Raw genomic sequence first — 115343 nt, forward strand, 5'->3', positions numbered from 1 at the left:
GGCGAAAACAAATCAAGAGCCTGAAGTCTCCGGTCACCGCTGCGGCATCGGTTCGGTCAAAAGCAATATCGGCCATTTAGAGCTTGCCGCGGGAGTATCAGGCGTCATGAAAGTGCTTTTGCAAATGAAGCACAAAACGCTGGTGAAAAGCCTGCATTGCGAGACGATCAATCCGTACATTCAGCTTGATGACAGTCCTTTCTACATCGTGCGGGAAAATCAGGAATGGACGGCAGCAAAAGATAGAAACGGAAACGCCATTCCGCGCCGGGCCGGGGTCAGCTCATTTGGCATCGGCGGGGTCAACGCCCATATCATCATTGAAGAGTATGTCCCGAAAGCAGCCGCTCAGCCTGAGCACAGCCCGGAAAATCCGGCAATCATCCTTTTGTCCGCCAAATCAAAAGAAAAACTGTTTGAACAGGCGCAGCAGCTGCAAAAAGCGATCCGTCAAACGCCGTATACAGATCAAGACTTGGCGGGCGTCGCTTATACGCTGCAAACCGGAAGGGACGAAATGGAAGAGCGCTTGGCCATTCTTGCAGCGACGATGGCGGAATTGGAAACAAAGCTGGAAGCATTTACGAAAAATGAGAAAAACATCGCCGGGCTGTACACCGGCCAGTCTCACCGCAATAAAGATACGTTTGCCTTGTTCACGGCCGATGAAGATATGGACATCGTCATTGACGCCTGGATTAAAAAAGGCAAATTCGCCAAGCTGGCAGAGGTATGGGTGAAAGGCGGCGTATTGAATTGGAACCGGCTGTATGAAAAGGGTACGCCGCGTTTACTCAGTCTTCCGTCTTATCCGTTCGCAAAAGACACGTATTGGGTGCCTGAGAATCCTGACAAAAAGAGGGTCCATACAGAGGAACGGATGAAACGTATTCTGACGAAACAATGGGAACTGAGCCCGCTCGAACTGGGCGAACCGTGCGCACGTTCCGTTGCGATTTTGACAGGCGGGGACACGATCAATCTCGCAGAAGAGATCGCAGCGCACATGCCGAATCACCGTATCATCACCGCATCAGACCTTACCGGTGAATATGACTGGCAGGCGTTTGACGGAGTCATCGACCTCCTCGGCGCAGCGAAAGAAGATTCTCAAGACATGGCCGGAATCAAATGGCTTCAGCAATTGATTGAGCATGGGCATAAAGAAGGGATGACACTGCTTTGTGTCACAAAAGACCTTGAGTCATTAAATAAAGAGGCCAATCAAACAACAGGAGCAAAACGGGCCGGTCTGTACAGAATGCTGGCATGCGAGTACGGTCACCTGTCTTCAAGGCATCTCGACCTTGAAGGAGCGCTTTCGGATGACAAACTGGCGAAGCAGATTGCCGATGAGTTTCATGCCCGCACTGATGACGCGGAAGTTTGCCGGAGGGACGGCTTGCGTTACCGCGCTGTATTAAGCGGCTCAGAAAATATGAATATGCAAGGCGAGAGAATTGATTTTCCGGACAACCATGTGCTTCTGATCACCGGAGGGACGAGGGGGATCGGTCTTTTATGCGCACGCCATTTTGCCGAACATTACGGAGTGAAAAAACTGGTGCTTACAGGCCGCGAGACCCTTCCGCCGCGAAGTGAGTGGACGGGCGGACTGAATGGGGTGACGGCTTCTGTAAAAGCGAAAACTGAAGCTGTTCTCGACTTGGAATCCAAAGGTGTACAAGTGAAGGTTTTGTCAGTCCCGTTAGCTGATGAAGCCGGGCTGAGACAGGAACTGAGTCAGATAAAACAGACGCTCGGACCTATCGGCGGCGTGATTCACTGCGCGGGTGTGACCGATAAAGAGACGCTCGCATTCATCAGAAAAACCGATGAAGACATACAGCGCGTGCTCGAGCCGAAAGTAGACGGGCTTCAGGCGTTATACAGTGTGCTCAGAGAAGAGCCGCTGAAGTTTTTCGTCTTGTTCTCTTCCGTGTCAGCTGCGATACCGGCGCTTTCGGCAGGACAGGCCGACTATGCCATGGCCAATGCGTATATGGACTATTTTGCAAACTCATACAAAGAGCAGCTGCCGATCGTAAGCATTCAGTGGCCGAACTGGAAAGAAACCGGAATGGGCGAAGTAACGAACAAAGCTTATAAAGAGAGCGGGCTATACAGTATCACGAATGCAGAAGGATTACAGCTCCTTGACGGCATACTTCTTGAATCAGCAAGGGGCCCGGTGCTGCCGGCCGTTCTGAATCCTAAGCTGTGGAAGCCGGAGCGATTCCTGCGGCGGAGCAGGCAGGATCAGCCAATGAGTCCGGCTATGGTAAAACCGGCGGAAAAAACCGCTTATACTGCCGCAGACAACGCTCAATTAACAAGGAAAACAGAAGAATGGCTGAAAGAATTATTTTCTGAAGAGCTGCGGATTGACCAGGATCAGCTTGAGACAGACGTAGTATTCCAAGATTACGGAGTGGATTCCATTATTCTCGCTCAGCTTCTGCAGCGGATCAATCGGAATCTCTCGGCATCGCTTGACCCGTCCATTCTGTATGAATATCCGACGATTCAATCTTTCGCAAATTGGCTTCTCGAAGGGTATACAGAAGTTTTGTCAGAACGGTTTGATTTGGCGGCGGCGAAGCCTGTTCTGAAGAAGCCGGCTGAGCCGGTAATTGAAACACAAGCCGTTAAGGTGCAAGAAGAGCCGGCCGGAAAACAGATTCACCGGGAAGATATCGCGGTCGTCGGCATGTCCTGCCGGTTTCCGGGGGCGGCTTCCTTAGAGGCGTACTGGTCGCTTTTGGCTGAGGGCCGTTCGGCTATCGATCCTGTTCCGGCTGAGCGATGGGGGTTGAAGACACCTTATTACGCGGGAATGCTTGATGGAATTCATCAATTTGATTCGGACTTCTTTTTACTGGCAGAAGAAGATGTAAAGGCAATGGACCCTCAAGCTTTGGCCGCTCTGGAAGAATGCCTTAACCTGTGGTATCACGCGGGCTATACGCCGGATGAGATAAAGGGAGAAGCAATAGGTGTGTATCTCGGCGGACGCAGCCGTCACAGACCGGGTGAAGAGAAACTGCTGGACGCGAAAAACCCGATCGTCGCGCTGGGCCAGAATTATTTGGCCGCCAATCTCTCTCAATACTTTGATATGCGCGGCCCGAGCGTTGTCCTCGATACGGCTTGTTCTTCTGCTTTAGTCGGAATGAATATGGCCGTGCAGGCTCTTGTAACAGGAGAAATAAAAGCGGCCGTCGTCGGCGGCGTGAGCCTGTTTGAATCAGAAGAAACCCATAAATTATTTGAACAGCGCGGCATATTAAGTAAAGCGCAGTCGTTCCATGTATTTGACGAACGCGCCGATGGAGTCGTGCTGGGCGAGGGTGTCGGAATGGTTCTATTAAAAACCGTGTCTCAGGCCATTGAAGACGGAGATTCTATTTATGCCGTAGTGAAGGCGGTATCCGTCAATAATGACGGAAGAACGGCAGGCCCGGCTACGCCGAGTCTGGAAGCGCAAAAATCCGTCATGAAGACGGCTCTTGAAAAAAGCGGAAAACAGCCGGAAGACATTACTCATATTGAAGCGAACGGTTCAGGCACGGTCGTGACGGATCTGTTAGAACTGAAGGCCATTCAATCCGTCTACCGTTCAAAAGACGCCGGCCCGCTCGGAATCGGATCTGTGAAACCGAACATCGGGCACCCGCTTTGCGCCGAAGGAATTGCAAGTTTCATAAAAGTTGTTCTCATGCTGAAAGAAAAGAGCTTTATCCCGTTTTTATCAGGCGAGCATGAAAATACACATTTTGATAGAGAAAAGGCCAATATTCAGTTCAGCCGCACTCTGGCAGACTGGCCGTCACCAATACCGGCGGCAGGAATTAACTGCTTTGCCGACGGCGGAACAAACGCCCACGTCATTGTGGAAGCGTGGCAGGAAGACGAAGGGCGCCGAATCAAGCGCCATCCTTTAACACCGCCTGCATTAAATAAGCGGCTGATTTCGCCGGACAGCAAAGAAGGAACGAACGAAAAAGCTGCGGCAAACATCTGGGATACCTATGAAGTGGAGGTTTAACGTGAAGAACTTCAATAAGCAAATCACTTTATCGCTGAAAAATCCGTTTATTTTACATCATGACGTTTACGGACAAAAAGTCCTTCCGGGATTGGCTTATATTGATATGTTTTATCAGATTTTCAAAGAGCGCGGCTATTCATACGACGGGCTTCAGCTGCGCCATTTATCCATATATCAGCCGCTTATTGCGAAAGAAGACAGCGCCGTCAAGCTTACGGTTGAATGTACAAAGGTAAAAGAAGGGCGCTGGAAACTTACCGCAAAAGGGGCTGAGGTCAGCGGCGGACGAGTACAGCCGGAAGAACGTATTTACGTCAAAGCGGAAATGCACGAGACGGCACCCGCAATTTTCAGTGACACGCTTGATCTTGACTCTGTCAAACGCGAGGCGGAACGCACCATCGATTTAAATGAGCTGTATGCACAATGCAGAAGCCAGGAATTGGTTCACAGCGGATATATGAAAGCAGAAGGAGAAGTGTTTGAGGAGCGGGACGGCGTCATCTTTGATGTATCGCTTGGAAAAGACGCGATGGGACAGGCCGGGGGGTTTTTGTTCCATCCGACTCTTCTTGACGGAAGCGGCGTCGGCGCAAACCTACTGATCTCATCACTGTTAAATGGGGAAAAGAGGCTGTTTCTGCCTCTTTTCTACGAATCTTTTACAGCTTCCGAACCTTTGCAGAGCGGCTGCATCACGAGAATCAAACGTTCGTCGCTTCGGCAGGAAAAGGAGCTCATTTACATTACACTGGAGTTTTTTAACGCATCCGGCCGAAAAGTAGCCGAGCTGAAAGATTTCACAAGCAAGCTCGTGCGGGATGCCGAGCTGATCAATACAGAACGAAAGCCAGCTGAGAAGTCTCCTGAAAAAGCCGGTTTACCGGAAGTTGCGGCATCGCTTGAAGGCGGACACCTGCATGAGGAAGCGGAACGGTATGTCATGAATCTGATGGCTGAAAAAATCGGCAAGCCGCTTGAACAGATTGATTCTCAAGTCGGCTACTATGAAATGGGGTTGACATCGTCCGGACTGCTTGACGTCGTCGAAACGATCAGCGAAAAAATCGGCGAAACCCTTTCTCCGACTTTGCTGTTTGAATATACGACGGCAGCAGAGCTGGCAGCTTTCCTGACTGAGCAGTACGGGAGCCATTTCAGCGCGCCTCCGGCAAAAATGGCGAAGCCGGTTGAGCCGCAAACAGAAAACAGGCGGAAAAGCAGTGTGCCGCTAGATGAAGATATCGCGATTATCGGCATGGCCGGCCGCTATCCGCAGGCCGAAAATATTCATGAATTCTGGGAAAACCTGAAAGAAGGAAAAAACTGTGTCACCGAAATTCCGGAGTCTCGCTGGGACTGGCGCCGGTTTGAAAATGTAAAGTCGCCTTCCGGTAAGAGCATTTCAAAATGGGGCGGATTTATTGATGATCCGGATTGCTTTGATCCTCAATTTTTCCGGATTACGCCGCGGGAAGCTGAAACAATGGACCCTCAGGAACGGCTGTTTTTACAAACATGCTGGGAAACGATTGAGGATGCCGGATATACGCCGAAGTCGCTCGCAGAGGCGCGCGGACGGAATAAGAGACAGCGCGTCGGCGTCTTCGCAGGGGTGATGCATAAGGATTATACGTTGGTCGGGGCTGAAGCTTCTTCTGAAGATCATGTATTCCCGCTTTCTCTTAATTATGCGCAAATCGCAAACAGAGTTTCATATTTTTGCAATTTTCACGGGCCGAGCATGGCGGTCGATACGGTCTGTTCATCTTCGCTGACTGCGGTTCACCTTGCTGCGGAAAGCATTCGGCGCGGGGAATGTGAATCGGCGGTTGCCGGAGGGGTCAATTTGTCGCTGCATCCGAATAAATATCTGACATACGGTTTATGGGACATGTTTTCAACAGACGGGGTTTGTCATACATTCGGGAAAGACGGAGACGGCTATGTACCGGCTGAAGGAATCGGTGCCGTTTTATTAAAACCGCTGCGAGAGGCGGTAAAAGACGGAGACCGGATTTATGCGGTGATAAAGGGCAGTGCCGTCAACCACGTGGGGACAGTGAGCGGAATTTCCGTGCCGAGTCCTGTCGCGCAGGCCGATTTGATTGAAGAATGCCTGGACAAAGCGGGCATCGATCCGCGCACGGTCAGTTATATTGAGGCGCACGGGACGGGAACTTCTCTCGGCGATCCGATCGAGGTTCAAGGCCTTGTCAAGGCGTTCCGCCAGTACACACAGGACAAACAGTTCTGTTCGATCGGATCAGTGAAGTCCAATATCGGCCATGCGGAATCGGCTGCGGGCATCAGCGGCTTAAGCAAGGTTGCCCTGCAGCTTCACCATAAAACTTTGGTGCCGTCTCTTCATTCGGAGGAGCTGAATCCGTATTTAGATTTTGAACAATCACCGTTTTACGTCCAGCATCATACCGAAGCATGGCAGCAGCTATCAGTGACGGAAAACGGAAACGAAACCGTATATCCCCGGCGTGCGGGCATCAGCTCTTTCGGGGCGACAGGTTCAAACGTGCATCTCATTCTGGAGGAATTTATCCCTGAAGAATCACACGGAACAAATGCTGAACCGGCAGAAGAACAGACATTCATTTTCCCGGTTTCAGCCCGGAATGAAGAACGGCTAAAAGAGTACGTTGCGAAGCTGTCTGCATTTATTCATCCCGGCCTGCCGCTTGAGGATGCGGCGTATACACTTCAGATCGGCCGTGAACAGATGGAGGAGCGGGTTGCGTTCACCGCTCAGGATATGACACAGCTCAAAGAGCGGCTGGAAGGCTTTCTGGCGGGTAAAACGGTCAGCGGGTGCTGGCGGAACCGAGCCGATAAAAGCAAACAGGCAGAGCTTGCTCCGGACTTGATACATAAATGGCTTTCTTCCGGGAGACTGGAGATGATTGCCGAAAAGTGGGCCGGCGGAGGAACGATGGATTGGAATCTCTTGTACGGTGAAAACAAACCGAATCGGATCAGCCTGCCGACATATCCGTTTGAAAAAATCCGGTATTGGGTGCCGAAGGCGGAGAAAAGAGAATCGCTGCCGCAAAAAAATGCAGGCATGCTGCATCCGCTCCTGCATGAAAATGTATCAAACATGTCAGGCGTCCGTTTTCGGTCCTCGTTTAGCGGCGGAGAATTTTTCCTGAAAGATCACGTCGTCAAAAACGAGCGGACGTTACCGGGCGCGGCTTATCTGGAAATGGTCCGGGCGGCCGTGGAACATGCGGCAGAAACGAAGGAAGAAGGAACAGTCCGTCTGAAACATGTCGTATGGATACGTCCGTTTACAGCGGCGGATGAGTCCGCAGAACTGTACCTCCGTCTTTATGACGAAGAAAATGGAGAGATGGGATTTACGGTTTACAGTGAATCGGCTTCCTCGGAAGAAGAGCCCGTACTCTATGCGCAAGGAAGCGCGGCGTTTGTCCGAGCGGGCGAACCGGCCAAAATCGAGATTGACAAATTAAGAGAGTCACGCCGTCTGATCACACCTGACGCTTGCTATCAGGCATACAAACAGATGGGGATTGAATACGGGGATGCTCACAAAGCGGTCACGGAAATCTATGCAAACGACAGCAAAGTGCTCGCGAAGCTTTCACTCCCGTCATCTATTTCTCATACAAAAGATCAATTTGTCCTCCATCCGAGCCTTTTGGATGCGGCCTTCCACGCGACAATCGGGTTAATGCTTGACAGAGACGGGACTGACATAAGGCCGATGCTGCCATTTGCTCTCGAACAGGTTGATGTGTTGAAAAGCTGTAAAAGCAATATGTGGGTTTCCATTGCGTACAGCAACGAAAGCAAGCCTGAAGATGCCGTTCAGAAGCTGGATATTGATGTATGTGACGAACAAGGCAATGTATGTGTGAAAATGACTGGTTATTCCGCACGGGAAATTGAAACGGATAAAACAGATACACTATATTTTGAACACGTATGGGAAGAGAAGACCGCTGTACATGAAGAAGCGTCGATCCATTTCAAAGCCCGTCACGTGATGATATCTGACCGGTTTACGGATCAAATGAACAGCATACAGACAGACTTCAGCTGTCATGTGCTCCGTGATCAGCATAAGAGTGAAGACGAACGGTTTGAAGCTTGTGCGCTTCAGGCGTTCGAAGAAGTGAAGAAAATCCTCGCTTCAAATTCCGGCGGGCGCGAACTCATTCAGATTGTCGTGCCTCAAGAAGCGGATACGCAGCTCCTTTGCGGCTTAACGGGGCTTTTGAAAACAGCGGCGCTTGAAAACCCGAACCTGACCGGCCAGCTGATTGAATTGGAGCCGGACGTCAAGGCAGACATTCTGTCCCGATATGTAAGTGAATGCAGCGCTCATCCTGATGACAAGCATATTCGCTATGAAAACGGCAGGCGCTATACGGCACAATGGCAGGAAACGGGTCTTGAACAGTTCGGCGCCGAAAAGCCGTGGAAGGATAAAGGTGTTTATCTGATCACAGGCGGTGCGGGCGGACTCGGATTTTTATTCGCCAGAGAAATCGCCCGACATGCAAAAGACGCCGTTCTTATTTTAACGGGGCGTTCTCTGTTGGATAACCGTAAAAAAGCCCAGCTTCAAGAACTGTCCGATCTCGGCGCGCAAGCTGTGTACAAACAAACGGACATGACGGAAAAACAAGAAGTTCAATCGCTCACAGCGGACATCTGTCGGCAGTACGGCGGCTTAAACGGTATCATACACAGCGCCGGAACGATAAAAGACAACTATATTCTGAAAAAACACAAAGATGAAATCCGTGATGTACTGGCGCCGAAAGTCTCCGGGCTGGTTCATCTTGATGAAGCGGCAAAGGACATTGAGCTTGATTTTCTGATTCTTTTCTCTTCCGGAGCCGGAAGCGCCGGAAGCGCGGGCCAGGCTGATTATGCGATGGCCAATGCGTTTATGAACGCCTTCAGTGAAAAAAGAAACCGTAAAAAAGCCCGAAATGAACGCTATGGACACACCCTTTCAATCTGCTGGCCGCTTTGGAAAGACGGCGGCATGACGGTTGATGCTGAAACGGAAGCCATGCTGACAAAAGAAAGCGGCATGGTCCCTATGCAAACAGAAAACGGAATTCAGGCTTTATACCGCGGGTGGGCGGCAAACACATCCCAAGTCATGGTGACGGAAGGCTACGCCGCAAAAATCCGGACGTTTCTGAAAAAATCAGCGGATGATCAGCCGGATAAGGGCAGCGAAACGGAAGAAACGGCAGGTCTTACAGCAGGCGGAGAGAACATGCTTGCAGAAAAAACGGAGCATTTCTTGAAACAAGTGCTTTCGGAAGTGACCAAACTTCCTGTCGGCAAAATTGATGCCAAGGCGCCTATGGAAGATTACGGAATTGATTCGATTATGATTATGCATTTGACGGGCCGGCTGGAAAAGAGCTTCGGCTCATTATCAAAAACATTGTTTTTCGAGTACCAGAATATCGAATCGCTGGCGCAGTATTTTATGAAAGCACACCGGGACACGCTGCTGGAAGTGACCGGGATGAAAACAGAAGAAACCCCTGCAGCCAAACCTGCGCTGTCTGAGAAAGCGAAAGTAAAGCCCGTTTTCAAACGGAATGAAGGCAAAAAAGGCTTTGCGCAAGTCCGTCCGGAAACGCGGGAAAATCAGCAGCTAACAGAGCGTGAAGATATCGCGATTATCGGTATATCAGGACGATATCCGCAGGCCGAAAATCTTCAGGAATTTTGGAAGAATTTGAGTGAAGGCACTGACTGCATAACCGAAATTCCAAACGATCGCTGGGATCACAGTCTTTATTACGACGCTGATAAAGATAAAGAAGGCAAGACGTACGGAAAATGGGGAGGATTTTTGAAAGACGTGGACAAATTTGATCCGCAATTCTTCTCTATTTCGCCCCGTGATGCAAAATTGATGGACCCGCAGGAGCGGTTATTCCTGCAATGTGTCTACGAAACGATGGAAGATGCCGGTTACACGCGCAAAAAGCTCACGGAAAAATCGGGTGATTTGCTTGGCGCCAATGTCGGTGTTTACGTCGGCGTCATGTACGAGGAATATCAGCTTTACGGAGCCGAAGAACAGGCGCGCGGAAAATCGCTTGCGCTGACCGGAAATCCGTCATCAATTGCGAACAGGGCTTCCTATGTATTCGGTTTTAACGGCCCGAGCATTGCTCTGGATACGATGTGCTCTTCTTCTTTAACAGCCATTCATCTGGCATGCCAAAGCTTGCGGAACGGGGAATGCGAGGCAGCATTTGCCGGGGGCGTCAATGTATCCGTTCATCCGAATAAATATTTGATGCTCGGCCAGAACAGATTTTTATCAAGCAAAGGCAGATGTGAAAGTTTCGGAGAAGGCGGAGACGGTTATGTGCCCGGTGAAGGAGTGGGCGCCGTACTCCTTAAGCCGCTTTCTAAAGCAAAAGCGGACGGTGATCATATTTACGGCCTGATCAAAGGAACGGCCGTGAACCATGATGGAAAAACAAACGGGTATTCCGTCCCGAATCCGAACGCCCAAGCCGCGGTGATCAAACAGGCGTTAAAAGACGCCGGAACCGATCCGAGGGCGGTCAGCTACATCGAAGCCCACGGCACCGGGACTTCACTCGGCGATCCGATTGAAATCACGGGTCTGACAAAAGCCTTTTCAGAACAAACACAAGATAAACAGTTTTGTGCCATCGGCTCAGCGAAATCCAATATCGGGCACTGTGAAAGCGCGGCGGGCATCGCGGGTCTGACGAAGGTGCTCCTGCAAATGAAACATAAGCAGCTCGCACCGTCACTGCATTCCCGAACGCTTAACCCGAATATTGATTTTCTCGCTACGCCGTTTAAAGTGCAGCAGACGCTTGAAGAGTGGAAAAGACCGGTCATAAATGAAAACGGAGTAAATAAAGAATTGCCGAGAACCGCGGGGCTTTCCTCATTCGGAGCCGGCGGCGTCAACGCTCATATTGTCATCGAAGAATATTCCGCTGATGAGGATAAGGAGACGGCTTATGCTGCGCCTCATCCGTCGATGATCGTCCTTTCCGCGAAAAATGAGAAACGGCTTCAAAAACGGGCGAAACGTCTTCTTGATGCACTGCGGAGCGGGCGTTACCGGGAAGCAGATCTGAGCCGGATCGCATATACGCTTCAAATCGGCCGTGAACCGATGGAAGAGCGTCTCGGAATGATTGTCAGCAATTTGCGCGAGCTTGAAGAGAAGCTTGACGAATTTACGGGCGGCAAGAAGTCAATTGACCAGCTCTACCGCGGACAAGTCAAACAGAATAAAGACACGATGGCGCTGTTTGCGGCTGATGAGGACATGGAAAAAACCATTGAGGCGTGGCTTGAAAAAGGCAAAGCCGCAAAGGTATTAGAGCTTTGGGTGAAGGGCCTTCCGCTGAATTGGGATAAACTGTATCAAATGGGCAGACCGCAAAAAATCAGTCTCCCGGCCTACCCGTTTGCAAAAGACCGTTATTGGATCGACATATCAGCAGATGCAGCTGTTAAAAGACCGGCCGAAACACAGTCTGCGCCGATCGCACCGGCGGCCGTCCCGGAACCGGTCATTGAAGTAACAACTCTTCACGAGGAGACTGTCAAAGAAAAACCGTCAAACATTACACTGCAGCCTTTGAGCGGCGCGAAACCGAAAAGAACCGTACAGTCTGTTTCCCGTCCGGCGGTTTCCGCTGAAAAAGTAAGTGCCGTATTGACCGAAAGTTTGGCAGACGTTTTATATATGGATGCCGACGATATCGACGCAGACGACACATTTATTGATATCGGCATGGATTCAATTACAGGTCTTGAATGGATAAAGTCTGTTAATAAAGCATACGGCACGTCCCTTACGGTGACGAAAGTATATGATTATCCGACAATCCGCCAGTTTGCGGCTTTCTTGCAAAAAGAGCTCGGGACAGAACCGATCCTTGAGGAAGCAACCGAACCGCAGAAAACAGAGGCCGTGAAAAAACCGTCAAACATCATGCTGCAGCCTTTAAACGCTCATAAGCAGCATGTGACACAAGCAGAAGCGGATATTCTGGAGGCGATGTCAGAAACGGCAGCTTCCGCCGAACCGGAAGAACCGATTGAAGCGGTGCATGATGAGTTATCAAAAGCACTGGCTGATGTATTGTACATGGAGCGGCATGAAGTAGATATTGATGAGGCCTTTATTGACTTGGGTATGGATTCGATTACCGGTCTTGAATGGATAAAGGCCGTCAATAAACGGTACGGCACGGACTGTAACGTAACGAAAGTGTATGATTATCCGACAATCCGTCAATTTGCCGATTTTCTGCGTACGCAGCCGTCTGTCCGCGGAAGAAAAAAACAGGCGGTTCCCGTACGTCCAAAGCCGCTTACGCAGCAACATGCCCCGCAGGAGAAAACACCTGCCGAGCAGGAGAGATTAACGGTTCAAAAGGAACCTGAACCGGTGCAGGCCAAACGGGAGCCTAAAGACGAGATAGCGGACGCGATAGCCATCGTCGGCATGTCGGGCAAGTACCCAGATGCGCCGGACCTAAAGACGTATTGGGACAACTTAGCCCGTGCGAAAAACGCCATTCGCGACATCCCGCTTTCCCGCTGGGATGTAAACAAATACTATGATCCGGCCTTAAACAAGAAGGGCAAAGTATACTGCAGATCAATCGGTATGCTTGACGGCATTGAAGAGTTTGATCCGCTGTTCTTTAATATATCTCCGTCTGAAGCGGAACTTATGGACCCGCAGCACCGGATATTTTTACAGGAAGGTTTTAAAGCCTTTGAAGATGCGGGTTACAGCTCAAAAGAATTAAACGGGAAAAATTGCGGCGTTTATTTGGGGATTATGAACAATGAATACGGCATGATGTTAAACAAACATCAGACAGGAGGAAGCGCGACGGGCAACAGTTTCAGCATCGCGGCGGCCCGCCTGCCTTATTATCTCAATTTGAAAGGGCCGGCCATTCCGATCGATACGGCATGCTCTTCATCTCTCGTCGGAACTCATTTGGCGCGTCAGGCGCTGTTGAATCATGAAATTGACATGGCGCTTGTCGGCGGTGTGACCTTGTATTTAACGCCTGAATCATACATTAGCATGTGTGAAGCAGGAATGCTGTCTCCTGACGGCCAATGTAAAGCATTTGATAACAGTGCGAACGGATTTGTGCCTGGCGAAGGCGCGGGGGCGCTCGTTTTGAAGAGGCTGAAAGATGCGGAAGCCGATCAAGACCATATTTACGGAGTCATTATCGGATCTGGAATTAACCAGGACGGAAAAACCAACGGCATTACCGCACCAAGCGCGAAAAGCCAAATGGATTTAGAGCGCCAAGTGTATGAAGCGCACAACATCCACCCTGAGAGCATCACCTATGCGGAAATGCACGGCACCGGCACAAAGCAGGGGGATCCGATTGAATTAGAAGCCCTGTCTTCTGTATTTAAGGAAAAAACGGATCGTAAACAATTTTGCGCCATCGGTTCGGTTAAATCGAATATTGGACATACGTCGGCGGCGGCAGGTGTAGCAAGCGTCCAGAAGGTTCTGCTGTCGATGAAACATCAGCAGCTTGTGCCGACCCTTCATTTCAGCACGCCGAATGAACATTTTGATTTCGATGACTCGCCTTTATTTGTCAATACCGAACTCAAACCTTGGGAAACAGGCGGAGCACCGCGGCGGGCCTGTGTCAGCTCATTCGGCTACAGCGGCACAAACGCTCATCTCGTTATCGAAGAGTATCAGCCGAAAGACCGGGGAAGCCGTAAGCCTGATGAGACAAACATTTTTGTGCTGTCGGCGAAAAAAGCGCTGCAGGTAAAAACCTATGCCGAGTCTGTGATCGAATTTGCAAAAGCCAATCAGAATATCAATCTTTCAGATATGGCGTACACGCTTCAAACCGGGCGTGATGCGATGGATTACCGTCTTGCGGTTACAGCCGGTTCGAGAGAAGAACTGATCAGCCGTTTAACCGATTTTGTAAACGGAAATACGGGTGAAGGGATATATGAAGCCCATATCAAAACGGCTAAAAAAGAAATCAAAGCATTTGAAACGGACGATGACCTGAAGCAGCTTGTGAGGTCATGGTTCGATAAGAAAAAATACGCCGAAATAGCGGAATTGTGGGTCAAAGGGATCCAGATGGACTGGGACAGACTCTATCAAGGCGAAAAACCCCGCAGAATCAGTCTGCCGGCTTACCCGTTTGCGAAGGAGCCGTACTGGCTGCCTGAGCCGAAAGCCGTACCGCAGGAAACAGAAGACCGGCGCGAGGCTGTGCTTTTAGAAAAGCAATGGGTTCCGTGTGAGATCGATTCGGCCGGTGAGAAAAGCGGCAGGACGGTCATGATTCTGGCTGATGCAAGAACAGCGGAGCTAGCCGAAGAGACTGCAAAGCATTTCGCTGACTCATTCATTCTCCCGGTCGATTCGGCTGACACTGCAGCTAGCGATTGGAATCACATAGATGGCGCAATCGATCTGACGGGATGCGGAGACGAAGACCCTTCACTGGAAGGGATCAGCCGGCTCCAGACTCTGATTGATACAAGCCGCCGGCAAGCGCGGCCGCTGACGCTGCTATATGTAACAAAAGGCTTGGAGCCATTTCAGCAGAAAACGATTCATCTTGCAGGAGCGGCAAAAAGCGGCCTGTACAGAATGCTTCAAAATGAGTATCAAAACGTGACGTCCAGACACATGGATGCCGATACAGATACGGATCAGCAGACGCTTGCCGAACAGATTGCAGATGAATTTTCGGCGGACAGCACAGAACCGGAAATCTGCCGCCGAAACGGACAGAGATACCGTGCTTTATTCAGGGAGATTCCAAGCGGGAAGCGAGCAGAACATAAGCCCGCACCTTTTCCTGAAGACCATGTGCTTTTCATTACCGGAGGCACGAGGGGACTGGGTCTCTTATGCGCCCGCCATTTCACAGAAAAACACGGCGTGAAAAAAGTAGTGCTGACAGGCAGGGAGCCGATTCCTCCCCGTCATAAACGGTCAGCCGTTAAGACGAGGCTGAAAGAGAAGATACGGGCGATTGAAGAGCTTGAAGCAAAAGGAGTGCAAGTGGCGGTGATCAGTCTGAAATTGTCTGATCATGATGCGGCGGCAGCGGAAATTGAAACGATCCGGCGCACGATGGGACCGATCGGCGGCGTCATTCACTGTGCGGGATCGGTTAATTCAGTAAATCCGGCGTTTATCAGAAAGACTGCCGGCGACATACAAGAAGTGCTGGAACCGAAAGTCGCCGGGCTTCAAACATTAAGCAGCCTTTTCACAAATGATCCTTTGCAATTTTTTGTCTTATTTTCTTCAGTATCTGCAGTCGTTCCGGCGCTCGCGGCGGGACAGTCGGATTATGCGATGGCAAATGCGTACATGGATTATTTCGCGGCGGCTTATCAGCATCAATATCCGCTGGTCAGCATTCAATGGCCGAACTGGAAGGAAACCGGATTGGGTGAAGTCCGCACAGAAAGCCTGAAGCAGACCGGGCTGCTGGGACTGTCCAACGCGGAAGGACTTGACTTGCTGGACCGTATTTTATCTGAAAACATCCGCCCGTCCGTTCTGCCGGCTATCGTTGATCGGAGCGAATGGCATCCTGACAGGCTGCTCTGTCAAGAGAAAACACAAAAAGCCGTAATAAACGGCAAAGCCGCTGAAAAACATTCAGACAGAGAACTGCTTCTTGATACGAAGGCGTGGCTTGTGAAACTGTTTTCCGATGAGCTGAAAATCGCTCCGGAAGAACTGGAAACAGACGAACCGTTTCAGGATTACGGGGTTGATTCGATCATTTTAGCGCAGCTTTTACAGCAAATGAATCAAGCGCTCAAAGAGGACTTAGACCCATCTGTTTTATATGAACATCCGACGATTGACGCGTTTGCCGAATGGCTTGTATCCAATGGGCAGCCGCTGCTTGCAGAAAGGGAGGAGCATGATACAGAAATCTTGGTTCCGGCTGCCGTACAAACGGTTCACACTGAACAAAAGCGTGATGCCGTAACTGAAGACATTGCCGTCGTCGGAATGAGCTGCCGTTTTCCGGGAGCGGAAACGTTAGAACAATATTGGGACTTGCTGAGAAGCGGTAGGTCCGCAATCGGCTCCGTCCCGGCGGAACGTTTCGGATATGCAAATCAATACGTTGCGGGATTGATTGACAATATGGATCACTTTGATTCCGAATTCTTTTTCATTCCGGAAAACGACGCGAAAGCGATGGACCCTCAGGCATTGGCGGTGTTGGAAGAGAGCTTGAAACTTTGGTGCCATGCCGGCTATTCCCGTGAAGAAATCAAGGGTATAGAGGCCGGTGTGTATATCGGAGGCCGCAGCCAGCATCAGCCTGATCCTGAAATTCTTGCGAATACCCGCAACCCGATCGTTGCGGGCGGGCAGAATTATTTAGCGGCAAACGTTTCGCAATTTTTTGATCTGCGCGGGCCGAGCATCGTGCTTGATACGGCTTGTTCATCGGCTTTGACAGGAATGAACATGGCCGTTCAGGCACTGAGAAGCGGCGATATCAAAGCGGCGGTAGTTGGCGGGGTCAGCCTGCTGAACACGGATGCGGCGCACCGGATGTTCCAAGAGCGCGGGCTGTTAAACGAAAAACCGGCATTTCACGTATTTGACAAGCGTTCAGGCGGAGTTGTCCTCGGTGAAGGCGTCGGCATGGTGCTGTTAAAAACAGTAAGCCAGGCGCAAAAAGACGGCGACACGATACACGCGGTCATTAAGGCCGCCGCCATGAACAATGACGGCAGAACGGCAGGCCCGTCAGCTCCTAATATGCAGGCGCAAAAAGATGTCATGCAAAGCGCGCTTTTCAAAAGCGGCAAAAAGCCGGAAGACATCAGTTATATCGAAGCAAACGGATCGGGTTCCGCGGTGACTGATTTGCTTGAGCTGAAGGCGATTCAATCCGTATACCGCTCAGGCCAGCATGTTCCGCTCGGCATCGGGTCAATCAAGCCGAACATCGGGCATCCGCTTTGCGCAGAAGGCATCGCAAGCTTTATTAAAGTCGTATTAATGCTGAAGCATAAACAAACGGTTCCGTTCCTCTCAGGAGATGAACCGATGCCGCATTTTGATATAACAAAGACAGATTTTCATTTTCATAAAACAGCCGGTGAATGGGATGCAGCCAGACCGTCAGCAGCCATCAACTGCTTTGCCGACGGCGGAACGAACGCCCACGTCATTCTGGAAGCTTGGGAAGAAAAAGATACCGGAATGAAAAGAAAGCCGCTGCCGGTACCGTCATTAAGACGTAAGGCTCTGGTAAAAGAACCTGACGCACCGGCGGAGAAACAAGAGCTTCCTGCGAAAAAAATGTTTTGGAAAGCATTTAAATGAGAGAGGAGTGGGAAGGAATGATATCGGAAAAAATCAATATCTCACTGGATCATCCCATCATGAAGGGCCATATGGTCTTTGGTGAAGCGGTATTGCCCGGTCTTGCTTATATCGATTTGATTTATCAGGTTTTTCAGGAACACGGTTATGTATACAATGAGCTCGAATTGAAGCACGTTACGATTTATCAGCCTTTAACCGTCAGTGAAACGGCTGCAATCATTCTGACCATTCAATGTACTGATAGCGGAGATGGAAAGTGGCTCATCTCCCTTTCAGGGCAGAAACAGCAAGGTGACGAGCTGTCAGACAATATACAATATGCGACGGCTGAAATGGTGAAAAGAGACGCTGTGACATTTGACGAAACCATTGATTTCGGCGATGTGAAGCAGTCAGGCAGATCTCTGAATCTTGATGACATGTATAACCGCTGTCTGGATCATGACTTGGTTCATTCCGGCATGATGAAATCGAACGGACGATTGTACGAAACAGAAGGCGGCATGCTGGCTGAGCTTTCTTGCGAAGAAGGAAAAGATTTCTTTTTATTCCATCCGGCCCTTTTGGATGCGAGCGGAATCGGGGCGAGCGGTTTGCTTTCTGAAACAAACCGGCTTCATCTGCCTTTATATTATGAATCGTTCACGGCCGCCGACAGGCTGCAATCTGAGTGCACGGCGCGTATCGCCGCTTCCGGCGTCCGTCAGGAAAAAGAACTCACAACGATGACGATCGAGTACTTCAGCCGATCCGGACAAAAGGTGGCGGAGCTGAAAAACATTACGGGAAAAGCGGTTCGGCTCGAAGAAGACGCGAATACAGCCGAACAGAATCAACAGGCTGCAACTGAGCCGGAAAGCGCAGATGAAAAAGACATCATTCTGTTTTTAAAGAAGCTTTTGGCTGATAAGCTTGGGCAGCCTTGGGAGACGCTGGACGTTCTTGCAGGATACTACGAGCTTGGGCTGGATTCATCTTCTTTGCTTGAGATTGTACAGGATATCAGTAAAAAGACGGGTGCGGACCTCGCGCCCACTCTTCTCTTTGAATATACAAATATAAAAGAACTCGCAGCCTTTTTGAAAAAGACCGTTTCATTTGAATGTGCGGAACGTGCGGCCGAACCATCACGGTCTGAAGCTGAAGCACCGGACGCGCCAGAACATCATAAAAACACCGGAGACATCGCGATTATCGGAATGGCCGGCCGCTATCCGAAAGCGAAAAGTGTGGCGGAGTTTTGGGAAAACCTGAAGGCAGGCACGGATTGCATCACTGAAGTTCCGAAGTCCCGATGGGATTGGAAAACATATCAAAACGTAACGTCCCCGTCTGGAAAAACAGTATCAAAATGGGGCGGTTTCATTGACGATGCCGACTGCTTCGATCCGCAGTTTTTCAGAATCTCACCGCGTGAGGCGGAAACGATGGACCCGCAGGAGCGCCTGTTTTTAGAAACATGCTGGGAAACGATTGAAGATGCGGGGTATACGCCTGAAACGCTGGGAAATAAAGGGGAAAAACAGCATCTGATCGGCGTATTTGCAGGGGTGATGCATAAAGATTATTCCTTAATCGGCGCAGAACAATTATCTGAAACTGATCCTTTTCCGGTTTCACTGAATTATGCGCAGATTGCCAACAGAGTGTCCTATTATTGTGACTTCCACGGGCCGAGCATCGCGGTGGATACCGTTTGTTCCTCATCATTGACCGCCGTTCATCTGGCCATTGAAAGCATCCGCCGCGGCGAATGTGAGGCCGCGCTTGCGGGAGGGGTGAACTTGTCGCTGCACCCGGCGAAATATCTCAGCTACGGAAGCGTGGGCATGCACTCAAGTGACGGCCGCTGCCGTACATTCGGCGAGGGCGGGGACGGCTACGTTTCCGGAGAAGGAGTCGGTGCGGTCTTGCTCAAGCCGCTGGAAAAAGCCGAACAAGACGGTGACCGCATTTACGCGGTCATTAAAGGAAGCGCCGTTAACCACGTCGGAAAAGTAAGCGGAATTACCGTCCCGAGTCCTGCTGCACAGGCAGAAGTCATTAAGGCCTGTCTGAAAAAAGCAGGTATCAGCCCGCGGACCGTCAGTTATGTGGAAGCCCATGGCACGGGTACTTCGTTAGGAGACCCGATTGAAATTGAAGGTCTGTCAAAAGCGTTCAGTCAAGGGACGCAGGATCAGCAATTTTGTTCCATCGGTTCGGTCAAATCAAATATCGGCCACGCAGAATCAGCGGCGGGGATCAGCGGGTTAACAAAAGCGGCGCTGCAGCTTCATCACAAAACGCTTGTCAAATCACTGCATTCTGCGGAATTAAATCCTTACCTGAAATTTGAGGAATCTCCTTTTTACGTACAGCAGCAGACTGCTCCGTGGAAGCAGCCGGCAGCCGAAGAAAACGGTAAAGTCACACATTATCCGCGCAGGGCCGGGCTCAGTTCCTTCGGTGCATCAGGTTCGAATGCCCATATCATTTTAGAAGAATACATTCAGCCTGAACAAAAAGCGCCTGCACCTGAGAACGATGCAGCAAAACTCATCCCGCTGTCAGCAAGAAATAAAGACAGGCTTCTGGCCTATGCGGAAAAACTAGCCCGATCGCTTTCAGAAAAGACGGTGCTGTCTGAACTGGCTTATACTCTTCAGACAGGACGTGAAGCAATGGAGGAAAGAGCTGTCTTCCTTGTAAATGACACCCGCGACTTGAAAGAAAAGCTGAATGATTTCGTAAAAGGAAACGAAAACATCCCCGGTCTTTGGCGCGGACAAGCCGAGCTGCCGGAACTGAGCGAAGCCGCTCCCGAGACGGACGATCCGAAACGGCTTGCCGCGTTATGGGCAGAAGGGAAAATAATAGATTGGAATAAGCTGTACGCTTCGGGTAAACCGCGTAAAACAAGCGTTCCGACTTATCCGTTTGCAAAAGAACGCTATTGGATTCCGCAGCAGAAAAAACAGGAGAAAAGCCTGTCAGGCCTGCATCCGCTTTTACAAGAAAATACGTCAGATTTTTCGCAGCAGCGCTTCACGTCTCTTTTTACTGGAGATGAATTTTTCCTATCTGACCATGTCGTCAACGGGCAAAAAATACTGCCGGGCGTCGCCTATTTGGAAATGGCCAGAGAGGCGGTCAAAAAGGCCGCTGCCGTGACGGAAAAAGGCCAAAGCGTCACACTCAGGCAGGTTGTTTGGGTCCGGCCGGTCATGGTTGAAGACAAACCGAAGGAAATACATATTGCCCTTTACCCAGAAGATAATGGTGAGATTACCTATGAAATATACAGTGAGGCAGAAAACGGCGAAGATCCGGTTATTCACAGCCAGGGTGAAGCGGTCATTACCGAACCGGGAAGCGCCCAGATTGATATCGAGTCTGTCAAAACTTCCTGCAATTTAGGAATTGTGACTGCGGAAGAATGTTACGGTGCTTTTGAGAAGATCGGTCTGGATTACGGAGAGGCATACAGGGGCGTACAGCAATTGCTGATCGGAGAAGACCGATTATTGGCCCGTATTTCACTCCCAGCAGCCGTACATGACAAAAAAGAACAGTATACGCTTCACCCGAGTATGATGGACGCCGCTTTTCACGCTTCCGTCGGTCTGCTTGTCCGCTCAATACATGATGATGCAGACAGCCACGAGCTTTCTTTGCCGTTTGCGATGCAGGAAGTGGAAGTGTTCGGGCCGTGTCCTGAACATATCTGGTCATATATCCGGTACACAGAAGGCAGCAAAGCAGATGACAACGTAAGAAAATTTGACATTGATATGTGCGATGATGCCGGTACGGTTTATGTCCGGATGAAAGGCGCGTCCGTCCGGGCGCTTGACACAAGCCAAACAGCGGGCGGAGAAACCTCGGAGGCGCCTGTCGGCCATACGATGCTGATTCCGGCTTGGGAGCCTGTTGCGCTTGAAAAAGTCGGGGAAGCAGCGGCGGATAAGCAGACGGCAGTATTCGGCGGAACGGATTCGAGACATACGCGCATAAAAGAACATCTGCCGAACGCTTCCTATTATCCGATCAGAGGTACGGATGATATCACATCTCTTACGCACATGCTTGAAGGACAAAAAGAACTGGAGCAAATCATTTGGCTTGCTCCGCAGGCTGAGAGTGCTGACAGCCTCAAGGAACAGGAAAGAAACGTTCTTCATGTGTTCAAGCTGATGAAAGCATTACTTGCCTTAGGGTACGGAGAAAAACGTTTGGACTGGTGCATCGTCACAGCAAATGCCCAGCCGTTTTCGGATCAAGACAGCGCCGACCCGTCACAAGCCGCAGTCAGCGGACTTGCCGGAACAATGGCGAAAGAATATCCGCATTGGCATATCCGCATGATTGACACAGAAACGGACGGCAGTTGGCCGATCGAAGAGGCGCTCAGTCTTTCTGCCGGGAAAAACGGTCAAATTTGGGCGTACCGCAATCAGCAGCTGTTTGAGCGGCAGCTGATACCGCTTGACAATATGCCGAAAAACGGCACGCTGTACCAAACAGGCGGGGTTTATGCCGTGATCGGAGGCGCGGGGTATCTTGGCGAGGCATGGAGTGAATACATGATCCGCCGCTACAAAGCACGCATCATTTGGATCGGAAGAAGCACACTGAATGATTCCATACAGGCGAAACTCGACCGGCTCAGCGCATTCGGCCCGGCGCCTGAATATGTTTCCGCCGATGCCGCCGACAGTGCTTCCTTAGAGAGGGCTTATCAGTTCATAAAAGAGCGCCACACAAAAATGAACGGAATCATCCACTCGGCAATGGATCTGTCTGAGCAAAGCTTAAATAATATGAAGACAGAAGAGTTCAAATCGGTGCTGCGGGCAAAAGCCGATGTAAGTGTGTCCATGGCGGAGGTATTTGGACGGGAGCCGCTTGACTTTGCGCTCTTCTTCTCCTCGCTTGTGGCATTTATCCATAACGTGAAACAAAGCCATTATGCCGCGGGATGCGCTTTCAGTGACGCATTTGCGAAGGAACTTGATCAGACATGGAATTGTCCGGTCAAAGTGATGAATTGGGGCTATTGGGGCAACAGCGAAGCGGCTGAAGACGGGGATTTTATTCAGCTGATGGATCAGATCGGATTGGGATTGATCGAACCGGACGCTGCAATGGAGGCGCTTGAAACCCTTATGACGCTGCCGGTTGATCAGGCGGCTTTCATTCATACGACAAAACCGGTCGCAGTCGAAGGGATGAATGAAAGAGAAAAGATTTCCGTTTATCCGCCTCAGCCGCTTGTCTTTTCACAACAGCCGAAGGTCGCTCCGCCCGGCGCACGTCTTGTTAGAGAGGCTGAACATCAGGAGCTCGATGATTTTCTGTATCAGCTGTTGATCGCCCAGCTTAAAGAAGCAGACTTGCTGACGCCGCAAAGCCTTAAAGCGTATGAGCCCGAACATGAATACTTTAAAAAATGGCTCAATCAAACGATCGCTTTCCTTCTGGAACATGGCTATCTGGAAGGGAATGCGGATTCATATAAACTGTCGGCGCGAGCCGAAAACACAACCGCCTCGCTATGGCAAAAATGGGAGCGGGAAAAAGAGGAATGGCTCAATAACGCCGATACAAAAGCGATGACTGTTTTAGCCGAGACGATGCTTAAAGCACTGCCGGACATTCTGCGCGAAGACGTGCCGGCGACAGATATCATGTTCCCGCACTCTTCAATGGAACTTGTTGAAGGAATTTATAAGCACAATCAAGTCGCGGATTACTTTAACAGCGCCCTGTCAGATACATTAACGGCTTATGTGAAAGAAAACATCAGTAAACATTCAAAAGCCGAGATCCGCATACTGGAAATCGGAGCGGGCACAGGCGGCACAAGCGCAGGCATATTTGAAAAGCTTAGGCCGTATCAAAACCATATAAAAGAATACTGTTACACCGATGTATCAAAAGCTTTTCTCGTGCATGCGGAGACGGAATACGGCAAACGGAATCCTTATCTGACGTATAAGCTTTTTAACGCAGAAGCGCCGCTTGCCGGCCAAGACATAGAGCCGGGCGCATACGACATCGTCGTTGCGGCCAATGTGCTCCACGCGACGAAAGACATCCGCCAGACGCTGAGAAATGCCAAAGCCGTTTTAAAAGACAACGGTTTGCTGCTCTTAAATGAAATGGCGGGAAACAGCCTGTTCCCGCATATTACTTTCGGACTGCTTGAAGGCTGGTGGCTGCATGAAGATTCTGCCCTTCGTATTCCGGGGTGCCCGGGCTTGTATCCGGAAAGCTGGAAGCGCGTGTTAGAAAGTGAAGGCTGGCATTCTGTCTTCTTCCCGGCAGAAGCGGCACATGAATTAAGCCATCAGATTATAGCGGCAAAAAGCAACGGCATTGTTCGCCAAAAAACGTTTAAAGCAGAGGCCGGAAAACGGACCGCTCCGCCAAAAGCAGCACATGCGCCGGAACTTCAGGCGCAAACAACGGTGCAAAAAGGCGACACGTCTTTAACAGAAAAAAGCACCGAGTACTTGAAAACGTTAATCGGAGAAACATTAAAAATTCCGCCGGCTCAAATTGATCCGAAAGCGCCGCTTGAAAAATACGGAATTGATTCTATCGTCGTCGTACAGCTGACAAACGCGTTACGAAATGTATTGGACCAAGTCAGCAGCACTTTATTTTTTGAATATCAGACGATTGAGGCGCTCGTCGCTCACTTAATCAAGACGAAAAAAGACGCGATGATCAAACTGACGGGACAAACGCCTGTTCAGGAAGAACGGAAGGCATCACCAGAACCGCAGGCTGTACAGCCGGCTAAGCCGCTTCGCACTGACTGGCGGCGGAGGGAAAAACGGGCAGCCAAAGAGACCGTCCGGCAAAGTTCGGTTCGCGACGTGGCCATCATCGGTGTTTCAGGACGCTACCCGCAGGCAAAAACAGCGGCTGAGCTTTGGGCTAATATTAAAAAAGGAAAAAACTGCATAGAAGAAATCCCGCGGGAACGCTGGAACTGGCAGGATTACTACGATGAAGAGAAAGGTAAAGAAGGCTCTATTTATACGAAATGGGGCGGCTTCATTGAGGATATGGACAAGTTTGATCCGCTGTTCTTTCAGATTTCTCCTTTGGAAGCGGAGCGAATGGACCCGCAGGAGCGATTATTTTTAGAAACGGCGTATGCGAGTATCGAGGATGCCGGCTATACGCCTGACAACCTGTGCCAAAGCAGAAAAATCGGTGTTTTTGCCGGCGCGATGAACAAAAACTACCCGACAGGCTACGGCTATTGGTCCATTGCCAACAGGGTATCTTACCTTTTTGATTTCCAAGGGCCGAGCATTGCCGTTGATACAGCCTGCTCTTCTTCTTTGACGGCCATTCATCTGGCGCTTGAGAGCATATACAGCGGTTCAAGCGAATGTGCGATTGCCGGGGGCGTAAACATAGTGACCGACCCGATCCATTATATGAATCTGTCAGTCATGAACATGCTTTCCGCAGGCGACACGTGCAAATCGTTCGGAGACCGCGCGGATGGTTTTGTCGACGGAGAAGGGGTAGGAGCGGTCGTATTAAAGCCGTTGGACCGAGCGATTGCCGACAACGATCACATTTACGGTGTGATTAAAGGAAGCACTATTAACAGCGGAGGCAAAACGAACGGATACACCGTTCCGAATCCGAATGCGCAGGCCGCCTTAATAAAAGAAACTTTCGAAAGGGCAAACGTCCCGGCGCGCACCGTCAGTTATATTGAAGCCCACGGTACGGGGACCGCATTAGGAGATCCGATTGAAATCGCCGGATTAACGAAAGCATTTGAAGAGGATACAACAGATAAACAGTTTTGCGCCATCGGCTCCGCAAAATCAAATATCGGTCATTGTGAAAGCGCCGCGGGCATTGCGGGTCTGACAAAAATACTATTCCAGCTCAAAGACCGCCAAATTGCGCCGTCCCTGCACGCGGAACAGCTGAATCCGAATATTGATTTCGCGTATACGCCGTTTGCCGTTCAGCAGGAGCTCGGTGAGTGGAAACGTCCCGTCATCGGCGGCAAAGAGCTTCCGAGAAGGGCGGGGTTAAGCAGCTTCGGCGCGGGAGGAGCAAACGCCCACCTCGTCATAGAAGAATATACGGCAGACAAAGAGCCTGATGAGATGCCGGCAGATCAGCCCGCCATCATCGTCCTGTCCGCGAAAAACAGCGAACGGCTCACTGAAAAAGCAAAACAGCTCAGAGACGCCATCCGTGAAAAAAGATACAGCGGCAGCGACCTTATGAGCATAGCCTTTACTCTTCAGACGGGCCGGGTGCCGATGGAAGAGCGTCTCGGTTTTATCGTCCATTCACTTCATGAACTTGAGGAAAAACTGAATGGATTTATCGCCGGACAAAACAGCGCCGGACTGCACCGTGACGGCACGGAAGAAAACAAACGGATGCTTGCCGTATTTTCGGCGGATGATGATATGGAAACAATCATAGACGCTTGGATCAGCAAACGGAAATATTCTAAGCTGCTTGAGCTTTGGGTAAAAGGATTGGACATCGATTGGGCGAAATTATACGGAGACCGTCCTCCGGCCCGCATCAGCCTGCCTGCTTATCCGTTTGCGAAAGAACGCTTCTGGCATCAGCAGCCTGTACAAAGCAAGGCCGCGCCCGTTAACGCGCCGTCTGATGAAAGTGATCCGGCGGAACAATTTGAAGTAATGGCTTTTAGAGAAGTTCTTAAAGAACAGGTTCTGCCGGCTGCCGGAGAAAAGAAAATCAAAACGGTGATTTCTTTCTTATCTGATCAGAAGAAGCAGCAGGAAGCCGTCTCTGTGATCAAATCGTATGACAATGACATTGACGTTATTTTTATCGCTCAGGGAGACCGATATGAGGCTCTGTCCGCCGGCCGCTGCCAAGTGGTGCGGGAAGATCCGCAATCATATGTGAACGCTTTTGCGGATATTCAAAAAGAGTACGGTGAAGCTTCTGCCATTTTGTATTTATGGGCGCTTGAAGATAAAAGCTGCATCGAAGATTATTCATGTATCGTCCATATTCTCAAAGCAATGGCTGAGACCGGTCTGCAGCCGGAAAGGCTGTTATTGGCGGGGGAATATGCATCCGGTCTGGAAAGGTGCTACTTGGAATCATGGATCGGCTTTGAGCGTTCGCTCGGCATTGTTCTCCCGAAAACAAGTGTTACCGGCCACTTCAGAAAAGCCGGTGCGGCCATAACGGACTGGATGAGAACCATTTGGGACGAGCTGAAAGCTGAAACATACCAAACCGTTTTCTTGGAAGAGGGAAAACGATATGTCTATCACACCGAACCAACCGGACTAACGAAAGAAAACAGCAGGATCAGAACCGGCGGAACATATCTCATTACAGGCGGATTAGGAGGGCTCGGCTGCTTATTTGCCCGCCATCTCGCCCGGAACTACCAGGCAAATGTCATTCTCACGGGGCGGTCGCCGATCAATGAAGAAAAGAAAGAAAAAATGAAAGACCTGGAAAATCTCGGCGCGGGTGTTCTTTACGCCGAAGCCGATGTTTGTGATCCGATCGGAATGGGCGACTGCATCAAGCGCGCGAAAGAACGATTCGGAGCCATTCACGGCGTCATTCATGCGGCGGGCATCGAAAGCAGAACATCCGTCTTTGAAAATGAAATCGGGGATTTCCGCAGTACGCTTGAACCAAAAATAAACGGAAGCCTGCTTCTTGACGAGTGGCTGAAAAACGAAACGCCGGATTTCATCTGCTACTTTTCATCCACATCGGCTGTTTTAGGAGATTTCGGCTGCTGTGATTACGCGGTCGCGAACAGGTTCCAAATGGCGTATGCCCACTATAAAAACGAACAATCAGAAAGCGGAAACGCTTTTGTCATCAACTGGCCGGTCTGGAAAAACGGCGGAATGGCCGTCGGCGGTGAAGAGACGACGGGCATGTACCTGAAATCAAGCGGCCAGCGCCTGTTAGAAACAGATGAAGGCATTGAGCTGTTTGAGCGCATCATTTCTCAAGACAACACCCAGTGCCTTGTCATTGCCGGCGAAAGAAGCCGTGCCGAACGATTTTTAGGCATACGGCGGGACGATTCATCAAAACCGGATGCGCTTTTGGAAACCGTGAGCCGCCACATCCCGGAAGAAAGCGCAGAAAAACGGCTCGAAGCGGATTTGAAAGAGCTGATACACAGTCTGCTGAAAATATCCAAAGATAAACTCGTCCTGCATAAAAACTGGGCGGAATTCGGATTTGATTCCATCTATTTAGCCAAATTTGCCGCTCTTTTGACGAGTCATTACGGCATTGAAGTCACTCCGGCGTTATTTTACAGCTATGCCACGCTCGGAGACGTCATCAGCTATTACCTGACAGAACATAAAGAAACGATCGAAACGTTTTACCGAACGGAAGAAACCGAAACAGAAGCCGCCGCTCCGGATAACAAGGAGTATACGGATCAGGAGATCATCGCCATGATGAAACAGGTCTCTGAGGGGACATTAGATTTTAAAAGAGTGCAAGACATCATAGAAGGGAGTAAGACCTATGAATCATAAAGAACTTCTCGATGCCTACAGATCAGGAACGCTCACCATCGCTGAAGTAGAACAAAAGCTTCAGGCTTTCAAGCGGACAACTGCAAAACGTCCGCTTTCTGAAGGCCAGAAAGGTTTGTGGATGCTTCAGAAAATGTTTCCGGAGATGAGCGCATATAACATTCCGTTATGCTTTCGTTTTCAAAAGCTGGATATCGAGACATTCAAAAACGCCCTTTTGTCCGTGCAGCACCAGCACCCTATTTTGACCAGTGTGATAAAAGAGGAAAACGGCCTTCCGTATCAGATAGAAGATACGGATCGGCATTTTCCGATTGAAGAAATGGATCTTTCTGAATTAAGCGGGCGTGACGCTCTTTCGTTTATTAAAGAAAAAGCAAAAGAACCGTTCTCGCTTGAAACCGGGCCGCTCCTGCGTGTTCAAGTATTCCGGCGGGCGAAGCGGGAGCCGATTGTGTTAATCACCATTCACCATATCATTTTTGACGGCGTCTCTCTTATGACGTTTATGTCGGCGCTGCTGGACGCTTATGCAAAAGCAAGTGAAGGCAAAGAACCTGTCATGCTTCAGCAGTCCGCAGATTATCATGACTTTGTGAAATGGGAAAAAGAGCTGCTGGAAAGCGAAGCGGGAAAAACGCATCTCTCTTATTGGAAAAAGCAGCTGGAAGGACCGCTGCCGGTGCTTGAGCTTCCGTCGGATTATCCGAGATCATCGGTTCAAACTTGCAGGGGGCAGGCGTATCAGCGCTTGCTTCCTGATGAACTGAACCGGCAGATTAAAGTTTGCGCCCAAAAACATAATGTCAATGAATCCGTTGTGTATCTCGCTATTTTCAAAGGGCTGCTTTATCAATATACGAATCAGGAAGATGTCATCGTCGGCATGCCGACGATGGGGCGTTCTGAGGCTCAATTTGAGTCTGTCATCGGATACTTTATTAATATGATCGCGGTCAGGAGCAGGGAGACGGGCGCCAAATCTTTTACGGCGTTTTTGAAGGAGCTGCAGCTGACACTGGCAGAAGGGCTGGACCATGCCGCGTATCCGTTTCCCGCGCTTGTCAAAGAATTGAAGACGGAACGCTCGCCTGCGGTGTCGCCTGTTTTTCAAACCGCGTTTTTCTATCAAAACTTCTTCCGGACAGAAGGAGCGGAAAAGCTGGCGGAACTATATCAATCACTCGGCATTGAAATGATAGAAGACATTCATCAGGAAGGCGAATTTGAGCTTGCGCTTGAAGTCTATAAAAAAGAAACGGGAACCGTCCTGCAATTTCTGTACAATCCGGATGTCTACAGCCCTTCTTTCATCGAACGAATGGCGGAGCATTATATGAAACTGGCAGAAAAGGTGCTTTCTGATCCGGAGATCGCTTTTGAAGCCTGTTCCGGCCTGCTCAATCAAAAACGGGATGAAAGCCGTTCATCCCATCAGCCAAATGAGCGCTGCATTCATGAAGTGTTTGCGGAAAAAGCCGGACGCCACCCTGACAGAGAAGCCGTCACATTCGGTGAAAACAGTCTTACATATCGCGAATTAGATGAACGAAGCACGGCGCTCGCTGTGTACCTGCAAGAAAAGGGCGTCACACCGGAATGCCCGGTCGGCATTTGTACGGAGCGTTCTTTTGAGATGGTCATCGGCATCCTCGCCATTTTAAAAGCGGGAGGCGCGTATGTACCGCTGGACCCGGCTTTTCCAAACGAACGGATGGCGCACGTGTTGACTGACAGCGGCGTGTCAATCGTATTAACGCAGGAAAAGACGCGCGGCATGATTGAACAGTTGGCCATCGGCGGTGTGAGCACGGTGGAAATTGAAAACAGCGGACGTTCTGTCAGCGGGGCAAAACTGACGCCGCGTTCAAAACCGCATCATCTCGCTTATATTCTATATACGTCCGGAAGCACGGGAAAACCGAAAGGCGTCATGGTTGAGCACAGGGCCATCATGAATACGCTGCAGTTTTTGGAAGCTGAGTACCCGGTCGATCAAGAGGATGCCTATCTGTTAAAAACGAATTACGTATTTGACGTTTCGATTTCTGAATTATTCGGCTGGTTTATTGGAAACGGACGGCTTGTCATTTTGCCGCCTGGTGCAGAAAAAAATCCGCAGCTTTGCATGGAACATATCCAAACCCACCAGGTCACGCATCTGAATTTTGCGCCCGCCGTGTTTAATGTATTTCTGGAAACGGTAAAGCGGCATACGGCATTTACAGAAGACGGCCCTGTGAAATATGTGATGGTGGCCGGTGAGGCGTTTCCGAAAGATTTAGTCAAAAAGTCAGTTTCCACCTTCAAACATGCCAGAATTGAAAACATATACGGCCCGACGGAAACATCCATTTATGCCGCTTACTACAGCTGCGGCCAAAAGGAAATTACAAGCAGGAATACGCCGATCGGGAAACCGATTCACAATACGCGGCTTTATATCGTCGATGAAAAGCTCAGCCCCGTCCCTGACGGTGTGGCCGGGGAGCTTTGCGTGGCCGGCGCCGGTCTGGCCAGAGGTTATTACAATCAGCCTGAGCTGACGGCGGCATCATTTATTGATAATCCGTTTAGTGAAGGAGAAAAACTTTACAAAACAGGTGATTTGGCCAGATGGCTGCCTGACGGAAATATAGAATATGCCGGCCGGATTGACAGTCAGGTGAAAATTCGCGGCTTCCGCATCGAATTGGGAGCGATTGAAACGAAATTGAGCGAACATCCGGATATCCTTGACCAGGCGGTTGTGGTTCAGGAAAAGAACGGACATAAAAAGCTGATTGCTTATTATACGGCCCGCTCCGGTCATACGGCAGACGAAAAAGCGCTCCGCAACCATCTTTTATCGAGTCTGCCGGATTATATGGCGCCTGCCCATTTTATCCGTCTGGATGCGCTGCCGTTAACACCGAGCGGAAAAGTGAACCGCAAAGACCTAAAACAGCGCAAGGTAATCGTTCACCGGTCTGAAAAGACGGGCAGACTGCCGTTATCAGAAGCGGAAGCGAAAGTGACCGCAATATGGGAAGACCTGCTGAATACGGCGGGCATCAAAATCGAAGACGGCTTTTTCGATGTGGGAGGCGACTCGCTTCTGGCTGTTGCGGCGGCAGAACGCATTAAACAGGAGCTTGAATGCGATTTTACCGTCACCGATTTATTCGAACACTCTACCATTCAGGCGATCAGCCGATTTATTGTTGAAACAAAACAGGCGGCTCAATCAGTGGCGCCCGGCCAAGATGAGAGAGAAAGAGAACAAACACCGCAAAACGGGGTGCCGTCTTACTTTGATGACAGTATGGCGATAGTGGGGATCTCCTGCCAGTTCCCCGGCGCGAAAAATCATCATGAGTTTTGGAAGCAGTTAAGAGAAGGAAAGGAAAGCGTCCGGTTCTACTCGGAAGAAGAACTTCGGGAAGCCGGCGTGCCTGAAGATTTGATCGAAAATCCCGACTATGTGCCGGCATTATCGACGATAGAAGGAAAAGATCTCTTTGACCCTGAGTTCTTTCACATTTCTCCGAAAGACGCAGAATTTATGGATCCTCAGCTTCGGCTTCTGCTGCTTCATTCTTGGAAAGCCGTCGAGGATGCGGGATATGTATCGAAAGAGATTCCGAAGACAAGCGTATATATGTCGGCAAGCAATAATTCGTATCGGTCGCTTTTGCCGGAAAAAACGACAGAAGGCCATGAATCTCCCGACGGCTATGTGTCATGGGTGTTAGCGCAGAGCGGTACGATTCCGACGATGGTTTCCCATAAGCTCGGATTAAAAGGGCCAAGCTATTTCGTTCATTCCAATTGCTCATCATCATTAGTCGGTCTTTATTCAGCCTACAAAAGCATAACGAGCGGAGAATCGGAATACGCGCTCGTCGGCGGAGCAACTCTGCATGCAGCGACCGGTATCGGCTATGTGCACCAAAACGGATTGAATTTTTCAAGCGACGGGCATGTCAAAGCATTTGACGCTTCAGCCGACGGTATGGCGGGCGGAGAAGGAGCGGCCGTCATTCTGCTGAAAAAGGCGTCACAAGCCGTTCAGGACGGAGATCACATATACGCCATGCTCAGAGGCATCGGTCTGAACAATGACGGAGCGGATAAAGTCGGTTTTTACGCACCAAGTGTAAAAGGTCAGACTGACGTCATCCAGCATGTTTTAGACAGCACGAATATTCACCCGGAGACGATTTCCTATATCGAAGCGCACGGCACAGGAACGACATTGGGTGATCCGATTGAAATGTCCGCGCTGCAGCAAGTGTATAAACGTTACACGGACCGGGAGCAGTATTGCGGGATCGGTTCCGTAAAAACGAATATCGGACATTTGGATACAGCAGCAGGTCTGGCCGGGTGCATCAAAGTCGCCATGAGTTTATATCATCGGGAGCTGGCGCCTACCATTAATTACACGTCACCGAATCCGAATATCAAATTCTGCGGTTCGCCGTTTTATGTGGCGGATAAGAGAAAACCGCTGCCGGAGAGGGAGACGCCGCACCGCGCAGCGTTAAGCTCATTCGGACTCGGAGGAACAAACGCACACGCCATTTTTGAACAGTATGAAAACAAAACGATCAGCGGATCAAATGACGGACAGCCGCCTTATATCGTTCCGCTGTCAGCGAGAAATAAGCAGCGTCTTACTGCCTATGCATCTTGTTTATCCGGCTTTCTGGATGAAGCCGAAAACGATGTTTCCTTGCATGATCTGGCATTTACGTATCAGACCGGACGTGAAGCGATGGAAGAGAGGGCCGTTTTTATCAGTCATGATCGTCACGATTTGAAGCGTCAGCTGCAGGATTTCATCAACGGCAATGACCAAAACATCTTACGGGGCGAAAAAGTGAGAAGCAGAGAAGTGTCAGCTCAGGAGATGGAAGAGCTTGCGGCATGTCAGACACGGGATGAAAAGCTGAAAGCACTCGCGGCGCTCTGGGTTGAAGGAGCGCGTGTCGATTGGGGCTTATTGTATCCGGATTCCGCGCCGCAAAGAATCAGTGCGCCGACCTACCCGTTCGCAGAAGAGCGCTTCTGGCCGGAGGAAACTGTGAAGCAAACGGATACCAAGCTTTTGCATCCGCTGGTACATCAGAATACATCCGTCTTGCAGGAGCAGCGGTTCAGTTCGGAATTCACGGGAAAAGAGTATTTTATTGCCGAGCATATCATTAAAGGAATGGCGATCGTGCCGGCTGCCGTTACCCTTGAGATGGCACGGGCCGCGGCGGAGAAAAGCATCGGCGGGGCAACAGAGGAATCTCTGGGCCTGCGCTTAAAGAATATTGTATGGGTCCGTCCGGTGATAGCCGATCAGGAGGCTGTCCGTGTCCATATCGGACTTTATGAAGAAGAGGACGGACAGATTCAATACAGAATGTACGGGGGTAACGATTCTATCGGTGAAGAAGCTCCTCTTTATAATCAGGGCATCGCTGAAATCATCCGGAAGGAACCGGAGGAAGCGGCGGATATTGAGCAGCTGAAGCGCCGGTGCACACAGGGAACAATCGAATCTCAAGCGTTTTACAAAGGAATGATCGGTGCTGATTACGGGCCGGGTTACAAAGGGGTGCAGCTTGTATACAAAGGCGAAGACCGGCTGCTTGCTAAATTGAAGCTTCCTGAATCCGTCTCTCATACAAAAGCTGATTATATCCTTCATCCGAGTATGATGGACGGTGCGCTTCAGGCCGCCGAATATTTGCAAAACGTGACGAGAGCGCTGCTTGCAGAAAGCGGGGAACCATTCAAAGCCGCATTGCCGTTTGCTTTAGAGGAGCTGGACGTTCTGAATCCGTGCGCTGATGATATGTGGGTGCACGTCACATTCAGTGCGAACAATAAAGCCGGCGATCCTATCCAAAAAGCCGATATTGATTTATATGACAATAACGGCGGGCTTTGTGTGCGGATGAGAGGTTTCTCAACACGGATCATGGAAGAAAACGCGGGTGCCGGCGTTTCGGTCAACCGTACGGACACATTGCTCGCTGAACCGGTCTGGAAAGAGCAGCCGGAACCGGCCGATCACAAGCCTTCATATGAAGAGCATATCATTTTCCTTTGTGAGTACGATGAAGCCGTAAAACAAGCTGTCGAAGCAAAGCTTGAACATGCAAGCGTCATTATCTTGGACGAGCGTCCCGCATCTATTGCAGAGCGGTATCATTCTTATGCGGGCCAGCTGTTTGACCATATCAAAACCATAATGAAAAGCAAGCCGAAGGGCCGCGTTCTTTTTCAGGCTGTTACGCGGTCAGCAGGCTTACAGCGGGTGTTCTCAGGCATTACCGGCCTCTTCAAAACCGCATGCCTTGAACATTCCAAGCTGATTTGTCAAATGATCGAAGCCGAGGAGAAAGAAAGTGCTGAAGGCATAGCGGAAAAAGCGTCCGAAAACCGTATGCATGCCGTAAGCGTCCATGTGAAATATGAAAACGGCAAGCGCTTTGCCGCTGATTGGGAAGAGATGGATATTTCTCAAGCGGAGCCGGACATTCCGTGGAAAGACGAAGGCGTTTATCTCATTACAGGAGGTGCGGGAGGTTTAGGTCTGATCTTTGCAAAAGAGATCGCAAACCGTACAAAAGACGCCGTCATCATACTAACCGGCCGGTCCGCTCTCAGAGAAAAGCAGAAAGACATGCTGGAAACAGTACGTGCTGCCGGCGCTTCTGTTTTCTACGAGCAGACCGATGTCACGGACGAAGCAGAAGTATACCGATTGATCCGCAATATCTGCAAACGGCATGGCAAGCTGGACGGGATTGTTCACAGTGCCGGCATTATAAAAGACAACTACATGGTGAAGAAGACGGCAGAGGAATACCAACACGTTCTCGCTCCGAAAGTGAAGGGCCTTGTGTATCTTGATGAAGCGTCACAACATGAGAAATTAGATGTCTTTATTGTCTTTTCATCCTTATCAGGTGTGCTTGGAAGCGTCGGCCAGGCTGATTATGCGTCTGCAAATGTCTTTATGGAGATGTATGCCGAGTACCGCCGTTCTTTACAAGCCGCGGGACAAAGATACGGAAAGACGCTTTCTGTCAGCTGGCCGTTATGGAAAGAAGGCGGAATGCAGGCAGGAAAGCAGACGGAAGATACGCTGATGCAGGAGGCGGGAATCGCACCGCTCGGCACAGATGCCGGCATCAAGGCTTTATATCAAGGCTTGATGAGCGGGACAGCCCGGATGACGGTTGTTGAAGGAGATGTGAAACACATGAAAGCAAAACTGTTCCGCAAAGAGAATGATCATCCGGAAGCAGAGACCGGCGTACGTCATGACATTGATGCTGACAGCCTGCTTGAAAAAGTGAAGCATCTGTTAAAACAGCAGACGGCCTCACTGTTAAAAGTAAACATTGACAAAATTGATCCTCATGAAGAAATGACAAAATACGGGCTGGATTCCATCTCGATGACTGAGTTTACGAACCAGTTAAACAAAACGTACCGGCTTACGTTAACGCCGACGATTTTCTTTGATCATCCGACAATCCATGAATTTGCTGTTCATTTAATCAGTGAATACGAAGAGGAATTTGCCGGACGGTTTGCGGTAAATACAAAAACGGTTCAATCGGCAAGACCGGTAAAAGAGACTCAAATCACGCGCCCGGCCGTTAAGCGGCGCCGCACTCTGCCTGAGACACTTCCGCAGACAGTGCAGCGGGACCAAGGGCAGGAACCGATTGCAATCGTAGGCATCAGCGGGATTTTCCCGATGGCAGAAGACATTGAAGCTTTCTGGCAGAACCTGAAAGAAGGCAAAGACTGCATGACCGAGATTCCGAAAGACCGCTGGGACTGGCGGGACTATTACGGGGATCCCGCAAAAGAAGCCAATAAAACAAACGTCAACCAAGGCGGGTTTATTGACGGAATTGCTGAATTTGATCCGTTATTTTTCGGGATTTCACCCCGGGAAGCGGAGCAAATGGACCCTCAGCAGCGCCTCTTGCTGACGTACGCGTGGAAAGCGATCGAAGATGCCGGATATGCGTCAAAGAGTCTCTCAGGCACAAAGACAGGTGTGTTTATCGGGACCGGAAATACCGGCTACGGTTCTCTTTTAGCCAATGCCGATGCGGAAATTGAAGGGTCATCCGCGGCGAATACAAGTCCGTCTGTCGGACCGAACCGTGTCAGCTATACGCTCAATCTTCACGGGCCGAGCGAGCCGATTGATACCGCCTGCTCAAGCTCACTCGTTGCCATACATCATGCCGTTTCTTCAATTGAAGAAGGAACGTGCGACATGGCTTTGGCGGGAGGAATCAATACGATTGTTCTTCCGGATGTGTATATCAGTTTTGACAAAGCGGGCGCGCTGAGTAAAGAAGGAAGATGCAAAACGTTCTCTGATCAGGCTGACGGTTTTGCCCATGGTGAAGGAGCCGGTCTCTTTTTCCTCAAAAAGCTGAAAGCCGCTGAGGCGGATGGGGACCATATTTATGGCGTCATTAAAGGAAGCGCGGTGAATCACGGCGGCCGCGCGGCATCTTTAACAACGCCTAACCCGAAACAACAGGCGGAAGTCATTAAAGCCGCATACAAAAAAGCGGGCATTGATCCGAAAACAGTCTCTTATATCGAAGCGCACGGCACCGGAACAGAACTGGGAGATCCCGTTGAAATTAACGGCCTGAAACAAGCGTTCAGCTCGTTTGCAGACGGAAAAGAGAAAGCGGCCGGCTATTGCGGCTTAGGGTCGGTCAAAACGAATATCGGCCATTTATCCCTTGCCGCGGGAGCAGCGGGCATTATTAAAATTTTGCTGCAGATGAAGCATCGGACACTAGTAAAAAGTCTCCACTGTGAGACGGTAAATCCCTACATTCAGCTTGAAGACAGCCCGTTTTATCTGGTGCGGGAGACAATGGAATGGAAGACGCAGACGGACGAACGCGGAAACGAACAGCCTCGCCGCGCGGGCATCAGCTCATTCGGCATCGGAGGCGTGAATGCCCACGTCGTCATCGAAGAATACATTCCAGAAGACAGAGAGGAAGCAGATGATTTTCATATCGACCCATGTCTTTTCGTTCTGTCCGCCAAAAATGAAAAACGCCTGAAAGAGCAGGCAAAACAGCTGAAACGTGCGCTTACTGAAAAACGGTACGATCAATCCTCCCTCGTTTCTATGGCATATACCCTCCAAATCGGAAGGGACGCCATGGAAGAACGCCTGGCGGTTATTGCCGGATCTGCAGAAGAACTGCAGGAAAAACTGTCACAGTTTATCACTGGAGATAAGCACGCGGACTTGTACAGAGGAAGAATAGACAAAGGCACGCTGAAAATGCTGACGGAAGATGAAGAAATTCAAGAAGCCGTTGAAAAATGGATGGCACGCGGCAAATACGCGAAGCTGCTTGAATTATGGGTCAAAGGGCTGAACGTCGATTGGGCGAAGCTGTATGGAGACCGGCCGCCTAAACGCATGAGCCTGCCATCGTATCCTTTTGCAAAAGACCGCTATTGGGCGGCAAAAAGCACCGGAAAACACGAAAAAACAAGCACTGTATCTGCGGGAAAACAAGACGCGCTTCATCCGCTTCTGCACAGAAATACTTCAAACCTTGCAGAACAGCGGTTCAGTTCAATCTATACAGGAAAAGAATTTTACCTTGCGGACCATGTTGTAAAAGGCGTGCCGATTTTACCAGGAGTGGCACATCTTGAAATGGCGCGCGCAGCAATGGAACAGGCATCTGAAGTTCCGGCCGGACAAGGAAGCGTCAAGCTTAAGAATACGGTTTGGGTGCGGCCGATCACCATTGAAGACGAGCCGGTTCATGTCAACATCCGTCTCATTCCTGAAACGGCAAATGACGTTCAATTCGACATTTACAGCGGCCGGGAAACAGATCAGCCGTCCGTTTACAGCCAAGGGGCAGTATCAGTCCGCCCTGACGCCGAGGCTCCGGTCATTGATCTCCAAAAGCTGAGATCACAATCCGCCGAGACACCGTTTTCTGCAGATGAAGTGTACGATATGTACCGCAAAATCGGTTTTGATTACGGCCCGGCTTTCCGGGGTGTCAAAGCGATTTATACAGGTGATGATTTCGTATTGGGCAGACTGTCACTTGATGCGGCTTGTGCGGACACGGTACAGGAGTATGTCATGCATCCGGGCTTAATGGACTCTGCATTGCAGGCATCAAGCATATTAACCGGAACAAATGATGAAAAACTGATGCTTCCGTTTGCGGTTCAGGAGCTTGAAGTATTCAGCGCATGCGCTGCTGAGATGTGGGTTTACGCCAGACTTTCTGAAGACCACAAAGCCGGCCAGATTGAAAAACGCGATCTTGATATTTGTGATGAAAACGGCAAGGTTTGCGTAAGGCTGAAAGGTTTGTCATTCAGAACGGCTGAAAAAGAACCTGAGAAAAAAGAAAAAGCTCCGGAAACGCTCATGCTTGAGCCGGTATGGACCCGAAGCGATGAAACCGCCGTTCAAACGGAACCGGTTTTTGCCCGGCATATCGTGTTGCTTTGTGACACAGACGCCGGATTGAAACAAGCCGTTGAAGCCGCGGGAGCTGAATGTATTGAAATGACCTCCCGGCACGGGAAAGCGGCGGCGCGCTTCCGTGATTATACAGGACGGATATTGGAGACGCTGCAAAAACTGCTGAAGGAAGAGACGGATGGAGACGTCCTCATCCAGACGGTTCTCTCTAAAACAGATAAGCATCAGCTGTTCTCAGGCATTTCAGCTTTGTTAAAAACAGCCGGCCTGGAACATAAAAAACTGAAAACCCAGCTGATTGAAATAGGACCGGCGGAAAACGGCAGAATCACAGACATCATCAGAGAAAATAAAACACGGGCTGATGACAGCCATATCAAATATGAAAACGGCATCCGATACAGCGCAGATGTCAAAGAAACGGCCGTGTCCGGCGGCAAAATACGCATTCCGTGGAACGACGGAGGCATATATCTCATTACCGGAGGAGCCGGGGGCTTAGGCTTTATTTTCGCGAAAGAAATCGCCCGCAAAGTCAAAGAGCCGACACTGGTTTTGACAGGCCGTTCCGCATTAAGCGAGAATCAGCGGATGCAGCTGCAATCGCTTGAATCACTCGGAGCAAAAGCGGAATACAAGCAGGCTGACGTAACAAACGCTCAAACTGCGGCAGACCTGGTCAAAACGATTGAGACGGAATATGGCGGCCTTCACGGCATCATTCATAGCGCGGGTGTGATGAAAGATCAGTATATCGCAAAGAAAACAACCGAAGAGCTTTACAGTGTATTGGCTCCTAAAACGGACGGATTTGTCAACCTTGATGAAGCAACCGAGCATTTAGCGCTGGACTTTTTCATCGTTTTCTCATCCATTTCCGGCGTCACCGGGAATGCGGGACAGGCGGATTATGCGGCGGCAAACGCATTTATGGACAGCTATGCGGCATACCGCAACGCACTGGTTACCGCAATGTACCGCCACGGTCACACATTGTCGGTCAATTGGCCGCTTTGGAAAAACGGCGGAATGCAAGTCAATGAAGAAATGGCGAAGCTCACCGAAAAAAGAACCGGTGTAACGCCGATGCGCACTGAGACCGGAATAGAAGCTCTTTACAAAGCATGGAGCATGGGGAAAACAAGCGTGCTCGTCATGGAAGGAAACCGCGCCGTAATGCGGGAAAAGCTGCTTCAAAAGACTCCTGCAGCCGCTTTTGCACCGGTTAAGAAAACGGATGAAACGCCTGCGCCGAAAGACCTGACGGCAAAACTTCAGGAATTGCTGGCAAACGAGGTTTCCGGGCTTCTGAAAATAAACATTGAAGAAATCGATATCGAATTGGAGTTTAATCAATACGGATTTGATTCCATTACGCTGACGGAATTCGCCAACAAGCTGAATGACACTTATCAGCTTGATCTGACACCGACCGTATTTTTTGAATATGCGACGATTCAAGCCTTGGCGCATCATTTAGCAGAAGACTATCAAACACAATTTGCCGGCAGCACACAGCCGAAAGAAGAAAAACAAAGCGGTGTATCAGATGATGGCGGCATCAGACTGGCGGGGAACAAACGATTTGCAAAAACTGCCGTACAGCCTGTTCAGACGGCGGCTGAACATAAACCGGAACCGATCGCCATTGTCGGCATGAGCGGAGTGTTTCCTAAGGCCGCAAATATTGATGAGTATTGGCGCAACTTAGAAGAGGGAAAAGACTGTATAACAGAGGTGCCGGCGGATCGCTGGGACTGGCGTGAGTATTACGGTGACCCGCTTAATGAAGCCAACAAAACTAATGTAAAGTGGGGCGGATTTATTGACGGAGTTGCGGATTTTGATCCACTGTTCTTCGGAATTTCACCGCTGGAAGCCGAACAGATGGATCCCCAGCAGCGCTTGTTAATGATGTATGCGTGGAAGGCGATAGAAGATGCGGGATATTCCGCTAAAAGCCTTTCCGGCACGAAAACAGGCCTGTATATCGGCACGGGGAATACCGGATACGGCTCACTGTTTTCCGACCTGGATATCGGCGGTGCGTCAGCCGCAAATATGAGTCCGTCAGCGGGGCCGAACCGCGTCAGCTATATGCTTAATCTGCACGGGCCGAGTGAACCGATCGACACGGCTTGTTCCAGCTCGCTGGTCGCGATTCATCACGCCGTATGCGCCATTGAAAACGGGAACTGCGATATGGCGATCGCCGGCGGCGTGAATACCGTCGTCACACCGCAAGGCCACATCGCTTATGACAAAGCGGGTGCGCTGAGCAAAGAAGGGAAATGTAAAACATTCTCCGACAGGGCGGACGGATTTGCCGTCAGTGAAGGTGCCGGAATTCTGTTTTTGAAAAAGCTATCAGAAGCGGAAAAAGCGGGCGATCATATCTACGGTGTCATTAAAGGCAGCGCGGTCAATCACGGCGGACGTGCGAACTCCTTGACGACGCCGAATCCGAAAGCCCAGGCGGAAGTCGTCAGAACGGCTTATGACAAAGCAGGCGTTGATCCGAGAACAGTCACTTATATTGAAGCGCACGGAACCGGAACGGAGCTTGGCGATCCGGTCGAAATCAACGGCCTGAAATCCGCCTTTCAAAAGCTGTACGAAAAAACAGGCGATCCCGCCGTTTACGCGAGTCACTGCGGTCTGGGATCGGCCAAAACCAATATCGGCCACCTGTCACTGGCAGCCGGTGTCGCGGGTGTGATCAAAGTGCTGATGCAGATGAAGCATAAAACACTTGCAAAAAGCCTCCACAGCGAGGTCATCAACCCGTATATCAAGCTGAAAGACAGTCCGTTTTACATCGTACAGGAAAAAAGAGAATGGACGGCATTGAAAGACGAAAACGGCAATCATCTGCCGCGCCGTGCGGGAATCAGTTCTTTCGGCATCGGCGGCGTAAACGCCCATGTCGTCATTGAAGAATATATCCCGAAGGTAGAAAGAAAAACAGCTGTTTTCACACACCCTCAAATCTTTGTGCTGTCGGCCAAAGAAGAAGAGCGTCTGCAGGAACAGGCGCAGCAGCTGGCGCAAGCTTCTTTTACGGATGCGGATCTTGCCGATGTTGCTTACACGCTTCAGCAGGGGCGTGATGCGATGGAAGAAAGAGCGGCCATTATCGCTTCCTCGGCCGAAGAACTGTGGGACAAGCTAAAGAGCTGTGCGAAAGGACGTTATGATATAGCGGGTATTTATAAAGGAAAAGCGGGTAAAACCTCCCTGAAATCCATTCTGGCAGGTGCAAACGGCGAGGCGGATATCGAAGAGCTGATAAGCCGCCGAGAGAATGACAAGCTTGCGGAATTATGGGTGCAGGGCGCGGATATCAAATGGGACGGCCTATATTCTGATATCAAGCCTCAACGGATGAGTCTTCCTGCTTACCCGTTTGCGAAAGAGCGGTACTGGATCACGGACAATCGGCCGAAAGCAGAGAAACCGCAAGCTGTGCCGACGTCGCGGGTGCTGCACCCGCTGCTTCACGAAAATGTATCAGATTTAACAGAGCAGCGGTACCGATCCGAATTTACGGGACAAGAGACGATTTTCACCGATCATCTTATTAAAGGCAAGCCGGTTATGCCGGGCGTTGCCTACTTGGAAATGGCTAGGGCGGCGGTTGCTCAGGCAGTCAAAGGGCAAAAGGAACGTCCTTCTGTCACCCGCCTGAAAAACATCGTTTGGGTTCGGCCGATCGAAGCGGGACACCGCCCGATTGAAGCGCAGATCAGCCTGAACCCGAGGGGAAACGGTGAAATCGTGTATGACATTTACACGGATTCACAAACAGAAGCAAGCGGCAGGCAGATACACTGTCAGGGCGCTGCCGGCATTCTCAGCGCCAGGGAGGCTCCGCACCGTGATATAGGCGCACTGAAAGCTCAATGCGGCCTCAGTATACTGACTTCTGAACAGTGTTACGACTTATTCAGCAAAATCGGCATTGACTACGGTCCCGGACAACAAGGAATTCAGCAGATTCATATCGGAAGCAATCAAGCATTGGCTGAGCTCCGGCTGCCTTCCTTCCTCGAAGAAACGGCAGATCAATACGTTCTTCACCCGTGTATGCTTGATTCAGCTTTGCAAGCGACAATCGGTCTGAAGCTGCACGCAGATGATAACCAGCTGTCACTGCCGTTCGCCCTTGAAGAACTGGACATTTTCAGTCCATGCACGACAAGCATGTGGGCGTATGTCAGCTCCCGGGGAACGGATGAAAAAATACAGCGTATGGACATTGACTTATGCGATGAGACCGGCCGGGTCTGTGTCAAAATTAAAGGGATTTCTTCCAGAATGATGGAAGGCCCCGCGCCGGAAACATCATTAAATGGAGCAAACCTTCTGGCTCCGGTGTGGGATCTCGCGGAATTCCGTGATCAAAGCCCGGCATATAAGACGGAAGAGGTTGTCTTTATCGCGGGGGATGAGGAAAGCGCGGCTTTTCAATTGCATCATCCTTCTGCGAAACGGCTTCATATCAACCCGGAGGATAAAATAGAGGCTGTTGCGGCTGAACTGAAAGCAACAGGGTCTTTCGGGCATATCGTATGGATCGCTCCTTTTCACAGCGCTGATGACATGGTAAAAGCTCAGGATGCGGGCGTCATCCAGATGTACAGAGTGATTAAGGCCATGCTTGCTTTAGGATATGGAGGCAAGCGAATCAGCTTGACTGCAGTCACAATAAAAACACAGTCCGTACAGCCGGCGGACATTATTGATCCGGCTCATGCAGGCATTCACGGGTTGGTCGGCTCGCTCGCAAAAGAGTATCCGAACTGGCAAACAAGGCTGATTGATGCCGGCTGTCCGGAAGATGTTTCAAAGGCGGAGCTGTTCTCAGCGCCGTTTGATGAGCAAGGCAATACTTGGGCGTACCGGAACAATCACTGGTACAAACAGCGCCTCATTCCTGTACAGCAGCCGGTGTCAAGCCGGCCCGCTTACCAAAAAGGCGGCGTTTATGTCGTCATCGGCGGCGCGGGGGGCATCGGCGAGGCATGGAGCGAATATGCCGTGAAAACATATCAGGCGCGAGTCGTTTGGATCGGCAGACGAAAACATAACAGCGCCATTCAGGAAAAAATCGACAGACTCAGCCAATTCGGCCCGGCGCCGATTTATATTGAAGCTGACGCGGCAAATCCGAATGAGCTCACACAGGCGTATGAAACGATCAAACGCACGCACCCGCAAATTAACGGAATCATCCATTCCGCAATTGTTTTAGAGGATCAGAGCCTGGCAAATATGCCGGAAAGCCGTTTGAAAAGCGTGCTCGCTGCGAAAGTCAATGTCAGCGTGAATATGGCCCGCGTGTTCCAAAATGAGCCGCTGGACTTTGCTTTGTTCTTCTCATCTGTTCAATCATTTGCACGAGCGGCCGGACAAAGCAATTATGCTGCCGGATGCAGTTTCAAAGATGCCTTTGCCGCTCATTTGGCTCAAGTTCGGCCGTGTTCGGCGGCAGTGATGAATTGGAGCTACTGGGGCAGTGTCGGAATCGTATCATCTGCCGACTATCAAGAACGGATGAAACAGGCGGGAGTCGGATCAATTGAAGCGCCGGAAGCAATGGCGGCGCTTGAACGATTGCTCGGCGGCCCGTTGAATCAGTTCGTCATGATGAAACAGGCGGAAGAGCCGGAGGAAAAACCGGAAGAAATGATAGAAGTATACCCTGAACATCACGGCTCGGCGATGCAAAAACTGCGAAGCTATCAGCCTAAAGTAACAAGACATGTACAACAATTGAGTTAAGGAGGGGACGGCTTTGCAAAACACTGAAGATCTTCTTTACAAACTATTGGCAGGCCAGCTGAAATCTGTCGGATTTTTTACGGAAAACGAAACGCAGCCTGTCATGCAGGGGTTTTACGGCAGGTGGCTGGAAGAAAGCATCTCCATCTTGGTGCAAAAAGGCTTTTTGAAACAGTCAGGCAGTACGTATGTGTTAACAGGTCCGATAGAGCGTGCGGACGTTCTGTGGCAAGAATGGGATGAAAAGAAAGCTCCTTTACTCAAGGACAGCAGCAAACAGGCGATGATCACCTTAGTGGAGACCGCTCTCAGAGCTTTGCCGGATATTTTATCCGGCAGAGTTTCTGCCACTGATGTTCTGTTTCCTGATTCCTCAATGGAATTGGTGGAAGGAATCTATAAAAACAATGAAACGGCAGACTATTATAATGAGGTGCTCGCTGACACATTGACGGCTTTCATTGAAGAACGCCTGAAAGAAGACCCGAACGCGGAAATCCGGATATTAGAGATCGGAGCGGGGACGGGCGGGACGAGCGCGGCCGTGTTCAAAAGATTAAAAGAGTACAAACATCATGTGAAAGAATATTGCTACACCGATCTGTCAAAGGCCTTTTTCATGCATGCTGAAAAAGAATACGGTCCCGACAATCCGTATTTGACTTATAAGCGGTTTAATGTGGAAGAGCCCCCGGCTTTGCAGGGTATAGAGGCGGGCGCATATGACGCGGTAATTGCGGCAAATGTGCTTCACGCGACAAAAAATATTAGGCGGACACTTCGCAATGCCAAAGCGGTGCTGAAAAAGAATGGGATTTTGCTATTAAATGAGATTAGCAGCCATTCGGTTTATTCTCACCTGACATTCGGTCTTTTGGAAGGCTGGTGGCTGTATGAAGACGCCGAACTGCGCATTCCCGGATGCCCGGGGCTGTATCCTGAAGCGTGGCAGTCTGCGCTGGAAAGCGAGGGATATCGGTACGTTACATTTATGGCGGAATCGTCACACCACCTCGGCCAGCAGATCGTGGCGGCAGAAAGCGACGGCGTCATCAGGCAAAAGCAGCCGGACGCGCAGGCGGTTGAAGAAACTGCGGCTTCCAAAGAGCCGGCTGATTTCACAGAACCCTCTTTCTCAGTCACAGACCGGACTGTGCAATTCATAAAAGAAACGTTAGCCAAGTCCATAAAGCTTGCTCCCGAGCGCATTCAGCCGGAAACGAGCTTTGAAAAATACGGCATCGACTCCATTTTGCAGGTGAATTTTATCCGCGAACTGGAAACATTGACGGGCGAGCTGCCGAAAACGGTCTTATTTGAACACACGAATACGAAAGAACTTGCCGAGTATTTGCTGGAAACTTACCCGGATAAGCTGCAACAGGCATTCGGAGCCGAACAAGCGCCTCCTGAAACAAAGCATCCGGAACCTGCAATGAATGAACCGGTGCCGCTTGTCACGGAAACGCGGCGGTTTATCACTGAACAAAAAGAGCCAAAAGCGCCAAAGCCGGAAACAGAAACCGTCACCGTTAATCGTTCTGATTGTGACGACATTGCCATTATCGGCATCAGCGGCCGCTATCCCGAGTCTGAAACCCTCGATGAGCTGTGGGAGCATTTAAAAGCCGGAGACAGCTGTATTACGGAAGCTCCGGAAAACAGATGGAAATCCGGTCTTCTGAAAACAATGGCAAAAGAAACACGAAAAGAAGAACGCAAAACAAGGTACGGCGGATTTCTGCAGCATATTGACGCTTTTGACCATCACTTGTTTGACATCCGGGAAGACCATGTGATGGAGATGACGCCTGAGCTCCGTCTAAGCCTTGAAACCGTATGGGAAACATTTGAAAACGGAGGCTACTCGTTAGAAAGAGTAAACGAATGGCAGGAATCAGACAGCGGCATCGGTGTATTTATGGGCAGTATGTACAATCAATATTTCTGGAATATCCCGTCATTGGAAAAAGCTGCGCTCAGCTCTAACGGAGGGGATTGGCATATCGCCAACCGCATTTCCCACTTTTTCAATTTAACGGGCCCGAGCATGGGCGTTACGACCGCATGCTCCAGCTCACTGAGCGCCATTCATCTCGCCTGTGAAAGCCTGAAGCTTAACAGCTGTTCCATGGCGATTGCCGGAGGGGTCAATCTCACGCTTGAACCGTCTAAATATGATGCGCTCGAACGGGCGAATTTGCTTGAACAGGGAAGTGAAAGCAAAAGCTTCGGAACCGGCACGGGCCTGATGCCGGGAGAAGGAGTCGGGGCAGTGCTCTTGAAGCCGCTCTCCAAAGCGGTTGCCGACAAAGACCATATTTACGGGGTCATTAAAAGCAGCGCGTTGTGTCATAGCGGCGGAAGGCAGATGTACACGGCTCCGGATCCGAAACAGCAGGCGAAGCTCATGGCGGCTTCCATCGACAAGGCCGGAATCAATCCGGAAACAATCAGTTATGTTGAATCAGCGGCAAACGGCTCTGTATTGGGAGATCCGATTGAGGTCATTGCCCTGACAAATGCGTTCGCGCAATATACTGGTAAAAAACGTTTTTGCGCGCTTGGATCCGTCAAGTCAAATCTTGGCCATTTAGAGGCGGCTTCCGGCATGTCTCAGCTCGCGAAAGTGCTGCTGCAAATGGAGCGGGAAACATTAGTCCCGACGATTAACGCAAAACCGCAAAATCCGAATATCAACCTTGAACAAACGGCTTTTTACCTGCAGGAAAAAAACGAGTATTGGGAGCGTATGAGGGATGCCGAAACGGGGGACATCATACCGCGGAGAAGCATGATTAATTCCTTCGGGGCAGGCGGGGCATATGCAAATCTCATCGTAGAAGAATATATCAGCCCGAATTCCGATCAGACCCGTCACGGCGATGAGGAATATATTTTCCCTGTGTCAGCGAAAACAAAATGGAGTTTTGAAGCCTATCTTGACAGACTGGCGGCCTTTTTAGAAAAGACGCCATCTCTTCAACCGGCCGCCATCGCATCCGCGCTGCAAAAAAGAACACATCATTCGGAGTATCGGGCGGCATTTACGGCTTCCTCCATTCAGGAACTGTTGGAAAAGCTGGCCGCTTACCGTATGGATCAGCGGAATCTCAATTTCTCCGATTCTGATATTGGCCGACGTGCGCGGCAATGGGAAAAAGGAGAGAATATCGCGTTTGATCAGTTGCAGCAAGAGCACGCTGTTCATCTGCCGGCCTACGCTTTTGACCACGGGACTTCTTTTCAATTCGGTGAATCAGAAAACGCTGGCGGCGTTCAGGCGGTATACAGTGATGACGATCCATACGTGAAAGGGCATCAATTCAGCGGAGAACCGGTACTCGTCGGCGCTACATATAACAGTCTGGCAGTCGATCATTTTTGTGATCTTTTTCCTGAAGCGGAAGGAGGACAAATTAAAAAACTGAATTACGTCAGCCCCATTACCGTAAAAAAAGGCGATCGCATCGAGCTGAAAACAGAATCGAAACAAAATGGGAATGCATTTGAACTGAGCATAATGCACCGCAGCCGCACGTCTCCTGATTGGAGCATAGCGGCGTATGCCGAGTGCAGCCCGTATCCGTTTCAAAAGCAGCACGCGGATCTGGCGGCCATTCAGCGCTCTTACCGGGAAGTCGGCCGGATAGATGAGTTATACGGAGACGGAACGGGAACCGTCGTGTGGGGAGAAGAATTTAAAACGATCACCCGCCTGTACAAAGGCTCTGATGCCGTTTTAGCGAAAGTGAACCTGAACAATAGCGACTCACAACGAGCGCATCATTATGCCGTAAATCCATTAATCGCCAACAGTGCTTACTTGGCCTCGCTTTCTTTATTGGATCAAACGGAGGCGGAAAGCTATCTGCCGTTCGGCATTAATTCCGTCACCTTCAGCAGCCCTGAAGATCTTACCGATTGCTGGCTGCACATCAAGCTGACCAAACAAACGGGGGAAATGATTCTGATTAACGCAGATGTCATCAGCAGCCGATCGGAAGTGGTGATGCGTTTTGAAGGCTATGCCCTGAAACGGTTCCGCCCGAAAACCGAACAGATGAATCAGCCGGCCCGAACGGCTGTTAAGAATGCGGGAGCACCGATTTCTGCCGGCAGTCTGACAGATGATATCCACAGCTACGTCCTTGGCAAGCTCGCCAAGATGATGGATGAACCCGGGCCATCTCTTCGTTCTGACGCGAATATCATGGAATTGGGACTTGATTCAGCGAGCCTGATCGGGCTGACAAAAGAGATCGGCCAAGAGGCGGACATCGATGTGAATCCAACATTGTTTTTCGAGTATCCGACCGCGGAGGAGCTGACCCGCCACTTCGCGTCAGCATATGAGAGCAAGTTTTCTCAATTGCTTGCCGATCATAAGCATTCAGAAGAGGCCAGGGTCACGGAAACAGAAGAGCGCACTTTACCGAAGAAACAGCATACGCCTTGTGATAACGCCGATGTCAAGCAAGGAATCGCGATTATCGGTATGTCAGCTCAGTTTCCGCAATCCCCGGATATCCAGTCTTTTTGGGAGCACATCGTAAACGGGGATCACTGTATTACCGAAATTCCGGCGGACCGCTGGGACTGGCGCCGTTACGCCGGTGATGAGAATGACACGAGTCTCAGATGGGGCGGTTTTATTGACGGTGTCGGCGAATTTGACCCGCTCTTTTTCGGAATTTCTCCTAAAGAAGCATCACAAATGGGGCCGGAGCAGTTTCTGCTTTTGATGCATACATGGAAGGCAATGGAGGATGCGGGCCTGACAAATAAGGCGTTATCAAGCAGACCGACAGGCGTTTTCGTTGCCGCGGGCAACAGCGATCCGAACAATGGAACAGCCATTCCGTCCATCATTCCGAACAGAATATCATATGCCTTGAATTTACAAGGACCGAGTGAATATTACGAGGCTGCCTGCACGTCAACCCTGGTGGCATTGCACAGGGCGGTTCAATCAATACGTCATAACGAATGTGAGCAGGCTGTCGTGGGTGCCGCCAATATTCTGCAGTCGCCGAAGGGCTTTATCGGTTTTGATTCAATGGGGTATTTAAGCAAAAACGGCCGGGCGAAATCGTTCCAAAAAGATGCCGATGGCTTTGTCAGAAGCGAAGGGACGGGCATTATCATCATCAAACCGCTTGAGGCGGCAATTGAAGACGGCGATCATATTCACATGGTCATTAAAGGAACAGGAGTGTCTCACGGCGGTAAAGGCATGTCGCTTCACGCACCGAATCCGGCGGGAATGAAGGCCGCGATGAAAAAAGCGTACGAAGACACCGACGTTGATCCGCAAACCGTCACTTATATTGAAGCGCACGGCATTGCCTCCGAAATGGCAGATGCGCTGGAGTTTAATGCAATCAAAGCGGGTTACGGCGAGTCTGCAAATCAAGAGGAAAGCGCGCCTTGTTATATCAGTACCGTGAAACCTTGCATCGGGCACGGCGAACTCGCTTCCGGACTGGCCGCCCTTATAAAAGTGGCGATGGCCATGAAGCATCATACCATCCCGGGCATTCCCGGATTTACAGCTGCAAATGAGCAAATGGCCATTCAGAAAAGCCGCTTCCGTTTCACCGAAGACAATCAGGAATGGACACAGCTCACCGACCATACGGGCAGACCGATCCCGCGCCGGGCCGCAATTAACAGCTATGGCTTCGGCGGCATGAATGCGCATGTCGTCTTGGAACAGTACAGCCCGCGCCATAAGGACAAAGAATCTGCGCAAGAACCGCAGCTTATCGTGCTTTCTGCTAAGAGCGAAGGGCGTCTTAAGGCGGCCGCAAGTCAGCTGGCTGATTTTGTGCAAACTGGAGATACTCCATCATTGCGGGATATTGCTTATACGCTTCAGACCGGCCGTGAGGCGATGAACTGCCGCCTGGCACTCGTTGCCCGCAATCAAGATGAATTGCTGGAAAAACTGAAAGAGTACAGAGCATTTTCCGAAGAAGGCAATGGAATGAAAAGCTTCTTTACAGGCAGTCAGCAGACTGGATCAGGAGATATCGGCGTTTTACTGGAAGGGACTCTCGGTACAGTCGTCACAGAGACGCTGTTGGCTGAAAACAATCTGGAAAAGCTTGCATTTTGCTGGGTGAAAGGTGCGGATATACCGTGGGACAGACTCCACCAAGGCAAATCTGTTCAAAGAGTGCCGCTTCCGACATATCCTTTTGAAAACCATAAGTATTGGAACGGCGGTCAGTCAGAAGACATCAGCCTTGCACCGGTTTCACAGAATCCTCAGATCCGCTGCGGGAGCGCGGCTGACATTGTGGCTGACATTTTGGGGATGAAGGCAGCGGAAATGGATCAAAATAAGCCGCTGACTGAATACGGCTTCGATTCAATCTCCTCTATTCAGCTGTTGAAGAAACTTGAGGACGGAGACAGCCGCATCAGTCTGGAGGCTCTTCAGAAATGCAGCACTCTTCAGGAGATCGGCATGCTGTTAAAAACGAACCAACCGCAGGAGACGGGCCGGAATTTTCCCGAACTCGTCAAGCTGAATGAAAGAGAAAAAGGCCGTCCTGTTTTTTGGTTTCACGGCGGAACGGGAGGCGTGGAAGCATACCAGCCATTCGCCAAAAAGAGTCAGCGACCTTTTTACGGCATCCAGGCAAGGGGTTTGACAGGGAAAGAGCCGCTGCAAGGAATCGAAGAGACGGCCGCTTCTTATAAGAGAATCATCCAAGCGGTACAGCCGAAAGGCCCTTATGACCTCGGCGGATATTCCTTGGGCGGCATGCTTGCATATGAAACCGCGCGTCTCTTGCAGGAGGAAGGTCATACGGTAAAAAGCGCCGTCATGATCGACACCCCGTACAGTGAAAAATGGAAAGAAAGAAAACCATCTGTTAAGTCAGTCATGCTGCAAACGATCAATACGATGCTTACAGCATATCTTAAGCCTGAAAACCTTGAAGAGGCATTAATCAGCAGAGAAGACATTACCGTCCAGGCTGAGGAAGAAGTAATGAAAGAATTGATCGGCCTTGCCAAAAAGCGCGGTCTGCCAAAATCCGAAGAAGCAATCCGGATGCAGCTGGAGCAAATGATGAAGACGCAGCTCGCTTACGGAATGGAAGAGTATGACATGAAGCCGCTGCCTCATCCGGAAGCGCTGCAATGCTACTACTTCCGTAATAAAAGCGGTTTGTTTCTCGGAGATCTTGAACGTTATCTGACAGCAGAGGAAGAACAAATTCCGTTAGACCATGATGCGTATTGGAAAGAATGGGAACGCCAGATGAAACAGTTTCACCTGCTGGACGTTCACTCTTCCAATCATGTCACGATGCTGTCGGAACCGAAGCCGCAAAACGCCATTAAGGCATTCTGCGAAAAACTGTACGCAAACAAAGGAACGATAAGCGCAAATTTCCTTAAATCTTTCAGAAAAAAGCTGGACGAAACAAATGAGTTGGTAAAACGGTAATAGAGAACGGCCGGAGCAATCCGGCCGCTTTTTTTATCTATATAGAACTAAATTTACTATGTACTAAATTTTCATTGTTGTATTGATTTCTGTTTATAAGACATTAAAAACCCCCGATAAACAGGGGGGCGATATTAAAATCTGACAGGCAATGTTTCAAGCCCTCTCAAAAACACATTTTTTCTCCATGTTACATCCTCGGGCGCGCCTTTCAGCTCTATATTCGGAAACCGTTTTAAAAGCGCAGTAAAGGCAATGGATGCTTCTATCCGGGCGAGCGGAGCCCCGAGACAAAAATGAATGCCGAATCCAAAAGAGATATGACGGTTCGGTGTTCTCGCTATATTTAATGTATCAGGATCATCGAAATATTCCGGGTCCCGATTGGCTGAACCGATGCCGATAAATATCATATCGCCTTTTTTAATGGAAACATCTTTATAGGTGAAATCTTCAATCGCCCATCGATTTGCCATCATGATGACGGGAGAGATATAACGCAAAAGCTCTTCGATCGCCGTCTGGATATTTTCGGGCTGCCGCTTTATCTTCTCCATCTGGTCTTTGTGCAGAAGAAGCGCCAGGGTGCCGGAGCCGAGAAGGTTAACCGTTGTTTCAAGCCCGGCAACGACTAACAAAAACAGCATGGAATACAGCTCTGATTCACTCAGCTTTTGGCCGTCCTCTTCAGCGTAAATAAGCTTGCTTGTCAGGTCTTCACCCGGATGTTTTCTTTTTTCTTCGATCAGTGTTTTCATATATTGTTTAAATTCTTTGAGAGCCTGGTTGGTCGCATCTTGTCCGCTTTCTGACGTGTCGACCATTGCGTTTGTCCACACTTGAAATTTGGCGCGGTCCTCTTTCGGAATCCCGAGCAGTTCGGAAATGACGATAAACGGAAGCGGTGCGGCGAAATCTCTCATGATATCAGGGTCTGCTTTTGTTTCCATTTCATCCAGCAGCTCTTCTGTGATCTGCTCTATCCCGGTGCGAAGCTGCTCAATCATCCGGGGAGTGAACCCCTGATGCACCAAAGATCGAAGTCGTGAATGATCCGGAGGGTCTTTTGCCAGCATATGCTCTGAGACAAAATCGATATCTTCACTGACATTCAGCTTCGCGATCAGCTCCTTCGGCATGACCCGTTTTACATCTCTCGTAATTCTGCCGTCTTTTAAAAACGCCATACAATCATCATAACGCGTGATGAGCCAAGCCGGAAAGGTGCCTCCGAAACGCTGCAGTTCGAATTTATGTATGGGGTCCTGCTCTCTGAATCTGCTTAAAACCGCAAAAGGGTTTTCGTGAAACTCGGGTGAGTGTGGGTGAAACATTGTTTTTTCCATCTGGATTTCCCCGCCTTCATGTTTTTGAAAAGACATAACAAACAGCCGGTGCCTGCCGACCGGACGGCATTCCTCCTTTTATCTGCCGAAGACACTGATTACAACGGCTCATAAGTATGTCTAAAATATATAAGGAAACAGAAGCCGGTTCAATAGACAAATCGTAAAGCCGCCATTTTCGTTGATTATCAACAAAACAGCAAACTTTTTTTGCCATTTCATCATGTGTGTTAAATCCGGCTAATATACATATTTACGCTTCATATCAACTTCTTAAGGAGGATGTGAATGAATGCGTTTATGAAATGGGCGGCAAGTCTGCTTTTGGTGATCTCTCTTCAGTTCGGCCTTACGGGCGCCGGTATCCATTCGGACAGTGCTGCTCGTGCCGCATCCCGATACGATCAGGTGCTGTATTTCCCGCTGTCAAAATATCCGGAGACGGGAAATCATATAAAAGACGCCATTTCGGCAGGTCATTCTGAGATTTGTACAATTGATCGGGGCGGAGCGGAGAATAGAAGGAAAGAATCATTGAAAGGAATTCCGACAAAGCCCGGGTTTGACCGTGATGAATGGCCCATGGCAGTCTGCACAGAAGGCGGGGCGGGGGCTGATGTCAGATATGTAACCCCGTCGGATAACCGCGGGGCCGGTTCATGGGTTGGAAATCAAATGAGCGGATATTCCGACGGCACGAGAGTATTATTTATCGTTCAGTAGCTTCTCCGGTTCGCCGGAGTTTTTTTATGCTCTGAAAAAGCGGCACGCCGGCTGGACATATGAAATGGCAAAGAGTAAACTTATTATTTGGAATCAGCATGAGAAAGGATTGGATCACATTGACAGTGACTACATACCGAAATATTGCACTTTTACTTCTTTGTTTAACAGCGGGAATTGTGGATGTGATCGGTTATTTAAGCCTGGGACATATCTTTACCGCCAATATGACGGGGAACATCGTTCTGTTCGGCCTGGCGATCGGCAACTCGTGGCACCTTGCCGTACTCAAATCGTTAACCTCGTTAATCGGATTTATTGCCGGCGTTATTGTCGCGGCCCTGCTTGTGGGCAATAAAAAGAAATCATTTTGGCCCCCTGCGGTAACTGCCGCTTTAGCTATTGAAGGAGCAGTTTTGCTGCTGTTTGCTTTGTTCTCCTGCTTTTTTGCAGATGCCATTTCTGTTTATGTGCTGATTATGCTGCTCAGCTTCGCAATGGGAATGCAGACGACAGCCGCGAGAAAACTTGGTGTAGCGGGGATTTCCACGACCGTATTAACGGGAACGCTCGCTAATTTTTTTGAAGATCTCACCGCAAGGTTTTACAAAGCGGACAAGCGGAAGCAGTTTACGAGAGATGCTGTATTGCGCGCGCTTGCCTTGGTGCTGTATTGCTTTGGAGCGGTCATCGGCGCTTTTGCCGAACCGGATTATAAGTTTGCCGTGATCTGGCTCCCGATTATCATTATTTTAGGCATTATGCTTTGCGCATTCACGATGTTCCACGGATATTCAGAAGAAAAAAATCAATAAAAAAACGCCGCTGAATCAGGGCGTTTTTTCTTTTTATTGCTCTTTCCGGGTCCCGATTGTATAAACGGCCCGATCTGTATGTACCTTTAATCCGTCTTGCTCCTTTTGGATGGTGATGTCGCCGAGCAGTGGGATTTCATACGCATCTTGGGGAAGCGGGACATTTCCTTCCTCCGTATAGGTTGTGCCATGCCCTTTTAAGACGAGTTCTTCGTCCGCTACATAGTCATCGGGATGGTTTGCCCGGCGGACGAGAACATCATCAAGGTGAAGCATGATCTGATCCATATCAGAAATCTCGTTTCGGCTGTCTGTCAGCTCTCCTTTCCTGATATCAAGCGTTTGTCCGATCTGTTTTTGCAGCCATTCAGACAATTCGGTGTTTGTAAGTGCCATTGTGATTCCTCCTTTTATCTACACCATACTTATTCCCTATTTTTTTAGAAATACACTGCCTTGCATTGATCTTTTTTTCTGACAGCCGGTTCTGAAGCATTCCGAGTTCCTTCATTATAAATGTTTCATCTGTTCACCTAAAAAACGGGGTCATCTGCAGGTTTAGACGACCCCGTTCTCATGATAAAAAGGTTACTCTTTCGGCACGGCGTTTTCAGCGTTTACTGCGCCCGCTCCGTAAATGTTCGGATCTTCATTTGTCCATTGACCCGGACTTTGTTTGATCAGTGTTTTCACATCGTCAGGCGAAAGCTGCGGGTTCTGCTGAAGGATTAAGGCGGCAATGCCCGCACAGATCGGAGTGGCCATGGACGTGCCCGACAGACTGAAATACAAGGAGCCTACACGGTTTGATTTCTGTAATTTGTCAAGGTATGAACGCGGAGAACGGAGAGATACGATATCGACCCCGGGCGCAAGAATGTCAGGCTTCTCTTTTCCGTACACCGTCGGGCCGCGGCTTGAGAAAGAAGCGACCGTATCGTCCTCATTGCCGGCCGTATCATTGTCATCATAGGCGCCTACCGTGATGACCTTCTCGCTGACACCGGGGCTTGAAATCGTTTGAGCTTCCGGACCGGAGTTGCCTGCGGCGACGCAGACGACGATTCCTTCATTCCATGCCTCTTCAACGGCCTTGACGAGCGGGTCGTCCGTTTCTTTATCATATCTGAGCGCATCTCCGCCCAGTGACATGCTGATGATTCTGATCGGATTCTTTGTGTGTTCTTTATTATATTGTATGCACCATTCCACACCTTCGATGATATCAGCCAAGGTTCCTGATCCTGATTTGTTTAAAACCTTGACTCCGATCAGATCGGCTTCCGGCGCCGGCCCCTGATATTTACCGGAAGATGAAGCGCCGCTGCTTGCGATATCACCGGCGCAATGGGTGCCGTGTCCGTTGTCATCATACGGTTCTGTCTTTTGGTTGACAAAGTCCGCAAATCCGATAACTCTGCCTTCTAAATCGGGATTCTGATAGATTCCGGTATCAATAACGGCGACGGTTACGCCTTTTCCTGTTAATACGGTGCCGTTACGGGTCACTTCTTTTGCATGAGACGATTCAGCTGCCGTATCAAGGAGCGCTTTTACTTCACGGTTTAAATAGATTTTACGGATATCCCGGCATTGCGAAAGAAGCATGTGAAGGGCGGACGGAGTGACTTCGGCGCTGCAGCAATTGATTGTTTGAAACTGCTTTTTTATGGTGCAGCGTTTTTCTTTTGATAAGACCTGTCCTGTGCTGTGAAAACCGGATTCATGGCAGCCCTCTTCAAATTCAATGATGACTGACATTTTCTTTCTGTTTTTCACCTTTTTTTCGAAAAACTTGTGCAAAAAGCAAGGTGTCCATTTGAAAGGTTTATATAACTGTAATACGTTTTCTCTGAGCGGCCAGTCCAGCTTATGAGCATTTGACCGCACCATTTGTACCATTGAGTAACCAAACATATATACTTTTCCTCCCATTCTGGCGATTCTCTCTATACCATATGAACAGGCCGTATGTTCGGTCAGTTTGTTTGTCCTTCAGGAGCGCTGGTTACTTGCGGCTTTTTCAGGAGAAGAAATCGAGTTGAAACGGAACGTTTGTTCGTTTATAGTGAAGCCGGCGGAAGGAGGTATATACATGAACATAATATTGAGACATTCCTTGGAAAAACAGCTTCCGATTGATATTATATATATGAAAAAAGACGGCTCCATTTCAAAACGGACCATTATGATAAAAAAAGGGGATGAGCGGGCTGTAACGGCATTTTGCTGTACAAAAAGGCAGATGAGAACTTTTTTGACGGGCTCCATTCTGTCCTGTGCATTTGCTTCGGGAGGCGGATATTCATTTTTAAAAGCGTATTCTTGATGCCGTCCGTTTCCGGCCGTGAATCTCCCGCCCCTGAAAATTCGGGCGTTCCTCCCTTTTTTTTTGCCCTCTCTCAACCTTTTTTCACTGATGCCCGGCATTTGAGCGCTTGAACCGTGACAATCCATTGATTTTTCGAAACCGGGAAGTTTTTCACTGATGATAATGTTAATAGAATGTTAAGATAAGACCTATTGACAAAAATCCATATAATGAACATGTCATTTTTCAGAAAGGAGCAAAGAAGGAGAGCTGATGAAAAGAATTTTACTTAATGTCATCATTATCGTAGCAATGGTCTTACTAATAAGATGTGCTCATTATGCGTCAGACCCTGATCCCTCGAATTCTTCTGATACATACACAGATTTTAAAGATTTGGCTGAACATGAAGACCCCGATGATTATCATATATCGTACAATAAGCGAAAGGGGAGTCCCGTATTGATCATGTCGCCGCACGGAGGGAGAATTGAGGGCGGGGTGAGCGAGATCGTCCGCTCTTTCAGAGATGATTATTCAACCTATCTGTTTGAGGGATTAAAAACGCATGATAACCAGACTCTTCATATTACGAGCACCAGGTTCGATGAGCCTTCAGCAGTCGAAAGCATTAAGCAGCACCATTATGTTATCGCAGTTCACGGTTATAAAGGCGACGAGAAAAATACTCTTGTCGGAGGAAGCGACCGGAAGCGGGCGAAAAAATTGGTGAGAGCTCTCGAACGAAACGGATTTTCTGCAGAGTTGGCAACCTCAAAAACCGGTCTGGCCGGGGTTGACACCGAAAATATCAATAACCAGGCGCAAACCGGGCTGAGCATACAGCTTGAGATCAGCAGAGAACAGCGGGAAGCGTTTTTTGATAATTTTGATTACCGCGAAAGGGAATTCACAAAAACGGAGGAATTTTACCGGTTTGTCCGTACGATAAAAAGAGTGATCAATCAAGAGTATTCGTAAGCTTAAAAAAAGACAAACGAGTGAAAGATGAGTAAACTGAAAAAAAGGAGGTTTGTCCCTTGGCAAAACATCACTTTTATTTAAGTGCAAATTGGCCCGGAAATCGCAATGACGTCGGCGATATTAAAAGCGGCCGGCTGGAGACGGCTGTGTCCATTCCTAAGGAAATGGACGGACCCGGAGAAGGCACAAATCCTGATGAAATGCTGCTTGGAGCGGCCGCTACCTGTTATATTATAACGCTTGCGGCGATGATGGAAAGAAGCGGCCTGGATAAAGAAGATCTACATATGGAATCTGAAGGAATTGTAGACGTCACGAACGGTGTGTTCACGTACCAGAAAATCATTCACCGTCCGTTTATATTATTAAAGCCGGATGCAGCCGAAACGGACTTTACGCTCGCCAGGAAGTTAGCGCAGAAAGCGGAGTCCTCGTGTATGATTTCACGAGCGGTCCAAGGAAACGTGGAGATGGAGCTTGAGGTTGAAGTAAAAGCTGCCCGCGCTTGACGAGTTCAAACGGTCAGCTCCGGGCCGTTTGATTTTTTTTAGCTTTTTGAGACTTGGAACGGTTCAGCAGGATGACGCCCGTGATGACCAAAACAAGCCCGATCATCATTTTGACTGTCATGGCCTCCTTAAAAACAAAAAAGCCGACAATTGCCGTTAAAGCGGTGCCGACACCTGACCATGTCGCGTATGCGGCGGATAAATCAAGGCTTTTCAAAGAGAAGCTCAAAAACATAAAAGAGGCTCCGATTCCGGCAATGACGCCGAGAGCGGGCCACAGGTGCGTAAAACCGTCCGACAGCTTCAGCATCGTGCTCCCGAACACTTCTGATACAATGGCTAATGCCAAGCAAAGTAATCCTTTCATCAGCATGCCTCTCCTTTCTACCAATTCATCAAAATGACACCGGCCAATAAGAAAAAGAGTCCGATGACGGCCTGCTTGTCCAGTTTTTCATGAAACCATTTCGCTCCGATAATGGATGCGAGCACCGTTCCGGCTCCGCTCCATGTTGCATAGGATAAGCTAAGCGGAATGAGATTCAGTGTCAGTGAAAGCATATAAAAGGCCAATGAATAGCCTGCCACTACAAGCGCGCTCGGCAAAAACCGCGTAAATCCGCGGGAGACCTTCAGCATGGCCGCGCCGATTGACTCTGATAAAATAGCAATTGTGAGGAAGATATAACCCAGAATCATATCAAATCCCCCTCTCATCATAATCCTTATGCCTTTTGTTTAAGGCAGTAAAATAAAATAATATCCGAACTTTGCCTGCCAAGTCAAGACATTAGGCCTATACAAAAAGGCCCCCGAGGAGGAACCTTTTTGATTCGTCAATAGTAATACGGATAGCCGTAGCCGTAACCCCCGTACAAGTACGGATTGAATAAAGCGCTCCCGACAAGCCCCCCGACAAGCCCTCCGAAAAACGGTCCGCCGTAAAAACCAAACGGCCGTCCGAATCCATAACCAAACCAAGGCCGGCCAAATCCAAAACCCGGCCGTCCGAATCCAAATCCGAATCCGGGACGCCCGAAGCCGAAGCCCGGCCGTCCAAACCCAAATCCGGGACGTCCGAACCCAAATCCAGGCCGCCCGAACTGTCTCATATCACTATCTGCTGCGTATGCGTATTCTTCATTCATAATTAAGGTACCTCCAAGAATAAATTTGAGATGATAACAGAGTATTCAGCCCACCAATTTTTGATTGGGCGTTTATCAAAAAATAAAGGAGTGAGCTTTTGTGGGCCTGTATCAGTCCGATTGGTCAAAAAAACCTCCGCACACACACGCATACCGGGCGGTTACGGATGTAGTGCAGGGGCATTACCATTTGATTGAAGGCTTTTCGCAGCCGGAAAACGGCAGCAATACAGATGAGCATACACATTTCTATACGGGCATCACCTCGTTTGAAAACGGCCATTTTCATAGGTATTACGGCATTTCCGGCCCTGCCATCCCGAGGGTTGACGGAACACATTACCATGAGCTTTCAGAGACCACCTTTGCCGCCTACAATGAGCCGATTCAGATCCAGCACGGCGGCGTCGTTTACGATCCGCGGGAGGAAGGACGGAAAACGCACCGCCATACACTCAAAGGAAAAACGAGAGAGGTTGTCGGAAACGAGCCGATCGGGTGGTAGCGACGTTTAGCGCTCAGGAAAAAGGGCAAAATGGATAGGTGCCTGAAGAAATGAATGCTATAATTAGGGGGAGATTTATAAAAGAGAGTGATACATATTGAAAAATAAAAAACAGCCTGTCGTCATACTCGTCGGACCGACGGCAGTCGGAAAAACAAAACTAAGCATCGGACTCGCGAAAATGCTGAATGCGGAAATCATCAGCGGAGATTCCATGCAGGTATATAAAGGGATGGACATCGGAACGGCCAAAGTCACCGAAGAAGAGACAGAAGGCGTGCCGCATCACCTGATTGATATTTTGGAGCCGTCCGACACTTTTTCAACGGCGGATTATCAAAAAATGGTGAGGGGAAAAATCACCGAGATTGCCGATAGAGGAAAGCTGCCGATGATTGTCGGGGGGACGGGTCTGTACATTCAGTCCGTGCTGTATGACTATACGTTCACGGAAAACTCCGGCGACCCTGTATTCCGGGAGCGCATGGAGAAACTGGCGGCTGAAGAAGGGGCGGAAGCGCTTCATGCCAAGCTTGCGGCAGCCGACCCGGAAGCGGCGGCAGCTATTCATCAAAACAACACGCGAAGAGTCATCCGCGCGCTCGAAATCCTGCATGTATCGGGAAAAACAATGTCAGAGCATCTTAAAACCCAAAAACGGGAGCTGCTTTACAATGCGGTTCTTATCGGTCTTACAATGGACAGAGAAGTGCTGTACGGCCGGATTAACGAGCGCGTTGACCTGATGCTGGAAACCGGCCTTCTTGACGAAGTAAAGCGGCTGTATGATATGAATATCCGGGACAGCCAATCGATTCAGGCGATCGGCTATAAAGAGCTGTATGAATATCTTGATGGAAAAGTGCCGCTCCCTCAGGCTGTGGAGCAATTAAAACAAAATTCAAGGCGATATGCGAAACGCCAGCTGACCTGGTTTCGCAATAAAATGCCTGTTTCATGGACAGATATGACGCCGCCTGTTGATATTGAGCAGAAAAAAAAGGAAATTTTCGAGTGCATAGCAGGAAAACTGGAAATTTAATCGAAACAGTATTGTATTGAGAACCAAGGAGGACGAAACATGAAACCGATTAATATTCAAGATCAGTTTTTGAATCAAATCCGAAAAGACAATACGTTCGTCACGGTGTTTTTACTCAACGGCTTCCAGCTTCGCGGCCAGGTAAAAGGCTTTGACAACTTTACCGTTTTGCTCGAAACGGAGGGGAAGCAGCAGCTTATTTATAAACATGCCATCTCCACGTTCGCCCCGCAAAAAAACGTCCAGCTTGAGCTTGAATAGACTTTTTGAAAAAGACCATGAACAATGGTCTTTTTCTATGCGCATCTGTATATTGCAGGCTGTATATCGGAAACATAAAAGGGGGTTCGGAAAATCGTGTTCGAAAGTGAAAATGAACTGAGAAGAATCAGGATTACGCTCGTTTGGATCGCTGTTTTTTTGCTGTTTGGAGCTTGCAGCAATCATGAGACTGTGGTGACGGATGATGACGGCGGCTCAACGGATACCGAACCGCAGACAGAAGGCATGGTGCAGCTGGAACATAATCGTTTCGGCATCGTTGAGGACGGTTACTTAAAAATATACCGCTATGATGAAAAAACGAATAAAATCGAACTGAAAAAAGAAACGGCGCTGGATGAGCTTGAATAAATTTCACAAGCGTTCGAATTTACAAAGCGGGCCGCACAAGCTACACTAAGTACTGACATTGATCATGCAGAGGGTGAGACGATTGAAACACAAGGTGATAATCAACCATTGGGAAGAAACTTGTGAAGATGATTCCTGCTATGAATATGGAACCAGCATCATCGTTGACGGCAAAGAACTGATCAGAGAGGCTTCCATCACAAGCGCTCTGAAAGCCGTACTGAAAGAAATCGGTGCTGATGTGGAGATTGAAGAAACCGTTGAAAGCGAAAAAAAATGTGATTCTTACAAAAAATAAGAATAAAAGTCTAGACTACTAAGCAGTTTTTTTTCATGTTATGATAGACATCGGCTTACACATGACACCTTGAGTAGGATGAGAGATGATTCTCGTTCTGCTCTCTTTTTTGGGCGTTAATCGGGCCAGAGCCAAAGTCGGCTCTTTCAAAAATATGAATTTTTTATAAATTGATCTCAATATGTTGTGTTTTTCTGAGAGGTTAGTATACTATATATAGTGTTAAGAGATTCATTATTTTTGATAGGTCGTGATAAGGATGGTTCAAATCATATTTGATTCAAAGACAGGGAATGTTCAGCGTTTTGTGAATAAAACAGACTTTCAGCTGATCCGCAAGGTGGACGAAACGGACCACGTGGACACTCCGTTTGTTTTGGTCACCTACACGACAAACTTCGGCCAGGTACCGGCATCAACACAATCATTTCTCGAAAAATACGCCCATCTCTTATTAGGAGTCGCTGCGAGCGGCAACAAAGTATGGGGCGATAACTTTGCAAAAAGCGCCGATACCATTTCGAGACAATATCAGGTGCCGATCTTGCACAAATTTGAACTCAGCGGCACATCTAAAGACGTTGAATTGTTTACTCAGGAGGTAGAAAGAGTTGTCACAAAATCAAGTGCCAAAATGGATCCAGTTAAATAACGAAATCATGATCCAACAAGATGGAAAATTCCAGTTTGATAAAGATAAAGAGGCTGTACATAGCTATTTTGTTGACTATATCAATCAAAACACAGTTTACTTTCACGATTTAAAAGAGAAGCTGGATTATTTGATTGAAAACCAATACTACGAAGAGGAATTCTTAAGCCTTTACTCTTTTGAAGACATTAAAGAAGTGTTTAAGACAGCTTACGCAAAGAAGTTTCGTTTTCCTTCCTTCATGAGTGCGTTTAAATTTTATAATGACTATGCTTTGAAAACGAATGACAAGAAAAGAATCCTCGAGCGTTATGAGGACCGAATCTCAATCGTCGCGCTGTTCTTCGCAAACGGCGATACTGAGAAAGCAAAAGAATATGTAAACCTGATGATCAACCAGGAATATCAGCCGAGTACACCGACATTTTTGAATGCCGGCAGAAAACGCCGCGGAGAACTGGTGAGCTGCTTCTTGCTCGAAGTCAATGATTCCTTAAACGATATTTCACGGGCGATCGATATTTCCATGCAGCTGTCTAAATTGGGCGGCGGGGTTTCTCTTAACCTGTCCAAGCTTCGCGCGAAAGGCGAAGCGATTAAAGATGTTGAAAACGCCACAAAAGGCGTTGTAGGCGTCATGAAGCTTCTTGATAATGCGTTCCGTTACGCTGACCAAATGGGACAGAGACAAGGCTCGGGCGCGGCGTATTTAAACATTTTCCACCGCGATATCAATGATTTTCTTGATACGAAAAAGATTTCTGCGGATGAAGATGTGCGCGTCAAGACGCTTTCTATCGGTGTCGTCATTCCGGATAAGTTCGTTGAGCTTGCACGTGAGGACAAAGCGGCTTATGTATTCTATCCGCATACGATTTATAAAGAATACGGCCAGCATATGGACGAAATGGACATGACGGCGATGTATGAGGAGCTTGTCGACAACCCGCGTGTCAAAAAAGAAAAAGTGAATGCGCGCAAATTGCTTGAAAAGCTTGCCGTTCTCCGTTCTGAGTCAGGTTATCCGTACATTATGTTCCAGGACAACGTAAACAAAGAGCACGCGAATAACCACGTATCAAAAGTGAAATTCTCGAACCTTTGCTCTGAGGTGCTTCAAGCGTCACAAGTTTCGGCTTACACAGATTATGATGAAGAAGACGAAATCGGCTTGGACATTTCCTGCAACCTTGGTTCATTAAATATTTTGAATGTCATGAAACATAAATCGATTGAGCGCACGGTGAAACTCGCGACGGATTCCCTGACTCATGTATCTGAGACGACGGATATCCGCAACGCGCCGGCAGTCAGACGCGCGAACAAAGCGATGAAGTCGATCGGTTTAGGCGCCATGAACCTCCACGGCTACCTTGCCCAAAACGGCATCGCTTATGAAAGCCCGGAAGCAAGAGATTTCGCGAATACGTTCTTTATGATGGTGAACTTTTATTCCATCCAGCGTTCAGCTGAGCTTGCGAAAGAAAAAGGCGAAACGTTTGAGCATTATGAAGGCTCCACTTATGCAACGGGAGAATATTTCAATAAATACATCGAAAAAGAGTTCTCACCGGCATACGAAAAAATCGCTGCGCTCTTTGAGGGCATGCACATTCCGACAATCGAAGACTGGAAAGAGCTGAAGGCGTTTGTCGCTGAACACGGTATGTATCACAGCTACAGACTGTGCATCGCGCCGACAGGCTCCATTTCCTACGTCCAATCCAGCACGGCGTCCGTTATGCCGATCATGGAACGGATCGAAGAAAGAACATACGGAAATTCAAAAACGTATTACCCGATGCCGGGATTAGCGTCTAATAACTGGTTCTTCTACAAAGAAGCTTATGATATGGACATGTTCAAAGTGGTGGATATGATCGCGACAATCCAGCAGCATATCGATCAGGGAATCAGCTTTACCCTGTTTTTGAAAGATACGATGACAACTCGTGATCTGAACCGTATTGATCTGTATGCCCACCATAGAGGCATCAAAACCATTTACTATGCAAGAACGAAAGATACCGGGCAAGATAGCTGCCTTTCTTGTGTTGTTTGATTAAAGGAGAGTTTATAGTGACGAAAATTTATGACGCAGCAAACTGGTCAAAGCATGAAGACGACTTTACCCAAATGTTCTATAACCAAAATGTGAAACAGTTCTGGCTTCCGGAAGAGATTGCTTTAAACGGCGATATCCTCACATGGAAGTACCTCGGGAAAAACGAGCAAGACACGTATATGAAGGTACTGGCCGGATTGACTCTTCTTGATACAGAGCAGGGGAATACAGGAATGCCGATCGTGGCTGAACACGTAGACGGCCACCAGCGGAAAGCCGTGCTGAATTTTATGGCGATGATGGAGAACGCCGTTCACGCAAAATCGTACTCTAATATTTTCATGACACTGGCACCGACTGAAACAATTAATGAAGTATTCGAATGGGTCAAACAAAACAAATTTTTGCAGAAAAAAGCGCAAATCATCGTCGGACTCTACAAAGCGATTAAAAAAGATGACGAGATTTCACTGTTCAAAGCCATGGTTGCATCTGTGTATTTAGAAAGCTTCCTATTCTACAGCGGTTTCTATTATCCGTTATATTTCTACGGACAAGGAAAACTGATGCATAGCGGTGAAATTATCAACCTGATCCTTCGTGATGAAGCGATCCACGGTGTATATGTCGGACTGCTTGCCCAAGAAATATACAATAAACAAACAGAAGCGAAAAAAGCGGAACTTCGCGAATTTGCGGTTGAGCTTTTAGAAGAGCTTTATCACAATGAGCTTGAATATACAGAGGACTTGTACGATCAAGTCGGACTCTCACACGATGTAAAGAAATTCATCCGCTATAACGCCAATAAAGCTTTGATGAACTTAGGGTTCGATCCTTACTTTGAAGAAGAGGATATTAATCCGATCGTATTAAACGGATTAAACACCAAAACAAAATCACATGATTTCTTCTCCATGAAAGGGAACGGCTACAAAAAGGCGACGGTAGAACCGATTAAGGACGAAGATTTTTATTTTGGCCAAGATGAAGAGCAGATATAATATCTGCTCTTTTGGCTTGAATGGAGAGGTAAGACAGGAGGAACGGGCATGAATAAAATGGATGAAATCATCTTGGCTGCACCGCGGAGTGACGTCTTTCAAAACGAAATGCTGACATTTCAGGGAGTCAACAGCGAGGATGAACGTATCGTAAACATTATGGCTCAAATTGAGGCGCATTTTTTTGAAATCAGAAGAGGCGACGCGGAAGAGGACCCGCGATTTAAACAGCCGATTCCGTATGTCGTCATCCGCCGCGATGATGAGGTGTTTGTGTATGAACGGCTCGCCGGCGGAGGGGAATCGCGCCTCCATAATAAGCTTTCTCTCGGCTTCGGCGGACACATGAACCCTATGGAAGGGGCGGCTTCATTTTCGGAAGTGCTGAAACAGAATACCGACCGGGAGCTGGCGGAAGAACTGTACATTCGCGAGGAGGACAAACAAAACATTGTCACACTCGGCCTGATCAATGATGATGAAAACGATGTAGGGAAGGTGCATATCGGCATCCTTTCTGCGCTCCAGTTAGCGTCTGCGGCACAAGTCGAAGTGAAAGAAAAAGATCAAATCGCCGGCCGCTGGATGAAACTGAGCGAACTGAAAGAGGAAAATGTGTATCAGCGTCTTGAAGCTTGGTCTCAGTTTGTCGCCGATATACTTCAATAACAAAAAACCCCCGTTCGTCCCAAAAAAGGGAGAGCAGGGGTTTTTTCATTTAGTCTTGCACAATGAAGGCATCAAATCCGGCTTTTTCGGCCCGCGCTGCCAACGCTTCAGCATAATCTCTGGAAGAGAATGCGCCGATCTGCACTTTAAATAAGCCGCCTTTTGGAAGCACAATCGCGTCAAAACCTTTAGACACCGCATCGGCGGCAAGTGCATCAGCATTTGCTTTCACTTTGAATGCACCGATTTGCACTTTAGATAAGTCAGCCTTTTTTTTTAGACCGAAAGCTTGCTCCAAGCCCTTGGCATGTCCTCTTGCAAGGCTTTCAATAAAACTGGCTGTTTTCAGTTTGTTTGCATCAGCTGACGTATCAACAAAACCATTCTCCGTCAAAATTGCCGGCATACTTGTCTCCCGCAGCACATGGAAGTTGGCTGTTTTTTTTCCTCGGTCATTAAAACCCGATGCTTGAATCACTTGCGTGTGGACGGCTGATTGGTAAGTCGAGGTCGGCGCTCCGACACCGGGGTAAATATAGCTTTCGAATCCGGTTCCGCCTCCTGAGTTAATATGAATGGATAAAAAATAATCTGCGCCCCAGCTGTTGGCGGCATCCGTTCTTTCCGTCAGGCTGACCGTCTTATCGCTTGTCCTGCTCATCGTGACAGAAACTCCTTCATACTCATTCGTCAGAATCGTGCGCAAAGCCAGCGCGATCTCCAGCGTGACCGCTTTTTCCTGAAGTCCGTTTCCGGTTGCACCTGAATCAGTTCCGCCATGACCGGGGTCTATAAAAATTTTAACCATTCTCCATCACCTCATTACAGCATATGATGATATTCAAAAGGTGCTTGTACGGCTGTCATTCATGAAAAAAATGAGAAATATACCCAACATTTCCCGGAAAATAAAAATAAATGGTTTGTCCTCCCGTTTCTGTTGAATACAATAAGAAATGAAAAATATTTCTCGGGAAAGCGCAGGATTCAACATCATTCCCGAAGAGAACGGAAAAAGTGACAGATAAAGAGGAAAACGGGTCTCATGATGATAGGCGGATGTCACGGAACCGCTTCATCATGAGTAAGATAAAGAGAGAACAGAGAGGTGAGCATGTTGGAGCGCGCTGTAACCTATAAAAATAACGGACAAATTAACATCATTCTTAATGGCCAAAAGCAAGTGCTGACAAATGCAGAAGCTGAGGCGGAATATCAGGCCGCCCTGCAAAAAAATGAAGCCAAACACAGCATTCTGAAAGAAATTGAAAAAGAAATGAACACATTAGTGGGTATGGAAGAAATGAAACGCAACATTAAAGAAATTTACGCGTGGATATTCGTCAACCAAAAACGGGCCGAACAAGGGCTGAAAGTCGGAAAACAAGCTCTTCATATGATGTTCAAAGGGAACCCCGGCACCGGGAAAACCACCGTTGCGAGACTGATCGGCAAGCTTTTCTTCGAAATGAACGTGCTTTCCAAAGGACATCTGATCGAAGCGGAACGTGCCGATCTGGTCGGTGAATACATCGGACACACGGCGCAAAAAACCAGAGATCTGATTAAAAAATCGCTCGGGGGCATTTTATTCATTGATGAAGCATACTCACTTGCAAGGGGCGGAGAAAAGGATTTCGGTAAAGAGGCGATTGATACGCTTGTCAAGAACAAGGTTTTAACTTTTATGTCACTACTAAGATTGATATCCCTAGACCAGAGAGCAATTACACATACCAATGGCAACAGTACTCAGATAAGCTTGAACAAATAAAAAGACTTCATTTTGATGAACTTAAAACGGTGGGGGAAATATCAAAGGAGCTTAATATTCCAGACTGGAGCATTTTGAATCTTTTTAAGGCGAAAAAAGTGGACAAGCTTTCTTATCCTGAATTGTCAAAGAGGAGAAGAGCAAAGGACTTTGATCTGCTATACGATCTGCATTTCAACAAAAAAATGAGTCTAAAAGAAATTGGTCGGAAATATGATTATTCACCTCCCTATATCCGTCAAGTTTTTAAGGATCAAGGAGTCAAACACTTGGCGTTTAAAAATCAGAATAAGAATTAAATAAATTAAAGGTGACAACAATGACTGGAAATTCGTTTTGTATATCTGGGTAAAGACAACAGCCTAAATTCTGAAGAAGAGACAGAGATGATGCTATCTCTAAAAGAAAGTTCTGATAAAATCCTCATTTTAACGAAACATTTTAGATCAGCTTGCTTATTAATCTAATTTAAAGTATCCTAATTGATGTATCATAGGGGTTTAATCAGCCACTATAGACCACAGAGTCCCTCACAGCGCTCTGTGGTTTTTTATTTAGATAGAATATACCGAAATAAAAAAGAAGCCTCAGAGGGCTTCAAAACAATTAATTCTTCTCACATGCAAAGTTGTCATTATCCCGATCCATCTTAGATGTATAAGCAGGGTGAGTGCTTGGTACTCCATGCGGATATTTCTTTCTCAGCTCTGTGCAGTTTGCAAAGTGTTCTGTTCCTCCAGCAGAAGGGGAGGCTTGTGTAGAGCTAGAAGAGCTGCTTGATGCTGAACCACTTGAATGTGAATTGCTTGAGTTCGATTTATGTGTCTCTGATTGGTGTGTTGTAATGGACTTTTGAGCCGGCTTAGATACACTTACTGATTTCTTCGGTTTCGTTACGCAGCCATTAAATCCTTTATCAGTCGCATATCCATTCTTACTCCAAATCTTCAAGTCTTTATCTTTCGCAGCTTGCTCATCTTTCTTATACGTGTCTAAATACTTCGTGTTTGGCTCATATACATAAGCTACTCGTGCTAATCCTTCTTTAAGCAGTGTTTCTTGTACTGATTTGCCATCTGCATAAACGTAAGCCAACATTCTGCCATACTTATCTGTGCGATCTCCTTTATCAAACTCCAGTTGAAGTTTTCCCTTGTTAACCAGCTGTTTATTTCTTGTTGAAGCATCCTCACCATATGGTTGTACGCAAGAGTTTGGCTTCTTAGTTTCAGGAGTGTCAACAAGTAAATAACGAACAGTTTTGACTTCGCCTTTATAGTTAACTTTAATCGTGTCTCCATCAACCGTTCTGTTAAGTGTTACATCGACTAGCTTTTTCTTACTGTCAGACGCCTTTTTATCCGACGAATCCTTCTTTGAAGCATTTTCGGCTTTTTCATTTTTGTCATTTGATTGAGTGTCTGCCTTTGTCTCTTTTGCATCCTTTTCTTCTTGCTGCGTTGTTTTAGCTTTATCTGAATCTGTTTTATCTGTAGAAGCAGAATCAGATCCACACGCAGCCAAAGAAAAGCTTAGAGATAATGCGCCAATACCTAGTAACCATTTCTTCAATGTAATTCCCCCAAATTGCTTGTTCTGTCTCTATATCGGACAAACCTTCCTAATTATAAATATAAAACCAAAGATTGTAAATTTAATTTTGGATAAACATCTGATTTTGAAAATCGAACAACCTACAACTATGGTAAAATTTAGATGAGAATAAGTGGAAAGGAGATAGATATGAAAGTATTTGAAGCATCCTCGTTAATCTCAGCAGCAGAAAAGCGGGCAAAACAATACGATCAGATTAGAGAACAATTTATTAATCTCAGGAAAGCTTTTCAGGGAATGGCTGATTTAGATGACAGTGAGTTTTCAGGTAAAGGTGCTGATAACATCAAAGCATTCTTCCAAGATCACGCTGGTGTCACAGACAGCTGGCTTGATCTGATCGATATGAAGATTGCTTTTCTTAACAGTATTTCAGGAAAAGTAGCTGATGCCGGATTAGCCGATTCGTTTGTGGAAGAGTCATTTTTAGAACACGAGCTGATCCATGCGAAGAATAAATCAAAAGCTATCATGCAGGAGCAGCGCAATGAAATGAGGGATATTCTTAATGAGATAAGTGATATTGTTCATCTTGATGTTTTCTCTACAGAGGATGTCGATCAAAAGCTGGATTCAGCAGATAAAAAACGGGATGAGACCATACATAAGCTCGGAAAGCTTGATCATGATCTAACGAAAGAATACGCAGAAACCGAGGCAAACGAACATTTCATTCAGGCCGATTTTCAACAGCTCCAAAACGCTACGGGCAAAGGAAAAAACGCCACTCCGCTTCACTATAATGCCAAGGCGTACAGGGAAAGTGACATACATAAGAAAAAAGGCGAGATTGCAAGACATTCAGACACATATTTAACGTTTAAGAAGGAAGAAGCAAAAGAGCGGGAAATCAAGGATCTGAAGAAAAAGCTCGCTGACGGTGTGACCGATCCGGATGAATATTTGGAAATTGCGAAGAAGATCGGCTATGAAAACCTTGAACCTTCCCAGCAGCAATATGTCATTCAGCTTGAACAAGCAAAACAGCTGGAAGAAGCCGGAGAAGTGACTTGGGATATTTTAAAAGGAGCCGGCGTCGGTCTATATGATGTCGGGAAAGACACGGTAACCGGTTTATGGGACTTCATAACCGATCCGGGAGAAACCTTGTCAGCACTGGGGAATGCAGTACTTCATCCTGTTAAAACATATGATGCTGTTTCGGCAGCAATCGAGGAATCGTATCAAAAAGATATGGTGAACGGAGATGCTTACTCCAGATCAAGATGGGTGACATATGCTGTTGGTTCAGTGGCTGTAGCTGTTTTTGGAACCAAAGGTGCAGGAGCCATTAACAAAGCAGATGCAGCAGGCAAGGTCATAAACAAGGTAGGGCAGGCGGGGAAGAGAATTAAGGACGTCAAGATTCCAGATTTGCTTCCGTATAATCCTAAGTATAAGCTTGCTCTAGCCGATAATGTACCATACAATGTGGTTGACAGCCAAAACCTTAAAAATGAACTTTTGACCAATGCAAAGAAATTAGATGAAACAAGAAAGCCATTTACAGGTCAGAAAGTAGATGTCCCTTGGTTAAATAAAGAAAAATATGAAGCATACGAAATAGACGGTAAGGTAAAAGTTAAAGGAGAGCCTAGAGATGTAAGCCGTAGGGTATATACAATGAAAGATATTGATCTTAATCAAAAAAATCGTAAAGGCCTTACGAATCTTCAACTTATGAAAAATGGTAATGCTCCGTTTGCTAAAGATGGCACGCAAATAAATTTACATCACTTAATTCAAGAAGAGCCTGGCACTATGCTAGAGATACCTGAAAGCTGGCATAATAAGTACAGTGATGTTTTGCATGGATTAAAAGGGAATGGACAGAGTTTTAGAAATGATCCTGTGCTTGATAAACAATATAAAAGTTTCAGAAGAAGGTATTGGAGATGGAGAGCTCAGCAATTTGAGAATCAAGAATAAGAGGTGAAAGTTTAATGGATTATTCGAAAATAAAAACTTTCTTTGATGAAAATAAAGAAAATTCAATTCTCACGGGAGGAGTCACTGGAGATCAAATTAGAGAAATAGAAGAGTATCTCAATGTAACGCTTCCAGACAGTTATAAATGGTTTTTAACTGAGTATGGTTCAGGGGGAGCATACGGAACAATGATACTCGGATATGACTCTCACGGTGCTGAAGTTGTCGAACAGACCAATGAATATAAAAAATATTATAACCTTTCCGATGGTCTTGTAGTGATCGAATATGTAGATGAATTTTCTTATTGTCTTGACACTAACAAGATGAAAGGTGGAGAATGCCCAGTCATTCTTTGGGATAACCAAGAGGGATATGGTAAACAAGTTGGTAGCACATTCCTAGAGTTTTTAATAGAGGAACTAGAAGAAGCTAAAGACGACTGGATTGAGGATGAAGACTGGGACGATTAAGCAAAAGTATTGCACTTGTGTAATGGATGAATAAGAGACCGCAGGATTAAAATCTATAAATAATGGTTTTATCCATAAAACAAATGTTTTGCAAATTATTTCAATGGTTTCATTTAATGTGTTATAATCAAACTGTAAAATACAGACTGGTTACAGTGTATTTCTTTAATAAGAATTGCATAAAATAAAAAGACCAGGGTGTTGGTAGCACCCCGGCTCTGTACAAAAAGCTACCCATCAAAGGGCTTGCTCAGCAGTTATTCGTGATAGACCTGTCCCTTCAGGATTCCAGTCTCAAGGGAGGTCTATTTTTTATTTATATACGTCAACAGGGCGATTATAAACGACCCAAATGCAAGCATTAACATTAATGCCTGAAATGTTGACATAAGCATCACCCCCTTTCGTAGGGGATGAGCAAGACTCCCTTGAGTGAGCAAACTTAATGTACAGGAATCATTATACACTAATTCCAAATATATGTCTGTGATTGTAGGAGACAGATTACCAAGCTGAAACAGTCAATTGAAAATCAAAGTTTGATGATTAAGACAATATCATGTAACCTTTATTGTATAAGTGCATCTTGGCTCTTATAATTTTAAATTGTTGAAATTAACTAAAGGAGAATCTGGCGTTGGAATTTACTTTAGCTAAACAGGTTTTAAAGTTTTCATTAACAAGTGGCAAAAGGGCAGAAATAAATGTGCCTCCAGTGCTCAATAAACAAGACATTAAGATATTAAAAAGCCAATTAAGTGTTATGGAGATGCAAACAAAAATATCTAATGAAGATATGAAAAGAAAAAGGATTAGAAAAACGAAAATAAGCAGGATATAAAAAATAGCCCGTCATTTGCGTGATCCGAAAGGAAAACAATGCTTTATGTTGGAGTTTTTAAATGTGAAAATAAATTACTATGTCCCCCCTTACAAGCATACATTGTGATATGTAAGGGGGGATTTTTCTTGCCTAGATACCGGAGCGCTCTTCGCAAGAGAGGGCCTTTGCCTTTTCGATATGTGCTTCTTCTGTCGTTTGCTTTTTTTATCATATCGACGGTCATCAGCCTCTGGATGATCAACTCCTCAATCAAACCGGTGCTGATGAACATAGGAGAAATGGAAACCAAACGGGTGGCGACAGAGGTCATTACGGAATCCATTGAAGAATACATGTCTCACAGCGACAATGTGAAAGATATGGTCGATATGAAAACGGATGAAAACGGAAAAGTCACAACGATGGATTTTAATACACAAATGGTCAACAGTATGAAGGCGAAAGTGACAAAGCAGCTTCAGGCTCATCTGAAGGAAGCGGAGTCGAACAATAAGCAGCATGAAACAGAAAAAGGCGCGAAAACGGCCGATGAAATTATGATTAACATCCCTTTAGGGCAGGTCACGGGAAACAGCATTCTCGGAAATCTCGGGCCGAAAATCCCCGTGCGCTTTAACCTGATCGGAGATGCGTTAACTGATGTGAAAACAAAAATAAAGCCGTACGGCATTAACAATGCCCTGATCGATATCAGTATTTTTGTGGAAATTAAAGTAAAGGTCATTATTCCGTTTGCCAGTAAGACATCAGTCGTGACAAATAATATACCGGTCTCCATTAAAGCGATTCAAGGAGAGGTGCCGCAGTTTTATAACGGAAGCGGCGGATCAGGTGTGACGCCTTCCATTCAGCTACCGAATGAAAAACAAGAGAAATCCGGAGCCGATAAAGACAAATAAAGACACACAGCTGCCAGAAAAGAATGCGGCTGTGTGTTTACTTTTTCCTGCGGATTTCTTTTAGCTCTTGGAGAGAATTCAATGTCTCGACTAGAGAAGACCATAGCATAGGTGATGAATAGTCATTTCCAACAATTACATCGAACTATTGTTCTTGTTTATATTGAATAAAGAACGTTTGTTCTGTTAATATTAGATCAATAAAGGAGTGATTCAAAATGCTTAGAGATCGAGGGACGATCAAATGGACTTCCATGATGCTTCCAGAACATTTAACGCAATTAAAACAGGACTTGTTAGATGTTTCGAAAATGGAGAAGCCATCTTTAGATGAACAACAAATTGAGGAGATTGACATCTTGGTTTCTGAAGCAATGGCGCTGAATAAAGAACTGAAGTTTAAACTCTTTAAAAAAGGAGTTGCCGAGGATTTAATCGGCACAGTTCAATATCTCAATTACGAACAACACAAATTACATTTAAAAGATCAACACGATCAAACCGTATACATTACCATGAATGACATCATAGGAGTTGCTTACAATGATTGATTACTCACAGTTTCCACGTAAAAATATACTTTGTGTAGATATGAAATCCTTTTATGCTTCAGTTGCAGCTGTAACAATGGGATTGAATCCAATGACATGTTATCTCGCTGTAGTTGGAAACACGGATAGACAGGGAAGTGTTGTCTTAGCAGCATCTCCTGCACTTAAAAAAGATTATGGAATCAAGACTGGCTCCCGGTTATTTGAGATTCCAGATGATCCAAGAATTCACATAGTAAACCCGCAAATGAAACTTTTCATCAGAGTTTCAACTGAAATCACTAAATTGTTTTACAGGTTCGTTCCTGAAACATGTGTACACACTTACTCAATTGATGAATCTTTTTTAGATGCAGGAAAAGAAAATCCAGAAGCCATGGCAGAGGCAATTCAGAGCAGTATGAAGAGAGAGTTTGGCTTAGTTTGTACTGTTGGTATTGGTGACAATATGCTACTGAGTAAGTTAGCTCTTGATTTAGAGAGCAAGAAAACAAAGAATGGGATTGCACGGTGGAGATATGAAGATGTTCCTAAAAAGCTTTGGTGTGTTCATCCGTTATCTGAAATGTGGGGAATAGGAGGGAGGATGGAGAGGAATTTAAACCGGATGGGGATCTCAACTGTTGGCCAATTAGCTAATTATCCATTAGAGCTGCTTGAAAAACGCTTCGGCATTATGGGCAATCAGCTTTATTATCATGCCCATGGAATCGACCTTTCTGAAATTGGAGCTCCTTTGATGCAAGGGCAAATAAGCTACGGGAAAAGTCAGATATTACTTAGAGACTATACGAAGAAAGAGGATATCAAAGCAGTCCTCTTGGAGATTTGTGAAGAGGTTGCACGGAGAGCGCGAACGCATAATAAAGTAGGGCGCACAATCAGCTTGGGAATTGGTTACAGTAAAGATGAGTTCGGCGGTGGCTTTCACAGAGCTAAAACAATTGATTTACCTACAAATATCACAATGGATATTTATCGAAATTGCTTGATGTTATTTGATAAGTTCTATACAGGCAAAACGGTACGAAGTGTTTCAGTTACCTTATCCAATATTGAAGATGATGTAAATCAACAATTAAGTCTGTTTGAAAAAGATAATGAGAAGAGAAGAAAGCTTGGATTTGTTATGGACGGGATAAGAAATAAATACGGATCTAAAGCGATATTACGAGCTGTTTCCTATACACCTGGAGGCACAGCTTTGTATAGAGCAGGTTTGACGGGTGGACATAAATCATGAGAACAGAGAGTAGCTCCCTCTGTTCTCCTTACAAAGTCATTAGTTTTTTACGTTTCGGCTCTTTCAGCAACCTTGAACGTATCATTTTGTTGTTGGAGATAGGAAGCACCCACTGTTCCGGCAACGCCGAATAATAGAACTGCACAGATAAATAGTTTAGTTTTCATATTGCTTCTCCCCTTTTGATTTGTCTTCTTGCTTCATTTGCCAAACGATAAAATTCAACTGCACCCCAAGCATCCTGTTTTCCAGTGAGAAAATCTGCTACAGAGACACCATAGCTTTCCATGTCAGGGTATATACTTCTTTCTTCGAAGAACTCGAATGTTTTCCTAACTAAGTCTAAATCATAGTTCAAGAAAAGTCCTTTAACCATTTTTAACTTTTCAAGCACCATTTCATTGTTATGCCGTTCAGCCAACTGTTTGGCCTGTTCATAAAATTTTTTTGCGTTTTCAATGTCATTTTGCCTTCCCTTTAAGAAGGAGATAACAAATAATGTTTTAGCAGCGTAATCATGATTTTCCGGCTCAATGATTTGAAGTGACTTATTAAAGTGAAAAAATGCTTTATCAAGTTCTTCCATTTGATTATAACATAATCCAATATTAAACAGTGCTGAACGCATCAAATGCCCACGATTCTTTTCACTTTTGTTTAGCTCTACTGCTTCCTGATACGCTTTGTATGCTTGCTTTAAAGCTTCATCAAACTTCATACTGTCCAATAAATTACCAAATATGACGAATTGACAGCGTACCTTTTGTACCCCGTATGTAGGGTTACCGTCAATAACAGGTTGCTTTTTAAATATATCGTAAGCCCTCATGGCATAATTCATTGAAAAATAAGTCTGTTTCATGTGGTAATACACTTCTGATAATTTAAAATAAAATTCAGCTTTTTCAACTTCAATATCTTCGCTCTCGATTGAATCCAAATATCTCTCAGCTTGTCTATAGTGATTAAGGGAGAATGCCAACTCCTTTTGTCTAAAATAGAACATGCCCATGAAAAAATAATAGTAATATTCGAGCATTCCTGTTAAGTTTTCATGACCTTCATATGCTTTTAACTCACCATAATTTTTCTCAATGTCTTTTATAGCATTAGGATACATATATGCCAACATTAACTTATGTCTAAACTCAAGCAGGGAGTAGTATAGTAAAACATCTTGATTTTCTTCCATAATTTTTATTTCCTGCATAACTTCTTTCCGCATTTCTTCTGCTCTACCGACCCAATTCTTTTTAATAGCCACATACCAATGATTCATCTTTGTTGCTACTAAATCATAAGGAATGACCTTTTCACTCTTCAAGTCCTAAACCCCTTTCATATCCATTTTATTATATAGTTGCATTAGAGGAAAGAAATGTAAAGGGGATTTGAGTGAAAATTAAAAACAAATCAATAATTCGATTTTGAACGAAACGAAAAAAATACCCTCCTCGTTAGAGAAGGGTACGTGATTAGTTTGCTGTTGCTTTCAGTGAGGCAAGCCACTCATCTAATGTTCCTGAGAAACCTTGTTGAACGGCTAATTCATATGCTGATTTTCCATCTTTACCAGCAGTGCCAGTAGCACCTTTAACCCCGGTTACACCTGTAGCTCCAGTGTCGCCTTTTTCACCTTTTAATGATGCTAACCATTCCTCTACAGTTCCTGAAAAACCATTGTCCACTGCAATATCATAAGCAGACTTCCCAGTGACAATTGAGACATTAACCATCGGATTGAAGAAACTCATTTATGCGCCCCCAAAAAGTTATATGTTATTCCTGACTCAGAAATCTTGAAGCTTGTGATAGGTGAATCATGAGCGTCCATTTGAAAGCCTTGCCCAGCTCTTAAATAGATAGGATCGCCACTATTGATTGATACGTGGCATTCCTGATCATTTAAAAAGCTGAACTTATAGAAAGAATATTTAATCGTCCATGTATCAGGTGGGGAAGGGATTACTTCATGGTTAGACTTTGACTTCTCAAGCATTGGACTCCCGATATATCCAGATCCTATTTGCATGACCAACAATCATTCCTTTCTTAATTAAAAAAGAAAAAAAGGGGGAGATGAAATCCCCCGAGTTATTTTGGTTCTGTGTATTCCATTGCTTGATCACTATCTGAGATACCTGTAGTGGTTGGATCCACCACAATTCCCATGGCAGTTAAAAATGTCAGCAGTGCATTAAATTTCTCAGTGAGATCATCACTAAACACAGAAATATCGTATCCAAAAGCTGATGCAATTGCTTGTGCAAACAAAAGAGTTGCAGAGAAGATTGCAACCAGGAATGTTTTCTTTTTAAGTCTTACTTTCCAGTTAATTTTAGTCATGAAATTCGCTCCTGTTCATTTTATTTAAGCCCAAAATGTATGAGTAACCAGGCTGCGACAATAGTCGCAATTACACTGGGCAGTACCTTAAACACAAGGTCTTTAGTAAACTGAGAGGGATCAATTTTGCGAGTAGAATCAGAGCGTTCCAATATTTCAACTCGATTGTCCAGTTTTTCATATGATTTACTCAGATTTTTTAAACTGTTGCTCATTTCGTTCAGAGTGCTGAATTGTTCTCTCGATTGTGCTTGAGAATCCTTATTAATTTCGACTTGCTGCTCAACAAGCGTAGCAATACGACCAATAACATTTGTTCTTTCTTCAAGAGAGTCAATTTTGTTATCAGTGTGCTTAGCTTTTTCTTCAAGTGCACTTAATCTTGAAATGGTGCTTTGCTCAAAGTTATCCATTTGTCACCAACCTTTGATAAAATAGAAAGGTGACATTACATCACCTCCTAAAATAAGAGGATAATCATTGATATACCTCGATCAACAACAATCCTCAAAGATTTTTAAATATATTTAGATTTTTGACCCGAACTGTCCAGAGATGTAGCCACGTCTACCTTTGTAGATAACTTCCCAATAACCCTTAGCATTGTTCGAACCTTTCACTGAGCCAGAAATGTTGACGGTATCACCTAGCTTCACAGTGCCGAGATTCTGTGCTTTGTTTTTATCAGGTCTGTCCATTACGATTGCAGCGCTTTTTACACCGACAATTTTAATTTTGCCTACAGATTTGATACCACTGCTTTTAGGCTTAGAAGTGGATTTAGGCTTTGGGGCTGATTGTCCAAGCTCAGCATCGCTTTTAATGTATTTCACATTTACGTATCCGCTGTATGTAGCACCTTTGGAGTTTGTATATTTGATATATCCCCAACCGTTTTGAGTTGATCCCTTTTGATATTGGACAGTGGAGCCTTTAGGAAGAGCGAGTACAATAGAGGAGTTTGCATTGCGTTGGGTTCTCACATTAAGACTGTCAGCGATAACTGTGTTCTTAACATAAGAACCATTTGTTTTAACGACTTTTGTTGGCTTTGAAGATGAGGAAGAAGTATTTCCGCCGAGTGCTTTCAATTCAGCAGTAATAGCAGCTTTAACAGCATTCCAACGTCCTTCATCAAGAACTCGATGCGGGCAATACTTGCCAGACCAGTCTTGATGCTTTTTAACTCGATCTACGCCCCAGCCACGTTCTTTAAGGAGTTGTGCAATAAACTTAATAGCCAACGCTTCAGCTTTTCTATAGCGTTCTCCACCCGACTTGGAGTAGCAAACTTCAACACCGATTGACTTGCGGTTTCCAGTCCCGTATTCACCATCACCACAATGAAAAGCATTTCGGTTTGTTGGGAGTCCTTGAACTACCTCTTTATCGTCTACAGCGAAGTGATATGATACTGTTTCATTATTATTTCTCATATAACTGATCTCATTATTTGCGCTTGCGTCGTTTGCTGTATTGTGGAAAGTAATATACTCAGCTGTCATAGCATAGGGACCTTTGATTGAATATTTTTCTGGGGATACTAACATTTGTCTCGCTTGAATAGCCATATTAAACATCTCTCCTAAAATTAAATTTGAGCACAAAAAAGAGAGAAGGGGACAAATCCCAATCTCTCTTTATCTTACGTATGCTCTTGTTATCTCTGTTTTTGGATGTTGTAAATTGAATAAAATTTATATTTTAACTAGAACATAACCACCTCCTTTAATTTTGAGGGATTACTTAATTAAGCAGATGGCAATGCCATAGCCAAGCTTGTCTGAATATGGGGTTACAATCTCCATAGTCTTCCAAGAGTAAAACCTGTCTTCTGTTTTTGTGCCGATGCCATAATTGCCTTCAATCCGATCTCCAACAGAAACGGTGCTGTCCACCTTCACATAAACCTGTCCAAGCAATCCTACTATATTCCATTCAGGCCGTTCTTCACGAGGGACGTAATCTATTTTTTCAATCCACTCAGGGTTTACTTTAGGCAGTTTCTTAACATCACCGGTTTCTGGGTTGACCACATCTTCATATATGTATCCACCGAACTCATTCTTTAAATATCTACCTTGCCAGTGAATATCAGCTCCGCCTAAAATAGTTCCTGCAGTTTCGGAGATTACTCCGTGTACATCTTCACCTTTTCTCGCTGGGCGAATTTTAGCTCCTTCAAGAGTGACAATTGTTCCTGTCGGAATTGCTTTTCCGTCAAGGCTTTCAAAATACTCAGCGTAATCACTAAAGGTGGCTCCGCCATTCATCTTTCCTGCAGATGTTATATCCCCATTCATGGAGTTTAGCATCCATTTAATATTTGCTCTGGATGGAGTAGCGCCGTATCCGCCAACCACCATATAGCGATCATTTTCACCAAGTTTTACACCGCCAGAAGCGTGGATTTCACGTGATACATTTTGCCCCTCGATATGAGAATCATTGGAGTTGTAAACGCCGCTACGAGATCCGTCTACAGAGCTTCCGCCTGATGAGCCAAAAACGTTGGTTCTTGTTCCCTTTGCAACGCATCCTCCGGTAGTGGCTCCAACTAAAGTGGCATCTCCAAGAGCTTGAGGTTCACCCGATGAAGCTAATACTGCACTAGTATTTGTTTTAGCATAGCCAGAAGTCGTAGCCCCGCGTAGACCGCCCTTGAAGTTATTCGGGATAAACGTGTAGGCTTTTCCGGCAATTTTACTGGGGGTAGCATATTGTTCGCACATTGCAGCGCTAATATTGGCTTGTGAGTTAGTGCAGTAAATACCTATTGAACCTGCTTTGTTTGTTCCCGTCATATTAACGTTATTGATATTGACTGAGTCAACTCTACTTCCCACAGAAATACCCACTAAAGCAGACTGGTTAATGGCTACATTCGAGATGTTTACATTGTCTGATTTTTGAGCTCCGCCAATTACATAGATATCGTTACTTGCTGTTGTAAACCCTGAAACAGTAATGTTGCTTAGATTAATATTTTTGCTCTTATATTGAGTAGAGATTACTGTAGTATTCTTGTAATCATATGTCGGGTCACCAATTGCATTGAAGTTTGATACGTTGACATTTCTATAAGCGGAAACAACAAGTGCGCGAGGATTTAAACCTTGATAAAGGTCACTGAAAATAGGATGTTGTGCAGTGCAGTTAACAACATTAATGTCAAATGCACTTGTGGAGATTTTTTCGGAGGCTAGGTGGAAGCCAATATGTCTAAAGTCGAAAGCGCGGATATCATTTTCGGAATAGCAGTTTATTAAGTTTACGTTTCTTGCTGCAGGTGCTCTGTTGTGAGCTTTGACTTCAAAACCCCTGCAATTTTTTCGACTATAACAGTTCACAAGCCACACGTTTTTAGAGCCATCATCAATTTCAAAGCCGTTTGAATTTGAAGCTCCTTTACTATGTGCGGATCCATTAGCGTCATAAGCATAACAGTTAGTGAAGAAGATGTAATCAGAATAGTGAGTTGTGAAGCCATCATCACCATAATTAGTTGCAGTACAATTTTCAATCCAAACATATTTGCTTCCGTTTGGCTGATAATGATCTGCTCCATCGGAAGAAGAATTCCAAACAGGGGAGCTTACATCAAAACCGTGTACGCCTGGATTTCGAGCATTGACGTTTCTAACTCGAACAAATTTAGAGTTAACAATGCCCACACAGTTTGCATTTGTGCCGTTTGTAATGGTGTTATCCTTTTTGTCTAAATTCCAATCGAGGTCTAAGTCTTCAATTAAGATATATTCGTTTCCGTTTGTGTAGTCGCTATTGGTTAACACACAAGATGTTCCGGCAGCAGTTGGGTGAAGCTTGATAATAGACCCTGACCCAACACCGTAAAGTCTGACATAAGAGGGGATATGCAATCCTTGAACCATGTAAATCCCTGCCGGAACAAAAACCTCTCGTTTTCCACTTGCAAAGGCAGTTTTGAAAGCTTCAGTGTCATCAGTAACACCATCACCTTTAGCTCCAAAATCCTGAACATTGACACTTCGTCTGATAAATTCATTTAGGACTTTATCAACAATTGTTGCACCGGATGCAGGGATTTTTGAAATGTCTCCAATAGTGTTTGTGATATCTGTTAAGCCAGAATCGACTGTACTTATTACGTTTTTAATATCCTTAGAAGCTTTATCAAAAGCCTCTTGAATATCGTCTGCAGTATATCTAATATTATTTGATTTTAACCCTATAGCATCAATGGGTATCCATTGCTCTGTTTCTTCGTCCATATAACCCATTGTGTTTACGGGAATTAAGTTGTCGTTCAATATATACTCCTCCTTATCCTTTTCTAATCCAAACCATACTTCCGTCAGGGGGTTCTACAGAAGGTTTTATCCTCATCTTTTTGGGAGCATTGTTCGTTCTCAACCATACTGACCTGATGTTGTAAGGCTCTACATAGCTAGAAACAATGTTGAAACCATCATACTTATCTGAGACGCTAATATTTATCCAGTCAAAACCATCCCATCGATATTCAATGCCTGTTTCTTTTACAGTGACAGTCCAACCAATTTGAGGGGAAGGATAAGTGCTTAATAAATCCTGATAGGTGTACACAAACGGCAAGTAAATCTTCCTAGTGTTCTCAACTACATACTCATAATCTGATGTTGCTTGTCTGCACCAATTTGTTATTTCAACACATCGCTTGGTGACACGTTCACATTCAGCAATACGTTCGTTGATACGAATAATGGCATCTTCAGCATCATCAATTAAGCCTTGAAGTGTTTCAATGACCATATTTCCTTGCCGTTTAATCCAAATTCTTGAGGCAGGGAAGAAGGATGCACCTTCTCCTTGATATGTAAAAGTAAGTGATTTGCCTTCATTTGAACCATTGAAAAAGACAACTCCCATAAGGTAATCAACCTTAAAGTAGTTGTCTTCTAATTCACCATCTTCAATTTCTCGCCATTCTTTACTGTCACCACTAACCTCGACTCTGTACTCACGGTTAGGTACTTCTGTAAGTAAGACTCGACCATTGTAAACAGTTAAAGTTTCACTATAGCTTAAATAAGGGTCATCGATTGAACCCTTCCTTTTTTGAGAAAGGGTAGGGTCGTTATAGAGCTGAGGAAAATCCAAACTAAATTCACCGTCCTTTCTTATTGTGTAATTGATTTGAGCAATTCTTCCAAGTGCGCGACTCTCTCTTCTAAACTCTGCAGTCTTTTCTCTCTAAGCTTTTTTCCATTTGCTCCTAACAATTCCCATGATCACTATGTATACAATCGCAATACCAACAGTTACACCCTCAATTTTTATAAAAAAGCTATTCAAAATTATTAATAAAAACGCTAGTACTGACGCAAACCAGTGTATAGATTCATATTTTTTGTCACTCATTGCTGATCCCCTCACTCTTTCTGTTAAACACTTTATATACCAAAATCCATCATGACACAATTTCTACTATGGGATCAAGTGGTAAAATGGTATATAATTTACAAGGTATTTTTAAGTAAAAAAGGGGTATTATCGTATGAAAACGGTCAAGTCTTTGCATAAAAGAAGAATTTTATTTAAAAGTCATCTGTTTAGTGGAAAAATAGTCCATAGAACATTAAAATTGAATGATAAACATCAAAAAAGGAGATGGCCATGAAACTAGATGGATTAGAAATTCTTCATCAGAATATGAAAGAAAACAATTTGGAACGTGTGAAGTTTGATTTTAGAAAAAACGGAAAACTTTTTAAATCGATATTCTTAGCTGATATTGAACCATATAAACTTTTAATCGGTATACGTTCTGAATTGTTTTGCCTTTCCGTGTCCGTAAGTACTGATTATGATATAAAAACTTCCATTGAAAGAGACCAGTACAAGGCTTTAGTTGAGATTTTAGGATTACAGTACGATCCGAATAATCCTTTTAAACCAAAGTACTTTTTCGATGAATTAAATATCCAGATTCCTGAAAGGGTTAATGTTAATTCAAGAGTTGCAATTCATGAAATAGCTGAATTGAATCGTCCATCCTATGAAGATGGAGAGAAGATTTATTTCAAAGGATGGAAGGATAACAATATCAAAGGTGAAAAAGTGAGAAACCTGCAAAAAACTAAAGAGTGTTTAGGTGAAGAAGCCTACCAAATGTGTAAAGAACATAATATTAGCAGTGTTTGGACAAAGCATAAGACTGAATCAAAAGAATTTCATTTGCCTGATGTTGTAGTAGAAAAATAGGGGAGTAAAGACTGAGGTTATCGACGATTTCTTAATGATTGAAAAGGAATCTAATATATATAAATAAAGTGGGCTTTAAAACAAAAAGACGTAACCAATAGCGCCTGTTTAGTTTACATGCCTATATGCTTCCCATATATACTTGATGTTTAATTTATTCCCTCTTTGATTACTGTCTGAGCCTGTTATAAATCCTAATTCATTTATGCTTCCGTAGGTAGAGTTTCCGCCAATTAGCGATATTCCCATTTCATTTACCTGATACATATAACCCCCTGTCTCATCAATTAATAGCATTGAATCATTGGAAGACACTGGCCACACTTTCATATGTGTTGGAGTGAAAGGCAGCAATATTTGTTTACTAATTGTTCCATCACCCACATACGTTCCTTTAGCCATCTGAGGAACATCAGAGGATAGCGCATATTCTGAGTGTAGTTTACCCCCAAGAAACTCAGCGTTGCCATCTATGGAACCTATAATGATTCCTTGGTCATTACGTACAGGTATTGTATTAGGCGTGGATAGCGTTGAAGTCGTGTAACCATTTAATGAATCAGCCGATCCCGCAGAAGACACAATCCACTCTTCGCCATTAAAAAGCTCTTGTTTATTAGTCTTTGGATCGATCCAAATCGTTCCCGCTTCTGGCGCAATAGGCTTTGTCTCTGTAGATATTGTATAAAGTCCGTTAACTTTTCCATCGAGACTTCCTTTCACTTCAACGGAATTAGAGGGGAGGTAAGGATTTTCGTTTGTATGAAGAGATTTTACAATGTCAGATCCAATAAACTGAGTTATCTCTATGTCTGCATCAACTCGTCGATAGGCTTGAATGCCAATGGTGTAGTACATATTGGAGGGGAGTCCTGTAAATGTAGCAGCTCGTTTGTCATACTTTACATTCTTCAGGTCTTCACTTGCCATCTTTGAGCCGAAAACATACTCTTCATTTTTGTTGCTTCCATGCAGATAAATTTCAAAACCATCAATATTGTATTGATCTTCGTCTGATTCAACATAGTCCCATTGGAAAGTCACATCAACAGAACCGTCATCATTGGTCGTATGTGAAATAGCAGTTCCGTCCTTTGCAATAATGGGGGAGGCTGGTTTAACAGCAATCCTGTCATTACGTCGATTAAAGTTTTCAGTAACCTCATCGTACTTGATTTTCCTTTTGTTTGTCTCAGTGCTGATTTTATTTGTTCGATAAACAGTTTTCAGCATGTTTTCAAAATCCGATGAAGCTCGTTTACCGTTTGAAATTGTAACGCTCAAGCTAGACTGTTCAAAATCAATCGAAATAGCGGTTATTGTTGCTTTTACATCGGTATAGAAGCTTTTTTGTTGTACCCTTACGATATCTCCAAGAGAAAACCTGTCCCAGTTATGTTTTTCACTAATGCAATTGAAAAAGTTAACTAAACTCAATGCCAAATTAACTGCAGGAGCATTTCGATTTTCAAGCTCTTCATTTGTAGCGTCATATAATTCATTCTCATCAAAGATACTGTCGTTCGACCATTCGGCTGTAATAATGTATTTTGAAAGTTCTTTCTGGAGATCAGTGCTGAAGTTCTTTTCAAAAGACAGTTTATCTTTAAGGGCGGTAATCTGTGTTGAAATTTGTGTAATAGAAGCTTGTATTGCTTTAATTTCTTCTTTTTTTGATTCAACTTCTTTTGATTTAGCATCTCTTTGCTTTATTAGATCAGTAGTATCATCGCCGGCTTTACTTGCAACTGTAATCCTGTCCAATATCTTTTGGAAATCAAGCTGCAACGTATATAAGGCATTATTCGATGACGTTTCTTTTTCCTCGGCTTTCTTTTTCTCTTCTAAAAGTTTATAGAATGAGCTACCTTCATTATTAACCAGGTCGTTGTAATCTAAAATTGCATGACAAAGTGCATCAGACATGTAATTGCTTCTTTGAATCACATTTCGCTCCTGATCACGCTGGAAAGGGTAGAGGAAGTATGAAAAATCGTCTATGTATGATTGCCCAGTTGGATTTACGGAGTTGATGCTTAATCCATCTTTACCTGTAGCGTAAATCCTTGTAACGACATCATCCATATCCTCAATGTCATCCAGGGAAATCATATATTGGGCAGGGGTTATTTTGAGTCCCTTATATTTAGACACATCAGATTCTTTGTAAAAATCAACAGTACAGTCAATTGTATTGAAAACAGGAATCGCTTCGAATTTCTCACAAATCGAATACATAAAATCAAGCTTGTTTGAAGAAGAAATATCAAACTGTCTGTATTTTAAATTGAAGAGGGGATCAATAAAACCGATAGACCATTCAGTATTTTTTAGACAGTCGGTAGCGACCTCTTTAAGATTTTTCGAAGTTTCTTCATACTTAATGACACCTTGCTTAGAAAGTACATATTGAAGTGATTTGCATTCAACCTGGATAGTGTCCATATCATTGCTGTATGATTTGGTTTTCTTGACTACTGTAAACCAGATTGTAAGCCCATAAAATTCTGATTTTATTAAGTACCAAGGTCTCAATAGATCAACAACATGGTTCCGTTTATTTACACCATCGTAAGTAGCAGTTAAAGGGATTGAGAATGTTAATTCGTGTACATTACTGCCATGATTGAGCGTTACCATAGGATTGATTACTTCATCAATATTTGCGATCTTTGTTTTATTTGGTTTAGCTAGGGAAAGACGAATATCTTTAATTTCCGTGTCTTTACGAATTGTAATCAAATGTCTAACCCCTCCTACAAATACTTGTATCTAAATGAAAATCTTAATTTACAATTGCCTGTAACCTTTAATCTGTTTCTTCCGAAGCCCATTCTCAAGTACTGGTCATTAAAGTCATCATAGCGTTCATTCCCATAAAGATTGGATTCAATGATTTCTTTTTCGCCATTAATTTTTAAGAGTTCCTTATCTTTTAAGTTGCTGAATATGAATGGTTCAGAGAAATCGCTGAGATTTTCGATTTTTATGTCACCATCGCCAGTTTTCAATATTTCTAAAGAGGGGAAGATGTTTACATCGCCTTTATTATGCAACTCAACAATTTCAGAGCCGGAGGATATACCAAATGTATGAGTGATTGCATTTCGGCTATAAGCGTAAGGGGAGTTGCATTTCATAGTTAACCGGACGTAGCCATTACGAGCGGCATTATGAACCAAATCAGATGTATCTACAGGCATTGCATAATAAACGATATCAAGGTTTTGGCTAAACGCAAAAGGCTTGTAATCCTCTACACTTAACCAACGTTTAATTGCTCGTACATTCTTTTCATCAAAGTGATCACCGAGATAAAAATTCAATGGGAATTGCTTAGGTTCCTGTTTAACACCTTCAGTGTAGGGTTCAGGCCGACCCTTTACATAAGTTTCATTAACTGTTCTTGAGCCTAAAAACGGTTCTTCAACCAAGCCTGAATCAGTATTAACATTTGTGACTCCATAGTCACTTGATTTTTCGTCATTAAATAAAAAATAGAGGCTTTCTCTAATCAATTTTTATCACCTCAAAAATAAGAAGAGCCAGCATATTTACTGGCTCATGAGTTGTTGAAATTTATGCCCTTGTTTTTAAGACCATTTGCAAATTTATTGAATACAAAATCAGCTGTTTTCTGAGGATTTCCTGATTCGTTAATGGTGAATTCAACTTTAAAATCATTGTTGTTTATAGTGCCATTTACTGACTTAGCTGCGTCTGGTGGGGAAGAGAGGTTTTGAATGCTCGGTATCAAACTATTAGAAAGACTTGATTGATTAATATTCGGAATTATTGATGGAATAGTGGTGATTCCTTTGTTAATCAAGGCTGCTAATTTCCCATCTTGACCCCATTTAGGCGTCTCTTCACTTGGAGTATTGTTCTCACGTACAGCTTTTACTGTATCCAAGATGTTTGCAGTATCAGTTTTATTAAGGATAAGTTCTTTATCATGAAGGAAAGCGAGTTTACCTGCGCCCAGTCCTGTACCTGTATATCCACCCGATGCAAAAGAGGATACCTTTTTCCCAGTTTTATTACCTTTGGTCACAGTATTCAGGGCATTGGAGGCTTCTTTAAGCTTATCGATAAGGTTATTGGAGATGCTTTTCCCTATGGACTCCATATTGCTGTTAATGAACTTAGAGAATTCATTCAGTTGCTTAGCAATATCAGTAATCTTCCCATCCATTAGCTTTTTCTCAAGTTCCTTAAACCCACGCTCATCATTAACGAGATCATCGTATTTCTTGTTAATTGAATCTTCATCTTTTTGAAGCTGATCTTGTAACGATTCTTTTCGTTTACTGTTTTCACGATCTTTAAGAAACTCATCTAATGCTTCTTGCTGTTCTTGAAGCTGCTTTTCTAAGTCTTTAACCTGTGATTTTGCTTCATCTGAGTCATCGAGAGACAGTTTATTTAGCTTATCTTTGGTTTCCTGAATAGCCTGATTCTTTTCTTTGAGCTCTTTTTGGTATTTAGCCTCATCATCAGTTTTATCGATCTCATCAATCAAGTCTTGTGTTGCTTTTTGGTGCGCTTTTAATTCAATGTCACGCATCTTTTCGTACATCTCTTTATAGATAGAGACAACTTCATCAGCAAGAGATTTGTATACATCTTTGATTGATTTCTTTGTGTTGTAAAGCTCCAGATTGTAATCCTTCTGCTTGTCTTTCCAGTTCTCGATCTCTTCAGTAATTTGTTTCTGAATATCCGGGAACCCTTTAGCAGCTTTCTTTTGTGCTTCCAACTGTTTGATATACTTCTTCGCTTCAGTCTGTTGCTGCTGAATAAGCTTAATCTGTTGGCTATAATACTTAACCTTGTCTTTATCTTCCTCGGTCATGGATATTTTGTTGCTAACATCTTTAAGCTTAGATTCAGTTTTCTTGGTTGATTTCTCAATACCGTTAAGCGTTTGATCAACCTCAGACTGAATGAGCTGTCCTCGAAGTTCTCTTACTTCTTCTTGAAAATTGATGAGATCAATCTTAGCTTGTTTTAATTCCTCAGCAAGCTGTGCTCTTTGAGCGGCATTCAGAGTTTTGTTTGTTTTGATTTCTTTTTCAATAAAAGAAACCTTCTGACTCTGAATCTTTTGCTGTTCAGTTAAAGCTTTTTTCTGATCATTTGTATACTTGCGGAATTCTTTACTGTCGCTCAGATAATGACTAGCGAGCGCCTTGTCTTTTGCGATTCTTACATCGAAATCACCAATACGCTTGTCATATTCATCAAGTTTCGATTGAACGATCTCATATCTGAGCTCTTGTATCTGATCGTTTACTGAGTCAATATCACCTTGGAGGGAGAGGAGGTCGGATTTAGCTTGCGCTATTGCCTGTTGTCGTTCTGCTTCGGCTTGGGATGCATCTGAAATAGATGTACCGACACCTTTTAAATACTTCTCGGGGTCAATAGTCTTTCCGTTTTCCTCAATTTGAAGATGAAGGTGATTTCCTGTTGAATTACCCGTACTGCCAACTTTACCAATGGTCTGGCCAGCTTTAACAGTTTGACCGGCTTTAACAGAAGGGGTATCAAGCATATGCATATACTTAGCAACTTTTCCGTCATCCTGCTGAATGACAACCCAGTTACCGGCAGTTTTACTATAACCAGCTACTTGAACTTTACCACTTTGCAAAGACTTAATTGCAGTACCGGCTTTTGCGGCAAAATCTGTCCCTTTATGTGGGGTGGATCGGTAAGCGCCATCTTGCGCATTATATTTAGAACTTATTCTAAATGAACTGTTCTTCAGATAGTAGCTTGCAACGGATGAATTAGCAGAAGTCATTGACTTGGTGTAGTTGGACATGATCTTCTGAACATAATTCTGTGTTTCCTTGAAAGGAGGGACGCCACCATATTTAATTACATTACCAGGCCCTGCGTTATAAGCAGCAAGTGCTTTCTCAACATTGCCACCAAATTTACTTAGTTGTTGGGCTAAATATTTCGTGCCACCCATAATGCTCTGATAAGGATCATAAACATTGTTTACACCTAAACTCTTAGCTGTGGATGGCATCAACTGCATCAAACCAGCAGCGCCGGCTCCAGAACGAGCTCTTGCATTGAATCCTGATTCTTGCTGAATCACAGCTGCAATTAGCGCTGGATCAACACCATATTTACTTGCGGCAGAATTAATGTAACTGGAGTATTTACCGGAGTAAGACCCGCCACCGGAAGAATAAGAGCCACCAGAAGATGAACCAGAGGAAAGGGAAGAGGTAACTATACCGTATTGTGCAATGTTCCCTGACTTAATTTGGTCCTTGAGGAGTTTGGCTTGCTCCTGCATAAGCTTTTTCTTTTGTTGGAGAGCTTTAATTTCTTTTTGCAGGGCATTTCGATAACTTTGAGAATACTTTGGATAATCGTTTACCTGCTTATTGTACTTTTCAACTTCAGCGTTGACTTTCTCCAGAGCTTCCTTGTATTTATCAGCCACATACATAGATGTTTTAATTTCCTCAGAGGCTTTATCGCTTGAAGAAGAAAGGTCGTCAAGAGATGTTCCTGTTTCGGAAAGGGAAGTTGAAGCCAAATCGGCTAGTTTATCAAGCTCTTTAAGCTGATCGGTGATATCAGTGACCTGGTTTAAATCATCCTGTGTTTTCGGTAGGAACTGCAGCGCACCACTGTTCCCTTTTTTTAGTTCGTCGTATATCTTTTTCTTGTTGTCTTCAAGCTCAGACTTCATTTTATAAGCGTCTTGAACAGTCTTGATAGCCTGAACTTCAGACTTATACATGTTAATCTTTTTATTTAATGCATTAGCTTGATTAATTAAATCTTGTCTTACAGATTGTTGCATATCATTGTAAGCTTTGAGTTTGGTATCTCGAAGCTTAACAACTGCGTTTCTGTTGATTTTTACAACACCATTTTCAACTGAAATTGCATCAGCAAGATCATGTTCTTTCTGAATAAGCTTCATGGCTTCTGTTGCAGATATGCTTTTACCTTCAGACATTTTTTCAAGGAGGTTATTTAAAGGGGAGATGCTGTCAGACATAGTGTCATAAGCTTCATTTTGAATAGCAGATATAGCAGCATCATTTTGCTTCGATTCAACTAAGTCATCGATGATTCCTTTAATTGCTTCAAAATCACCTTTAGCCTCTTTGAGCTTGTCAGATAAATTCCCGACTTGCTCACCTAATGCATCTACACCTTCACCATTTTCATCCCAGGTTACTTTTGCAGTTTTTGCTGAATCATTTGTAGAGTCAATGGCTTCTTTTAAATTGTCATAAGAGAGAACCAAGCCATTATTTTTGTTTTCGCCAGTCATGTATTGATTGACGAGTTCTTCGAGGCTCTTAGATGCGGAAGCAAATCCGTCTTTATCACCAGAATTCAGTGCTTCTTGTATTCTTACCAAGTCATTAGAAACAGTTTTAGAAAAGGAGGTTAGTTCATCAGCACTGAGCTTAGTAAAATCAATTTTGCTAAATGCATCGTTAATGTCTTTCTTTATGTTTGGGTCAATTTTTATTGAGTTATAAGCGTCAACTGTTTTCTGAACTTGTTCCCTTATTTCAATTTGAACACCAGATAGACTTTGACCCAGTCTTTTGGCTTCTTGTTCTGCCTTAACACCTGCATTTTTGTAATCATCATCACTAGAGAAAGGATTCTCCAGGAAAGACCAAACAGATTTACCTTTTGAGTACGTATTTGCCATTTTCTCGTACTGATTGATCTGTTCTCTTAATTTGTCAAATTCTTTGAGCTGGTCTTTGAAATCACTTTTAGTACTTGTTTTGATATCTTCTTTGTTTAATTTGGCTAAGTCTTCGGTGTACTTAATGGCATCCTTTAATGCCTCATTGTTTTTAATAATAGCATTGCCCTGAGAATCATAACCAGAAACCAGCATAGGAAATGTTTGTGCTAATTGTTGTGTTACTTGTAGATATTCTTGTTCTTTTTCAGGTGATAAAGAGCCTGATTCCTTAGCTTTTTGAAGGTCTTGATATTGACTTATTAGTTTGTCAGTTTCATCTTTATTCGTTGTAATTGCTTCAATACTTGTAGACTTTGATTGCTCAAAATCCTCTTTAGCTTGTTTTAGCTTTGAATAAGATGATATAAGTTTTTCAATTACTACCCCAAGACCAACCATTGCAGCCATTGGAAGAAAACTACCCGCTAAGAATGCTCCAGTAGTCATTGCTACTTTTTTAAGCCCGGCTAGGGACGTACTAAACGCAGTTACAATTCTATTCCAAATAACTGTTTTGGCAGACGCAGTAGTTACACCTACAGTTACAGCATTAAAGTTGAGCGCTAAATTCTTAAGAGTGGCTCCCATTGTCATTCCTGAAGTAAGTGCACTTGTACGGAGGGAAGTGTTGAAAAGCATAACTGCAGCTGTAGCGGCTCCTATAACTTGGGGAAGAAGTCCAACTGATTTAGTTATTTGGGCACTTATTTGCATTAAACCTTTAAGCGCATCTGCAAAAACAACAATGCTATCTGATATGAAAGCTTCACTTGAGGCAACCGACATTTCTGTAAATGCATTTGACAACCTGTTTAATCTTGCCTGTAAGCTGTCTGCGTATTTCTGTTGCTCGCTCCATGCACTCCCAGCGGAATTAGCGGCAGTCGTTGCGGCATTCTGGGCAATAGAGAAATTATTCATCATTGCATTAAATCTTGAAAGCTGATAGATACCGGCTACGCCTATTGAGGTATTTTGCTTTTGAGCATCACTCAGAGTGTCCCATTTTTCTGCAACTTCGCCGATAAGGTCACTTGCTGACTTAGCTTCTCCACCCGCAGTCTTTACAGAAATTCCGATCTGTTCTAAGGCTTTAATTGAGCTATCATTGTTTCCAATTCGTGCGAAAATCGTCTTTAATGAGTTACCAACAATGTTTCCTGATTCACGAGTGGTACTTCCAATTGCTGTAGTGTATCCAATTAAATCATTTAATTCAACACCAAAAGTAGAAGCAGTACTTCCTGCTTTTCGAATTGAGTTGGCTAGATCAAGAGTGGTTACAGCATAGTTGTTATCTACTTCATTTAGCTTATCTGCGACTGAAATAGAATCATTAGCTGCAATATTGAAGTTTAACATTGCGGCAGTTAAAGTGTTAACTGTGTCGTCAGGAGTCAAGTCAGAGACGTTTTGAAGTACCTGAGCGGTTTTTGTTAGAGTGGACAGTTCACTTTCATCGAACCCCATTCGCCCGAAATCGCCAGTCATTTGGAGTATGTCAGTGATCTTGTTTGAAAGGGTGTCTCCTAGGTTTATTGATTCCTCGAGTAGCTCATTGTACTTATAATCAGGCTCATTCATCACACGTCTGATGTTTGTCATTAGAGTATCAATTTCAACAGCCTGAGATACCATTTCCTTGAGTCCAGATATAGCGCCGTAGAACAAAGAACCAGAGATTAAATATGTAGACATACTTTTGAAAGCTTGCGTTAGCTCCGCACCAAAAGACGAGGCTTGACTAGCTGCTGCTTGCGCATTTGAAGCCAATTCCCTGTATTGCATGTTCAAGCTTTGCATTTGAGCTCTGATATTGCTTCCGCCGGCACTTACATTAAGGCTATTAACTGCATTGAGGTACTCTTGGATAGCTTGTCTATTTCCAGCGCCCATCGTATCGCCATAACGCGTATTAAGGTTTTGTGCGTTTACCTGCGCTTGGCGTTGATAAAGCTCAATAGTTTTTCGGAGTTCATTATTTTTAGCCACAGCAGCAGACTTATCATCGAGCATTTTAATTCTGTTTTGTAATGCTTCAATTTGTTGTGCTGTTTGAGCAGTATTTAATTTCCGTCCAAGGGAAGAGAGGGTGGTGTCAGTTACAATTCCTTGCTGTCTAAGTTTTTCTAAATCCAGCTTTAATTGTTCAATAGCTTTTCGTTGCTGATCATAATTCGTTGTAACTTTTGCCGTTGTAGCGTTTGTTTTTGGGTCAGTTGTATAGGTAATATCGTCAAAGCCATTGCGGTTCTTTTGAGTAACCCTCGTCGTTTGTCCTTGAGCATTCTTTTGCTCTGTTTTCTTCTGTGCCTGACCAAGCTTTTCTGTCGCTTGAGCAAGCCTGTTAACTTCTTGCGTTTGTTCACGTAATGATTGATTACGATTGTCTATGGTCTTTGTTTCTCGCTGAATGATTTCGCCATTTTTCTTATATTGCTGCGTCAGCTTTTCGACAGTGCCATCGGCATTTCTGGTAACCGTTGTGGTTTCTTTAACTGTTTGATTGAAGGATTTGAGATGTTTTTGATAAGTGTCAACTGCAGAGGAGAAATCGTTGAGAGTCTTTAAAGCAGAGGCATCAATATTGGTCTTTAAATTGAGGGAACGAAGCTTTTTCTCTAGAGATTTAATTTGCTGATTTAACTGTTCGACAGTTTTTGAAGAAGTATCAGCTTTAGGTGTGAGTATGATCTTTAAATTTTGACTCAAATATAGGTCACATCCTTTCGAATAGGGGAGAGTGATTTTTAGGGCATATAAAAAAGCCACTCATTATTGAGCGACTTTGTTTGCTTTCCGTATTGCTATCTCCATAATCCCTTGCCATATTTCAGCCTTTGATAATGCATCTTTAACTTTTGGATCATCCTGTTTAAACCCTTTTACATTTTCTAGGCCAAATTCATCTTTGCTTGGCAGAAAATCAAATCTGTAAATAGGGGAGGAGAAATCATCGAGCTTTAATTTTAAATCAATTTTTTTGAAGTACTTTGTTTCTGTCTTATTAGAAGATAACCCACCAACTAATGCTCCAATACTTCCTGCTGCTAACCCACCAACAACAGCACCTGCTATTTGACTTCCTTTGGACACTTTTGTAACTGTGTTATCATCAATTGAAACCTCAGCTTCAATGATTTTTTCAAAGGGTATAATTTTTTCTTCTAGCTCTCCATTTTGATTGAACATATGGATTGCAAATTTATCTTCTGGTTCAACCAATGTAAGTTTTGTTGTTTTATCTGGATTTAAAATGCCCTTGTACTGAGCAGGGAAGTTCCCGGCAGTTTCAATTTCAACCAACTTTTTTTTCTCAATTTCTTTCTGTTTGTCTGTTCCAAAGTCTCCAATTATAAAAAAAGCAGCAATGATCAATAAAATAACTATTGCCCAGATCATCCAACCACCACCAGTATTATTTTCCTACATTATACCATGATTTCCAAAAGTGTAGAACCAACAAAGGGGAGAGTCACTTTCCTTTTTCGGACTTAATCTGCTCGAGTAACTCTTTAAAATATGTTGCAGTAATAACAATATCCCTATCCTTTCGTACAATGAAAAGTAGGAGAAGGCAAATGGATGTTGCGATTAGAATATACCAAAGCAAATTAAAACTAAACATAATTCTGAGAGATAGTAAGCATGTTCCTATGAGCACACTTCCAACTGTCCACATTTTTGTATGATCGAAGGATGCTTCAATTCGAGTCATACGAGAAATAGCTAAAGTTAAATCTGATGAATTAAGTGATTTCAGGATTTGAAATTTGCGTTTTTGTTCTGAGTAAGGTTCGCCTGAGTGGGGGAATTCCTTTTGTATATATTTGATTAGGTCACGACTATCCATCTGTACTAAATTGTGTTTAAGTATGGTCTTATTCATATTTTTCACCTCTCCATATTATCGTCAAATATGGAAATAAGTTTAAGGTTTTATCCATAAGCAAAACCCCTCAATCGAAGGATTTTGATTCTGCATAAAAGAGGGATTTCATAAAAAGTGTCGCTAAAGCAAATCAATTGATATGTCTCCCAACAAGCTTTTCTTAATCTTTCCGTATTCAAGTTTACCGGTGCTTGCATTGTAAACAAGAACTTTACCGTCACTGATCTTGGATTCATCAATCTGTTTAGACCCGAATTGATTCTTAGCTGCTTTAGTATCAAGCAGCCTAGTTAATTCAGCAACAGCTTCGTTCAATTCATTAATTTGCTGTTGCATATTCTCAATTGAACTTTGGTGAGGATTGAAGAGACTCATAATGTTTACGAGAAGATTTGATTCTTTTCTTCTTTAAAATCACGAAGGTCGTAATGCTTAATTGTTGTAGACACGTCATTATGCTGTGCAACATATTTACTCACGAGCTCAATCTTAATTTTCTTGACTTCAAGAAGGTAAGTAATACAGGAGGCCTTAAAGAGGTGAGGGTTAATGCGGCGACCGAGGATATCAGAAAGAACATCAGAGCAAAAATAGTCAGCCCAACCCTCTGACATTTGTCTTGGTTGGCCACCGTACTGTGTAGTAAATAAATATTCATGGTCATATCCCCGTTGTTCATGCCAAAGCTTCAAATATTCCAGAGCTTCTGTGTTAATCATGTAGTCGAGGGGTTTTCCTTCGCCTTTACCTTTTCCAAGAACTTTGTGAGCCATGACATAAGATTGACCTTCAGGTATCTCATAATTCAGGATTTCGGTTTTAAACTGAATGATTTCAGCTCTTCTGGCACCTACATTAAAGGCAGTAGCTAACCAAGCCATCCCCAAATAGTTTTTATCTTCTTCAAGCACTTTCATCATTGTTCTGTATTCATCGTAAGTAACCTTTACTTTTTCATACGTGGTTGTTTTAGGGATGGCAGGGAGACCTCTTGTGAAGTTCCTGAATGATTTGTAATTATCGTCATCTTCAGCAACAACATTTTCAATGTAGTTATTTAAAGAAGATACTCCAGCCTTTTTTAAAGCTATTCCACTTGAAGACATCCCTCTATTTTTCAGGAAGCTTTGATATCTGATGAAATCCCTTTTGGATATTTTGTAAAGCTTCTTCCCATTCAAGGAATTATGCACCCACCAGAAGAACTGACGAAGAGAGGAGTTGTATTGCTTCCTGGTTTTATCTCGGAATGAGTGGGCATCAAGAAACTCTTGAGTTAAGCTTCTATGCTCGTCATCAACCTGACCCCACATTTCATCCGTGACTTCGGGCAACTTTTCGGCTCTAGAGCGCATCATGTTTTGTTTTATTTCTCTGGCCATTAATACACCACCGTTATTCTGTTTTAATACCACTTGTATTTAAATCTTTTTTCATAGCAGCAACTAATCGTCCATCTTTTAACGATTCAGCGGTATTCTTCATAAATGGGCGAGGTTTTCCATAACCATAACCGTATTTATCTGGATACGTATATCCTTGACCAGTCTCAACAACCGTGGCAACATCCTTACCGTTGTCTTCACGAGTATTGTCTAATGAAATTCCGTTAGATTCGTTTTGAATGACGAAGGAGTCCTTCAAAAGAGACGTACGTTCATATGCAAGAGGGTCGTATGTGTCATATACATCAGATTGCACATGCTCTTGACCCGTTTTAATCATCGTATTTTTTGTGCTGGATTGCTTTTGAACGGCTTGCTTTGCGGCAAATTCAATTAGTGCTGCTATTTCTTTTATGTTCTTGGCCATTATTCAGCCTCTTGTTCATTTTCAATCTCTTCGACCCTATTAAGAATGAGATCATTTATTTCTTCTGGAGATATACTTGAAAGTTTATCTAAATTCTCTTGCATCATCTTTGTTGCTTCTCCAAATTTCTTCATACTTTCTTCAGGGAAGCTACTAATAATCAATGGGAAAAATTCAGAGTCCACAAGCTTAACAAACCACTTAACTTTGTTTTTGATATCACTTGGAATACCCAAGTCTGTAAATTCTTTAATTAGTGAAAAGAATCCCCATTGAACAGGATTTATGCTTTTAAAGTCAATGTTTTTTTCTTGAGCATTTTGTGGATCAGTAATTAATTCAGTAAGCATTTTGGTTAAGCGGGTAGGGGAGAAGTAAGGGTAAATAAAAACATGAACGTCATCTGTAAGTTGTACTCGTTCTTTCTTGTCATATTTACTTACACTTTCTTCGATTAACCCAAGATTTAATTTTTTCGATGCCATCTCATTTCCTCCTTATATATCCTCTGCACACATTAAAAAAGACACCTCAATAGGGGAGAGGTGTCTAAATAAAACTTGTATTTTATTTATAATCTTCTTTTAGAACTTTTTCTGTATAAGCTGGATTATTTGTAAATAGTCCATCAACTTTCAATTTCAGCATTTTGGAAGTAAATGTTCTTTCTTTATCAGTATCAAAAAACACATGTACTTTCATATTGTTATTGTGGACTATCTTAACAAAATCTTTATCAACCAATTTGGCATTAGGACCAACAACGTTAGAATACTTCTTAATTTCATTTAGCTTTGAATTGCTCATATTCTTAACGTCTTTATCTTTTAAAAGTTGAACAAGAGGAACATCGCTGTCAAGCTTATGTAATTTCTTTAGACTTTTGTCACTGAATGATTCTAGAACAACTTTGTTATTAGCGATTAGATTATTTTTAGAGAGTGTGTCAATTAACTTTTTCTCCATTACCAATTTGCCTTTGCTGTTTGTTCTAGTCTCGATATAATAATTTGTTGTTTGTCCAAACTTTTTAATGATTTCTTCAATCGTTAATATCTTTTGTCCTTTTCCAGTACGTAGCTTTTTAATCTGATCTAGTGTAAGATCCTCAACTTCTCCTTTACCGTTTGTGGTTCGATCAACAGTCTTGTCATGGTTTGCAACTAGATGACCGTCTTTGGTTTGTCGTAAATCAATTTCAATGTAGTCTGCTTTGTCTTTTATTGCTCGTTCATAGGAGAGTAGGGTATGTTCTGGCTCAATTTCCGATGCGCCTCTGTGCGCTATCATTAGCGGCTCGTATTTTTTACTGCTTCCTTTCCCATAGCCTAAAGCAGATGAATCAACTTCGTTAAATGAACATCCTCCTAGTATGACTAAAGCAATGGTTAATGTTATAAAATTTAGTATTTTCATAACCTAAAATTATCATATTTAGGTAGTTGGTTCAATATATTTCTTTCCAACAATTTCTTCGTACTGTTCTGGTGTAATTTTGCCTTTGACTACAGCTTGTGCTACACGATATTCATCCCACACACCATTACCGTCGTTGTAATAATCTTTTATAAGTTCATACCAATTCATTTAAAGTACACCGTCCATCATTAGTTGATATGTTAAGTCACTTAATTGTTTTTTAACCTTTTCTACTTCAGATGGCTCGGGATCAAGTGGTTTTAAACTGTCAATGTATTCTTCTGATGCAGACTCCACCCACTTTTTTGTTTTAGGGGTGAACTTTGGAATATAAAGACCATCAGAAGGAGCAATAGGTGTGCAATTATTGGGAAGCGGACTACCGTCTTCAAGTACAACAGGGGATTCGTAAATATAATTTTCGTCATATTTGTATACTTGCATCATAATATTCTCCCTACACGGCTTTAAAACTAAAGCCTAAACTAATGTAATCGTTGGGTTTGGAGGTATTTGAGCTATTTTCTATAATAACTTTTCCGTCAGTGTCAATAAGCGCTCTGTGAGTTTGCGGTACACCTGACATTCCTGATTGAGAAGCCACACCGACCCACTGAAATGCTCTTCCAGGTCTGTAGCCTTCAGGTAAGGTGAATGCTGCCACTCCAAAACCAATCGTTCCTTTTGCTATAGCGCCCTCTACAAAAACAGTTCCTGTTGCATCCTTTGTGTATCGAGTTTTAAACACTGTTTGATCTGTAGAGTTAGCATCAGTGTAATTAACCCATCCGTTTTGTAAAGTAGGAGTGTACCATGTCGTAGAGGAAAGCTTGGTATCGGTATAGGTTTTAGCTGAGTTGAGTGCGGCAGTAGCTCTTGTTTGTGCTCCGTCGGTCGTTTCATGTGTTTGCCATGAAGTCCAAGTTGAATCACTCTTTCTAAATCGGAAATAACTATGAGTTCCGTAATATGCTTCTAAAGCAAATTGGGCTATTGTATCACCATAATTCATGACAACCAAATATACATTGGACAAGTTAGCAGGGGAGTGAAGCCCTTGGTTAGCGATTAAATAAAACCCGGAGGTAATTAAATCATTGTATTCCGTTTTTTCGGAACTGTCTTTGTAGATTATCTTTCCATCATCGGCAGTGAGCTTGAAAAGTTGAGCAGCGTTCCATTTATCCCGATCAGACTTACTGATATGAACATTGGTGTCATTCAGATGATCATCAAAATCATTTTTAGCGGCTTGTTTTACATTGTCTACATTCCCAAGCCCAACCTGTTCAGCAGTAACCTTGTGTGGGTTTGATTGATCGTTAGTATGGTCAGCTAAAAAAGACTTTGACCTTGCATCGGAACTGTTCCAATAACTGCGCTCATCCTTTGTGATATGTCGATCGAGGTCTGCATCGTGAGCGTCAAAATCAATTTTCGCTGCTTGCTGAATGTTATCAACCTTAGACAAACCAACTTGGCTTTTAGTAACTGAATGGGGATTTTTCTTATCGTCAAGATGGCTATCAAAATTCACTTTTGTAGCCTGCTCTTCATTGAGTACATTTGATAATCCAATTTGTTCTTTTGTAACTTGATGTGGATTCTCATTGTTTTGAATGTGCATTTTCAAATCGAAATTCTGCTTTTCCATGAACTCATCAACTTTGTCATTCAAGCGTTTTTCATGATCTGACATATGAGATTCAGTTCTGAAAAATTGATCTTTAAGATTATTAATTTGCTCATTGTTTTGTTTGAGCTGACCTACAAATTTACTGCTACTCATTAACTCACCGCAATTCCTTTAATCGTTATATCTCCATTTACGGAAACAACCTCAACCATGAATTTGAAAACCCCCGCAATATCGAAATCCCAGTTTTCATTTGTATTCAATGTCCCCGTACCTAATTGAAAATCAGTTTTGTTTGTTCCAGCAATTTCTGTCTTTTCACCATTTTCATCTACGGCAAAGAATTTTATTTCTCTTGAAGTTGAGGAACCAGAGATCTTAACAGTAATATCCCGATAATGTGATACTACAAATTCTTCACCTTCAGACGGGGCAGTTGTTGCTTCGTGGAATGTAAAGGTTGCTTTATCTGGAATGGTTTTTAAAATATTTTCATCGGTTTCTGTCAACAACTCCACCTCCTAAGTCTGTTTAAAAACTGACTTTTATTTAAAAAGGAGAGGGGATGTATCCCCTCAAATTATTTAGCTTCAAATACTCTTATGTCTCTGTCGGTGCCGTCATTGATCACATAGACATAAAGTGTTTTACCAGCGGCGACAGGAACTGAAAAAGGTTTGTCACCGGCTGTCAATGGGATACCTGTATCAGCAGTCACAGTTGAGTTTCCTATGTAAATTGTGCCTTCTGCAGGTGGGTAAATAGTAAGTGATGTTCTGTCAGTGATACCTGCGGTAACTTTTTGAGCTGTTGAAGTAACAGTGAATTTATCCGTCTTAAAAGAGGAGAAGCCTGGATCTCTTTCATTCAAGGTTACGGAAGGGGACTGTACTTGAATCCCTTTGATAGCATCCAAACCAGTTTGAGGGAAGTCAACTTGTAGAGGCTTTTCTTGTGATTTGAGATGAATGTCGGTGATCGGTTTACCAGTTCCATCGTCTCTGGCTGAAGTGTAAATGTCTCCGTCTTTGTTTAAAAGTGCCAAGATATCAAACTCCTAACGTTATTTTGTTTCTTGCGTTGTTCCAATGTCTACACTGCTATTCGATGTCGCATCTTCTTGTTCCGTTTTAATTCCTTTTGTTCCATCAGGGTTACGCTTAACACGTGCAAAAGTACCGATCTTGCCGTTGTCATCAGCTAATGCTCGGTATCCAATTTCAGGTGTATAGGCTTGTCCAGCTTCTAAAGACATGTCTGCTTCACCAGAGAAATTAACTTTAGGTAACTGGATATAGAGATCACTATAAATTTTTGATGTTTTTGGATCGTATTCAAGTGTGTGAATTTCGAAGTAATAGTTCTCAGAGAATTTTTCACCACTAATTTCAACTGTTTCTGCATCGACTTCAATTTGATAATGAGCTGTTACAGCGTTCCCTTTAGCAGCAAACGTTTCAGGAACAGTAATTGTTTTGTCTGAAACATCAAATTCTTGCTGGTCTCCGTCTTCATTTGTAAGTGAGACTTTTGATAAAGGTGTATACGCGATTTTGACTGTGCCAGAATCACTTACAGTAAGACTTTCATCTTCCCATACAGAAATCGTCTCGTTTTCAATTTTTACACCTTGCTGCATTGCCATAAAATCAAGATCAAAGAAAGCATTTTTTACATTACCTGAAACCTCTTTGCTTGAATTGATGACATAGAGGTCTCTATTTCCCCATCCACCTTTTAAAAAGTCTTGCTGGACTTGTTGGGCGAACTGAGTCATTTGTGTTACAGAAGATGCAACAACCTTATGGTCACTAAGTCTTTTGGTTAGCACCTTACCAACTTCATGGATAACTGTTTGTTTTGCCAAGTGTTTTCCTCCTAATATAAAATGAAAAAGAGACTGAAAATCAGTCTCCGAATAATTGCTCTAAATTTTTGGCATCTGCCGTACTAAGGTGGTGCTTTTCTTCTTTATACATGTCTACATGACTATTCCAGTCACCGATTTTCACATCAGTTGCTACAGTAGCGAATAACGCAGAAGTGTTATAATTCATTATTTCGCCCATTCTGTAATATGACAGGTACAATTGGTAAATTGTCATATCGGCTACCTCTTGATATGTATATCCATTAAAAGCAGTCACACAGCTGACGATGTCCTTTAAATCATTTTGAGAATTTTGGAGCTTTAATTGATTATTTAAATCATTAAACTCCTGCAATTCATCATTTTCAACAATTTTCTCTTCAGTCAAACAATGCATCTCTAATATCAATTTTCTAACATTATTAAATGCTTTCTGATCAATAAGCTTTAGTGACTCTTTGTCCACAAATACTTTGCTAAACACTTTAAAATAAGCTTGGTTAAATTCAGGTAAGTAATCATGAACAATTTTGAAGAGGCTGTTCTTCTTCAATTCGATAATTAAATCATTTAATGAACCGTCATTGTTGATTTTTAAAAAGTTCCTAATGATTTCCTTCTTGCTCATTTTCATCATATTTAGCTCACTTATGTACTCTGGGTAATCTCTTAAGCGAATAAAGCTGATAGCACCGACATCAGTGTTAATAGGCCTTCCTAAAAAGAAAAAATCCTTTAACACATTCATTTACTTGCTCCGAAAGTGAATATCAATTTGTATCCCAAATACCCTTCAGGTGCGTTCGATATGAGCAACCTTGTGTATCTAACACTTTTACCGATACCAGCAAAATTTTGATTGAAGAGCATCCCACAAATACGATCAGTAATTTTCAGATTCCTGAATTCAGTCTCTTCATAAGTGTTAATGTGTGTATAAACATCAATCATCAAATCTTGGTCTAGCAGCATTACACTTTGATCTGAGGATTTAGGGATTCCATTGCCAAGATAAACACAAAGTCTGCAAATTGGTTGGTCGGTTAAATCATCAGTTTTGGGAGCACGTTTAATTATGGAGCTTAATATCGATGGGGAATCATCAACTGGATCATAATAATTTTCCAACGTCTGAACGTCAGGGAGAGAAGAGGAGAGAGGGTCATCTTTATAATATAAAAGACGATTCAATTCTTTATCATTCATAATAGTTCTGAATACAGTTGTGATATGTTCGACCATCATACTCATTCGCTATCACCTCCAACTTTCTTTTTGGCTATAAGTCTAATTGTTCCAGTGTCTCCATAAACCTTGGAATAGTCTATATCATCAACACGGAATTCCTCGCCATAAAAAGAAAGAAAAAGACCCTTCTTTAATTTTTCATGTTTTAAAAAGGGGATGGTAACGTGTGCCTGTCCCTCAGGAATATTTATGGCCAATTCTGATCCAATTGTTGAGGTTGTTCGTTCTAAAACACACGGGATGTCAACCTTCTCACCAGGTACTTTAATCTTTATCGGTCTCCCTGTAACTTCATCAATCTTCCCAGAATCAATTAGTTCATCAGAAGATGTTAGACTAATTGATGAATTACAAAGCCGCATAGTAGCACTGTCATTCATTTTGTTATCGGTAGGACGTGAATTAACTAGCCAGTAACTACTGTCATACAAAATCAAGTCTCCACGATTCAATAAGCCTAAAACTGTAAGGACTTTTTTTGTTTCGCTGTCCTGAGTGGTTTGAATTATTACCTGTTCAGGTTTGCCATTCAATTCAATATCGTAAGTTTCAGGTGAATTTGCTAAGATTTCCTTGAAGATTTCATACTTGTTTGAATTAAACTCTTCGTTTTCCCAGCCACTCAAATAATTTGAAGAAGAGGTTAGATACCAATCTATAGACATCTAATCACCTCAATCAAAGTTATTCATTTTTAATTTGCTCAACTTTTTTTCGATATCATCGATTAGGTCTTCGTATGCCCTGTTAACTTGAGCTTTTGTATTTGCTAACCCCGTCAATTGAATATCTCGCCCCACAACGTTATTTAATTTTAGGGCTCTGTCCCGGTATCTTCCAAGATAACCTTTATACATGAGCATTCCTAAAATCTGAATTTGAGGAGATGTGAGGGGATCTTTAAATGTATTGGACTCTTCATCAAAGCCAAGTTCCGTTAGTTCAGTTTCATATTCACCCACGGCGTTAGTGAAAAATTGCTGCTCAAGTCCATCGGGGAGAACTTCATTTGATTGAAACATTGAGTGGAAAACGTTAATTACTTTCTCATAAGGAGTCAAGATTTAACCCCCTTATGATTGAGTATCAAATTTAAATCCAGTGTAGTCTTCAATGAACTTAATCTTGGTGTAATCATTAATCTTTTCTTTTTTAGCTACATCAAACAGTTGAGCTTTTTCAGACTCAAGTAAGATTTCCTTTTGAACGTTTTCTTCGAAGGCTTTTTGTGTTTTATACCCCAAGATTTGCTTAATCCGTTCTACAGTAACAACTTCTTGCTTGTCGTCTTTATCATCAGTCTCGAAACCTAAGTGTACCCGGGTTTCTTTGTCATCGATATAGATTTTGGCATGAGTACCTTGACCGTCAGTTCCAGTGAATAGTGAGGTATTGTCATAGACTTGGGATTGCACTTCCCCAGCTGTAATCTGTCTAATTCCATTGGCCGGTAATCTGAAGTCTCCGTGAGTATCAATTTTTCGGAAATATAAATCCCATGGGCATAAATTTTTAATTGTAATCTTTTTATCTAAATTAAAAGACATGTAATCCCTCCAAAAATAAAAGGAGGGACACAGCCCTCCTAGATTTTAAATTGTTTAAATTTGTGATAATTCATATCTTGTGTCTCTGATGAGACCAATTTGATGTTCTTGTCCTTTGGCTACACCAGCTCCAATTTCCATATCAAAACGAGTAATCTCAGTTCCAGTGATAATGTCGTTACCATTCATTGATGTGAGTCCGCCTTTTTGGAAAACTTGAAGAGGAGACTTTTTACCTTGAGGAATGAAGAAGAGAAGTCCTTCAGGAAGATATGTTTTGAAGTTGTCGCTGGCTTTATTTAATTCAGTAAGATTATAAGCGTTAGGTAATTCTACAACAGAAGAACCTTTATAAGTGTTAAGCAATCCAGTTCTTCTGATCTCATCCATCACAGATTGAGGGAGCTTAGTGCTTGAAGCATCTCCAGCTACAGCCTGGAATCCCGCAAAGTCATTTAACTGAGAAACAACAGAAAAATCACCAACAATGGAAGGTTGTCCAAATCGACGAATCTTTTTGATTATGTCGTCTACAGAAGATTTAGTAATATTTTCGGTTTCAGCAAAGTATTTAACGCCTGTTGCATTTTTAATTGCATTGAACATTTCGTTTACAACATAGTACATTGCTTTGTTCATCATATCTGTTTGAACTTGTTCCATGCCTTCAGCTACTTTATCAAGATTCCCACTTTGAATCTCACGATAGTTAACAGCATAACCAGAAGAAATGGTTTGTGTTCCAATTGGGTATTCGCTCCAAGTTGTAGTAGCGAACGGTACGTCACCACGAGAAGCTTGGAATTGGCTTCGGATAGATTCATGTGCGTATGTTGTCATCATTGGTTGCTCATCATAACCAATGGGTCTGAACGTACCCATAAAATCAAATAGTTTAATTGCTGAAATAAGTTTAGGCTCAATAGCATAACGCACAATTGTGTTGATCTCAGCTTTAGCTACAGGGTTGCCCATTAGAGCTTTGGAGGCTAGTTCCTTCACATGGGTCATAGCGGCATTGGCTTTTGCTCCAAATTTGGAAAGATCTTGACCCGTTGCAGCTGCAGAAAAGATTTCTACAATAGGGGACTTAGCATTCAATTTAGCATTTGCATAATGGTTTGAGTCTTTTTGAACATTGTTTAATTCAACTGTAAACATTAATAATTACCTCCAGAATATTAATTAAGCCTGTACTGTTAGGTACAAACCTTTTCCGCCAAATGTATTTTTCTCTAAGACTTTTAGAGATACTTTAAACTCTGCAACGTCATCTCCAGCTTTAACCCAATTACCTGTTTTGTCCGCAGCAGGAACCAATACGTCATCTTTAACAAGCGCGTCATAATCAACTACCACGTCTGAGCTGAGTTCAATGGGCAGTCCTTTTAAGTCTGCTAAATTAAAAGCAAGGACATATTCACCTTTTAAAACTTTGAAGTCGGCTTTATCACGGATTTCAGGTTTATCAATAATGTTTCCAACCACATACACATCACCTTTTGCAGTTGAAGATGCGCCTGGAGGGAATGCATTACCAGATGAATCGTTAGGAATTACGACTAGACCAGGGACTAAATCGACACTAGCCTTGCAACGTGGATTATTTCGTACTTGTTTGTAAGCACCAATTGTTCCGAATTTGAACATTGAGTATTCCTCCTAAATTTTATAAAAGTGTTATTTTATCTTAATAAAGATCATCAATTGTCACTGAACCTTGTTGCCCAGAATCACGAACGTCTGAATAAATATCGAAATTTTTGCTATTAGTCTCAGAGGCTTGTTTCTTTGAGCGTTCAGCGATGAAGGATCGAGCGATTGCTGAGTTGATTTCAGAAATAATTTCGTTTTTAAGCTCGATAGAAGGGGACTTAGAGAACATTTCAATTTTCTCTTTTGCGACATCCTTTTCTTCAGGAGAATATTCCTTTAAAGCTTGGTTAAGCTCTCCTTGCATCTTTTCGGCTACCGCCTTGTTTTTGAATTCCTTTAGGGAATTAAGCTCTTCATCTGCCTTGGCTTTTTCATCCTTGGCTTTTTGCGCTTCTTTTTCTTTTGCTTCAGCCTTAGCTTTTTCATCCTTTGCAGCTTTAACAGCAGCATTCAGTTCTTCGGTTTTTTGCTTTAAGTCCTCAGTAAGTTTCTCAACTTTTTGATTTAACTCTCCAATTTCTTTATTCTTATTATCAAGTTTGTTGTTTAACTCAAGGACTACTTCTTCTTGAGATTTTGACATTAAATTATCCTCCTTTTTGTTACTGTTTAATTCAAGTAAAATGGCAGCGTCATCTGCAGGGTCAATACCTAAAATTGCATCACCTGTAAAGTCAAATTTCATAGGTATACGTCCTTGTTCTTTCCAGCCACCTTCATATTCAATTGCATCTGAACCTTCCACAGCTGCTATCTCAACCGAGGTTTCAGGGAAATCACCATCAAACATTTTTGATTTTAACCATTGAACAAATTTAGGGTAGCGCTGGTTGTATAGGAAGCCTTCAGCTATTAACACTCTTTTTGGCTCACCATTAACATCTATAGTATCAATGTAAGCATTGGTGGTCGTACCAACCACAGCGCTGTTTTCAAAGAGCGGGGTACCGTCCTTGACTTCTGTTAACCCGTGTCCGAATGGCTCACTGTTTTCATCATCCAAGAACTCTGCGCAAATTGGCATTAACTTGATTGATTCAAGGTTAGCGTTTATGTATTTCTCCAGCCAGGTAATGCCATTCTTGTTAAATTGAGTATTGTTTTCATGAATTTCAAGAACGACCCACTTGATGTATGTCTGACCACTGGTTTTTTTCTGATTGTTAATTTCTAAAATCGTGCTTTTCAAATACTAATCACCTCCTCTCAAGAGCCAGAAGGCGTTCCGTTACTGTTATTTGTCTTCGATTTAATCGTGTTTTCATTTTTCGGAGTATCGATCTCAGGTGCGCCGGCTGACTTATCACTATCCTTGCTCATTGTGAAAGAGGTTGCATGAACAGGGAACTTTTCATCAAAACCTTCGTCTTTTTCATATTCCATTAGGGATAAGTAAGCATCAGGATTCCATCCAGTAGCGGCTATCCAAGCAATAAGGCTGCCTCGACCACTTGTATAAAGGTCTTTCATGTTTTGGACTTTTTCTTTCCTGTTAACGTGGGTAAGAGGGAGGTAGTAAACCTCAATATAAGAGCGAGGATCTTTGATGATGTTGGCGTTTATCACCTTGTTAAATTCACTTTGGATTTGTTCTAACCAGGAGAATATTTGGGAAGAAACCATCTCAATATTGGTTTGTTGAGAAGAGTAGTTACCGTCTTGACCATTGAGAGCAGATCCTGCAAATCCTAAATTTGTAGTGATTCGTTTAATGAGCTCGTCTTCACCTTTTACCTTCAAGAAATCCACATTAGTTTCTAACTTGTCTAATTTTGTTCCCGAAGCCAAAGAGAAGAACTTAACCCCTTTAACACTGCCTTTGGCAACTAACGCTTTTTTTATATTCTCGTGCTGCTGTTCCTGTTGCTTTTGAGATAAAGCTGATTTACCTTTTTGATCGCCTTCAGGGAAGGTCTGGTAGATTAAAGTACTGTTAAGCTCATCTAAAATGTTCCGTTTAGTGTCAACAAAGTATTCATCATAAACCATATCAATAAATGCAGATAAACCGATTGGGCGTCCCCATTGATCTTCAATGTCGCTACTTCCTTTAACAGCAATGGTCTTATTGTTATCAAGAACTAGCCATTTTCGATTTTGATCTTTTTTATAAGCTCTATAACCTTGTCTGATTTCTTCTGGCCATCGTTTAAGCTTGAGCGACCTTCCGTTACTTGTGAACTTGTCAAAATAGGAGACATCAAAAGCTAACTGATAAGAGGAATTTTTCCTGCCGATAATTTTGCAATAATCGAGAGGAAGGGGGAGGACTGAACAATTAAAGTCGTCAATGGTATTTGATTCAGTTATTGATCCGATCTCATTGTCACTTAGAGTAGTGGTGAATGATTCCTTCCCCACAGAATCAAAATAATAAAAACCAGTACCATATTTGCTGAGCTTTCCTAATGAATCCCTGACAACACTTTTGTCACTGATTTTCCCTAAAGCCAGGTTGAACTTTTGTTTGTTCGATTTAAAATTAGTTGCTTTACTTGACCCCAATATAACTCTGTCTAAAGTAGGGAGGGCTACCATGTAGTCAATAACGTTTCTATACACACCATTTGCGTTATAAAGCAATTTAGAGGCATCTCTAATCTGTTTATTGTAGGCGTTGTGGTCTTTCAGCCATGATTTAACTTTGTCGTAAGAAATGCCGTTAAATAAATCATTAAAGAACAATGAATCAAGCGGTGTTAAATTTGTATTAAACTCATATGATGGCTGTGGTTCAGGTGTAGTCATTATTCACCTCCTCAATTTCTAATTAAAAAAGAATCCAAATGAATACTCATCATCGGATTCTTCCTTTTCTAAAAATAAAGCTATGTAGTAAAGAGCGTAACTCAATGCACTGTACCTATCTTTATCAATACGTTTAACTACTTGTTCAACGCTAATTGAGTTCTGTGTTTTCTTTAGCCTTAAGTTGGCTACTTCATCAATTAATAGTTGTGTTTGAATACATGTGGCCTCAACCATTATATCGTCGCTGATGACTTTTTTGCTTTTTATTTCTTCATATGGTCTCAATAATTTCAACTTTCCAGATTCAACATAATCTAAGAAAGTGGTAATAATCTTGTCATTAATCCCTTGAGATTTGAGGTTGTAAACAATAGCAGGGGAGTTTGGAACATCTGGCTTCTGATCAGTATTGATTGTTGCCCAGCATCCTAATTCTTCATTCGTTTCTGGATCTGTAACATCTTCTAGAAGTCTATCCACTAGTCCACTTCCGACTCCGTTTCCATCCACAATCACAGCTCTAACTCTTGATATAGATAGATCTTCATTACCTCCATAGTTTTTGAAAACCCTTTTAACCATGATCGATTGCTCTTTAAAATTCAATCCATTTGGTGGCTCGATTATATTTACAACCTGGACTTGTCTAATTGCATTATTGGAGTTGCGAATAATCTTCAGAACAATGATGGCTGTTTTGTTGTTTGACTTTTCACTTGAGCGGGCAACATCGACCCCAATCACATATTCATTTAATAAGAAATTCTTATTCTTATCTCTAGGGCAGGTCAGTTCTGGGTTTGTAATTGTCCTTGCTTTGATCAATTTGCTAATGTTGATAAGTGCTCCATCACTCGCACCAACCCATTTAGACTCATAGTTCATTGCAAAAGCAGTTGATGAGGTTGTAGGATCGTTTTTCTTTGCAAGTATTTGAGTCCGTGTTTCACCTCTGCCAAAGTGACAAGGTAACTCCCAGCTTGCTCCTAGAACAATTTTCCCTTTTAAATCAGCCATTTCATCAAGCATGTTTAAAATCCTGTTGAATTCATCCGATCCTCGATAGCCTGACGTTGTTAGGTAATTAATCATTCCGTTCAATTCAAAAGGGTTTACTGTAGCAAGCTTACCAATTGTTCTTCTGGGTACGTTTACTACTGGTTCAAGCACATCTTTAAATAGCTCGTTATTTAAAAGAGCTGATTCTTCAACATTTAGCCTTCTTCTACGCTGGCCTTTTGTAGACTGTGCATTTGCCAGTACAGAATAAACTCCTCCTGAAGAAAACTTAACCTCAACAGAGTCTTTAGTAAAAGAAGGTCTCCCAGCTAATTCATTTTTCATTAAAGGAAACCACTTCATAATTTCATTGTGTTTCTCTTCACTAATTGAAGCAGCGTTTTCTCTGGTTTGTGCTGACATGGCTATTGTGATATCAGGAAACCAAATAGCAGTATGGTAAATTGACATTAACTCAAGCATCGTTTTACCAAACCCACGAGGGAAAACTCCATACGTACTTACAAAACGACTCATACATCTTAGGAAAACCCTTTGATCTAAGTCTAGCCTCATGCCGCCTTTTTCTGGCTTAATTAAGTCGTACCATAAATCAGGAAACCACCTTGCCCATTGAACAAATTCAATCCATTTGTCTAAATTTCGCTCAAAAGTATCAACCTTATTTTGATTTGCTTGAACAGGGGAGTTGAATTCAGGGTCGCTGTCTAATCTTGAACTTTGTTTGGTGTATTTAAAATTATCTCTTTGAAAGTTCTTTCTCGAAGCCATATTTATAACTCCCTCATGGAAGGATCATTATCTAATTCTTGTTTCTCATAATCAGCTCTCCGTTCTTCATAAAAGTTGTAGATATCTTTATAATCAGCCGCAGGAAGACCTTTTAAGTCCCGAACATAATTCAAATAACACCATAGAACAACATCTGGTTTATCTTTTGGTTGAGAAACAAACTTCGGTAAGATAGGGATAATGTCAACTTTCTCTTCAACCATTCTGGCCAATTGACCAAATCCATCTAGACCTTGCGATAAATCAGCTTTACTCATTTGAGAAGGTTTTAATTTACCTGCTTCAGCTGTATCTTTTGCCATTGCAGCCCAGTCTTTAGCCTGTTTGAAATCTCCTTTTGCTTTTGCAAGTGTCTCGTATACTTTATTTACACAGTATTCTCGCAAGCACTCTTCATGCATTGTGGTAAGTAACTGAAAAGAGGGTTTGAGTTGAAGGAATTTCTTTTCGAAAAGGAGATAGTCGTCATCGGGGTAACCATATCCGTAATTTTCTTTAAGTTTCTCTAGATAATCTGAATCAATATTTTGCGTGGTTTGTTTCTCTTCTTCATTTGTTGTAACGTTTTTAATTTCTTCTTTTACAAATATACTGTCTTTCCAACCAGTCCCGTTAAATTGCTTTAATGAATTAGCCATAGTCATATAAGCGCTAAATGTATCAGTTTTTCTCTTTTCAGCTTGATCCCAATACAACGGATCAAATTTAACATCAATCTGTTGTAAGACTGTATATATTGATTCAATATTGTTATAATCAATGTTTTTCTTCAAGCAAGTCTTGCAAATAGGGACTTTTCCTGTCTTCTCATACAGGCTACTTCGTGAATTATAGAACCCCGACTCTTTGTCCTTTTCTTTTTGACAAGCAGCACAAATCAATTTTTCCTTTTCTTTGGCTTTTCTTGGCATTGGTTCACCTCCGTATTATTGTTCAAAAACACGTTTTATAAAACGCCCAGCAATAGAGAGGGGACAAGACTTCCTCAATCATCACTAGGCGTTCTAAAAAAGTATTTTATTTATAAGTTAAGGTACCATTTTTGGACAAAACAACCTTGGTTCCTTTTAATATATCAGCAAGAGCATCAAGCAAACCTTTTCCAATACCGTTTGCATCAATTATTAATTTACTCGGTCGTTTGTCTATAATCATGGCTTTTATTTGACTAGCCTGATGTTTAAACGTTCCATGCTCCACTTTCTTAGAGATGTCCTCAATACGGGAATTATTTAAATCAATAATTAAAAAGGTTGTTTCTTCTCTTCCAGGATTAATTACAGCAATTCTTTCAGGATTATGGCCCGCACTCAATGTGTAACTCGTTCCGTTTAAGGGTTTAGTAGAGAATTTGACGTCTTGGTTCAATTGTTCACTTTTAGTGGCTTTCTCAAATCCCAGGCTTTTATGCAAACTTGCTAGGGCGTCTTTTAATTCCCTGTTACACAGATAACCACTATCATTAATTTCTTTTAGTAGCTTTACATATTCCCAAAGAACTTTAGTTTCTTCTTTCAATCATCCTCATCTCTATAAAATTAAAGTTTTAACAAAATAAGAGGAGCCTGCATCGAGACTCCATTAGTTGAAAAAATAATGTCCTAATACTTCGATTAGGCTCTGTTGTGTGTATCATTCTTAAAGCGAATTATGTATGTAGCCTCAATACCTGCATCATCAAAAACCATAAATTTTTGAGAAGGTTTTGTGCCAAACCGACCTTGCATAGCATAATCATCCGCACCGACAAGCGCTCCATTTACTACAACTGTTGTGCTGCCATACTCTTTTTCATAATTGTGATGAATATGACCGCCGAATATGTAAGAAGGGATGTAACCAAGTAATTGGGGCAATCGTGTTACACACTGATCAACACGATCGTAGTGGCCGTGCACAAACACGACTTCCTGATTGTTGATTTTAGCGGGGATGAATCCGTCTTGCTCAGGTTCAATTGAGATGTTCTTTATATTCTTCAATCTGGCTTCAAGATACCAATTAATGAGGTATTCAAAGTTTTCTTTGATCCCCACATCATTCTTAGAAGGGGAGAGGCGACCGTGATTGCCTGCAACGTTATAGAACTTAACCTCTTGAAACTCACTAGCCAACATAGCTAACACCTCAGCAAGCGTTTCAGATACATATTTAATTTGTTCTACAGCATCTTCATTGGCCTGAACTCTTGTAGACACATGAATTAGGCCTCCGATTAAATCACCGAGATTTGCTACATGAAGTGTGGAAATGTGATTCTGCTTACCATACTCAATCACTTTGTTGGTGAGATGTTCTACACGCTCATTAAAGATTTCTTTATTGAATTTATTAATGCGGTTGTCAATTTCCATTCCGAAGTGCCAATCACTGAATAGAGCAAGTCCATGTTTTTCAGTAATAGCAGGTGATGGGAAGGTGAAGCGAAGGGGTCTTTTTGACTCTAGAGATGCAATAGCTTGAACAACATCATCTTTAATTTTTTCAAATCGTGCTTGATTGGCAATGAACTTGCGGTATTCTCTTTTTTGATCTCGTGCTTTGATTGTTTGTTTTTCGGTTTCAATGCGAATTTCTTCATGTTTTTGTTGAACTTCTTTGTTCATATTCTTTGAGATGAAGTAATCGTGCCAGCGTTCAAATTGTTTAAAGTCTTTACGCCATTTGCTTTCATCATAGTTGGTTCCTTGATCCTTATTTAAAAGGGATGCAATTGTTTTTGTGTCAATGTGATAAGTGTCTTTGTTTTTGAAAAGTCTAATATGATAATCAGTAAATGATTCGTCTTTTTCACGATGCAAAACAGGATCTAAAATAGCTGTCATTCAGTCACCACCTACTCATTGATTTGTGGAAGTTCGTCTTCTTCGGTAATAGAAATTTTCACTTTCCGACCATCAAATGATTTTAAGATTGAATTTAGATCATAACGCTCGATGTCTGTTTTTGTTTCTTCTTCAATAATTCCATCAATGTAAGTATAGTTACCTTTTAAATTTACTGTATGAACTTTCTTAGCCAAATTTAATTCCTCCAATATGTGTTTTATTTACGTACAATAAGCTCCTTCGGAAGCCCGATGATCCGAAGCATCGGTAACGACCGAAAAGGGGATATAAAGGAGATGAAAAGATAAGTCGGATAGGCGTTGGGGAAACGCCCGAAGGAGTTTATTGATAACTTGCGTACCGGAAGGCTCGTAAGCACATTCCGGCTGATCGGTAAAGTAAAACGCAAGCACAAAAAGACCTCGCAGTAGAGTGCGGGAGCTCGTTCTGATTGCGTTATTTGAGGTCTACTAATTTAAATCCAGGTTCCAGCACGAGCTTACCGTAAGCGTTAAGTGACCCGACAAATACTTCGCGACCTTTCCGATCCTTCCCAAAGTATTCTTCTACGTCTTCATCGAGAACTGCATCGATAATATCTCCGGCATATGTTTCGTTAATAATGTCGCCCCACTTACTATATACTGTGTCATCATACATAACTTCAACGCGAATGTTTGTGCCCATCTTTTCGTCCTCCCTTGAGAATTACACGAATTAGCGTTCTTACATATTATTCATTTACT

The 115343-nt window shown here is 44.3% G+C and carries 72 protein-coding genes and 1 pseudogene (1 of these 73 running past the window's edge); 27 read left to right on the forward strand and 46 right to left on the reverse strand.

From position 1 onward, the window contains the following. The 5 genes in view from NYE62_RS08750 to NYE62_RS08770 are tightly spaced (at most 17 nt apart) and all read left to right on the forward strand, a layout consistent with a single transcriptional unit that may run on beyond the window. On the forward strand, positions 1–4048 hold the end of the coding sequence (locus NYE62_RS08750) for an amino acid adenylation domain-containing protein (protein ID WP_342497371.1). It extends 10904 nt beyond the left edge of the window; only the last 4048 of its 14952 coding nucleotides appear in the window; its start codon lies beyond the left edge, outside the window; its stop codon occupies positions 4046–4048. Position 4049: 1 nt separating this feature from the next. Then, a complete protein-coding gene (locus NYE62_RS08755; protein ID WP_342497372.1) occupies positions 4050–17468 on the forward strand; it encodes an SDR family NAD(P)-dependent oxidoreductase in 13419 nt (4472 codons plus the stop codon). A 17-nt stretch (positions 17469–17485) separates the two neighbouring features. Further along, the gene (locus tag NYE62_RS08760; RefSeq protein ID WP_342497373.1) at positions 17486–28015 is read left to right on the forward strand and encodes an SDR family NAD(P)-dependent oxidoreductase; all 10530 of its coding nucleotides are present in this window, start codon (positions 17486–17488) and stop codon (positions 28013–28015) included. Next, the gene (locus NYE62_RS08765) at positions 28005–44306 is read left to right on the forward strand and encodes an amino acid adenylation domain-containing protein (RefSeq protein WP_342497374.1); all 16302 of its coding nucleotides are present in this window, start codon (positions 28005–28007) and stop codon (positions 44304–44306) included. The genes NYE62_RS08760 and NYE62_RS08765 overlap by 11 nt, the downstream gene beginning before the upstream one ends. Before the next feature lie 13 nt (positions 44307–44319). Continuing rightward, a complete protein-coding gene (locus NYE62_RS08770; RefSeq protein ID WP_342497375.1) occupies positions 44320–51774 on the forward strand; it encodes a beta-ketoacyl synthase N-terminal-like domain-containing protein in 7455 nt (2484 codons plus the stop codon). Positions 51775–51908: 134 nt separating this feature from the next. On the opposite strand, the gene NYE62_RS08775 is transcribed toward NYE62_RS08770, so the two are convergent. Further along, positions 51909–53120: a cytochrome P450 gene (locus tag NYE62_RS08775; protein WP_342497376.1), complete on the reverse strand. Its 1212-nt coding sequence runs from the start codon at positions 53118–53120 to the stop codon at positions 51909–51911. A gap of 288 nt (positions 53121–53408) precedes the next feature. On the opposite strand from NYE62_RS08775, the gene NYE62_RS08780 reads away from it, so the two are divergent. After that, entirely contained in the window at positions 53409–53843 is a 435-nt protein-coding gene (locus NYE62_RS08780) for a NucA/NucB deoxyribonuclease domain-containing protein (protein WP_015417516.1), read from the forward strand. A 59-nt stretch (positions 53844–53902) separates the two neighbouring features. Beyond that, a complete protein-coding gene (locus NYE62_RS08785; RefSeq protein WP_095352130.1) occupies positions 53903–54658 on the forward strand; it encodes a YoaK family protein in 756 nt (251 codons plus the stop codon). A gap of 33 nt (positions 54659–54691) precedes the next feature. On the opposite strand, the gene NYE62_RS08790 is transcribed toward NYE62_RS08785, so the two are convergent. Next, positions 54692–55054 carry a hypothetical protein gene (locus NYE62_RS08790; protein ID WP_342497377.1) on the reverse strand — a complete coding sequence of 121 codons (363 nt, stop codon included), beginning with the start codon at positions 55052–55054 and terminating at the stop codon, positions 54692–54694. Positions 55055–55246: 192 nt separating this feature from the next. After that, on the reverse strand, positions 55247–56575 hold the full coding sequence (locus NYE62_RS08795; RefSeq protein ID WP_342497378.1) for a S8 family peptidase: 1329 nt from the start codon (positions 56573–56575) through the stop codon (positions 55247–55249). Between the two features lie 178 nt (positions 56576–56753). On the opposite strand from NYE62_RS08795, the gene NYE62_RS08800 reads away from it, so the two are divergent. The 3 genes from NYE62_RS08800 to NYE62_RS08810 all read left to right on the forward strand — a co-directional run bounded on the left by NYE62_RS08800 (position 56754) and on the right by NYE62_RS08810 (position 58462). After that, positions 56754–56987: a hypothetical protein gene (locus NYE62_RS08800; RefSeq protein ID WP_015239897.1), complete on the forward strand. Its 234-nt coding sequence runs from the start codon at positions 56754–56756 to the stop codon at positions 56985–56987. 255 nt (positions 56988–57242) lie between these two features. Continuing rightward, positions 57243–57950: a poly-gamma-glutamate hydrolase family protein gene (locus NYE62_RS08805; protein WP_007410381.1), complete on the forward strand. Its 708-nt coding sequence runs from the start codon at positions 57243–57245 to the stop codon at positions 57948–57950. 59 nt (positions 57951–58009) lie between these two features. After that, a complete protein-coding gene (locus NYE62_RS08810) occupies positions 58010–58462 on the forward strand; it encodes an OsmC family protein (RefSeq protein ID WP_144664671.1) in 453 nt (150 codons plus the stop codon). A 13-nt stretch (positions 58463–58475) separates the two neighbouring features. On the opposite strand, the gene NYE62_RS08815 is transcribed toward NYE62_RS08810, so the two are convergent. The 3 genes from NYE62_RS08815 to NYE62_RS08825 form a co-directional block, all read right to left on the reverse strand. Further along, complete coding sequence (locus NYE62_RS08815) at positions 58476–58829, reverse strand: multidrug efflux SMR transporter (protein ID WP_007410379.1); 354 nt, start codon at positions 58827–58829, stop codon at positions 58476–58478. A gap of 17 nt (positions 58830–58846) precedes the next feature. Further along, positions 58847–59161, reverse strand: a complete 315-nt coding sequence (locus NYE62_RS08820) for a multidrug efflux SMR transporter (protein WP_007410378.1) — start codon at positions 59159–59161, stop codon at positions 58847–58849. A 137-nt stretch (positions 59162–59298) separates the two neighbouring features. After that, on the reverse strand, positions 59299–59610 hold the full coding sequence (locus NYE62_RS08825; RefSeq protein ID WP_095352127.1) for a hypothetical protein: 312 nt from the start codon (positions 59608–59610) through the stop codon (positions 59299–59301). Positions 59611–59710: 100 nt separating this feature from the next. Here NYE62_RS08825 and NYE62_RS08830 point away from each other — a divergent pair, with 100 nt between their 5' ends. The 9 genes from NYE62_RS08830 to NYE62_RS08870 all read left to right on the forward strand — a co-directional run bounded on the left by NYE62_RS08830 (position 59711) and on the right by NYE62_RS08870 (position 66478). Beyond that, positions 59711–60115 (forward strand): YmaF family protein, encoded by a 405-nt coding sequence (locus tag NYE62_RS08830; protein ID WP_014417831.1) that lies wholly within the window; start codon positions 59711–59713, stop codon positions 60113–60115. 97 nt (positions 60116–60212) lie between these two features. Beyond that, positions 60213–61157: a tRNA (adenosine(37)-N6)-dimethylallyltransferase MiaA gene (gene miaA / locus NYE62_RS08835; RefSeq protein WP_007410375.1), complete on the forward strand. Its 945-nt coding sequence runs from the start codon at positions 60213–60215 to the stop codon at positions 61155–61157. Between the two features lie 39 nt (positions 61158–61196). Next, a complete protein-coding gene (gene hfq, locus NYE62_RS08840; RefSeq protein WP_003154064.1) occupies positions 61197–61418 on the forward strand; it encodes an RNA chaperone Hfq in 222 nt (73 codons plus the stop codon). Positions 61419–61514: 96 nt separating this feature from the next. Continuing rightward, complete coding sequence (locus NYE62_RS08845; RefSeq protein WP_007611597.1) at positions 61515–61790, forward strand: YmzC family protein; 276 nt, start codon at positions 61515–61517, stop codon at positions 61788–61790. 82 nt (positions 61791–61872) lie between these two features. Further along, complete coding sequence (locus NYE62_RS08850) at positions 61873–62088, forward strand: hypothetical protein (RefSeq protein ID WP_003154062.1); 216 nt, start codon at positions 61873–61875, stop codon at positions 62086–62088. A 259-nt stretch (positions 62089–62347) separates the two neighbouring features. Then, the gene (nrdI, locus tag NYE62_RS08855; protein ID WP_003154061.1) at positions 62348–62740 is read left to right on the forward strand and encodes a class Ib ribonucleoside-diphosphate reductase assembly flavoprotein NrdI; all 393 of its coding nucleotides are present in this window, start codon (positions 62348–62350) and stop codon (positions 62738–62740) included. Continuing rightward, complete coding sequence (gene nrdE, locus NYE62_RS08860) at positions 62700–64802, forward strand: class 1b ribonucleoside-diphosphate reductase subunit alpha (protein WP_007410373.1); 2103 nt, start codon at positions 62700–62702, stop codon at positions 64800–64802. The genes nrdI and nrdE overlap by 41 nt, the downstream gene beginning before the upstream one ends. Before the next feature lie 17 nt (positions 64803–64819). After that, positions 64820–65809: a class 1b ribonucleoside-diphosphate reductase subunit beta gene (gene nrdF, locus NYE62_RS08865; RefSeq protein ID WP_007410372.1), complete on the forward strand. Its 990-nt coding sequence runs from the start codon at positions 64820–64822 to the stop codon at positions 65807–65809. A gap of 48 nt (positions 65810–65857) precedes the next feature. Further along, positions 65858–66478 (forward strand): hypothetical protein, encoded by a 621-nt coding sequence (locus NYE62_RS08870; RefSeq protein ID WP_012117609.1) that lies wholly within the window; start codon positions 65858–65860, stop codon positions 66476–66478. A 49-nt stretch (positions 66479–66527) separates the two neighbouring features. On the opposite strand, the gene NYE62_RS08875 is transcribed toward NYE62_RS08870, so the two are convergent. Beyond that, positions 66528–67286 carry an N-acetylmuramoyl-L-alanine amidase gene (locus NYE62_RS08875; RefSeq protein ID WP_241458223.1) on the reverse strand — a complete coding sequence of 253 codons (759 nt, stop codon included), beginning with the start codon at positions 67284–67286 and terminating at the stop codon, positions 66528–66530. Between the two features lie 306 nt (positions 67287–67592). Between NYE62_RS08875 and NYE62_RS08880 the strand changes: the two are divergent. Beyond that, positions 67593–68150, forward strand: a pseudogene (locus NYE62_RS08880) (AAA family ATPase); the annotation flags it as partial. 708 nt (positions 68151–68858) lie between these two features. Here NYE62_RS08880 and NYE62_RS08885 read toward each other — a convergent pair. Then, positions 68859–69824 carry a thermonuclease family protein gene (locus tag NYE62_RS08885; protein ID WP_342497379.1) on the reverse strand — a complete coding sequence of 322 codons (966 nt, stop codon included), beginning with the start codon at positions 69822–69824 and terminating at the stop codon, positions 68859–68861. Between the two features lie 171 nt (positions 69825–69995). On the opposite strand from NYE62_RS08885, the gene NYE62_RS08890 reads away from it, so the two are divergent. Then, on the forward strand, positions 69996–71795 hold the full coding sequence (locus tag NYE62_RS08890; protein ID WP_342497380.1) for a T7SS effector LXG polymorphic toxin: 1800 nt from the start codon (positions 69996–69998) through the stop codon (positions 71793–71795). A 14-nt stretch (positions 71796–71809) separates the two neighbouring features. After that, complete coding sequence (locus tag NYE62_RS08895) at positions 71810–72268, forward strand: SMI1/KNR4 family protein (RefSeq protein WP_013352370.1); 459 nt, start codon at positions 71810–71812, stop codon at positions 72266–72268. Positions 72269–72573: 305 nt separating this feature from the next. Here NYE62_RS08895 and NYE62_RS08900 read toward each other — a convergent pair whose 3' ends face one another. Then, on the reverse strand, positions 72574–72663 hold the full coding sequence (locus NYE62_RS08900; RefSeq protein WP_076982784.1) for a putative holin-like toxin: 90 nt from the start codon (positions 72661–72663) through the stop codon (positions 72574–72576). A gap of 242 nt (positions 72664–72905) precedes the next feature. Between NYE62_RS08900 and NYE62_RS08905 the strand changes: the two genes are divergently transcribed. From NYE62_RS08905 to NYE62_RS08920, 4 genes are all read left to right on the forward strand, one after another. Then, positions 72906–73109 carry a hypothetical protein gene (locus NYE62_RS08905; protein WP_021493638.1) on the forward strand — a complete coding sequence of 68 codons (204 nt, stop codon included), beginning with the start codon at positions 72906–72908 and terminating at the stop codon, positions 73107–73109. Positions 73110–73237: 128 nt separating this feature from the next. After that, positions 73238–74011 carry a sporulation protein YunB gene (yunB, locus tag NYE62_RS08910; RefSeq protein ID WP_342497381.1) on the forward strand — a complete coding sequence of 258 codons (774 nt, stop codon included), beginning with the start codon at positions 73238–73240 and terminating at the stop codon, positions 74009–74011. A gap of 218 nt (positions 74012–74229) precedes the next feature. Next, the gene (locus NYE62_RS08915; RefSeq protein WP_342497382.1) at positions 74230–74562 is read left to right on the forward strand and encodes a YolD-like family protein; all 333 of its coding nucleotides are present in this window, start codon (positions 74230–74232) and stop codon (positions 74560–74562) included. Continuing rightward, a complete protein-coding gene (locus tag NYE62_RS08920) occupies positions 74555–75805 on the forward strand; it encodes a UV damage repair protein UvrX (RefSeq protein ID WP_342497383.1) in 1251 nt (416 codons plus the stop codon). The genes NYE62_RS08915 and NYE62_RS08920 overlap by 8 nt, the downstream gene beginning before the upstream one ends. A gap of 163 nt (positions 75806–75968) precedes the next feature. Here NYE62_RS08920 and NYE62_RS08925 read toward each other — a convergent pair whose 3' ends face one another. The 7 genes from NYE62_RS08925 to NYE62_RS08955 all read right to left on the reverse strand — a co-directional run bounded on the left by NYE62_RS08925 (position 75969) and on the right by NYE62_RS08955 (position 83272). Continuing rightward, complete coding sequence (locus NYE62_RS08925; protein ID WP_342497384.1) at positions 75969–77129, reverse strand: Rap family tetratricopeptide repeat protein; 1161 nt, start codon at positions 77127–77129, stop codon at positions 75969–75971. A gap of 151 nt (positions 77130–77280) precedes the next feature. Beyond that, a complete protein-coding gene (locus tag NYE62_RS08930; protein WP_342497385.1) occupies positions 77281–77559 on the reverse strand; it encodes a hypothetical protein in 279 nt (92 codons plus the stop codon). 340 nt (positions 77560–77899) lie between these two features. Beyond that, on the reverse strand, positions 77900–78151 hold the full coding sequence (locus tag NYE62_RS08935; protein ID WP_014417851.1) for a phage holin: 252 nt from the start codon (positions 78149–78151) through the stop codon (positions 77900–77902). A 20-nt stretch (positions 78152–78171) separates the two neighbouring features. Beyond that, on the reverse strand, positions 78172–78564 hold the full coding sequence (locus tag NYE62_RS08940) for a hypothetical protein (protein ID WP_014417852.1): 393 nt from the start codon (positions 78562–78564) through the stop codon (positions 78172–78174). Positions 78565–78678: 114 nt separating this feature from the next. Further along, positions 78679–79722, reverse strand: coding sequence for an N-acetylmuramoyl-L-alanine amidase family protein (locus NYE62_RS08945; protein ID WP_342497386.1), 1044 nt, complete (start codon positions 79720–79722; stop codon positions 78679–78681). Between the two features lie 171 nt (positions 79723–79893). Further along, the gene (locus tag NYE62_RS08950; RefSeq protein ID WP_342497387.1) at positions 79894–82443 is read right to left on the reverse strand and encodes a peptidase G2 autoproteolytic cleavage domain-containing protein; all 2550 of its coding nucleotides are present in this window, start codon (positions 82441–82443) and stop codon (positions 79894–79896) included. 13 nt (positions 82444–82456) lie between these two features. Further along, a complete protein-coding gene (locus NYE62_RS08955; RefSeq protein WP_020954192.1) occupies positions 82457–83272 on the reverse strand; it encodes a hypothetical protein in 816 nt (271 codons plus the stop codon). A gap of 516 nt (positions 83273–83788) precedes the next feature. Here NYE62_RS08955 and NYE62_RS08960 point away from each other — a divergent pair. Continuing rightward, positions 83789–84376 (forward strand): DUF6037 family protein, encoded by a 588-nt coding sequence (locus NYE62_RS08960; RefSeq protein ID WP_069007067.1) that lies wholly within the window; start codon positions 83789–83791, stop codon positions 84374–84376. Between the two features lie 108 nt (positions 84377–84484). Here NYE62_RS08960 and NYE62_RS08965 read toward each other — a convergent pair whose 3' ends face one another. From NYE62_RS08965 to NYE62_RS09110, 30 genes are all read right to left on the reverse strand, one after another. Continuing rightward, positions 84485–87118, reverse strand: coding sequence for a phage tail protein (locus tag NYE62_RS08965; RefSeq protein ID WP_342497388.1), 2634 nt, complete (start codon positions 87116–87118; stop codon positions 84485–84487). A 14-nt stretch (positions 87119–87132) separates the two neighbouring features. Then, positions 87133–87894: a phage tail domain-containing protein gene (locus NYE62_RS08970; RefSeq protein WP_342497389.1), complete on the reverse strand. Its 762-nt coding sequence runs from the start codon at positions 87892–87894 to the stop codon at positions 87133–87135. Between the two features lie 44 nt (positions 87895–87938). After that, entirely contained in the window at positions 87939–94838 is a 6900-nt protein-coding gene (locus NYE62_RS08975; protein ID WP_342497390.1) for a phage tail tape measure protein, read from the reverse strand. Positions 94839–94901: 63 nt separating this feature from the next. Further along, complete coding sequence (locus NYE62_RS08980) at positions 94902–95528, reverse strand: hypothetical protein (protein ID WP_095353061.1); 627 nt, start codon at positions 95526–95528, stop codon at positions 94902–94904. Positions 95529–96138: 610 nt separating this feature from the next. Further along, the gene (locus NYE62_RS08985; RefSeq protein ID WP_342497391.1) at positions 96139–96354 is read right to left on the reverse strand and encodes a hypothetical protein; all 216 of its coding nucleotides are present in this window, start codon (positions 96352–96354) and stop codon (positions 96139–96141) included. Between the two features lie 44 nt (positions 96355–96398). Beyond that, a complete protein-coding gene (locus NYE62_RS08990; protein WP_014472041.1) occupies positions 96399–97400 on the reverse strand; it encodes a site-specific integrase in 1002 nt (333 codons plus the stop codon). A 13-nt stretch (positions 97401–97413) separates the two neighbouring features. Beyond that, positions 97414–97830 (reverse strand): hypothetical protein, encoded by a 417-nt coding sequence (locus NYE62_RS08995; protein ID WP_095353064.1) that lies wholly within the window; start codon positions 97828–97830, stop codon positions 97414–97416. Beyond that, positions 97830–98315 (reverse strand): hypothetical protein, encoded by a 486-nt coding sequence (locus NYE62_RS09000; RefSeq protein ID WP_069007075.1) that lies wholly within the window; start codon positions 98313–98315, stop codon positions 97830–97832. The genes NYE62_RS08995 and NYE62_RS09000 overlap by 1 nt, the downstream gene beginning before the upstream one ends. A gap of 82 nt (positions 98316–98397) precedes the next feature. Further along, positions 98398–99246, reverse strand: coding sequence for a glycerophosphodiester phosphodiesterase family protein (locus NYE62_RS09005; protein WP_342497392.1), 849 nt, complete (start codon positions 99244–99246; stop codon positions 98398–98400). Positions 99247–99264: 18 nt separating this feature from the next. Then, positions 99265–99417 (reverse strand): XkdX family protein, encoded by a 153-nt coding sequence (locus tag NYE62_RS09010; protein WP_014470095.1) that lies wholly within the window; start codon positions 99415–99417, stop codon positions 99265–99267. After that, positions 99418–99693: a hypothetical protein gene (locus tag NYE62_RS09015; protein WP_079891477.1), complete on the reverse strand. Its 276-nt coding sequence runs from the start codon at positions 99691–99693 to the stop codon at positions 99418–99420. A gap of 13 nt (positions 99694–99706) precedes the next feature. Beyond that, entirely contained in the window at positions 99707–101038 is a 1332-nt protein-coding gene (locus tag NYE62_RS09020; RefSeq protein ID WP_342497393.1) for a pyocin knob domain-containing protein, read from the reverse strand. After that, positions 101038–101394 (reverse strand): hypothetical protein, encoded by a 357-nt coding sequence (locus tag NYE62_RS09025; protein WP_095353070.1) that lies wholly within the window; start codon positions 101392–101394, stop codon positions 101038–101040. Before NYE62_RS09025 ends, NYE62_RS09020 begins: the two co-directional genes overlap by 1 nt. Positions 101395–101465: 71 nt before the next feature. Beyond that, positions 101466–101930 carry a hypothetical protein gene (locus NYE62_RS09030; protein WP_342497394.1) on the reverse strand — a complete coding sequence of 155 codons (465 nt, stop codon included), beginning with the start codon at positions 101928–101930 and terminating at the stop codon, positions 101466–101468. Between the two features lie 18 nt (positions 101931–101948). After that, a complete protein-coding gene (locus NYE62_RS09035; RefSeq protein WP_328200128.1) occupies positions 101949–102752 on the reverse strand; it encodes a hypothetical protein in 804 nt (267 codons plus the stop codon). Between the two features lie 40 nt (positions 102753–102792). Continuing rightward, positions 102793–103503 (reverse strand): hypothetical protein, encoded by a 711-nt coding sequence (locus tag NYE62_RS09040; RefSeq protein WP_069007082.1) that lies wholly within the window; start codon positions 103501–103503, stop codon positions 102793–102795. Beyond that, a complete protein-coding gene (locus NYE62_RS09045) occupies positions 103500–104006 on the reverse strand; it encodes a hypothetical protein (protein ID WP_342497395.1) in 507 nt (168 codons plus the stop codon). The genes NYE62_RS09040 and NYE62_RS09045 overlap by 4 nt, the downstream gene beginning before the upstream one ends. Continuing rightward, positions 104003–104668 carry a hypothetical protein gene (locus NYE62_RS09050; RefSeq protein ID WP_253600115.1) on the reverse strand — a complete coding sequence of 222 codons (666 nt, stop codon included), beginning with the start codon at positions 104666–104668 and terminating at the stop codon, positions 104003–104005. The genes NYE62_RS09045 and NYE62_RS09050 overlap by 4 nt, the downstream gene beginning before the upstream one ends. Positions 104669–104677: 9 nt before the next feature. Beyond that, positions 104678–105064 carry a hypothetical protein gene (locus tag NYE62_RS09055; protein ID WP_014470104.1) on the reverse strand — a complete coding sequence of 129 codons (387 nt, stop codon included), beginning with the start codon at positions 105062–105064 and terminating at the stop codon, positions 104678–104680. Between the two features lie 12 nt (positions 105065–105076). Continuing rightward, positions 105077–105550: a hypothetical protein gene (locus tag NYE62_RS09060; protein ID WP_342497396.1), complete on the reverse strand. Its 474-nt coding sequence runs from the start codon at positions 105548–105550 to the stop codon at positions 105077–105079. Between the two features lie 54 nt (positions 105551–105604). Next, a complete protein-coding gene (locus tag NYE62_RS09065; protein WP_225045994.1) occupies positions 105605–106711 on the reverse strand; it encodes a hypothetical protein in 1107 nt (368 codons plus the stop codon). A 24-nt stretch (positions 106712–106735) separates the two neighbouring features. Continuing rightward, positions 106736–107200 (reverse strand): hypothetical protein, encoded by a 465-nt coding sequence (locus tag NYE62_RS09070; RefSeq protein ID WP_225045995.1) that lies wholly within the window; start codon positions 107198–107200, stop codon positions 106736–106738. A 40-nt stretch (positions 107201–107240) separates the two neighbouring features. Next, positions 107241–108395, reverse strand: a complete 1155-nt coding sequence (locus tag NYE62_RS09075) for a hypothetical protein (protein ID WP_038458738.1) — start codon at positions 108393–108395, stop codon at positions 107241–107243. A gap of 17 nt (positions 108396–108412) precedes the next feature. After that, the gene (locus NYE62_RS09080; RefSeq protein ID WP_341123973.1) at positions 108413–109954 is read right to left on the reverse strand and encodes a hypothetical protein; all 1542 of its coding nucleotides are present in this window, start codon (positions 109952–109954) and stop codon (positions 108413–108415) included. Positions 109955–109972: 18 nt separating this feature from the next. Next, positions 109973–111748, reverse strand: a complete 1776-nt coding sequence (locus NYE62_RS09085; protein WP_201741785.1) for a hypothetical protein — start codon at positions 111746–111748, stop codon at positions 109973–109975. A gap of 2 nt (positions 111749–111750) precedes the next feature. Then, positions 111751–112680 carry a hypothetical protein gene (locus tag NYE62_RS09090; protein ID WP_201741784.1) on the reverse strand — a complete coding sequence of 310 codons (930 nt, stop codon included), beginning with the start codon at positions 112678–112680 and terminating at the stop codon, positions 111751–111753. A 106-nt stretch (positions 112681–112786) separates the two neighbouring features. Next, positions 112787–113287, reverse strand: a complete 501-nt coding sequence (locus NYE62_RS09095; RefSeq protein WP_053574381.1) for a hypothetical protein — start codon at positions 113285–113287, stop codon at positions 112787–112789. A gap of 95 nt (positions 113288–113382) precedes the next feature. After that, positions 113383–114594 (reverse strand): metallophosphoesterase family protein, encoded by a 1212-nt coding sequence (locus NYE62_RS09100; RefSeq protein WP_342497397.1) that lies wholly within the window; start codon positions 114592–114594, stop codon positions 113383–113385. Positions 114595–114605: 11 nt separating this feature from the next. Further along, a complete protein-coding gene (locus tag NYE62_RS09105) occupies positions 114606–114791 on the reverse strand; it encodes a YonK family protein (RefSeq protein WP_019712268.1) in 186 nt (61 codons plus the stop codon). Between the two features lie 262 nt (positions 114792–115053). Beyond that, the gene (locus tag NYE62_RS09110; protein WP_342497398.1) at positions 115054–115284 is read right to left on the reverse strand and encodes a hypothetical protein; all 231 of its coding nucleotides are present in this window, start codon (positions 115282–115284) and stop codon (positions 115054–115056) included. Between the last annotated feature and the right edge of the window lie 59 nt (positions 115285–115343).

This window comes from Bacillus sp. FSL K6-2861 (genome assembly GCF_038630725.1).
Taxonomy (GTDB): domain Bacteria; phylum Bacillota; class Bacilli; order Bacillales; family Bacillaceae; genus Bacillus; species Bacillus velezensis.

What these genes read in the sequence shown, in the direction of transcription:
- NYE62_RS09065 (WP_225045994.1), bottom strand. Translation starts at nt 106,711, where the DNA reads ATGTTTACAGTTGAATTAAACAATGTTCAAAAAGACTCAAACCATTAT.
- NYE62_RS08760 (WP_342497373.1), top strand. Translation starts at nt 17,486, where the DNA reads ATGATATCGGAAAAAATCAATATCTCACTGGATCATCCCATCATGAAG.
- NYE62_RS08920 (WP_342497383.1), top strand. Translation starts at nt 74,555, where the DNA reads ATGATTGATTACTCACAGTTTCCACGTAAAAATATACTTTGTGTAGAT.
- NYE62_RS09000 (WP_069007075.1), bottom strand. Translation starts at nt 98,315, where the DNA reads ATGGCATCGAAAAAATTAAATCTTGGGTTAATCGAAGAAAGTGTAAGT.
- NYE62_RS09005 (WP_342497392.1), bottom strand. Translation starts at nt 99,246, where the DNA reads ATGAAAATACTAAATTTTATAACATTAACCATTGCTTTAGTCATACTA.
- NYE62_RS08790 (WP_342497377.1), bottom strand. Translation starts at nt 55,054, where the DNA reads ATGGCACTTACAAACACCGAATTGTCTGAATGGCTGCAAAAACAGATC.
- NYE62_RS08815 (WP_007410379.1), bottom strand. Translation starts at nt 58,829, where the DNA reads ATGAAAGGATTACTTTGCTTGGCATTAGCCATTGTATCAGAAGTGTTC.
- NYE62_RS08805 (WP_007410381.1), top strand. Translation starts at nt 57,243, where the DNA reads ATGAAAAGAATTTTACTTAATGTCATCATTATCGTAGCAATGGTCTTA.
- NYE62_RS08780 (WP_015417516.1), top strand. Translation starts at nt 53,409, where the DNA reads ATGAATGCGTTTATGAAATGGGCGGCAAGTCTGCTTTTGGTGATCTCT.
- NYE62_RS08870 (WP_012117609.1), top strand. Translation starts at nt 65,858, where the DNA reads ATGAATAAAATGGATGAAATCATCTTGGCTGCACCGCGGAGTGACGTC.
- NYE62_RS08940 (WP_014417852.1), bottom strand. Translation starts at nt 78,564, where the DNA reads ATGGATAACTTTGAGCAAAGCACCATTTCAAGATTAAGTGCACTTGAA.
- NYE62_RS09060 (WP_342497396.1), bottom strand. Translation starts at nt 105,550, where the DNA reads ATGTCTTTTAATTTAGATAAAAAGATTACAATTAAAAATTTATGCCCA.
- NYE62_RS08820 (WP_007410378.1), bottom strand. Translation starts at nt 59,161, where the DNA reads ATGATTCTGGGTTATATCTTCCTCACAATTGCTATTTTATCAGAGTCA.
- NYE62_RS08995 (WP_095353064.1), bottom strand. Translation starts at nt 97,830, where the DNA reads ATGGCCAAGAACATAAAAGAAATAGCAGCACTAATTGAATTTGCCGCA.
- NYE62_RS08875 (WP_241458223.1), bottom strand. Translation starts at nt 67,286, where the DNA reads ATGGTTAAAATTTTTATAGACCCCGGTCATGGCGGAACTGATTCAGGT.
- NYE62_RS08765 (WP_342497374.1), top strand. Translation starts at nt 28,005, where the DNA reads ATGAATCATAAAGAACTTCTCGATGCCTACAGATCAGGAACGCTCACC.
- NYE62_RS08800 (WP_015239897.1), top strand. Translation starts at nt 56,754, where the DNA reads ATGAACATAATATTGAGACATTCCTTGGAAAAACAGCTTCCGATTGAT.
- NYE62_RS09020 (WP_342497393.1), bottom strand. Translation starts at nt 101,038, where the DNA reads ATGAGTAGCAGTAAATTTGTAGGTCAGCTCAAACAAAACAATGAGCAA.
- NYE62_RS08890 (WP_342497380.1), top strand. Translation starts at nt 69,996, where the DNA reads ATGAAAGTATTTGAAGCATCCTCGTTAATCTCAGCAGCAGAAAAGCGG.
- NYE62_RS09110 (WP_342497398.1), bottom strand. Translation starts at nt 115,284, where the DNA reads ATGGGCACAAACATTCGCGTTGAAGTTATGTATGATGACACAGTATAT.
- NYE62_RS09090 (WP_201741784.1), bottom strand. Translation starts at nt 112,680, where the DNA reads ATGCCAAGAAAAGCCAAAGAAAAGGAAAAATTGATTTGTGCTGCTTGT.
- NYE62_RS09010 (WP_014470095.1), bottom strand. Translation starts at nt 99,417, where the DNA reads ATGAATTGGTATGAACTTATAAAAGATTATTACAACGACGGTAATGGT.
- NYE62_RS08935 (WP_014417851.1), bottom strand. Translation starts at nt 78,151, where the DNA reads ATGACTAAAATTAACTGGAAAGTAAGACTTAAAAAGAAAACATTCCTG.
- NYE62_RS08900 (WP_076982784.1), bottom strand. Translation starts at nt 72,663, where the DNA reads ATGCTTATGTCAACATTTCAGGCATTAATGTTAATGCTTGCATTTGGG.
- NYE62_RS08895 (WP_013352370.1), top strand. Translation starts at nt 71,810, where the DNA reads ATGGATTATTCGAAAATAAAAACTTTCTTTGATGAAAATAAAGAAAAT.
- NYE62_RS08930 (WP_342497385.1), bottom strand. Translation starts at nt 77,559, where the DNA reads ATGAGTTTCTTCAATCCGATGGTTAATGTCTCAATTGTCACTGGGAAG.
- NYE62_RS08985 (WP_342497391.1), bottom strand. Translation starts at nt 96,354, where the DNA reads ATGCAACAGCAAATTAATGAATTGAACGAAGCTGTTGCTGAATTAACT.
- NYE62_RS09040 (WP_069007082.1), bottom strand. Translation starts at nt 103,503, where the DNA reads ATGAATGTGTTAAAGGATTTTTTCTTTTTAGGAAGGCCTATTAACACT.
- NYE62_RS08915 (WP_342497382.1), top strand. Translation starts at nt 74,230, where the DNA reads ATGCTTAGAGATCGAGGGACGATCAAATGGACTTCCATGATGCTTCCA.
- NYE62_RS08990 (WP_014472041.1), bottom strand. Translation starts at nt 97,400, where the DNA reads ATGGCCAGAGAAATAAAACAAAACATGATGCGCTCTAGAGCCGAAAAG.
- NYE62_RS09015 (WP_079891477.1), bottom strand. Translation starts at nt 99,693, where the DNA reads ATGCAAGTATACAAATATGACGAAAATTATATTTACGAATCCCCTGTT.
- NYE62_RS09085 (WP_201741785.1), bottom strand. Translation starts at nt 111,748, where the DNA reads ATGGCTTCGAGAAAGAACTTTCAAAGAGATAATTTTAAATACACCAAA.
- NYE62_RS09080 (WP_341123973.1), bottom strand. Translation starts at nt 109,954, where the DNA reads ATGACTACACCTGAACCACAGCCATCATATGAGTTTAATACAAATTTA.
- NYE62_RS08825 (WP_095352127.1), bottom strand. Translation starts at nt 59,610, where the DNA reads ATGAATGAAGAATACGCATACGCAGCAGATAGTGATATGAGACAGTTC.
- hfq (WP_003154064.1), top strand. Translation starts at nt 61,197, where the DNA reads ATGAAACCGATTAATATTCAAGATCAGTTTTTGAATCAAATCCGAAAA.
- NYE62_RS08785 (WP_095352130.1), top strand. Translation starts at nt 53,903, where the DNA reads ATGAAATGGCAAAGAGTAAACTTATTATTTGGAATCAGCATGAGAAAG.
- NYE62_RS08795 (WP_342497378.1), bottom strand. Translation starts at nt 56,575, where the DNA reads ATGTTTGGTTACTCAATGGTACAAATGGTGCGGTCAAATGCTCATAAG.
- nrdI (WP_003154061.1), top strand. Translation starts at nt 62,348, where the DNA reads ATGGTTCAAATCATATTTGATTCAAAGACAGGGAATGTTCAGCGTTTT.
- NYE62_RS09045 (WP_342497395.1), bottom strand. Translation starts at nt 104,006, where the DNA reads ATGAGTATGATGGTCGAACATATCACAACTGTATTCAGAACTATTATG.
- NYE62_RS09070 (WP_225045995.1), bottom strand. Translation starts at nt 107,200, where the DNA reads ATGTTCAAATTCGGAACAATTGGTGCTTACAAACAAGTACGAAATAAT.
- NYE62_RS08945 (WP_342497386.1), bottom strand. Translation starts at nt 79,722, where the DNA reads ATGGCTATTCAAGCGAGACAAATGTTAGTATCCCCAGAAAAATATTCA.
- NYE62_RS08775 (WP_342497376.1), bottom strand. Translation starts at nt 53,120, where the DNA reads ATGGAAAAAACAATGTTTCACCCACACTCACCCGAGTTTCACGAAAAC.
- NYE62_RS08960 (WP_069007067.1), top strand. Translation starts at nt 83,789, where the DNA reads ATGAAACTAGATGGATTAGAAATTCTTCATCAGAATATGAAAGAAAAC.
- NYE62_RS08980 (WP_095353061.1), bottom strand. Translation starts at nt 95,528, where the DNA reads ATGATCTGGGCAATAGTTATTTTATTGATCATTGCTGCTTTTTTTATA.
- NYE62_RS09050 (WP_253600115.1), bottom strand. Translation starts at nt 104,668, where the DNA reads ATGTCTATAGATTGGTATCTAACCTCTTCTTCAAATTATTTGAGTGGC.
- NYE62_RS09100 (WP_342497397.1), bottom strand. Translation starts at nt 114,594, where the DNA reads ATGACAGCTATTTTAGATCCTGTTTTGCATCGTGAAAAAGACGAATCA.